Origin of the sequence: Actinomadura luzonensis, assembly GCF_022664455.2 — a bacterium.
In the GTDB taxonomy this organism is placed as follows: domain Bacteria; phylum Actinomycetota; class Actinomycetes; order Streptosporangiales; family Streptosporangiaceae; genus Nonomuraea; species Nonomuraea luzonensis.
In genome coordinates, this window is the sequence record NZ_JAKRKC020000001.1 from 6,218,703 (window position 1) to 6,332,827 (window position 114,125).

General features: G+C 71.7%; 106 protein-coding genes, 3 tRNA genes, 3 rRNA genes and 1 riboswitch (2 of these 113 cut by a window edge). Of the genes, 42 read left to right on the forward strand and 70 right to left on the reverse strand.

All coding sequences use genetic code 11. The features are described from left to right. Positions 1-462: the 3' end of an extracellular catalytic domain type 1 short-chain-length polyhydroxyalkanoate depolymerase gene (locus MF672_RS29440; protein ID WP_242376927.1), read on the forward strand. The gene continues 855 nt to the left of window position 1, outside the view; only the last 462 of its 1,317 coding nucleotides appear in the window; its start codon lies off the left edge, out of view; the stop codon is at positions 460-462. 256 nt (positions 463-718) lie between these two features. Continuing rightward, positions 719-1,810 carry a glycosyltransferase family 2 protein gene (locus MF672_RS29445; protein ID WP_242376924.1) on the forward strand — a complete coding sequence of 364 codons (1,092 nt, stop codon included), beginning with the start codon at positions 719-721 and terminating at the stop codon, positions 1,808-1,810. A gap of 153 nt (positions 1,811-1,963) precedes the next feature. On the opposite strand, the gene MF672_RS29450 is transcribed toward MF672_RS29445, so the two are convergent. Together MF672_RS29450 and MF672_RS29455 are read right to left on the reverse strand one after the other, a co-directional pair. Next, the gene (locus MF672_RS29450) at positions 1,964-3,409 is read right to left on the reverse strand and encodes an MFS transporter (RefSeq protein WP_242376922.1); all 1,446 of its coding nucleotides are present in this window, start codon (positions 3,407-3,409) and stop codon (positions 1,964-1,966) included. Positions 3,410-3,411: 2 nt separating this feature from the next. After that, positions 3,412-3,798, reverse strand: a complete 387-nt coding sequence (locus MF672_RS29455; RefSeq protein WP_242376919.1) for a nuclear transport factor 2 family protein — start codon at positions 3,796-3,798, stop codon at positions 3,412-3,414. Between the two features lie 85 nt (positions 3,799-3,883). Here MF672_RS29455 and MF672_RS29460 point away from each other — a divergent pair, with 85 nt between their 5' ends. Next, positions 3,884-4,513 (forward strand): TetR/AcrR family transcriptional regulator, encoded by a 630-nt coding sequence (locus MF672_RS29460; protein WP_242376917.1) that lies wholly within the window; start codon positions 3,884-3,886, stop codon positions 4,511-4,513. Between the two features lie 688 nt (positions 4,514-5,201). Here the strand turns inward: MF672_RS29460 and MF672_RS29465 are convergent. Together MF672_RS29465 and MF672_RS29470 are read right to left on the reverse strand one after the other, a co-directional pair. Beyond that, positions 5,202-5,274 (reverse strand) — tRNA-Ala (locus MF672_RS29465). Between the two features lie 66 nt (positions 5,275-5,340). Continuing rightward, on the reverse strand, positions 5,341-6,249 hold the full coding sequence (locus MF672_RS29470; protein ID WP_242376915.1) for a TetR/AcrR family transcriptional regulator C-terminal domain-containing protein: 909 nt from the start codon (positions 6,247-6,249) through the stop codon (positions 5,341-5,343). A 297-nt stretch (positions 6,250-6,546) separates the two neighbouring features. Here MF672_RS29470 and MF672_RS29475 point away from each other — a divergent pair, with 297 nt between their 5' ends. After that, entirely contained in the window at positions 6,547-7,842 is a 1,296-nt protein-coding gene (locus MF672_RS29475) for an FAD-dependent monooxygenase (protein WP_242376913.1), read from the forward strand. A 72-nt stretch (positions 7,843-7,914) separates the two neighbouring features. Here the strand turns inward: MF672_RS29475 and MF672_RS29480 are convergent, their stop codons facing one another. The 3 genes from MF672_RS29480 to nadD form a co-directional block, all read right to left on the reverse strand. Beyond that, positions 7,915-8,544: a histidine phosphatase family protein gene (locus MF672_RS29480; RefSeq protein ID WP_242376911.1), complete on the reverse strand. Its 630-nt coding sequence runs from the start codon at positions 8,542-8,544 to the stop codon at positions 7,915-7,917. Further along, positions 8,541-8,936 (reverse strand): ribosome silencing factor, encoded by a 396-nt coding sequence (rsfS, locus tag MF672_RS29485; protein ID WP_242376908.1) that lies wholly within the window; start codon positions 8,934-8,936, stop codon positions 8,541-8,543. The genes MF672_RS29480 and rsfS overlap by 4 nt, the downstream gene beginning before the upstream one ends. Before the next feature lie 91 nt (positions 8,937-9,027). Further along, positions 9,028-9,645 carry a nicotinate-nucleotide adenylyltransferase gene (gene nadD / locus MF672_RS29490; protein WP_302893275.1) on the reverse strand — a complete coding sequence of 206 codons (618 nt, stop codon included), beginning with the start codon at positions 9,643-9,645 and terminating at the stop codon, positions 9,028-9,030. An 87-nt stretch (positions 9,646-9,732) separates the two neighbouring features. Between nadD and MF672_RS29495 the strand changes: the two genes are divergently transcribed. Continuing rightward, positions 9,733-10,764 (forward strand): M48 family metallopeptidase, encoded by a 1,032-nt coding sequence (locus MF672_RS29495; protein WP_407654751.1) that lies wholly within the window; start codon positions 9,733-9,735, stop codon positions 10,762-10,764. 197 nt (positions 10,765-10,961) lie between these two features. On the opposite strand, the gene MF672_RS29500 is transcribed toward MF672_RS29495, so the two are convergent. The 4 genes from MF672_RS29500 to proB form a co-directional block, all read right to left on the reverse strand. Next, positions 10,962-12,998: a serine/threonine-protein kinase gene (locus MF672_RS29500; RefSeq protein ID WP_247815477.1), complete on the reverse strand. Its 2,037-nt coding sequence runs from the start codon at positions 12,996-12,998 to the stop codon at positions 10,962-10,964. A 91-nt stretch (positions 12,999-13,089) separates the two neighbouring features. After that, positions 13,090-13,266: a hypothetical protein gene (locus MF672_RS29505; RefSeq protein WP_242381444.1), complete on the reverse strand. Its 177-nt coding sequence runs from the start codon at positions 13,264-13,266 to the stop codon at positions 13,090-13,092. A gap of 50 nt (positions 13,267-13,316) precedes the next feature. Further along, positions 13,317-14,591 (reverse strand): glutamate-5-semialdehyde dehydrogenase, encoded by a 1,275-nt coding sequence (locus MF672_RS29510; RefSeq protein WP_242381443.1) that lies wholly within the window; start codon positions 14,589-14,591, stop codon positions 13,317-13,319. Between the two features lie 21 nt (positions 14,592-14,612). Further along, the gene (proB, locus tag MF672_RS29515) at positions 14,613-15,731 is read right to left on the reverse strand and encodes a glutamate 5-kinase (RefSeq protein ID WP_242381442.1); all 1,119 of its coding nucleotides are present in this window, start codon (positions 15,729-15,731) and stop codon (positions 14,613-14,615) included. A 69-nt stretch (positions 15,732-15,800) separates the two neighbouring features. Between proB and MF672_RS29520 the strand changes: the two genes are divergently transcribed. Then, positions 15,801-16,571, forward strand: coding sequence for an SDR family oxidoreductase (locus MF672_RS29520; protein WP_242381441.1), 771 nt, complete (start codon positions 15,801-15,803; stop codon positions 16,569-16,571). Between the two features lie 4 nt (positions 16,572-16,575). On the opposite strand, the gene obgE is transcribed toward MF672_RS29520, so the two are convergent. From obgE to MF672_RS29595, 15 genes are all read right to left on the reverse strand, one after another. After that, a complete protein-coding gene (gene obgE, locus MF672_RS29525; RefSeq protein ID WP_242381440.1) occupies positions 16,576-17,928 on the reverse strand; it encodes a GTPase ObgE in 1,353 nt (450 codons plus the stop codon). A gap of 151 nt (positions 17,929-18,079) precedes the next feature. Next, on the reverse strand, positions 18,080-18,337 hold the full coding sequence (gene rpmA / locus MF672_RS29530) for a 50S ribosomal protein L27 (protein WP_012893687.1): 258 nt from the start codon (positions 18,335-18,337) through the stop codon (positions 18,080-18,082). Between the two features lie 15 nt (positions 18,338-18,352). Then, positions 18,353-18,655: a 50S ribosomal protein L21 gene (gene rplU, locus MF672_RS29535; RefSeq protein WP_242381439.1), complete on the reverse strand. Its 303-nt coding sequence runs from the start codon at positions 18,653-18,655 to the stop codon at positions 18,353-18,355. 210 nt (positions 18,656-18,865) lie between these two features. Then, complete coding sequence (locus MF672_RS29540; protein ID WP_242381438.1) at positions 18,866-21,820, reverse strand: Rne/Rng family ribonuclease; 2,955 nt, start codon at positions 21,818-21,820, stop codon at positions 18,866-18,868. A gap of 976 nt (positions 21,821-22,796) precedes the next feature. Then, the gene (locus tag MF672_RS29545; protein ID WP_242381437.1) at positions 22,797-23,549 is read right to left on the reverse strand and encodes a TIGR03936 family radical SAM-associated protein; all 753 of its coding nucleotides are present in this window, start codon (positions 23,547-23,549) and stop codon (positions 22,797-22,799) included. A gap of 153 nt (positions 23,550-23,702) precedes the next feature. After that, positions 23,703-25,613 carry a TIGR03960 family B12-binding radical SAM protein gene (locus tag MF672_RS29550; protein ID WP_242381436.1) on the reverse strand — a complete coding sequence of 637 codons (1,911 nt, stop codon included), beginning with the start codon at positions 25,611-25,613 and terminating at the stop codon, positions 23,703-23,705. A gap of 203 nt (positions 25,614-25,816) precedes the next feature. Then, positions 25,817-26,983: a rod shape-determining protein RodA gene (gene rodA / locus MF672_RS29555; protein WP_242381435.1), complete on the reverse strand. Its 1,167-nt coding sequence runs from the start codon at positions 26,981-26,983 to the stop codon at positions 25,817-25,819. Continuing rightward, the gene (mrdA, locus tag MF672_RS29560) at positions 26,980-29,025 is read right to left on the reverse strand and encodes a penicillin-binding protein 2 (RefSeq protein ID WP_242381434.1); all 2,046 of its coding nucleotides are present in this window, start codon (positions 29,023-29,025) and stop codon (positions 26,980-26,982) included. Before mrdA ends, rodA begins: the two co-directional genes overlap by 4 nt. Continuing rightward, a complete protein-coding gene (mreD, locus tag MF672_RS29565) occupies positions 29,022-29,486 on the reverse strand; it encodes a rod shape-determining protein MreD (protein WP_242381433.1) in 465 nt (154 codons plus the stop codon). Before mreD ends, mrdA begins: the two co-directional genes overlap by 4 nt. Beyond that, the gene (mreC, locus tag MF672_RS29570) at positions 29,483-30,361 is read right to left on the reverse strand and encodes a rod shape-determining protein MreC (RefSeq protein ID WP_242381432.1); all 879 of its coding nucleotides are present in this window, start codon (positions 30,359-30,361) and stop codon (positions 29,483-29,485) included. The genes mreD and mreC overlap by 4 nt, the downstream gene beginning before the upstream one ends. Beyond that, positions 30,361-31,392, reverse strand: coding sequence for a rod shape-determining protein (locus MF672_RS29575; RefSeq protein WP_242381431.1), 1,032 nt, complete (start codon positions 31,390-31,392; stop codon positions 30,361-30,363). Before MF672_RS29575 ends, mreC begins: the two co-directional genes overlap by 1 nt. A gap of 409 nt (positions 31,393-31,801) precedes the next feature. Next, positions 31,802-32,212: a nucleoside-diphosphate kinase gene (ndk, locus tag MF672_RS29580; protein ID WP_242381430.1), complete on the reverse strand. Its 411-nt coding sequence runs from the start codon at positions 32,210-32,212 to the stop codon at positions 31,802-31,804. Between the two features lie 246 nt (positions 32,213-32,458). Beyond that, positions 32,459-34,156, reverse strand: coding sequence for a hypothetical protein (locus tag MF672_RS29585; RefSeq protein ID WP_242381447.1), 1,698 nt, complete (start codon positions 34,154-34,156; stop codon positions 32,459-32,461). A 68-nt stretch (positions 34,157-34,224) separates the two neighbouring features. Continuing rightward, positions 34,225-34,566 carry a DUF4233 domain-containing protein gene (locus MF672_RS29590; RefSeq protein ID WP_242381429.1) on the reverse strand — a complete coding sequence of 114 codons (342 nt, stop codon included), beginning with the start codon at positions 34,564-34,566 and terminating at the stop codon, positions 34,225-34,227. 265 nt (positions 34,567-34,831) lie between these two features. Beyond that, positions 34,832-36,121, reverse strand: a complete 1,290-nt coding sequence (locus MF672_RS29595; RefSeq protein WP_242381446.1) for a bifunctional folylpolyglutamate synthase/dihydrofolate synthase — start codon at positions 36,119-36,121, stop codon at positions 34,832-34,834. A 187-nt stretch (positions 36,122-36,308) separates the two neighbouring features. Here MF672_RS29595 and MF672_RS29600 point away from each other — a divergent pair, with 187 nt between their 5' ends. Beyond that, positions 36,309-37,127: a dioxygenase family protein gene (locus tag MF672_RS29600; protein WP_242381428.1), complete on the forward strand. Its 819-nt coding sequence runs from the start codon at positions 36,309-36,311 to the stop codon at positions 37,125-37,127. A 116-nt stretch (positions 37,128-37,243) separates the two neighbouring features. Here the strand turns inward: MF672_RS29600 and rrf are convergent. The 9 genes from rrf to MF672_RS29645 all read right to left on the reverse strand — a co-directional run bounded on the left by rrf (position 37,244) and on the right by MF672_RS29645 (position 51,363). Then, positions 37,244-37,360 (reverse strand): 5S ribosomal RNA (gene rrf / locus MF672_RS29605). A 79-nt stretch (positions 37,361-37,439) separates the two neighbouring features. Further along, a 23S ribosomal RNA gene (locus tag MF672_RS29610) occupies positions 37,440-40,831 on the reverse strand. A 300-nt stretch (positions 40,832-41,131) separates the two neighbouring features. After that, positions 41,132-42,652, reverse strand: a 16S ribosomal RNA gene (locus MF672_RS29615). Together the 16S, 23S and 5S rRNA genes form the textbook arrangement of a ribosomal RNA operon. Before the next feature lie 433 nt (positions 42,653-43,085). After that, complete coding sequence (locus MF672_RS29620; protein WP_242381106.1) at positions 43,086-45,659, reverse strand: valine--tRNA ligase; 2,574 nt, start codon at positions 45,657-45,659, stop codon at positions 43,086-43,088. A gap of 139 nt (positions 45,660-45,798) precedes the next feature. Continuing rightward, positions 45,799-47,082, reverse strand: coding sequence for an ATP-dependent Clp protease ATP-binding subunit ClpX (clpX, locus tag MF672_RS29625; RefSeq protein ID WP_020542172.1), 1,284 nt, complete (start codon positions 47,080-47,082; stop codon positions 45,799-45,801). A 186-nt stretch (positions 47,083-47,268) separates the two neighbouring features. Then, on the reverse strand, positions 47,269-47,892 hold the full coding sequence (locus MF672_RS29630) for an ATP-dependent Clp protease proteolytic subunit (RefSeq protein WP_091093959.1): 624 nt from the start codon (positions 47,890-47,892) through the stop codon (positions 47,269-47,271). A 12-nt stretch (positions 47,893-47,904) separates the two neighbouring features. Then, positions 47,905-48,537 (reverse strand): ClpP family protease, encoded by a 633-nt coding sequence (locus MF672_RS29635; protein WP_302893277.1) that lies wholly within the window; start codon positions 48,535-48,537, stop codon positions 47,905-47,907. Between the two features lie 393 nt (positions 48,538-48,930). Next, on the reverse strand, positions 48,931-50,319 hold the full coding sequence (gene tig / locus MF672_RS29640) for a trigger factor (RefSeq protein ID WP_242381107.1): 1,389 nt from the start codon (positions 50,317-50,319) through the stop codon (positions 48,931-48,933). Positions 50,320-50,496: 177 nt separating this feature from the next. Further along, positions 50,497-51,363, reverse strand: a complete 867-nt coding sequence (locus MF672_RS29645) for a Sco1979 family transcriptional regulator (protein ID WP_242381108.1) — start codon at positions 51,361-51,363, stop codon at positions 50,497-50,499. A gap of 235 nt (positions 51,364-51,598) precedes the next feature. Here MF672_RS29645 and MF672_RS29650 point away from each other — a divergent pair, with 235 nt between their 5' ends. Beyond that, complete coding sequence (locus MF672_RS29650) at positions 51,599-52,081, forward strand: ATP-binding protein (protein WP_242381109.1); 483 nt, start codon at positions 51,599-51,601, stop codon at positions 52,079-52,081. Between the two features lie 38 nt (positions 52,082-52,119). Here MF672_RS29650 and MF672_RS29655 read toward each other — a convergent pair whose 3' ends face one another. The 6 genes from MF672_RS29655 to MF672_RS29680 all read right to left on the reverse strand — a co-directional run bounded on the left by MF672_RS29655 (position 52,120) and on the right by MF672_RS29680 (position 57,217). Then, positions 52,120-52,620, reverse strand: coding sequence for a DinB family protein (locus tag MF672_RS29655; RefSeq protein ID WP_242381110.1), 501 nt, complete (start codon positions 52,618-52,620; stop codon positions 52,120-52,122). 11 nt (positions 52,621-52,631) lie between these two features. Further along, a complete protein-coding gene (locus tag MF672_RS29660) occupies positions 52,632-53,384 on the reverse strand; it encodes a hypothetical protein (RefSeq protein WP_242381111.1) in 753 nt (250 codons plus the stop codon). 4 nt (positions 53,385-53,388) lie between these two features. Further along, positions 53,389-54,009 carry a 2'-5' RNA ligase family protein gene (locus tag MF672_RS29665; protein WP_242381112.1) on the reverse strand — a complete coding sequence of 207 codons (621 nt, stop codon included), beginning with the start codon at positions 54,007-54,009 and terminating at the stop codon, positions 53,389-53,391. A gap of 146 nt (positions 54,010-54,155) precedes the next feature. After that, the gene (locus MF672_RS29670; protein ID WP_242381113.1) at positions 54,156-55,142 is read right to left on the reverse strand and encodes a VldE C-terminal domain-containing protein; all 987 of its coding nucleotides are present in this window, start codon (positions 55,140-55,142) and stop codon (positions 54,156-54,158) included. Positions 55,143-55,149: 7 nt separating this feature from the next. After that, a riboswitch (cyclic di-AMP (ydaO/yuaA leader) is annotated at positions 55,150-55,290 on the reverse strand. 68 nt (positions 55,291-55,358) lie between these two features. After that, entirely contained in the window at positions 55,359-56,438 is a 1,080-nt protein-coding gene (galT, locus tag MF672_RS29675; RefSeq protein ID WP_242381114.1) for a galactose-1-phosphate uridylyltransferase, read from the reverse strand. Continuing rightward, a complete protein-coding gene (locus tag MF672_RS29680) occupies positions 56,435-57,217 on the reverse strand; it encodes a DeoR/GlpR family DNA-binding transcription regulator (protein WP_242381115.1) in 783 nt (260 codons plus the stop codon). The genes galT and MF672_RS29680 overlap by 4 nt, the downstream gene beginning before the upstream one ends. A 142-nt stretch (positions 57,218-57,359) precedes the next feature. Here MF672_RS29680 and MF672_RS52245 point away from each other — a divergent pair, with 142 nt between their 5' ends. Further along, the gene (locus MF672_RS52245) at positions 57,360-57,437 is read left to right on the forward strand and encodes a 50S ribosomal protein bL37 (protein ID WP_372513659.1); all 78 of its coding nucleotides are present in this window, start codon (positions 57,360-57,362) and stop codon (positions 57,435-57,437) included. Positions 57,438-57,472: 35 nt separating this feature from the next. Here MF672_RS52245 and MF672_RS29685 read toward each other — a convergent pair whose 3' ends face one another. The 3 genes from MF672_RS29685 to MF672_RS29695 all read right to left on the reverse strand — a co-directional run bounded on the left by MF672_RS29685 (position 57,473) and on the right by MF672_RS29695 (position 59,681). Then, positions 57,473-58,783, reverse strand: a complete 1,311-nt coding sequence (locus MF672_RS29685) for a TrpB-like pyridoxal phosphate-dependent enzyme (RefSeq protein ID WP_242381116.1) — start codon at positions 58,781-58,783, stop codon at positions 57,473-57,475. Positions 58,784-58,833: 50 nt separating this feature from the next. Next, positions 58,834-59,466 (reverse strand): nucleoside/nucleotide kinase family protein, encoded by a 633-nt coding sequence (locus MF672_RS29690; protein WP_242381117.1) that lies wholly within the window; start codon positions 59,464-59,466, stop codon positions 58,834-58,836. Between the two features lie 141 nt (positions 59,467-59,607). Next, a tRNA-Gly gene (locus tag MF672_RS29695) sits at positions 59,608-59,681 on the reverse strand. 89 nt (positions 59,682-59,770) lie between these two features. On the opposite strand from MF672_RS29695, the gene MF672_RS29700 reads away from it, so the two are divergent. Further along, positions 59,771-59,847 (forward strand) — tRNA-Pro (locus MF672_RS29700). Positions 59,848-59,899: 52 nt separating this feature from the next. On the opposite strand, the gene MF672_RS29705 is transcribed toward MF672_RS29700, so the two are convergent. Continuing rightward, the gene (locus MF672_RS29705) at positions 59,900-61,204 is read right to left on the reverse strand and encodes a M50 family metallopeptidase (protein WP_242381118.1); all 1,305 of its coding nucleotides are present in this window, start codon (positions 61,202-61,204) and stop codon (positions 59,900-59,902) included. A gap of 146 nt (positions 61,205-61,350) precedes the next feature. On the opposite strand from MF672_RS29705, the gene MF672_RS29710 reads away from it, so the two are divergent. Further along, positions 61,351-61,947, forward strand: coding sequence for a response regulator transcription factor (locus MF672_RS29710; protein WP_242381119.1), 597 nt, complete (start codon positions 61,351-61,353; stop codon positions 61,945-61,947). Between the two features lie 127 nt (positions 61,948-62,074). On the opposite strand, the gene MF672_RS29715 is transcribed toward MF672_RS29710, so the two are convergent. Further along, positions 62,075-63,190: a PP2C family protein-serine/threonine phosphatase gene (locus MF672_RS29715; RefSeq protein ID WP_242381120.1), complete on the reverse strand. Its 1,116-nt coding sequence runs from the start codon at positions 63,188-63,190 to the stop codon at positions 62,075-62,077. 118 nt (positions 63,191-63,308) lie between these two features. On the opposite strand from MF672_RS29715, the gene MF672_RS29720 reads away from it, so the two are divergent. Beyond that, a complete protein-coding gene (locus MF672_RS29720; RefSeq protein ID WP_242381121.1) occupies positions 63,309-64,541 on the forward strand; it encodes a GNAT family N-acetyltransferase in 1,233 nt (410 codons plus the stop codon). Between the two features lie 15 nt (positions 64,542-64,556). Next, positions 64,557-64,709 (forward strand): hypothetical protein, encoded by a 153-nt coding sequence (locus MF672_RS29725; RefSeq protein ID WP_242381122.1) that lies wholly within the window; start codon positions 64,557-64,559, stop codon positions 64,707-64,709. A gap of 6 nt (positions 64,710-64,715) precedes the next feature. Here MF672_RS29725 and MF672_RS29730 read toward each other — a convergent pair whose 3' ends face one another. After that, positions 64,716-65,183, reverse strand: coding sequence for a ribose-5-phosphate isomerase (locus tag MF672_RS29730; protein WP_242381123.1), 468 nt, complete (start codon positions 65,181-65,183; stop codon positions 64,716-64,718). Between the two features lie 90 nt (positions 65,184-65,273). On the opposite strand from MF672_RS29730, the gene def reads away from it, so the two are divergent. Together def and MF672_RS29740 are read left to right on the forward strand one after the other, a co-directional pair. Beyond that, positions 65,274-65,759 (forward strand): peptide deformylase, encoded by a 486-nt coding sequence (gene def / locus MF672_RS29735; protein ID WP_242381124.1) that lies wholly within the window; start codon positions 65,274-65,276, stop codon positions 65,757-65,759. Positions 65,760-65,768: 9 nt separating this feature from the next. Then, positions 65,769-66,500, forward strand: coding sequence for an SDR family oxidoreductase (locus MF672_RS29740; RefSeq protein ID WP_242381125.1), 732 nt, complete (start codon positions 65,769-65,771; stop codon positions 66,498-66,500). A 16-nt stretch (positions 66,501-66,516) separates the two neighbouring features. Here the strand turns inward: MF672_RS29740 and MF672_RS29745 are convergent, their stop codons facing one another. Both MF672_RS29745 and MF672_RS29750 read right to left on the reverse strand, forming a co-directional pair. Beyond that, positions 66,517-67,920, reverse strand: a complete 1,404-nt coding sequence (locus MF672_RS29745) for an aldehyde dehydrogenase family protein (protein ID WP_242381126.1) — start codon at positions 67,918-67,920, stop codon at positions 66,517-66,519. Between the two features lie 129 nt (positions 67,921-68,049). After that, a complete protein-coding gene (locus MF672_RS29750; protein ID WP_242381127.1) occupies positions 68,050-68,667 on the reverse strand; it encodes a mycothiol-dependent nitroreductase Rv2466c family protein in 618 nt (205 codons plus the stop codon). Positions 68,668-68,757: 90 nt separating this feature from the next. Here MF672_RS29750 and pepN point away from each other — a divergent pair, with 90 nt between their 5' ends. From pepN to MF672_RS29770, 4 genes are all read left to right on the forward strand, one after another. Continuing rightward, positions 68,758-71,322, forward strand: coding sequence for an aminopeptidase N (pepN, locus tag MF672_RS29755; RefSeq protein ID WP_242381128.1), 2,565 nt, complete (start codon positions 68,758-68,760; stop codon positions 71,320-71,322). A 167-nt stretch (positions 71,323-71,489) separates the two neighbouring features. Next, on the forward strand, positions 71,490-72,770 hold the full coding sequence (locus MF672_RS29760) for a serine/threonine-protein kinase (RefSeq protein ID WP_247815478.1): 1,281 nt from the start codon (positions 71,490-71,492) through the stop codon (positions 72,768-72,770). After that, on the forward strand, positions 72,674-73,105 hold the full coding sequence (locus MF672_RS29765; protein ID WP_247815479.1) for a hypothetical protein: 432 nt from the start codon (positions 72,674-72,676) through the stop codon (positions 73,103-73,105). Before MF672_RS29760 ends, MF672_RS29765 begins: the two co-directional genes overlap by 97 nt. Positions 73,106-73,167: 62 nt before the next feature. After that, on the forward strand, positions 73,168-74,130 hold the full coding sequence (locus tag MF672_RS29770) for a hypothetical protein (RefSeq protein ID WP_242382131.1): 963 nt from the start codon (positions 73,168-73,170) through the stop codon (positions 74,128-74,130). A 37-nt stretch (positions 74,131-74,167) separates the two neighbouring features. On the opposite strand, the gene MF672_RS29775 is transcribed toward MF672_RS29770, so the two are convergent. Further along, positions 74,168-74,533 carry a DUF5130 family protein gene (locus MF672_RS29775; RefSeq protein ID WP_242382132.1) on the reverse strand — a complete coding sequence of 122 codons (366 nt, stop codon included), beginning with the start codon at positions 74,531-74,533 and terminating at the stop codon, positions 74,168-74,170. 7 nt (positions 74,534-74,540) lie between these two features. Then, a complete protein-coding gene (locus tag MF672_RS29780) occupies positions 74,541-74,831 on the reverse strand; it encodes a hypothetical protein (protein WP_242382133.1) in 291 nt (96 codons plus the stop codon). Positions 74,832-75,035: 204 nt separating this feature from the next. On the opposite strand from MF672_RS29780, the gene MF672_RS29785 reads away from it, so the two are divergent. After that, positions 75,036-75,863, forward strand: a complete 828-nt coding sequence (locus MF672_RS29785) for a nuclease-related domain-containing protein (protein ID WP_242382134.1) — start codon at positions 75,036-75,038, stop codon at positions 75,861-75,863. A 4-nt stretch (positions 75,864-75,867) separates the two neighbouring features. On the opposite strand, the gene MF672_RS29790 is transcribed toward MF672_RS29785, so the two are convergent. After that, positions 75,868-76,524, reverse strand: a complete 657-nt coding sequence (locus MF672_RS29790; RefSeq protein ID WP_242382135.1) for a hypothetical protein — start codon at positions 76,522-76,524, stop codon at positions 75,868-75,870. Between the two features lie 187 nt (positions 76,525-76,711). Between MF672_RS29790 and ilvD the strand changes: the two genes are divergently transcribed. The 4 genes from ilvD (at position 76,712) to MF672_RS29810 (ending at position 80,566) form a co-directional block, all read left to right on the forward strand. Next, complete coding sequence (gene ilvD, locus MF672_RS29795) at positions 76,712-78,550, forward strand: dihydroxy-acid dehydratase (protein ID WP_242382136.1); 1,839 nt, start codon at positions 76,712-76,714, stop codon at positions 78,548-78,550. Between the two features lie 116 nt (positions 78,551-78,666). Next, positions 78,667-79,161: a WYL domain-containing protein gene (locus MF672_RS29800; RefSeq protein WP_242382137.1), complete on the forward strand. Its 495-nt coding sequence runs from the start codon at positions 78,667-78,669 to the stop codon at positions 79,159-79,161. 83 nt (positions 79,162-79,244) lie between these two features. Then, positions 79,245-80,129 carry a serine hydrolase gene (locus MF672_RS29805; RefSeq protein ID WP_242382138.1) on the forward strand — a complete coding sequence of 295 codons (885 nt, stop codon included), beginning with the start codon at positions 79,245-79,247 and terminating at the stop codon, positions 80,127-80,129. Positions 80,130-80,227: 98 nt separating this feature from the next. Next, the gene (locus MF672_RS29810; RefSeq protein ID WP_242382139.1) at positions 80,228-80,566 is read left to right on the forward strand and encodes an STAS domain-containing protein; all 339 of its coding nucleotides are present in this window, start codon (positions 80,228-80,230) and stop codon (positions 80,564-80,566) included. Between the two features lie 7 nt (positions 80,567-80,573). On the opposite strand, the gene MF672_RS29815 is transcribed toward MF672_RS29810, so the two are convergent. The 3 genes from MF672_RS29815 to MF672_RS29825 are packed head-to-tail and all read right to left on the reverse strand — an operon-like array spanning position 80,574 to position 82,142. Next, positions 80,574-80,783 (reverse strand): FmdB family zinc ribbon protein, encoded by a 210-nt coding sequence (locus MF672_RS29815; protein WP_242382140.1) that lies wholly within the window; start codon positions 80,781-80,783, stop codon positions 80,574-80,576. 3 nt (positions 80,784-80,786) lie between these two features. Beyond that, entirely contained in the window at positions 80,787-81,587 is an 801-nt protein-coding gene (locus tag MF672_RS29820) for a GNAT family N-acetyltransferase (RefSeq protein WP_242382141.1), read from the reverse strand. A gap of 45 nt (positions 81,588-81,632) precedes the next feature. Further along, a complete protein-coding gene (locus MF672_RS29825; RefSeq protein ID WP_242382142.1) occupies positions 81,633-82,142 on the reverse strand; it encodes an HNH endonuclease in 510 nt (169 codons plus the stop codon). Between the two features lie 279 nt (positions 82,143-82,421). Here MF672_RS29825 and MF672_RS29830 point away from each other — a divergent pair, with 279 nt between their 5' ends. Genes MF672_RS29830 through MF672_RS29840 form a run of 3 tightly spaced genes read left to right on the forward strand, consistent with a single transcriptional unit; the run spans position 82,422 to position 85,640 of the window. Beyond that, positions 82,422-84,479: a prolyl oligopeptidase family serine peptidase gene (locus tag MF672_RS29830; RefSeq protein WP_242382143.1), complete on the forward strand. Its 2,058-nt coding sequence runs from the start codon at positions 82,422-82,424 to the stop codon at positions 84,477-84,479. Positions 84,480-84,489: 10 nt separating this feature from the next. Then, complete coding sequence (locus MF672_RS29835) at positions 84,490-85,284, forward strand: helix-turn-helix domain-containing protein (protein ID WP_242382144.1); 795 nt, start codon at positions 84,490-84,492, stop codon at positions 85,282-85,284. A 5-nt stretch (positions 85,285-85,289) separates the two neighbouring features. After that, a complete protein-coding gene (locus MF672_RS29840) occupies positions 85,290-85,640 on the forward strand; it encodes a VOC family protein (RefSeq protein ID WP_242382145.1) in 351 nt (116 codons plus the stop codon). Positions 85,641-85,647: 7 nt separating this feature from the next. Here the strand turns inward: MF672_RS29840 and purU are convergent, their stop codons facing one another. Then, the gene (gene purU, locus MF672_RS29845) at positions 85,648-86,502 is read right to left on the reverse strand and encodes a formyltetrahydrofolate deformylase (protein WP_242382146.1); all 855 of its coding nucleotides are present in this window, start codon (positions 86,500-86,502) and stop codon (positions 85,648-85,650) included. A gap of 297 nt (positions 86,503-86,799) precedes the next feature. On the opposite strand from purU, the gene MF672_RS29850 reads away from it, so the two are divergent. The 4 genes from MF672_RS29850 (at position 86,800) to MF672_RS29865 (ending at position 90,243) form a co-directional block, all read left to right on the forward strand. Further along, a complete protein-coding gene (locus tag MF672_RS29850) occupies positions 86,800-87,747 on the forward strand; it encodes an inorganic phosphate transporter (protein ID WP_242382147.1) in 948 nt (315 codons plus the stop codon). Positions 87,748-87,778: 31 nt separating this feature from the next. Continuing rightward, positions 87,779-88,414, forward strand: a complete 636-nt coding sequence (locus MF672_RS29855) for a DUF47 domain-containing protein (protein ID WP_242382148.1) — start codon at positions 87,779-87,781, stop codon at positions 88,412-88,414. Between the two features lie 83 nt (positions 88,415-88,497). Next, a complete protein-coding gene (locus tag MF672_RS29860) occupies positions 88,498-88,950 on the forward strand; it encodes a hypothetical protein (protein ID WP_242382149.1) in 453 nt (150 codons plus the stop codon). A 138-nt stretch (positions 88,951-89,088) separates the two neighbouring features. Continuing rightward, on the forward strand, positions 89,089-90,243 hold the full coding sequence (locus MF672_RS29865) for a pyridoxal phosphate-dependent aminotransferase (protein ID WP_242382150.1): 1,155 nt from the start codon (positions 89,089-89,091) through the stop codon (positions 90,241-90,243). Positions 90,244-90,288: 45 nt separating this feature from the next. On the opposite strand, the gene MF672_RS51850 is transcribed toward MF672_RS29865, so the two are convergent. Both MF672_RS51850 and MF672_RS51855 read right to left on the reverse strand, forming a co-directional pair. Then, positions 90,289-90,759, reverse strand: a complete 471-nt coding sequence (locus MF672_RS51850; protein WP_308210522.1) for a zinc-binding dehydrogenase — start codon at positions 90,757-90,759, stop codon at positions 90,289-90,291. After that, a complete protein-coding gene (locus tag MF672_RS51855) occupies positions 90,654-91,211 on the reverse strand; it encodes an alcohol dehydrogenase catalytic domain-containing protein (RefSeq protein ID WP_308210523.1) in 558 nt (185 codons plus the stop codon). The genes MF672_RS51850 and MF672_RS51855 overlap by 106 nt, the downstream gene beginning before the upstream one ends. 80 nt (positions 91,212-91,291) lie before the next feature. Here MF672_RS51855 and MF672_RS29875 point away from each other — a divergent pair, with 80 nt between their 5' ends. Together MF672_RS29875 and MF672_RS29880 are read left to right on the forward strand one after the other, a co-directional pair. Further along, positions 91,292-91,918, forward strand: coding sequence for a TetR/AcrR family transcriptional regulator (locus tag MF672_RS29875; RefSeq protein WP_242375686.1), 627 nt, complete (start codon positions 91,292-91,294; stop codon positions 91,916-91,918). A 17-nt stretch (positions 91,919-91,935) separates the two neighbouring features. Continuing rightward, complete coding sequence (locus tag MF672_RS29880; protein ID WP_242375687.1) at positions 91,936-92,733, forward strand: hypothetical protein; 798 nt, start codon at positions 91,936-91,938, stop codon at positions 92,731-92,733. 22 nt (positions 92,734-92,755) lie between these two features. On the opposite strand, the gene MF672_RS29885 is transcribed toward MF672_RS29880, so the two are convergent. Then, on the reverse strand, positions 92,756-93,217 hold the full coding sequence (locus tag MF672_RS29885; RefSeq protein ID WP_242375688.1) for an NUDIX hydrolase: 462 nt from the start codon (positions 93,215-93,217) through the stop codon (positions 92,756-92,758). Positions 93,218-93,227: 10 nt separating this feature from the next. Continuing rightward, positions 93,228-94,181 carry a YbgA family protein gene (locus MF672_RS29890; RefSeq protein WP_242375689.1) on the reverse strand — a complete coding sequence of 318 codons (954 nt, stop codon included), beginning with the start codon at positions 94,179-94,181 and terminating at the stop codon, positions 93,228-93,230. Positions 94,182-94,357: 176 nt separating this feature from the next. On the opposite strand from MF672_RS29890, the gene MF672_RS29895 reads away from it, so the two are divergent. After that, a complete protein-coding gene (locus tag MF672_RS29895; protein ID WP_242375690.1) occupies positions 94,358-95,317 on the forward strand; it encodes an SDR family NAD(P)-dependent oxidoreductase in 960 nt (319 codons plus the stop codon). Positions 95,318-95,408: 91 nt separating this feature from the next. Here the strand turns inward: MF672_RS29895 and MF672_RS29900 are convergent, their stop codons facing one another. From MF672_RS29900 to MF672_RS29915, 4 genes are all read right to left on the reverse strand, one after another. Beyond that, positions 95,409-97,118 carry a tetratricopeptide repeat protein gene (locus tag MF672_RS29900; protein ID WP_242375691.1) on the reverse strand — a complete coding sequence of 570 codons (1,710 nt, stop codon included), beginning with the start codon at positions 97,116-97,118 and terminating at the stop codon, positions 95,409-95,411. A 196-nt stretch (positions 97,119-97,314) separates the two neighbouring features. Further along, on the reverse strand, positions 97,315-98,568 hold the full coding sequence (locus MF672_RS29905; protein ID WP_302893278.1) for a DMT family transporter: 1,254 nt from the start codon (positions 98,566-98,568) through the stop codon (positions 97,315-97,317). 302 nt (positions 98,569-98,870) lie between these two features. After that, positions 98,871-99,374, reverse strand: a complete 504-nt coding sequence (locus tag MF672_RS29910; RefSeq protein ID WP_242375693.1) for a GNAT family N-acetyltransferase — start codon at positions 99,372-99,374, stop codon at positions 98,871-98,873. Then, positions 99,371-100,924, reverse strand: coding sequence for an NsdA family TPR-like regulatory protein (locus tag MF672_RS29915; protein ID WP_242375694.1), 1,554 nt, complete (start codon positions 100,922-100,924; stop codon positions 99,371-99,373). The genes MF672_RS29910 and MF672_RS29915 overlap by 4 nt, the downstream gene beginning before the upstream one ends. Positions 100,925-101,197: 273 nt before the next feature. Between MF672_RS29915 and MF672_RS29920 the strand changes: the two genes are divergently transcribed. From MF672_RS29920 to MF672_RS29935, 4 genes are all read left to right on the forward strand, one after another. Next, entirely contained in the window at positions 101,198-101,482 is a 285-nt protein-coding gene (locus MF672_RS29920) for a hypothetical protein (RefSeq protein ID WP_242375695.1), read from the forward strand. Between the two features lie 578 nt (positions 101,483-102,060). After that, positions 102,061-102,924, forward strand: coding sequence for a mechanosensitive ion channel family protein (locus MF672_RS29925; RefSeq protein ID WP_242375696.1), 864 nt, complete (start codon positions 102,061-102,063; stop codon positions 102,922-102,924). 9 nt (positions 102,925-102,933) lie between these two features. Continuing rightward, complete coding sequence (locus MF672_RS29930; protein ID WP_242375697.1) at positions 102,934-103,314, forward strand: globin; 381 nt, start codon at positions 102,934-102,936, stop codon at positions 103,312-103,314. Between the two features lie 18 nt (positions 103,315-103,332). Further along, complete coding sequence (locus MF672_RS29935; protein ID WP_242375698.1) at positions 103,333-104,841, forward strand: glycoside hydrolase family 13 protein; 1,509 nt, start codon at positions 103,333-103,335, stop codon at positions 104,839-104,841. Here MF672_RS29935 and MF672_RS29940 read toward each other — a convergent pair. From MF672_RS29940 to MF672_RS29950, 3 genes are read right to left on the reverse strand one after another with little or no spacing between them, the layout of a single operon-like run. Next, complete coding sequence (locus MF672_RS29940) at positions 104,836-105,999, reverse strand: MFS transporter (RefSeq protein WP_242375699.1); 1,164 nt, start codon at positions 105,997-105,999, stop codon at positions 104,836-104,838. The genes MF672_RS29935 and MF672_RS29940 overlap by 6 nt on opposite strands. Positions 106,000-106,009: 10 nt before the next feature. Then, positions 106,010-106,429 (reverse strand): acyl-CoA thioesterase, encoded by a 420-nt coding sequence (locus MF672_RS29945; protein ID WP_407654752.1) that lies wholly within the window; start codon positions 106,427-106,429, stop codon positions 106,010-106,012. 23 nt (positions 106,430-106,452) lie between these two features. Then, the gene (locus MF672_RS29950; RefSeq protein ID WP_242375700.1) at positions 106,453-107,889 is read right to left on the reverse strand and encodes an MFS transporter; all 1,437 of its coding nucleotides are present in this window, start codon (positions 107,887-107,889) and stop codon (positions 106,453-106,455) included. A gap of 75 nt (positions 107,890-107,964) precedes the next feature. On the opposite strand from MF672_RS29950, the gene MF672_RS29955 reads away from it, so the two are divergent. Continuing rightward, positions 107,965-108,864 carry an SDR family oxidoreductase gene (locus tag MF672_RS29955; protein ID WP_242375701.1) on the forward strand — a complete coding sequence of 300 codons (900 nt, stop codon included), beginning with the start codon at positions 107,965-107,967 and terminating at the stop codon, positions 108,862-108,864. A 2-nt stretch (positions 108,865-108,866) separates the two neighbouring features. Beyond that, positions 108,867-109,691, forward strand: a complete 825-nt coding sequence (locus tag MF672_RS29960; RefSeq protein ID WP_242375702.1) for a MaoC/PaaZ C-terminal domain-containing protein — start codon at positions 108,867-108,869, stop codon at positions 109,689-109,691. Positions 109,692-109,699: 8 nt separating this feature from the next. On the opposite strand, the gene MF672_RS29965 is transcribed toward MF672_RS29960, so the two are convergent. Then, the gene (locus MF672_RS29965) at positions 109,700-110,311 is read right to left on the reverse strand and encodes a TetR/AcrR family transcriptional regulator (protein WP_242375703.1); all 612 of its coding nucleotides are present in this window, start codon (positions 110,309-110,311) and stop codon (positions 109,700-109,702) included. Positions 110,312-110,426: 115 nt separating this feature from the next. Here MF672_RS29965 and MF672_RS29970 point away from each other — a divergent pair, with 115 nt between their 5' ends. Together MF672_RS29970 and MF672_RS29975 are read left to right on the forward strand one after the other, a co-directional pair. Continuing rightward, a complete protein-coding gene (locus MF672_RS29970) occupies positions 110,427-111,581 on the forward strand; it encodes an acyl-CoA dehydrogenase family protein (RefSeq protein WP_242375704.1) in 1,155 nt (384 codons plus the stop codon). A 4-nt stretch (positions 111,582-111,585) separates the two neighbouring features. Beyond that, on the forward strand, positions 111,586-113,691 hold the full coding sequence (locus tag MF672_RS29975) for an acetate--CoA ligase family protein (protein ID WP_242375705.1): 2,106 nt from the start codon (positions 111,586-111,588) through the stop codon (positions 113,689-113,691). A 44-nt stretch (positions 113,692-113,735) separates the two neighbouring features. On the opposite strand, the gene MF672_RS29980 is transcribed toward MF672_RS29975, so the two are convergent. Continuing rightward, the gene (locus MF672_RS29980) at positions 113,736-113,987 is read right to left on the reverse strand and encodes an SCO4226 family nickel-binding protein (RefSeq protein WP_242375706.1); all 252 of its coding nucleotides are present in this window, start codon (positions 113,985-113,987) and stop codon (positions 113,736-113,738) included. 74 nt (positions 113,988-114,061) lie between these two features. Further along, positions 114,062-114,125, reverse strand: partial view of a thiolase C-terminal domain-containing protein gene (locus MF672_RS29985; RefSeq protein ID WP_242375707.1) — the 3' end only. It continues 1,064 nt past the right edge of the window; only the last 64 of its 1,128 coding nucleotides appear in the window; its start codon lies off the right edge, out of view; the stop codon is at positions 114,062-114,064.

Consider the following 114,125-nt stretch of genomic DNA (forward strand, 5'->3'; position numbering starts at 1 on the left):
GTCGGGCACAGCCTGCCGCAGAGCGGCATGGCGGCCATGGCGATCGCCTTCCTCGGCCTGGACACCCCTGGCCCGTCGCAGACCCCGACCGCCACCCCGACCGTGACCCCCACCGTGACCCCGACCGTCACCCCCACGTCGCCCGCGGGCGCGTGCAAGGTCGGCTACACCATGAACACCTGGAACAATGGCTTCACCGCCAGCGTCACGATCACCAACACCGGCGCGTCCCCGCTCTCCACCTGGTCACTGGCCTTCACGCTGCCCGCCGGCCAGACGGTCACCTCCGCCTGGAACGCCACCGTCTCCCCCGCCTCGGGCGCGGTGACGGCCAGGAACGTCAGCTACAACGGCAATGTGGCGCCCGGCGCGTCCACCCAGTTCGGTTTCCAGGCCACCCACAGCGGCAACACCGCCGCCCCCTCCTCCTTCACCCTGAACGACGCCCCCTGCACCACCTGACCGCCCCCTTCCGGAAGGGCCGGCCGCTCCGCGGACCGGCCCTCCCTCATCCACAGCCCACCCCGACCGCACCCCTCATCCACAGAACGCCGCTCGCCCCCGCCCACCCCGCGCGCCCTCCGCCATCCTGACGTCCAGCCTTCTCCCCCCCAGAAAGGACGGACGACATGCCCGGAGGCCCGCCCACCCTAGGCTTCACCCTGATCATCTACGCCGCGGTGGCCCTGGTGTCCCTCCTCCTGAGAGGGCGCCGCCGATGACCACCCGAGCCACAGCGCCACCGCTGTCCGCTCCCGCGCTCACCCTCACGGTGATCATCCCCGCCCACGACGAGGAGCAGAGCCTCCCCGACACCCTCCGCTCCATCACCGCCCAGACCTCCCCGCCCGACAAGATCATCGTCGTCGGCGACGGCTCGACCGACCGCACCGGCGCGATCGCCGCCGCCTTCACCGGCGTGACGGTCCTGCGCCCGCCCCACCACCTCGGCGGCAAGGCCCGCGCCCAGAACCACGCCCTCCCCCACTGCGACACCGACCTGATCCTGGCCGTCGACGCCGGCACCGTCCTCGCCCCCGACTACATCGAACGCGTCAAGCCCGCCTTCGCCGACCCGGACGTCGGCGTCGCCGCCGGCAACGTCCAGACCCGCTTCACCCGCACCCCCTGGGAACGCGGCCGCTCCACCGAATACCTCTTCGGCTTCCACTGGCACCGGCCGATCCAGCAGCTCGCCGACAGCCCGATGGTCTGCTCCGGCTGCTGCTCGGTCTTCAGGCGCACCGCCCTGACCGCCGCCGGCGGCTTCCCCGAACGCACGATCGTCGAGGACATGGACTTCACCTGGACCCAGCAGGCGGAGGGCCGCAAGGCGGTCTACGTCTCCGACGCGGTGGCCTGGGCCGCCGACCCGGAGACCCTGCCGTTCCTGCGCAAGCAGGTGTGGCGCTGGATGGCCGGCTTCATGCAGAACGTCCGCCTGCACCTCCCGCGCCTGCTCGTCCGCAAGCCGATGCTGGCGACCTGGGTCGTGCTCGCCCTGCTGGAGATCCTGCTGGCGCCGCTGTGGTGGCTGACCCCGCTGATCGCCGTCCTGACCCTGCACGACCCCTTCCCGCGGACGATGTTCTGGTGGGCGGGCAGCGACCTGCTCCTGACCGTCCCCGCCCTCCTGTACGCGGCCGGACGCCGCCGCATCCCGACCCGCCTGGTCCTGCTGAACCTCCCCTTCGTCTACCTCAACAAGACCGTCAACCTCTACTACGCCTGGAAGGCCCTCCTGGTAGAGCTGGTCCTCGTCCCCCTGGGCCTCTCCCGCGGCCTCCTCGTCCACGAGAAGGGCCGCTGACCCGCCCTCACGACTCGGCCGGTCCGCTCCCCCAGGTGCGGCGGTGTGTGCGGGGTGGTCGGCCCACCACACGGAGTTGACCAGGCCGCCCTCGACGAGGCACCAAGCGCCCGCAACCCGCCGCCGCCGTCAGCGGCTTTTCTGAGGTCGCCGTCAGCGACGTTCCAGGGGTCGAGGCCAACGTGGACCGGTGACGAAGAAGACCACGAGTGCGGCCAGGCACAGGAACCCGGCCGCGCCGAGGCTGGCCACGTTGAAGCCGTGGACCGTGGCCTCGGCCGGCGTGTGGCCGGAGTGCCGGGCCGCGGCCGTCCCGGCCACCGTGCTGAGCAGCGCGGTGCCCAGGGACGCGCCGATCTGCTGTGAGGTCATGACCATGGCCCCCGCCACGGCACTGTCGGCACCGGCGCCGAGGGTCGCCGTGCTGTTGGCGGTGACGAGTACCCATCCCGTGCCGAGTCCCACCAGCAGGAACACCGGCAGTACGTGGAACCAGTAACCACTGTCGGCCCGCAGGAAGCCGAGCAGGGTGAGCCCGGCCGCGATCGTCAGGAGCCCGGGACACAGCAGCGCCCGCACCGGGACGCGGGACATCAGCGGGCTCGCCGCCCGGACCCCGATCATGAGACCGGCGGTCAGCGGCAGGAATCCCAGGCCTGCCCGGATCGGGGAATAGCCGAGCACGTTCTGCAAATGGAAAGTGAGGAAGAACAGCGCGGCGAACATGCCCACCGCCAGGCTGAACACCGACAGGTACGAGCCGCCGCGCGCCCGGTCCAGGACGACCCGCAGCGGGAGCAGCGGCCCCTTGACCCGGGCCTGGACCAGGACGAACGCGACCAGCCCCAGAGCTCCGGCGACCAGCGGGCCCAGGGTGGTCGGCGCGTCCCAGCCGTCGGGCTCGGCCCGGGCGAACCCGAGGACCAGGGCCATCAGGCCGGTGGTGGCCAGGACCGCACCGGTGACGTCGATGCGGGCGCCGGCCGCGCGGGAGGAGGGGCGCACGGCGTACAGCACCCCCGCCGCGGCCAGGGCCGCGATGGGCAGGTTCACGTACATGCACCAGCGCCAGTCGAGGGAGTCGGTGAGCACTCCGCCCAGCAGCACGCCCAGGCCGGAGGAGCTGCCCATCACGGTGCCGTAGACGCCGAAGGCCTTACCGCGTTCGGCGGGCGAGGGGAAGGCGGTGGCCAGGGTGGCCAGCACGGCCGGGGTGAGCAGCGCGCCGGACACGCCCTGCAAGGCTCGGCCGGTGAGCAGCATCGCCGGGCCGGTCGCCGCGCCGGCGAGCGCGGAGGCCGCGGCGAAGCCGACCAGCCCGGTCAGGAGGATCCGCCTGCGGCCGAGCAGTCCCGACAGCCGCCCGCCGAGCAGCAGCAGGCCGCCGTAGCAGAGCGCGAAGAGCGTGATCACCCACTGCCGGGCCGGGTCGGACAGACCGAGTGCGCGCTGCACGGAAGGCAGCGCGATGTTCACGATCGTCAGGTCGATGCCGACCATCAGCTGGGCGGTGGCGACCGTGGCCAGCGCCCACCAGCGCCGGGGGTCGGGCAGGGTCGGGTCGGCGGGATGCCGTCCGGTACTGGTGCCGGTGGTCACGGCTAGAACATCCCGTTCTGGTTCTCGGCGGTCTCGGGGATCGGCTGCATGACGTCCCAGTGCTCGACGATCCTGCTGTCGTCGTCCAGCCGGAAGATGTCGACGATGGCCGTGCCGGCTTGCCCTGGCACGCGTACGCCGTGGACGTGCGCGATGACGAAGTCGCCATCCGCGAAGATCTTCTTGACCTCGGCCCGCAGCGCGGGGAAGTCCGCCCGTAATTGGGCGATGAAGCCTTCGAGGCCCTTGATGCCGTCCGCGATGCGGGGGTTGTGCTGGACGTACCGGTCGCCGATGAGCCTGGACGCGGCCTCGAAGTCCTTCCGGTTCAGCCCGGCCTCGTAGAAGGCCAGAACGGTCTGCTTGTTGCCCTCACGCCTCGACTTCATGATCCCTCCGTTGCTTAACGGATGTAGTCCTACATCCGTAGGGCTACGACTGTAAGGCAACGGTCGTCGTAATACAATGCGGGCCATGGATGCCACCTCTTCGGCCTCGCCGTCGTCCACGCGGGGCCGCAACCGGCGAGGCCAGGGGGAACGGCTGCGCCGCGACATCATCGACGCCACGCTGCGCATGCTCGACGAACTGGGCGACGACGAGGCGCTGTCCCTGCGCGCCGTCGCACGCGAGGTGGGCATCGCGGCGACCTCGGTCTACATCCACTTCGCCGACCGCGACGCCCTGGTCTTCGCCGCCCTTGAGCAGTGCACGCACGACCTCATGGAGGACCTGGACCGGGCGGAGTCCGTCCACGACGACCCGGTGTCCCGGCTACGGGCACGCCTGCTGTTCCTCGGCACCTGGGTCCGCGACCACGCGGGCCTGTACAAGGTGCTGCACGAGAGCACGCTCAACCAGCGGATGCGCCTGGTGTTCAAGGAGGAGCTGACGGTGCGCACCACGGCCGCCGTCCAACGGTGCCTGGACGCGGGGCTCGCGCCCGCCGGCGACGCCGCCACCCTCGCCTTCGACCTGCGCGCGGCCGTGCACGGCTCCGTGTCGATCCGGGTGAACGAACCGGGCCTGACCTGGCCGCCGCTGGAGGAGCAGATCGATCGCTTCCTCACCAAGCTCGTCGGCGTGAGCCTGACGGACAGGTGACGGCGCAGGCGCCGCCATCGGCCGGCGGCCGGAGTTGCCCGGTCGCGAGGCACCCCCGTCGCCGCCGAACGCTTCGCCCCGTTCCGCCCACGCTCGCGGCCGCGAGCCCGCTCTGACCGACGAACACCACCGCCCGAGAACACCGTCGCCGAGAACACCGTCGCCGAGAACACCGTCGCCGAGAACACCGTCGCCGAGGACACCGTCGCTGAGTACACCCTCGCCGCCGTCGAAGCGTCCCGCGGGCGCGCCTTCGCCGTCCACCAGGCCGAATCGGGCGCGCCCGGGTGACGCCGAAGCCCTGTGGGCCGCCTTCGACGCGCCCGCCGACGGGCTGGACGTCCTGGCCGGCAACGCGGGCGTCCTCAGCGGCCGGAGCGGGAGCGACGGCGTCACCCGGGCGGGCCTTGAGCGCCTGTTCGCGGTCAACGCCACCGCCCCGGCACGGCGGCGCGACGGCGGGCGGACCGTCACCGTGGGCACCATGCTGCCCCGCCAAGCGGCCCTGCTCAGGGCGATCGACTCCGCGCTATCAGGGCGAGGGGGTGATGGCCTTGGGGTCGCGCGGGATACGCGCCACCGGCTCACTTGGCCCAGCAGGGTGGCTGCCCGCTGACGGTGTCGCGGGTGCTCCACCGCGCGCGGACCTCCGGAGAGGCCAGCAGGCCGTCTCAAGGAAACCCAGGAGTGGAGCTATGGGGATTCGAACCCCAGACCTCCTCCATGCCATGGAGGCGCGCTACCAACTGCGCTATAGCCCCTGGTCACCGCTACGAGTCAGCCCGTTGCGGCGCTCCGAGAGCATATAGCCATCCGCCCCGATTCGCCTAATCGCGGCGACCGGCCCGCGCCCTCGCCACCAGGACCGCGATCCCGTCGAGGTGGTTGCGCAGCCCGAACTCGAAGACCGAGTCCAGGTCCAGGTCGATGTCCGGTTGCCCGAGCACCTTGGCCAGGGCGGGAAACGCCCCGGCCGCCAGGAGAGCGCCCAGCTCCGCCTGCCGGGCCCGCATCCACTCGTCCTCCGTGATGCCGGTCTCCGTACGCGCCTGCAGCTCGGCCTCCAGGCTGACGGCGGTGCCGTGCACGAAGTTCATGAGGGACACGACGGCGTGCAACATGGTCCGGGCGTCGAGCCCGAGGCCGTCCAGGGCTTGGAGGACGCGGTCGGTGTGGGCCATGCCGTTGGGGACGAACTGCGGACGGGTGAGGGAGACGGCCTGGGCGAGCCAGGGATGGCGGCGGTGGATGCCCCACACCTGCCGGAGCGCCAGCTCCAGCCGGGGCCGCCAGCCGCGTGGCACCGTCGCGGCCGGCGGGTCCTCCCCGTACACGGCGTCGGTCATCAGGTGGACGAGGTCCTCCTTGCCGTCCACGTGCCGGTACAGGGACATGGCGGAGGTGGTGGAGCCCAGCTCGGTGGCGATGCGGCGCATGGAGACGGCGGCCAGGCCCTCTCCGTCGGCGATCCTGATGGCGGTCTGGACGATGCGCTGCCGCGTCAGGTCGGCCCCCGGCGGGCGTTCGTCCCGCCCGGCGACCACCGTCCCGACCCCGGGCACGGCCCGCGCCAGCCCCTCCTCCTGCAACCGGCTCAGCACCTTGCTGGCGGTCGCCATGGCGACCCCCCACTCCCGGATGATCTGCCGGGTCGAGGGCAGCAGGTCGCCGGGCGTCAGCTCCCCGGCGACGATCCGCCGTCGCAGCTCGTCCACGATGTGCGGCGCCTTCGTCATGCGCCCGCTCACCGCCCTCCCACCCGATCCGCCGATGTCCGCTCCAGCCGCGCCCACGATCCGGCCCTCCCTGCTCCCGTCCCTGACCATCCCACGCCGCGGCCGACGGACCGCCGTCCCGCAGGCGCGAGCGCACTAGAGCGGCAAGCGCCGACGAGGATCCCGCCAGGCAGGAGCTCTTCACCGCACTAGTGCGCGAAAGCACCGTATTGCCGGGGCAGGAGCCCTCTGCCTATGGTCGCGCATACGCAGTAAACACTGCACTACCCACCACGCGCCACGACGGAGGAGACCCCCATGCGCGGCCTGAACGTTCTCATCTCCGGCGGAGGTATCGCCGGCCCCGCCCTCGCCCACTGGCTCACCCGCGACGGCAACCACGTGACGATCGTCGAACGGGCCCCGTCGCTCCGCCCCGGCGGTCAGGCCGTGGACTTCCGCGGCGGACCACAGCTCAAGGTCCTGGAGCGCATGGGCATCCGCGGCACGGTGGAGGCGCACCAGACCCACATGGGCGACATCACGATCGTCGACGCGACGGGCAGACGCCTGTCGAGCCTCCCGTCAGCGGTCTTCAGCGGCGACGTCGAGATCCTGCGCGGCACGCTGAGCCGCATCCTGCACGACGCCACGGGCGACGTCGAGCGGATCTTCGACGACTCCGTCGCGTCGCTGACCGAGACCTCCGACGGCGTCCGCGTGACCTTCGAGAAGGCGCCGCCCCGCACCTTCGATCTCGTGGTGGGCGCCGACGGCATCCGCTCGGCGGTCCGCGAGCTGGCGTTCACGCCGGGCGAGACCGAGATGCGTCACCTCGGCCTGTACCAGGCCATCTTCCGCGTTCCGGGCACGTACGGCCTGGACCGGGCGGGCCTGATGTACAGCGTCCCCGGCAGGTGCGCCACCGTCATGCGCACGAACGGCGAAACCAGGGCCGCTCTCGACTTCGCCTCCCCGCCGATCGCCTACGACCACCGCGACCGCCGCCGCCAGCGCGAGCTCGTCGCGGCCGCCTTCGACGGCCTCGACTGGGAGGTCCCGTCCCTGCTCAACGCCATGTGGACGGCCGAGGACCTCTACTTCGCCCCCGCCGCGCAGATCGTCCTGCCCGCCTACTCCAGAGGGCGGGTGGTGCTGCTGGGCGACGCCGGGTACGCGGCGGGGCCGGGCGGGATGGGCACGGGCCTGGCCATGATCGGCGCGTACGTGCTGGCCGGCGAACTGGCGGCGGCCGACGACCACCGCACCGCCTTCACCCGCTACGAGAACGTGCTCCGCCCCTACGTCACCACCTGCCAGAAGCAGGCCCAGGGGGCGGAGAAGTACCTGGTCCCGCAGAAGCGGTCCCAGATCTGGGTGCGCAACCAGACCATGCGGACGCTGCCGTACATGCCGTGGAAGAACGCGGTGAAGAGGATGACGTCGAAGGCCGCGAGCGCCATCCGTCTGCCGGACTACACGAGCCCTTCAGCACGCCCCCACCCGGACCCGGGCCGCAAGCGGGAACCGGCCTCCGGACCGGATCCAGACCCCCGAACGGGCTCCGCCCGATCAGCGCCCCGGGTTCGCCGACGGGCTCAAGCCGGCACGTGACCTCAGGCCGGTGGCCGGGCTCGCGCGGGCAGGCGGCCACCGCGCCCGAGCCCCGAGTCCACCGGCCCAGGTCTAGACTTCGGCGTCCGGTTTGTCGTCGCTGCTGATCGGCTCCGGCAGCGTCCCGGCGTTGTGCTCCAGCAGCCGCCAGCCCTTGCGCCCTTCCTGCAGCACCGACCACGAGCAGTTGCCGAGCCCGCCGATCGCCGGCCACAGGTCCTCGGGCAGCCCGAGCAGCTCGCAGATGCCGAGCCGCAGCGCCGCGCCGTGCGAGGCCACGACCAGCAGGCCGTCGTCCTCCAGCTTGGCCGCCCAGCGACGCATCGCGGTGGCCACGCGGCCGGCGACGTCCTGCACCGCCTCGCCGTCGGGCGCCTCCCAGTCGGCGTACTCCTTGGGCCAGCGGGCCGCGATCTCCTCCCGCGTCAGGCCCTCCCACTGACCGCCGCCGCGTTCGCGGAAGTCCTTGTCGACGTGCACGTCGAGCCGGACCAGGCGGCCCAGCGCGAGCGCGGTGTCGTTGGCCCGCTGCAGGTCGGAGGAGACGATGAGGGTGGGCCGGAGGGAGGCAAGGAGCGAGGCGGCCCTGGCGGCCTGCGCGACGCCGGTCTCGTCGAGTGGAATGTCGGAATGGCCCTGGAAACGTTGCTCAACGTTCCACAAAGTCTGCCCGTGACGCAGACATACGATGCGCTTGCTCAAGTGCGCGCCCGCTGAAGGTTGGCCTGCAGGACGCTTTCCGGCAGCGCGATGGCCGGGCAGTCCTTCCACAGGCGCTCGAGGGCGTAGAAGGTGCGGTCCTCCTCGTGCTGGACGTGCACGACGATGTCGATGTAGTCGAGCAGCACCCAGCGGCCCTCGCGCTCGCCCTCGCGGCGCACGGGCTTGGCGTCCGCCTCGGTGCGCAGCCGCTCCTCGATCTCGTCGACGATGGCGCGGACCTGGCGGTCGTTGGTGGCGGAGCAGAGCAGGAAGGCGTCGGTGATGACGAGCTGCTCGCTCACGTCGTAGGCGAGGATGTCATCGGCCAGCTTGTCGGCCGCGGCCTCCGCGGCGATGCGCACGAGCTGGACGGCTCTGTCAGATGCGGTCACGATGCGGGTCTGTCCTCCTGTGTCGGCAGCATGCCCATATGTTGAGGGTACCCGTCCAGGCCGAAACCCCTCACGTACGGCACGGATCCCCTCACCCGCGGGCGTGGTACAGCCCGCGCTTGTTGATGTACTGCACGATCCCGTCGGGAACCAGATACCAAATCGGCTCCCCCTTCGCCACCCGCTGGCGGCACTCCGACGAGGAGATGGCCAGGGCGGGGATCTCCAGCAGCGTCACCCGTCCCTCCGGCAGGCCGGGGTCGTGCAGCGTGTGCCCGGGCCGGGTGCAGCCGACGAAGTGCGCCAGCTCGAACAGCTCGTCGGCCTGCTGCCAGTCGAGGATCGCGCCGAGCGCGTCGGCGCCGGTGATGAAGAACAGCTCGACGTCGGGGCCGTAGATGTTGGCGATGTCGCGCAGCGTGTCGATGGTGAAGGTCGGCCCGGGGCGGTCCACGTCCACGCGACTGACGGAGAAGCGGGGGTTCGACGCGGTGGCGATGACGGTCATGAGGTAGCGGTCCTCGGCCGCCGAGACCTCGCGCCCGGACTTCTGGTACGGCCGTCCGGTGGGTACGAACACGACCTCGTCCAGCTCGAAGTGGTGGGCGACCTCGCTGGCCGCGACAAGGTGGCCGTGGTGGATGGGATCGAAGGTCCCACCCATCACGCCCACTCGCCGCATCCCCTGCACACCAGGCGCGTTAATCATGAAACGGACCTTACGCGGACCCAGTACCACAACTCGATGGCACCCCCCTTCGTGATGTCCGCGCGCCACTTCGGTTGCGGACGTAGCATGCCGGGCATGACGACCACCCCGGACCGCAATCGCGTCCAACTGCCCGGCATCTCGTCCCGAGCCTACGAACACCCCGCAGACCGGTCCGCCCTGGTCGCTCTGCGTAAGTTGAGTGGGTTCGACACGGTTCTGAAGCAGATGTCCGGTCTCATCAGCGAGCGCCGTCTCCGCCTGATGTACCTCGCCTCGGCCGTCCGCGTCAGCGAGACGCAGTTCCGCTCCGTCTACGACATGGGCCGCGACGCCGCCTACACGCTCGACCTGCACCGGATCCCGGAGATCTACATCCAGCAGGACCCGCAGGTCCAGGCCAAGGCCATCGGCTTCGACGACCCGTTCATCGTCGTGACCACCGGCCTGCTCAACCTCATGAACGAGGAGGAGCAGCGCTTCGTCATCGGCCACGAGACCGCCCACATCCTCTCGGGGCACGCGGTCTACCGGACGATGCTCGACATCCTCACCCGCCTCGCCACCCGCGTCGCCTGGATCCCGCTCGGCTACATCGGCCTGCGGGCCATCGTCGCGGGCCTGGAGGAGTGGTACCGCAAGTCGGAGCTGTCCTCCGACCGCGGCGGCCTGCTCGTCGGCCAGGACCCCGAGGCGGCCAAGAGGGCGCTCATGAAGCTCGCCGGCGGCGACTACACCCACGAGATGAACATCGAGGCGTTCCTGGAGCAGTACCAGGAGTACGACACCGCGGGCGACCTTCGCGACGGCTTCCTCAAGGTGCTCAACCTGCTCGGCACCACGCACCCGTTCGCCGTGGTGCGCGTCGCCGAGCTGGACAAGTGGCAGCGCAGCGGCGAGTACGAGCGCATCCTCGCCGGCGACTACCCGCGCCGCGAGGACGACTCCAACGCACGAGTGACCGACGAGATCAAGGCGGCGGCCGAGTCCTACCGCGCGTCCTGGCAGCAGTCGCAGGACCCGTTCATCGGGGTGCTGCGCGACGTCGCCGAGGGCGCGGTCAACGCGGGCGAGCGCATCTTCAACCGCTTCTCCCGCCGCGACGGCGGCCAGGGCTGACCGGCGGCCGTCCGATCGCCCCGCGCGGCCGGCCACCACGGTGAGCCCGCGCGGCCGGTCGGCACGAGTCCCGCGCGGCCGGTCGGCTTGAACGGCCGCGTCCGGCCCGCCCGTCCACGGCGGGCCGGCCCACGCTGCTGAGAACGACGCTGCCCAGAACGACGCTGCTCAGAACCGCGCCGCCCTGAGGATCCGGCTCAGAGCAGCAGAGCGATGGCGCGCACGGCGGCCGCGCACAGGGCGACGAACCCGCCCAGCACCGCCAGCGCCCGCAGCCCTTCCCTGCGCAGCTCGGGCAGCCGGCCGCCGATCCGCTCGATCTCGCGCCCGGTGATGCCGCCGCACAACATGCCGAACACCACGCCCGCCACCGTGACGGGCGCCGGCTGCTGCCACCAGTCGGTGTCGATCTGACCGCCGCCGGTCACCCAGAGCGCGCCGCCCGACGCCACCGCGACGGGCACGCCCGGCCACACCACGGCGGTCGCCGCCGCGCCCACCAGCGCCAACGGGAACAACAACACCCGCAGCGCCACCCGGGCACGGGGCGAGGTGCGGTTCCTGACCATCCAGTGGTTCATCCACAACGTCCTGGTCAGCAGCACGAAGACGGCCGTGATCGCGATGGAGGCGATCGGCCAGATCACCGAGGTCACCACGCACGGCACGGCCAGCACGGCGAGCAGCAGCAGCGCGCCGTTGCCCGCGGGCAGCGTGGTGGGCCCGTCGGACTTGCGTCTGACCTGCGGCCGGGCCGCCGCCGCCCGCGTGCGGACCGCCGCGGCGGCGCGGGCGCGGGGCGCGGCGATCCTGCCGCGCGGGTTGCTGGCCTTGCCGTCGGCGGCGGTCCGGGCGGCGCGGGCACCTTCCGTCCGCGCCCGCGCGGGTGCGCGCCGGGGCGCCGTCCATCCTGCTGCGCGCCGCGCGCCGTCCGCGCCCGTCCTGGTCCTGCCGCGCGCGGCGGCCGTCGGCGGCCGGGCGCCCGCGCGCCGCGGCCCCGTCCGTGGGAACGCGGCCCCGGGCCGCGCCCCGTCCGTGGGAACGCGTCCTCTGGCGGCGGCCCCGTCGCCGGCCGTCCGGCCGCGAGCGGCGCCCGCCGCCCCGTCAGCAGCGGCACGACCACGAGCGGCGCCCGCCGCCCCGTCGGCCGCGGCACGACCACGAGCGGCCGCGGTTCCGTCAGCCGCCGTCCGGCCGCGGGCGGCGGCGGTTCCGTCGGCCGCGGCACGGCCACGGACCTGACCGGCCTTGCCGTCCGTCGTGGCGCGCGTCCGATCGCTCCCGGTACGGCGCGGCGGCGGCACCTTGCTGTCGGCCCCCGTCGGGTTGGGCCGCCCGCGCGCCGACTTGGCCTCGCCCCGGGCCGTGCCCTCCTCCGGGCTCCTGCCCCGGGCCGACGCCTCCTCGGGAGCGTCGGCCCCCGGCTCGGCCTCCGGCGCGCTGGTGGCCTTGACCAGCCGCGACAGCCGGTCGGCCAGCAGCGCGGCGGTGGGCCGTTTGCCGGGCTCGCGGTTGAGTGCCGCGCGCACCAGCGGCAGCAGCTCGACCGGCACGCCCTTGAGGTCGGCCTGCCCGTTCAGCACCGCGTACATCTGCGCCTCGGCCGTCCCGCGCCCGAACGTCGGCCGCCCGGTCGCGGCGAACGCGACCGTCGCCGCCCAGGCGTGCACGTCGGCGGGCGAGTCGACCTGCTCGTCGGCGAAGATCTCCGGCGCGGTGTAGCCGGGCGTGCCGAGGAACGTGCCGGTCATGGTCAGCCGGGTCGCGTCCAGCACCTGGGCGATGCCGAAGTCGATGAGCACCGGCCCCCGCGCCGACATGATGATGTTGCCGGGCTTCAGGTCGCGGTGCACCACCCCGGCCGCGTGGATGATCGCCAGCGCGGCCGCGATGCCCTGCGCCATCTCGACCAGGTCGGCGACGTCGAGCGGCCCGTCCTGGCGCACCTTCTCCAGCAGCGTGGCGCCCTCGATGTGCTCCATCACCAGGTACGGCCGCGCGCAGTTGAGGTCGGCGTCCAGCACCTTGGCCACGTACGGGCTCTCGACCCTGCGCAGCGCCCTGACCTCGCGCTCCAGCCGGACGCGCGAGGTCTGGTCCTCGGTGAGGTCGTGGAGGACCTTCAGTGCGATGCGCTCGCCCCGGCGGGTGGTCGCGAGGTAGACCTCGCCCATGCCGCCCCGGCCGAGCCGCTCGACCAAGGTGTACGGCCCGACCTTGCCGAGCTTGCTCACCGTCCCTCCCCGCCCGGCGCGCCCATAAGGGACACAACCCTAGCGTTGGGACGGGAGTCAACGCTTGCGGCGCGCCGGAGGTCGTCCAGGTTTATCGGCGTGAGTGGTCGGAGAGCATGCTGTCGAGGCCCGTGGTGGGCTCCTCCGACAGCCGCCTGCGTCCCTTGCGCCGCCAGTTGACGTGCCCGCGGCTCTCCAGCCACAGCAGCAGGCGGTCGGCGCCGAACAGCACCGCGGCGGCGAAGGCGAAGGCGACGATGATCTCCATGCCTCCCAGTCAAGCCGCGGTGCGCGCTCCCGGTCAGGCCGACACGCCGGTCAGCCGGCCACCACTGTGCCTTCCGACGTGCGCAAATGCCCTTCGCCGGTGTAAACCCACTTCGTGGAGGTCAGTTCGGGCAGCCCCATCGGGCCGCGCGCGTGCAGTTTCTGGGTGGAGATGCCGATCTCCGCGCCGAACCCGAACTCGCCCCCGTCGGTGAACCGCGTCGAGGCGTTGACCGCCACCGCCGCCGAGTCGACCAGCGCCACGAACCGCCGGGCGGCCCGCTGCGAGCGGGTGACGATCGCGTCGGTGTGCGCCGAGCCGTAGCGCCGGATGTGCGCCACCGCCTCCTCCAGGGAGCCGACGACGGCCGCGGCGATGTCCAGGGAGAGGTACTCGGCGGCGAAGTCGTCCTCGGTGGCGGGCACGACGGCGGCGTCGTAGGCGGCGATCGCCGCGTCGCCGTGCACGGTCACGCCGGCCTCGGCCAGCGCCCGCAGCGCCTTCGGCACGAACGCGTCCGCGACGTCGCGGTGCACGAGGAACGTCTCGGCCGCGTTGCACACCGACGGCCGCTGCGCCTTGGCGTTGACCAGGATCCGCACGGCGAGGTCGAGGTCGGCCTCGGCGTCGACGTAGACGTGGCAGTTGCCGACGCCGGTCTCGATGACCGGCACGGTGGACTCCTCGACCACGGAGTTGATCAGAGACGCGCCGCCGCGCGGGATCAGCACGTCGACCAGGCCGCGGGCGCGCATCAGCTCCTTGACCGAGTCGCGGGTCTGGCCGGGCACGAGCTGCACCGCGCCGGCCGGCACCTCGGTGCCCGCCAGCGCCTCCTGCATGACGCGGACCAGCGCAGTGTTGGAGGAGTAGGCGCTGGAGGAGCCGCGCAGCAGCACCGCGTTGCCGCTCTTGAGGCAGAGCGCGGCGGCGTCGACCGTGACGTTGGGGCGGCCCTCGTAGATGATGCCGATGACGCCGAGCGGCACGCGGAGCTGGCGCAGCTCCAGGCCGTTGGGCAGGGTGCCGCCGCGCACGACCTCGCCGACCGGGTCGGGCAGGTCGGCTACCTCGCGCACCGCGTCGGCGATCTTGCCGATGCGGTCCTCGTCGAGCCGCAGCCGGTCGATCATGGCTTCGGAGGTGCCCTGCGCCCTGGCCCGCTCGACGTCCTCGGCGTTGGCCGTGACGATCCCGGCGGCGTGGGCGACCAGCGCGTCGGCGACGGCGCGCAACGCCCGGTCCTTCGGCGCCCGCGGCAGCGGGGCCAGCTCGGCGGCGGCCTCTCGTGCCGCGCGGGCGACCTTCAGGAACTCCTCGGACATCGCGTGCTCCTCGTTGTGCTGCTAGGCGTGGGCTTCCAGTATGACGATGTCGTCGCGGTGGATCAGCTCGCGTTCATATTCCGGACCGAGCGCGCTCGCCAGCTCCTTGGTGGAGCGGCCGAGCAGGCCGGGGATCTCGGCCGCGTCGAAGTTGACCAGCCCGCGCGCCACCAGGTCGCCGCGCGGATCGCAGAGGTCGACCGGGTCGCCCGCGGCGAACTCGCCCTCCACCGAGGTCACCCCGGCCGGCAGCAACGACTTGCGCCGCGCCACGATGGCCTCCACGGCGCCCTGGTCGAGGTGCAGCCGCCCGCGCCCGGTGGTGGCGTGCGCGAGCCACAGCAGGCGGGTGCCGGGATGCCGGCCGCCCGGGTGGAAGAACGTGCCGACGTCGGCCCCGCTCAGCGCCTGGGCCGCGTGGGCGGCGGCGGTGAGCACCACGGGGACGCCCGCGCCGGTCGCGATCCTGGCGGCCTGCACCTTGGTCACCATGCCGCCGGTGCCGACGGAGGCGCCGTTCCTGCCCAGCTCGACGCCCGCGAGGTCCTCGGGGCCGCGGATCTCGGCCAGCCGGCGGGCGCCGCCCCGGCTCGGCGGGCCGTCGTAGAGCGCGTCGACGTCCGACAGCAGCACCAGCGCGTCGGCCCGGATGAGGTGGGACACCAGCGCGGCCAGCCGGTCGTTGTCGCCGAAGCGGATCTCGTCGGTGGCCACCGTGTCGTTCTCGTTGACGATGGGGACGATGCCGAGCTCCAGCAGCCGGGTGAGGGTGCGCTGGGCGTTGACGTGGTGGGCGCGGCGCATCATGTCGTCGGCGGTCAGCAGGACCTGGCCGACGCGCAGCCCGTAACGGGCGAAGGAGGAGGTGTAGCGGGCCACCAGCACGCCCTGGCCGACGGAGGCGGCGGCCTGCTGGGTGGCCAGGTCGCGCGGTCGCGCGCTCAGCCCCAGCGGGCCGAGGCCCGCCGCGATGGCCCCGGAGGAGACCAGGACGATCTGCGATCCGGCCAGGCGCCGCGCCGCCAGCACGTCCACCAGGGCGTCGACCCGGTCGACGTCGATCGTGCCCTGGGGGGTGGTGAGCGAGGAGGAGCCGACCTTGACCACGACCTTGGACGCCGAGCTGATCTGTTCCCGCACGCTGGCAGCCTATCCAAGGTCTGCCCAATACATCGACTGAATTAATACATTGTGTGTAGTCTCATCCGCATGAGCGAACGCCTCTATGTCGTGACCGGTGCCGCTTCCGGCATCGGCGCGGCCACCGCCGGCCTGCTCGCCGCCGGCGGCGCCCGCGTCATCCGCTGCGACGTGCGCGACGCCGACGTGCTCGCCGACCTCGGCGAACAGGCCGGCCGCGACCGGCTCGCCGAGCAGGTGGCCGAGCTGTCCGGCGGCCGGGTGGACGGCGTGGTCGCCGTCGCCGGGGTGGGCCTCTCCTCGCCGCTCACCGTACGGCTCAACTTCTTCGGCACGCTCGCCACGCTGGAGGGCCTGCGCCCGCTCCTCGCCGCCGCCGAGCAGCCCCGCGCGGTCGCGGTGTCGTCCCTGAGCGCCCTCGTGGCCGCCGACGACCGCATCGTGGACGCCTGCCTGGCCCTGGACGAGGCGGGCGCCGCCGAGGCCGCCGAGGCGGCCTCGGCCGCGGGACGGGGCCGCATCGTCTACCCCTCCAGCAAGCTGGCGCTCAACCGCTGGCTCCGCCGCGCCGCCGTCGGCCCGGCGTGGGCGGGCGCCGGCATCCCGCTGAACGCCGTCGCCCCCGGCGTCGTGGACACCGCGACCGCCCGCCGCACGCTCCTCGCCGACCCGGCGACCGCCGAGCTCGTCGCCGCCACCATGCCGCAGCCGCTCGGCTTCCCGGGGCCGGTCGCCGGGGTCGCCTCGCTGCTGGCCTGGACGGTGAGCGCCGGCAACTCGTTCGTGACCGGCCAGATCCTGTACGCCGACGGCGGCGCCGAGGCCGCGTTGAACCCCTGAGCGGTCAGCCGAGACGGTTGTCGGTGCCGCGCGGGCCCTGCCGGGTCGCCTCGGCGTTCAGCGTGGGCTGCCAGTCGAAGACGTAGCCGCCCTCCATCGGCCCGATGACCACCTCGGCGCCCGCGCTCGCCCCGGCCTTGGCCAGCGCCTCCTCCACGCCCAGCCGCTCCAGCCGGTCGGCGAGGTAGCCGACGGCCTCGTCGTTGGTGAAGTCGGTCTGCCGGATCCACCGCTCGGGCTTCTCGCCGGTGACCTGGAACAGGTTGTCGTTGACCCGCCGCACCTTGAACCCGGCGTCGCCGAGCTGCTTGGGCCGGATGACCAGCCGCGTCGGCTCCTCGACCGGCTTGTTGGCCCGCGCCGCCGCGACCCACTCGCCCATCGCGTACGTCAGCTCCCGCAGCCCGTCGTGCGTGGCCGCCGACACCGTGAAGACCTGCAGCCCGCGCTCGGCGAACTCCGGCGTCACCAGCTCGGCCAGCTCCCGCGCGTCCGGCACGTCCGCCTTGTTGAGCACGACGATGCGCGGCCGGTCCTCCAGCTTCCCGTACGCGGCCAGCTCGGCCTCGATCACCTCGTAGTCGCTGACCGGGTCGCGTCCCGGCTCCATCGTGGCGCAGTCGATCACGTGCGCGAGCATGTCGCAGCGCTCCACGTGCCGCAGGAACTCGTGCCCGAGCCCCTTGCCCTCCGACGCGCCCGGGATCAGCCCCGGCACGTCGGCCACGGTGAAGACGGTCTCGCCCGCGGTCACCACGCCCAGGTTAGGGACCAGCGTCGTGAACGGGTAGTCGGCGATCTTCGGCTTGGCCGCGCTCAGCGCCGCGATCAGCGACGACTTGCCCGCGCTCGGGAAGCCGACCAGCGCCACGTCCGCGACGCTCTTCAGCTCCAGCATCACGTCGAGCCCGTCGCCCGGCTCGCCGAGCAGCGCGAACCCCGGCGCCTTGCGCCTGGTCGTGGCCAGCGCCGCGTTGCCGAGCCCGCCGTGGCCGCCCTCGGCGATCACGTACCGGGTGCCGGCGCCGACCAGGTCCACCAGCACCTCGCCGGTGGCGGCGTCCTTGACCACGGTGCCGTTGGGCACCGGCAGGATCACGTCGTCGCCGTTGGCGCCGTCACGGTTGGAGCCCTGCCCCTGCTTGCCGTTCTCCGCCCTGCGGTGGGGGCGGCGGTGGTAGTCGAGCAGGGTCGCGGTGTTCGGGTCGACCTCCAGGATCACATCGCCGCCGCGCCCGCCGTTGCCCCCGTCCGGGCCGCCGAGCGGCTTGAACTTCTCCCGGTGGATGGAGGCACACCCGTTCCCCCCGTCACCGGCCTTGATGTGCAGGACCACCTGGTCCACAAAGTCCGGCATGCAGCAGCACTCCTCCAGTGCCCCACCAGGGGCGTCTCAGCTCACAGAACGGGCCCTACCCGGGCCCGCGAATGCGAAAAGGGGCGGATCGCCCGCGCGATCCGCCCCTTCAACGCGTTGGTGCAACGTCTCCCGATGGGGAGCGGAGTGACTACTCCGCGACGGGGACGATGCTCACGGCCCTACGGCCGCGCTTGACGCCGAACTGCACGTGACCCGCGGCCAGCGCGAACAGCGTGTCGTCGCCACCACGGCCGACGTTGTCGCCGGGGTGGAAGTGGGTGCCACGCTGACGGACGATGATCTCGCCCGCGTTCACCAGCTGGCCGCCGAAGCGCTTGACGCCCAGGCGCTGAGCGTTGGAGTCACGGCCGTTCCGGGTGGACGACGCGCCCTTCTTGTGTGCCATCTCTCAAACTCCCGATCAGGCCTGGTCGATGCCGGTGATCTTCACCTGGGTGTACCGCTGGCGGTGACCCTGGCGCTTCTTGTAACCGGTCTTGTTCTTGTACTTGAGAATCCGGATCTTCGGGCCCTTGGTCTCGCCGAGGATCTCGGCGCTGACCGTGAACTTGCCCGCCTCGGTGGTCACGTCGCCATCGTCGACGACGAGCACCGTCGGCAGCGAAACCGAAGAGCCGACCTCGCCGGCGACCTTGTCCACCTCGAGGACGTCACCGACGGAGACCTTCTGCTGCCTGCCGCCGCAACGAACGATCGCGTACACCGCGGAACCCTTCCACTGACTAGCTGTTGCCACAGCCGTCCCCGATGAGGACGACCGCCGAATGCTGCGCCTGCAATCCGGTCCTGTCTCGAACCGACGAACCGAGTAGGCGCGCCAACAGGGCACGTCACCTGACGCACCGGTTCACCAGGGTACCGGATGAACGGGCCCCTAGGCGAACCGGACGGATCGTCGGATGTCCGCCGAGAGCTAGTCGGCGGACTTGGCTCGGCGGGAGCGTCGCCGCCCCCTGCCGGAAGTCTGGCCCGCCTGGTCGTCCTCAGCAGGGACGTCATCAAGCGCACCGGTCACGGTATCACGCTTGGCGGAGTCCTTGGCGGCGGAAACCTTGTCCGAGACCGCCTTCTCGACCGCCATCTTGCCCTGCGTGCCCCGCGGCTCCGGCTTGGCCTCGACCGGCTCGGTCGAGACGATCAGCCCGCGCCCGTTGCAGCAGTCGCACGCCGTCGAGAACGCCTCCAGCAGCCCCTGGCCGACCCGCTTGCGGGTCATCTGCACCAGGCCCAGCGAGGTGACCTCGGCCACCTGGTGCTTGGTCCGGTCGCGGGCCAGGCACTCCAGCAGCCGCCGCAGCACCAGGTCCCGGTTGGACTCCAGCACCATGTCGATGAAGTCGATCACGATGATGCCGCCGATGTCGCGCAGCCGGAGCTGGCGGACGATCTCCTCGGCCGCCTCCAGGTTGTTCCTGGTGACCGTCTCCTCCAGGTTGCCGCCCTGGCCGGTGAACTTGCCGGTGTTGACGTCCACGACCGTCATCGCCTCGGTGCGGTCGATGACCAGCGAGCCGCCGCTCGGCAGCCACACCTTGCGATCCAGCGCCTTGGCGAGCTGCTCGTCGATGCGGTACGCCGCGAAGACGTCGCCCTCCTCGCCGTCGTCCCAGCGGGACAACCGGTCGGCCAGGTGCGGCGCGACGTACTTGACGTAGTCGTCCACGGTGTCCCAGGCGTCGCCGCCCTGCACGACCAGGTTCGTGAAGTCCTCGTTGAAGACGTCCCGCACGACCCTGATGGTGAGGTCGGGCTCGGCCGACAGCAGCTCGGGCGGGCTGGCCGACTTGGCCTTCTTCTGGATGCTCTCCCACTGGGCCGACAGCCGGGCCACGTCGCGGGCCAGCTCGTCCTCGGAGGCGCCCTCGGCCGCGGTGCGCACGATGACGCCCGCGTTCTCCGGCATGACCTTCTTCAGGATGGCCTTGAGCCGCGTGCGCTCCTTGTCGGGCAGCTTGCGGCTGATGCCGGTCATCGACCCGTCGGGCACGTACACGAGGTACCGCCCCGGCAGGCTGATCTGCGAGGTGAGCCGCGCGCCCTTGTGCCCGATCGGGTCCTTGGTGACCTGCACCAGCACCGACTGGCCGGACTTCAACGCCGACTCGATGCGCTTCGGCTGGCCCTCCATCCCGGCGGTGTCGAAGTTGACCTCGCCGGCGTACAGGACGGCGTTGCGGCCCTTGCCGATGTCCACGAACGCCGCCTCCATCGACGGCAGCACGTTCTGGACCTTGCCCAGGTAGACGTTGCCCACGTACGACTGGCTCGCCTCGCGGTTGACGTAGTGCTCGACGAGCACGCCGTCCTCCAGCACCGCGATCTGCGTGCGGTCGCCCTGGCGGCGCACCACCATCATGCGGTCCACCGACTCGCGGCGGGCCAGGAACTCCGACTCGGTGATGATCGGCGGACGCCTGCGGCCCAGCTCGCGGCCCTCGCGGCGGCGCTGCTTCTTGGCCTCCAGCCGGGTCGAGCCGCGCACGCTCTGCACGCCGTCGGTGGCCGTCTCCAGCGCCCCCGTACGTCCCGAGCGGGGCGCGCGGATGCGCACCACCGTGTTCGGCGGGTCGTCGCCGACCGGCTCGGCGCCCTCCTCGGTGCCCCGGCGGCGACGGCGGCGGCGACGGCGCGAGGTGGAGGACTCGTCGTCCTGGGCGGCCGGCTCCTCGGCGGGCTCGTCCTCGGACTCCTCGTCCGTCTCCTCGCCGTCCTCGCCCTCGCCGCGCTCGCGCGCCTTGCCGCGCCCGCGGCCGCCACGGCGGCGCCGGCGACGGCGGCTGCCGCCCTCTTCCTCCTCGTTCTCCTCACCCGTGTCGGCGTCGGCCTCGTCCTCGACGACGCTCTCCTCGGCCTCGGCCTCGGCCTCGACCAGGTCCTCGACCTCCTCGGGCTCGACCGGCTGCGGCGGCTCGGGCCGCCGCGTCGCGGCCGGCTTGGCCTGGCTCGGGTCGGGCGCCTGGAACAGCGGGGCGAAGATCGCCGCGGGACGCTGGAACGCGGTGCCCGGCCCGTCGTCGCGGCGCGCCGAGAGACCGAACGGGTCGGCCAGCAGGCTCGGGCGGACGGGCTCCTCGTCGAGGTCCTCGCCGGCGGGCTCGTCGTCGAGCGGCTCGTCCTCGGGGAGGATCTCGATGATGTCCTCGTCCTCGTCCTCGTCCGCGTCCGCGTCCGCGTCCGCGTCCTCGCCGACGCCCTGCGCCGTGCCCTCGGCACCGCCCTGCCCAGCACCGCCGGAGAGGCCCTGCGCGGCACTCCCCGCGACGCCCTGCGCGGCACTGCCACCGACGCCCTGCCCGGTGCCGGCACCGGCTCCACCGACGCCCTCGACGTCGCCGCCGGACCTGCGGACACCTTCGACGCCGCCGCCGGATCCCCGGACGCCCTCGACGTCGCCGCCGGATCCCCGGACGCCCTCGACGCCGCCGCCTGAGGCAGCGGCCTGCGCCCCTCCGGCACCGGCGCCGGAGGCGGCCGCCGTCACGGCACCGGCCTGGCCGGATGCGGCTTCCTGCGTGCTTTCGGCCGTCTCGTCGCCGGCCGCCTGCGCGGCGGTGGCGCGGCGGCTCCGGGTCGTCGTGGCGCGGGTCCGCGTCGTCCTGGCCCGCGTGCCACGACCGCTCCCGGCCGCCCCGGCCTCGGCGCCCGGCTCCGCACCGGCCTGCGCGGCAGGCTCTCCACCGCTCTGTGCGGCGGCCTCGGCGGCGTGCCCGGCAAGCTCCGCACCAGCCTGTCCCGGAGCCTGAGCGGCCGCCTCAGCGGCCGTCGGAGCCGCCGTGGGCGCCTCGTCCTCGGCGGCCTTCTTACGCGTCCTGGTACGCCGCTTCGGCGCGGCCACCTCGGCGGCCTCCGCAGCGGGACCAGCGCCCACGCCGCTCTCCGCCGAACCGGCAGCCCCGCTCCCGGCCCCTTCGGAGGCACCCGCAGGCACACCGCCCGCCTCAGCCGCGGTCGCAGGCACCCCGCCGGCCGTGGCCGAAGGCCCCCCGGCCGCCGCCGCAGCCACGCCCGAAGGCGCGTCGGCCGTCTCGGCCAGGTCAGAAGGCACGCCCGCCGGCTCAGCCGCGCCCGCGGGCGCGCCGGTCACCGCGACGCCGCTGTCCGCCGCCGCCTCTTCGGCCTCGGCGGCCCTCTTCGTCGTACGTCGCCGCGTCGTCGTGGCGGTGGACCGCGTCCGCGACGCCCTCTTCGGCTTCTCCTCGGCCGCAGCCTCGGCCCCGGCCCCGGCCGCCACGTCAGCGGCCTCCGGGCTCCCGGCGTCACCGCCACCAGCAGCCGCACCACCGGAGGCCGTACCCCCAGCAGCCGCGCCGCCAGCAGCCGTACCGCCAGAGGACGCGCCACCAGAGGCCGTACCGCCGGTAGCCGTACCGCCGGTAGCCGTACCGCCGGTAGCCGCGCCACCGGTAGCCGTACCGCCGCCGGCGCCGCTGTCCACGGCCGCGAGAATGTCCGGATCCGGCGCGCCGGGGGCCCGGCGGGCCGCCGACCTCCGCACCGGCGTGGCCTCGCTCACGGAGACCGACGGCGCGGCCTGCGCGGCGGAAACGGTGACCGGCGCGGACGCCGGCTCCTCGGGCAGCTCCGGCGGCGGCCCCGCGGGCCGGCTGGCGGCGCGGCGGCGCCTGGACGCTGCAGTCTGTTCAGTTGTCTCCCCGTCGGGGCCAGTGGCCCCGGCGTTGGGCTCGTTGTCGTCGAGCATGCGGGCGCTCTCCCGTCAGCTCCCGGGCGCGTCGCCGCGCCGCGCAGGAGCCCTCGTGTCTCAGTTGTCCGCCGGCACCTCCATGGCGGAGGCGCCGACGCCAAGTCCTGTCAGCGGTCGTGCCCGGCGCATGCTGGGCGCGTCCTCAACCGCCGACGTGCTCACCCGCCGGTCCCGCCTCGCCGCCGCGCGTAGTGTCGCGGTCCAGGTCGAGCGGGTCGGCAAGCGCACCGGTACTGGCGTCGAGCGGCCCCTGCGCCAGCCTGGTCACCTCGGGGGGAACCGGCGGCGCGAAGTCGGCCACAAGGCGCAGCCCTGTGAGCACATCGTCGGGTCGAACTGCAGGCGTCATGTGCCGAACAACCATGCGCAGTATGACACACGGCCCTCTCTGCACCTGAGCTGCGGTTCTTTCTGTTCCCTCGGACACCGTCAGCCCCAGGACGGCGCCGCGCGCGTCGAAGCGGCGGGGTCCCTTCTTGGTGAGGCGTTCGACCTCCACGGTGCCCGCCGCGAGAAACTTCTCCACCGCCACCTCGGCGAGCTCGCGATCGGCACCGGGCAGGCGCACCTCCCAGTCGGAGACCTCCAAGCGGTCGGCCAGCCCACCCGGACCCGCCTCCACCACGTCGAGCACATCGAGCCCCGGCGGCAACGATCCGTCGAGGTCGGATCTGACCTGTTCGGGGTCGCACGGCGCGGTGACGCCGATCTCGAGGTATTCGGCTTCGCTGGCGACGCCGGTCGGCGCCGCTCCCGCGTAGGAGATCTTCGGGTGGGGCGAGAAACCAGCGCTGTAGGCCACCGGAATGCCGGCACGGCGGACCGCCCTCTCGACGGCCCGCGAGATGTCGCGGTGGCTGGTGAAGCGCAGGCGGCCGCGCTTGGCGTAACGCACACGCAGGCGCTGCACCGTGGGCGCGGGCGGAGGCCCTTCGGGAACAGGTTTCAGAGCTTGTCGTCCTTCCCTTGTAAGAGTTCCTTCGTCTCAGGATAAGCTGCCCCGGCGTGTGTACGTGTACGCCGAGGCACGGCTCGCCCACTGAGAGCGCTAGACCACCGTGAGGGGAAGGAGTTTCCGCCCCGTCGGGCCGATCTGGATCTCGGTGCCCATCGTCGGGCAGACGCCGCAGTCGTAGCACGGCGTCCAGCGGCAGTCCTCGACCTCGCCGCCGGAGACGGCCTCCTGCCAGTCCTGCCACAGCCATTCGCGGTCGAGCCCGGCGTCGAGGTGGTCCCAGGGCAGGACCTCGTTCTCCTCGCGCTCGCGGGTGGTGTACCAGTCGACGTCCACGCCGGCTTTCTCCGCCGCGGCCATCCAGCGTTCGTAGGAGAAGTGCTCGCTCCAGCCGTCGAACCGGCCGCCGTCCTCCCAGACGGCGCGGATGACGGCGCCGACCCGCCGGTCGCCGCGCGACAGCAGCCCCTCCACGATCGAGGGTTTGCCGTCGTGGTAGCGGTAGCCGATGGCCCGGCCGTACTCCTTGTCGCCGCGCAGCGCGTCGCGCAGCGCCTTGAGCCGCCGGTCGACGGTCTCGTGGTCGGCCTGCCCGGCCCACTGGAACGGGGTGTGCGGCTTGGGCACGAACCCGCCGATGGACACGGTGCAGCGGATGTCGCGGCTGCCGGTGGCCTCGCGCCCGGCCTTGATGACCTTCTTCGCCAGGTCGGCGATGCCGAGCACGTCCTCGTCCTGCTCGGTGGGCAGGCCGCACATGAAGTAGAGCTTCACCTGCCGCCAGCCCTGCGAGTAGGCCGTGGTGACGGTGCGGATGAGGTCTTCCTCGGTGACCATCTTGTTGATCACCTTGCGCATCCGCTCCGACCCGCCCTCGGGCGCGAACGTCAGGCCCGAGCGCCGGCCGTTCCTGGAGAACTCGTTGGCCAGGTCGATGTTGAACGCGTCGACGCGCGTGGACGGCAGCGACAGCGACGTGTTGGTGCCCTCGTAGCGGTCGGCCAGGCCCTTGGCCACGTCGGCGATCTCGGAGTGGTCGGCCGACGACAGCGACAGCAGACCGACCTCGTTGAAGCCGGACTCCTTGATGCCGTTGTCGACCATCGCCCCGATCGTGGTGATCGACCGCTCGCGCACCGGACGGGTGATCATGCCCGCCTGGCAGAACCGGCAGCCGCGGGTGCAGCCGCGGAAGATCTCCACGCTGAACCGCTCGTGCACCGTCTCCGCCAGCGGCACCAGCGGTTTCTTCGGGTAGGGCCACTCGTCGAGGTCCATCACCGTGTGCTTGTGGACCCGCCACGGCACCTCGGGACGGTTGGGCGCGACGCGCTTGATGCGCCCGTCCGGGTGGTAGTCGACGTCGTAGAACCGGGGCACGTAGACGCCGCCGGACTCGGCCAGGCGCATCAGCAGCTCGTCGCGGCCGCCGGGCCTGCCCTCGCCCTTCCACTCGCGGATGACCTCGGTGATGGCGATGGAGATCTGCTCGCCGTCGCCGAGCACGGCCGCGTCGACGAAGGCGGCGATCGGCTCGGGGTTGAAGGCCGCGTGCCCGCCGGCCAGGACGATCGGGTCGTCCTCGCCGCGCTCGGCCGCCTCCAGCGGGATGCCGGCCAGGTCGAGCGCGGTCAGCAGGTTGGTGTAGCCGAGCTCGGTGGAGAACGACACGCCGAGCACGTCGAAGGCGCGCACCGGCCGGTGCGCGTCGACCGTGAACTGCGGGACGCCCTCGGCCCGCATGAGGGCCTCCAGGTCGGGCCAGACGGCGTAGGTGCGCTCGGCCAGCGTGCCCGGCAGCTCGTTGAGGATCTCGTAGAGGATCGCCACGCCCTGGTTGGGCAGCCCGACCTCGTAGGCGTCCGGGTACATCAACGCCCACCGCACGTCGGCGGAGTCCCAGTCCTTGACGGTCGAGTTGAGCTCACCTCCGACGTACTGGATGGGCTTCTGCACCTTGGGCAGCAGCGCTTCCAGGCGGTGGAAAATCGACTCGACAGGCATACCGTCAAGGGTAGCGGGGTCCGGACGGTGGCAAATCCGGCACCACCGCTCACCCCGCGTCAGCCCCCGCCCACACCCACCCGCACGACCCACCGTCCGAACCCGCCCGATCCTCCGCCCGCCCAGCACACCTGCACGCGGAAGCCCACCCGCCGCTCAACGCGGCCACGCGCGGGAGCTCACCCGCCCAACCCCCACCGCCGCTACAGGAACGACTGCCCCCGCACCTTGATCGCCTGCAGCAGCCCGATCGCCGTGAGGTTCGCGAACGTCGCCGTGCCGCCGTACGACACGAACGGCAGCGGCAGCCCCGTGATCGGCATGATCCCGATCGTCATCCCGATGTTGATGAACGTCTGGAACGCGAACCAGCACACGATCATCCCCGCCACCAGCGTCCCGAACCGGTCCTCGCACCGCCGCGCGATCCGCAGCCCGCGCACCAGCACCACGCCGAGCAGCACCACGACCGCCGCCGACCCGAGGAACCCGAACTCCTCCCCCACCACGGTGAAGATGAAGTCGGTGTGCTGCTCCGGCACGAACCGCCCGGTCGTCTGCCCGCCGCCGAGCAGCCCCTTGCCGAGCAGTTGCCCCGAGCCGATGGCGATCAGCGACTGCGTCGCGTTGTAGCCCACGCCGCGCGGATCGACGCTCGGGTCGACGAACGCCGTGAACCGCGCCACCTGGTAAGGCTCCAGGAGCTGGAAGTAGAACACCGAGAAGATGCCGAGCGCCGCCGCCAGCACGAGCCCCGCGATCACCCGTTTACGCACCCCGCCGAGCACCAGGCCCGCCGCCGTGATCACCGCCAGCACCATGGCCGTGCCGAGGTCGGGCTGGAGCATGACCAGCCCCATGGTGACCACCGCGGCCAGGATCGCGAGCATCACGTCGAGGCCGCGCGGCCGGTCCGCGCCCTCGGCCGGCTGCGCCAGCAGCATGGCGATGATCAGCAGCAGCCCCACCTTGGCGAACTCCGACGGCTGCACCGCGAAGCCCCCGCCGAGCAGGATCCACGAGTGCGACCCGTTGATCGTCGCGCCCAGCGGCGTGATCACCAGCCCGAGCCCGACCAGCGACACGAAGAACACCAGCGGCGCGTACGCCCGCATCGCCCGGTGGTCGACGGTGGCCACCATGGCGCACAGCACCACGCCGATGGCCTCGTTGAGCAGGTGTTTCTTCACCAGCCCGGTGGACCCGGGCGCCCAGGTGCGGGTGCACGACCACACCAGGAGGGTGCCGATCACGCACAGCCCGGCCACCGCCACCAGCATGAGCCCGTCGAGCCTGCGGACCGCGGAGTTCTCCTGCATGAGCCGCCGCAGCAGCGAGGGCCGCTGGACGGCGGCGGTGCGGGTGGTCATCGCGGCGCCACCGTTCCGTCGGGCCGGAAGGCCGGCAGGTTCGTCGTGAGCTCGCCGCCGGGGACGGCCGGCGCCCGTTTGATGCCGTAGATGCCCTCGTAGATCTCACGCGCGGCGGGCGCGGCCGTGGAGGCGCCGAAGCCGCCCTGCGAGACCATGACGACCACCACGTACTGCGGGTTCTTGGCGGGCGCGAACGAGGCGAACCAGGAGGTGTCCTGTTTGCCCCACACCTCCGCCGTACCGGTCTTGCCGCCGATGCGCACCTTGTTCATCGGGAAGCCGGCGAAGGCCCCGGCCGCGGTGCCGTCCTTGGTGACCTCGCTGAGCGCGTTCCTGATGTAGAGCCGTTCCTTCTCGCTGAGCGGCAGCTTGCCGACCACCGGCACCGGGATCGTCCTGACCACCTTGCCGTCGGGCCGCACCTCCGCCCAGGCGATGCGCGGGCTGCGCAGCTTGCCGTCGCTGACCAGCGCCACGTACGCGCGGGCGAGCTGCATCGGCGTCACCAGCACGTCGCCCTGGCCGATGGAGAAGTTGGCCGAGTCGCCGGGCCGCAGCAGGAACCCCTCCGTGCAGTTCTCCAGCGCCAGCCGCTTCAGGAACTCCGCCCGCGCGCGGTCCTTCACCTCCGGATACCCCTTGCGGGACCGCTCGCAGTTGACCGAGCTGGTCTGGTTCCACAGCTCCTTCTTCCAGGCCCGGTCGGGGATGCGGCCGGCGGACTCGCCGGGCAGGTCGATGCCGGTCGGCTTGCCGAAGCCGAAGCCCCTGGCCGTGTTGGCGAAGATCTCCTTGGCGGTCTTCTTCGGCGCCCGCCCCCCGTCCTTGAGGTACTGCTCGTACGCCGCCCGGTAGAAGATCGAGTCGCACGACTTGACCAGCGCCGTGTGCAGGTTCATCGCGCCCAGGTTCTGGCCGCGGAAGTTGTTGAAGGCCCGCCCGCCGACGTTGACCGATCCCGAGCAGTTGTAGGTGCCGTTCAGCGGGTAGCCGGCCCGCAGCATCGCCGTGACGGACGAGACCTTGAACGTCGAGCCGGGCGCGAACTGCCCGTTGATCGCCCGCGACACCAGTGGCTTGCCCGACTTCTCCGACATCAGCCATTGGTAGCCGCGCGCCGAGATGCCGCCCGCCCAGATCTCCGGGTCGTAGCTGGGCTGGCTGGCCAGCGCCGCCACCCGCCCGGTGCGCGCGTCGAGCACGACCGCCGCCCCGCCGTCGGCGCCCGGCGCCGACTTCATGGCCTTGACCAGCGCCTGCTCGGTCACCGCCTGGATGCGCGAGTCGATGCTGGTCACCAGGTGGTGGCCGGGGACGGGCGCGACCTGCTCCTCCACGCCGAGCGCCTTGCCCATCCGGTCCACCTGCACCCGGCGCAGCCCCGCCTTGCCGCGCAGCGCGTCGTCGTAGACGTACTCCAGCCCGTCGCGCCCGGCCAGGTCGACGCCGGAGAACTCGGCCTTCAGGCCTTCGCGCTTCTCCAGCTCCTCCTCCGTGACCGGCTGCAGGTAGCCCAGCATCTGCGCGGCGGCCCGCCCGCCCGGGTACTGACGCACGGAGTGAATCTCCGCGGTCACCCCGGGGAACTCCTCCTGCCGCTCCAGGATCTGCAGCGCCTCGCGGGTGTCGACCTTCTCGTCCAGCGGCACCGGCTGGTACGGCGACCCCGTCCAGCACGGCTTGGGCACCTGCGGCCCGCACGGGGTGATCTTCTGCTGCAGCTCCTTCACCGGCCGGCCGAGCACCTGCGACAGCTTGGTCAGCACCTTGAGGCCGCCGTCGGGCGTCCTGGACAGCAGGGCCCGGTCGACCGACACCACCAGCGCGGTCTTGTTGCGCACCAGCGGCCGGCCGGCGGAGTCGAGGATCTGCCCGCGCACGGCGGGCACGATCACCGTGCGGGTCCTGGTCTCCGTCGCCCGCGTCACGAACTCCTGCCCGTGCACCACCTGCACCTGGTAGAGCCGCCCGACCAGCACGACGAGCAGCGCGAGCACCAGCACGTGCAGCACCAGCAGCCGGATGCGCATCTTGATCATGTCGAGTACCTCGGCTGGGCGCTGCGGGTGGTCAGCCAGATGACGATCGGGGACACGAGCAGCGTGTAGACGACAGTGACGGGCACCTCCTCGGTCAACGTGGACATCGTCACCCGAGCGTCGCCGATCAGCAGGCTCACGCCCGCGGCCAGCAGCGGCGCCACCAGCACGCACAGCACCACGGTGGTCACCGGCCCGCCCGCGCCCCGCCCGGCGACGTAGCCGACCAGGGCCAGCACGAACGCGTACTGCCCGACCAGGTGCGCGCCCGGCGGCGCGATGTCGACCAGCAGCCCGGCGACGAACCCGAGCGTCGCCCCGGGGACCGCCCCGCGCATCAGCGCCGCCCCGATCACGGCCAGCAGCACCAGGTCGGGCGCCCCGCCGGCGGGCAACGACAGCCGGTTGACCAGCATGACCTGCACCAGCAGCGCGAGCAGAACGCACAGCGCGCCGATCACCGCGATCCCTCCTTGGGCGGCAGGACCGCGTCACGCGGATCCCGCTTCGGCGCCTCGACCACCACGCCGACGGCGTCCAGGGCGGTCAGGTCGGAGTAGGGCCGGGCGTAGGCGATGCGGGTCAGCTCGCCGGGCGTCGACTCCACCCGCTCGATCACCCCGATCGGCACCCCCGGCACGTACGGCCGCCCGTTCTGCGAGCCGAAGCTGACGATCCGCCCGCCCCGGACCAGCGGCGCGGTGGAGTCGAGCAGCCGGAACTGCACGAGCCTGCCGTGCTCGCCCACCCCGTGGACGACGCCGATCTCCTTGCCGCCCTCCAGCCGCGCGCCCGCCGCCGAGGCGGGGTCGCTGATGAGCAGCACGGTCGAGCTGGTGGTCGAGGCCTGGATGACGCGCCCGACGAGCCCGTCGCCGTTGAGCACGGTCATCTCGGTGCGCACCCCGTCGGTGGTGCCCGCGTCGATCTGCACGGTGTCCTCGAACCCCGGCTGGCCGCGCCGGGCCACCACGTTGGCCGGGACGATCTTGTATCCGCCGGCTCCCGCCAGCCCCAGCAGCTTCTTCAGCTCGCTCGCCCGGCCGGCGTCGAGCCTGCCCGCCGCGATGCCGGCCTTGAGCCTGGCGTTCTCCTCCGTCAGCGCCTTGATGCGGTCCTGGGCGGCGGGCGCGCTGAGCAGGGCCTGCACGAAGCCGCTCACCGGCCGCACCACGCCGCCGCCGAACTGCTCGGCCGAGCCGAACACCCAGGAGCCGGCGGTGCGCAACGGGCGCAGCGGCGAGCCGTCGCCCGTGCGATGGTCGACGGTCAGGATGACGAGGGCCGCCGTGAGCAGCGCCCCGAGGACGAGCCGGGCCCGGCGCGAGTCTCTCATCAGTGTCGCGACTCCGGAACGAGGACCTCCTGCAGCGCCTCGAAGTCCTCGGCGCACTTGCCTGAGCCGATGGCGACCGAGTCGAGGGCGTTCTCCACGAGGTGGACCGGCATGCCGGTCTCCGCCTTGACGCGCTCGTCGAGGCCCTTGAGCAGGGCGCCGCCGCCGGTGAGCGCGATGCCGCGGTCCATGATGTCGCCGGACAGCTCGGGCGGGCACTTGTCGAGCGTGGTCTTGACGGCGTCGACGATCGCGTTGACCGGCTCCTCGATCGCCTTCCTGATCTCCTCGCCGGAGACGATGATCGTCTTCGGCAGGCCGCTGACGAGGTCGCGCCCGCGGATCTCCGCGTGCATCTCCTCGCCGTTGGGACAGGCCGAGCCGATCGCCATCTTGATCTCCTCGGCGGTGCGCTCGCCGAGCATCAGCGAGAACTCCTTCTTGGCGAACGCCATGACCGCCTGGTCGAGCTCGTCGCCGCCGATCCTGATCGACTGCGCGGTGACCACGCCGCCCATCGAGATGATCGCCACCTCGGTGGTGCCGCCGCCGATGTCGACGACCATGTTGCCCGTCGGCTCGTGCACCGGCAGCCCGGCGCCGATCGCGGCGGCCATGGGCTCTTCCACGATGTAGACCTTGCGGGCGCCGGCCTGGTAGCCGGCCTCCTTGACCGCCCGCTGCTCCACGCTCGTGATGCCGCTCGGCACGGCGATGATGATGCGCGGCTTGGCAAAGTGGCGGCGTTTGTGCACCCTTTGGATGAAATATCGCAACATGCGTTCGGTGACGTCGAAGTCGGCGATCACGCCGTCCTTCAACGGCCGGACGGCCACGATGTTGCCTGGCGTGCGGCCGATCATGCGCTTGGCCTCGATGCCGACCGCCACGATCTTCCCCGTAGTGGTGTTGATCGCAACGACTGACGGCTCGTTGAGCACGATGCCGCGGCCACGCACGTAGACCAGCGTGTTGGCGGTGCCCAGGTCGACCGCCATGTCACGGCCGAGGAACGCGAGCTTGCTGCCCATGGGGAACGGAGCCCTCCGTAACGTCGTTCGCGAATGACTACGGATTGAATTCGAATCGTAACGTGACGTACCCGCCGATGAGCGTAGTGAGCCGCCGCGCCCCTCAAAAATCTCCAGCCCCAAGCTCAACCGCAATTTTGCCCAGATAGGCGCACAACGCCCGAACGCCGCCTGGAACGCTCCAAAAGCCCCGACCCGCAACCCTCGACTCTCGCGCCACACGCTACGCGAGCCCACCGACAAAAACGCGCCGACGCGACCCGGGCGGTCACGACGCGCCCCAGGAGCCACCGCGGAAAAACACGCGCGCCCGCACAGCGCGCAGGGCTGTACGGGCGCGAGGACCGCCCCGGACGCCGCCGCTCAGCACGAGCGCGGCGCGAGGCGGTGGCTCACCTGCCGACGGCGGTCAGAACCGGTCCGGGAAGAAGATCTTGATCTCCCGGGCGGCGGACTCGGGCGAGTCCGAGCCGTGCACGACGTTCTCGCTGATCTCCAGCGCGTGGTCGCCGCGGATCGTGCCAGGGGGGGACTTGACCGGGTCGGTGGCGCCGGCCAGCGCACGGAAGGCCTCGACGGCGCGCGGGCCCTCCAGCACCAGGGCGACGAGCGGGCCCGAGGTGATGAACTCGACGAGCTCGCCGAAGAACGGCCGCTCGGAGTGCTCGGCGTAGTGCGCCTTGGCGGTGTCGGCGTCGAGGGTGCGCAGGTCCATCGCCACGACCTTGAGGCCCTTGCGCTCCACACGGGAGATCACGTCACCGATGAGGCCACGCTTCACCCCGTCGGGCTTGATCAGGACAAGAGTGCGCTCGGACACTTGGAGTTCTCCTTCGAACAGAATGGGGTCGCGGCTACCGGCGCCCGGCCTCACCGCGAGGACGCTTCGCCGGGCACAGGGGCCCGCACGTCGCCGTAGCCGGGCCCTCAGCTTACCGTCCCGGGCCCGCACCCTCGTTTCCGACGGCGATCCCGCCCCTCACGGACCTGCCGGCGCGCAGGCGGGACGGTACTCGCGACCACGGACCCGCTCCGCCGCGGAGAGCGGCGTCGTCGGGGCCTCGCGCTAGGGGACGGTGCCGTCCTCCGGCGACTGCCCTTGCGGCGGGATCGCGGGCACCGCCCCTTCCTCACTTCCGGGCTGCTCGAAGGCGTGCCCGGCCGCCACCGGCAGGACCACCCTGGGCACCACCCCGGTCGGCGCGTCCTCGTCCTCCTCAGCGACCGGAGCCCCGGACGCCTCCACGGGATCGACCACGGAATCGACCACGGGATCGACCGCGGGCACGTCGATCACGACGTCCCCCCACTTCCGCACGCCCCCGCCGGCCGGTCGCCCGCCACAGTCCACCGCCTCGCTCCCGCGCGCCGTCCCGCCGGCACGCGCCGTCTCCTCCCGGCCGGACGCCACCAGCACGTCGCCGAGAACGCACGGCGGCTCCTCCTCCTCGGCGTCGCCTGCAGTGCGCCGGGCCAGCACCGCCGCCATCACGATCACCACCACCATCAGGAACCCGCCGACGAGCGCCCACCAGTGCAGCGCCCCCACGAACTTGTCGACCAGCTCCTGCGCCGACCGCACCCCGTCCAGCATGGCCATCTGCACCCCGGTCCCGAGCAGGAACCCGGCCAGCACCCCCGCCACGCAGAGCGACAGCCCGAACGCCGCCACCCCGGCCCCGACCTCCTGCAACGTCGCCGTCACCGCCACCGCCGCGCCCACCGCCAGCAGCGTGAACGGCACCGCGAGCACCAGCCCGTCCGCCGACGGCACCACCAGCCGGACCGAGCACAGCCCCACCACCATGGACAGCAGGCCCAGCGGCCCGAGCCACCGCCCCGCGGCGGCCGCGAACAGCCGCACCGCCACCGCCGCGCCGATCGCGAGCACCCCCGCGATCCCGTACGGGAGCCACAGCCCGCGCAGCCCCGGCCCGCCGAGCCCGCCCATCTCCACCAGCGTCACCTGCGCCGCGCTCGGCAGCAGCACCACGCCGACGGCGACCAGCACGTACGCCGCCCGCCGGCTCTCCGCGGTGCCCATGGACGCCAGCACCAGGAGCCCGGCCACCGCCGCACCCGCCAGCGCCATCACCGGCGCCGCCCGCCAGCCCGCGGTGGCGGTGCTGATCGCCACCACCGCGATCCCGGCCGCCGGCACGACGGTCAGCAGCAGCCGGCTACGTTCCCGCGGGTCGGGAGCGGGCGCGGCGGGCCGGCCGAGCAGCATCCAGGCGACCAGGTGCGCGGCGGCGAGCCCCAGCGCGATCCCCGTGACCAGCGGGTACGGCTGCAGTGTCACCTTCCAGCTGCTCACCTCGTCGAGCGGCCACAGCGCCAGCGCCTGGGCCGCGAGCAGGCTCAGCGCGAACGTCCCGGCCCACAGCGCCCGCAACACCGGCGTACGCTGCCAGACCGCGACGAGCGTGGCGGGCACCAGCAGCCCGGCCCCCACGCCGCGCAGCACCCGGGCGGCGCCGACGACCAGCTCGGTGGCCGCGTAGCCGCCCGCCGCGTCGGACAGCGCCACCAGCGCCAGCCCGGCGAGCATGAGGTGGGCCACCGGCACCCGCCGCAGCGCCACCGCCGCGAGCGGAACGGTCAGCATGAGCGCGGGCAGGGCGAGCCCGTGCGTGCGCATCAGGCCCACCTGGTCGAGGTCGCCGGGCAGCAGCTTGGCGACGACGGAGAGCGTGTTGGGGATCGTGGTGATCGCCAGCGGCAGCGCGGACACGACCAGCAGCCCGAGCAGAGTGTCGAGCAACCAGGGATGTCTGGGCGCAGTCGGACGGAGCGACCGCTGGATCGGGGGGACGGCCATGTAGGCCGACTTTAGCGGGAAGTAGCGCCCTCGACACGGCGAGCGACGATAATCGCGGTTATCCACAGGGCCGCGAAGATCGCGCCGAGGAAGAACATGGACGTCACGAGGAAACCGGCGCCGATCGCCAGCACCTGCACGACACTGCCGAGCACGTACCCCACGGGCTTCTTGAGCAGGCCCGCGGCCACGACGCACAACACCGCGAGCCCGATCCCGACGGTCACCGCCAGCGCGGGCGCGACCTTGCCGATGGTGATCGCGACCGGCGTGATCAGCCCGGCGACGATCGCCTCCATGCCGAGCACGCTGGCCCCCAGCCTGCGCATACCCGGCGTCACCTGAAAGCTCATCCCGAACCACCTGCAATCCCTATAACCGCACCATCCCCGCCACCCCGGACATCTCCGTGATGCCGGACCGGCCCGCATGACCCGCCCCGCCTCGCCGCGCCGCCACCCGCGCCCCGGGCCGCACGCCCGCGCACAGACAGCCCTCGCCCGCGCGCGCCGCCCGGAAGCCCGCGCCCGCCGCCCGCAAGCCTGTGCCCGTCGGCCGCGAGCACATGCCCGCCACCCATGACGGCCGGCCCGGGCAGGAACGGCGAAGTCGCCGTCATCAGGAGCCGTCCGCCTTGAGCAGCCTGCGCGCATCGCCCGCCGTCACGACCGACCCCGTGATCAGCACACCGGTGCCGCTGAACTCCCCCTCGGCGTCGGCGATCCCGATCGCCTTGTCGATGGCGTCGTCCAGCCGGTCCTCCACGTGCACCCGCTCCTCCCCGAAGATCGGGACGGCCAGGTCGGCCAGCTCGTCCGCCGTCAGCGACCGCGGCGACGAGTTGCGCGTGACGACGACCTCCTCCAGGACCGGCTCCAGCAGCTCCAGCAGCGCCTCGACGTCCTTGTCGCGCATGACCGCGACCACGCCGACGACCTTGGCGAAGTCGAACGCCTCGTGCAGCCCCTCCAGCGTCGCCTGCAGGCCACCGGGGTTGTGCGCGGCGTCGATGACCACTGTCGGGGTGCGGCGCACGACCTCCATGCGCCCCGGCGAGGACGCCTGCGCGAACGCCTGGCGTACCAGGTCGGCGTCGAGCGGGTCGTCGCCCCCCGTCAGCGCCTCGACCGCGGCCAGCGCGCACACCGCGTTGCTCGCCTGGTGGGCGCCGTACAGCGGCAGGTAGACCTCGTCGTACACGCCCTTGAGCCCGCGCAGGGTGAGCAGCTGCCCGCCGATGGCGACCTCGCGGCTCATCACCCCGAACTCCAGCCCCTCGCGCGCCACGACCGCGCCCACCTCGGCCGAGCGCCGCATCAGCACCTCGGCCGCGGCCAGCTCCTGCTGGGCCAGGATCGCGGTGGCACCGGGCTTGATGATGCCCGCCTTCTCCCCGGCGATGCTCGGGATGTCGGGGCCCAGCCGGTCGGTGTGGTCGAGCGAGATCGGGGTGATCACGCACACCGTGCCGTCCGCCACATTGGTCGCGTCCCACGAGCCGCCCATGCCGGTCTCGATGACCGCGACGTCGACGGGCGTGTCGGCGAAGGCCGCGAACGCCATCGCGGTCAGCAGCTCGAAGAACTGGATACGCCGCCCCTGGCCGTCGGCCAGCTCAACGTACGGGATGATCTCCTCATAGACCTGCGCGAACCGCTCCTCGCTCAGCGGCTCCCCGTCCACCGTGATGCGCTCGCGCATCGACACCAGATGCGGGCTCGTGAACCGTCCGACCCGCAGATTGCGCTCTCTCAGCAGGACCTCGGTGAGGCGCGCCGTGCTCGTCTTGCCGTTGGTGCCGGCGATGTGTATGACCGGGTACGCCCGCTGCGGCGAGCCGAGCAGATCCAGAAGGGCCGCGATCCTGTCCAGCGTCGGCTCGAAATCCCACTCGACGCCGCGCTCCATGATCGCGCGTTCGACCGCACGATAATCCACCCCTCAACCCTACTGACTGCCCGCAGCGCTTCCGCCGGGGCCCGAACCATGTCGTGTGATGGATGGAAAGTTGGAGGGTACCCAGCCGTTCCCGCTGCTGCGACCTTGGGGACCAGCCTGCCCCACCCCCCGGCAGGGCGTTCTCGAGGAGGAAATCGTGGAAGGCGAGAACACTCGCTCCGGCCATTCCGGCGGCATCAGCAGGAAGACGCTTCTCAAGGCGGCACTCATAGCGACCCCGGTCCCGCTGCTCGCCGGACAGCTGCCGGCTCTGGCCCGCGACGCCGCCGCGAGCGGCCGGCCGCTCACCCCCACCCCCTACTGCGACGACGGCGACGACCCCACGCCGCCGCAGACCGAAGGCCCGTACTTCAGGCCGAACTCGCCGCAGCGCACGGTCCTGCCCGGCATGGGCACCCCGCTGACGGTGAGCGGGTACGTGTTCGGCCTGGCCTGCCAGCCGCTCGCCAACGTGCTGCTCGACTTCTGGCAGGCCGACAACGCCGGGGCCTACGACAACGTCACCTACAACTTCCGCGGCCACCAGTACACCAACGCCCAGGGCGCGTTCAAGCTCACCACCATCGTCCCCGGCCTCTACCCCGGCCGCACCCGCCACATCCACGTCAAGGCCCAGGCCCCCGGCCGGCCGATCCTGACGACGCAGCTCTACTTTCCCGGCGAACCCCGCAACAGCACCGACACCATCTTCGACCCGGCCCTGCTCATGACGGTCAGAACGGTCGGGACCGGCCGGGAGGCGACCTTCGACTTCGTCCTCAACGTCCCGGGCACCCCGCCCACGAACCCTCCGACGAGCCCGCCCCCGGGCGGCGGCACCTGGCAGGCTGGGGTGACCTACCAGGCGGGCGACCAGGTCACGTACGGCGGCGCCACGTACCGGTGCCTGCAGGGGCACCAGGCGCAGGCAGGTTGGGAGCCACCCAACGTGCCCGCCCTGTGGCAACACCTCTGACCACGGTCCCCGAGCACAAGAGAGGGCCACTCCAGCTGCTGGGAGTGGCCCTCTTCCTTGCCCCTGAAACGCAGAAAGGCCCCGACGCGAGGCGTCGGGGCCTTTCCCTAAAGATTGTCCGGCGGTGACCTACTCTCCCACACCCTCCCGAGTGCAGTACCATCGGCGCAGAGAAGCTTAACTTCCGGGTTCGGAATGTAACCGGGTGTTTCCTTCCCGCCATAACCGCCGTAACCCTGAGAAACAACCAAACACACACACAGGCGTGTTTGCTGTCTCAGAATTGCGTAGTGGACGCGAGCAAGATGCTTTGTGGTCAAGTCCTCGGCCTATTAGTACCGGTCAGCTCCACACGTTACCGCGCTTCCACCTCCGGCCTATCAACCCGATCGTCTATCGGGAGCCTTACCCCCTCACAGGGTGGGAGACCTCATCTCAAGGCGAGCTTCCCGCTTAGATGCTTTCAGCGGTTATCCCTTCCGAACGTAGCCAACCAGCCGTGCACCTGGCGGTACAACTGGCACACCAGAGGTTCGTCCGTCCCGGTCCTCTCGTACTAGGGACAGCCCCTTTCAAGTCTCCTGCGCGCGCAGCGGATAGGGACCGAACTGTCTCGCGACGTTCTAAACCCAGCTCGCGTACCGCTTTAATGGGCGAACAGCCCAACCCTTGGGACCTACTCCAGCCCCAGGATGCGACGAGCCGACATCGAGGTGCCAAACCATCCCGTCGATATGGACTCTTGGGGAAGATCAGCCTGTTATCCCCGGGGTACCTTTTAGCCGTTGAGCGACACCGCTTCCACACGCCGATGCCGGATCACTAGTCCCAGCTTTCGCTCCTGCTCGACCCGTCAGTCTCACAGTCAAGCTCCCTTGTGCACTTACACTCAACACCTGATTGCCAACCAGGCTGAGGGAACCTTTGGGCGCCTCCGTTACCCTTTAGGAGGCAACCGCCCCAGTTAAACTACCCACCAGACACTGTCCCCGATCCGGATCACGGACCAGAGTTAGACGTTCAAAACGACCAGAGTGGTATTTCACCAATGACTCCACCCGAACTAGCGTCCGAGCTTCCCAGTCTCCCACCTATCCTACACAAGACGCTCCAAACGCCAATGTCAAGCTGTAGTGAAGGTCCCGGGGTCTTTCCGTCCTGCTGCGCGAAACGAGCATCTTTACTCGTAGTGCAATTTCGCCGGGTCTGCGGTTGAGACAGCGGGGAAGTCGTTACGCCATTCGTGCAGGTCGGAACTTACCCGACAAGGAATTTCGCTACCTTAGGATGGTTATAGTTACCACCGCCGTTTACCGGCGCTTAAGTTCTCACCTTCGCCCCACAAGTGGAGCTAAGCGGTCCCCTTAACGTTCCGGCACCGGGCAGGCGTCAGTCCGTATACATCGTCTTACGACTTCGCACGGACCTGTGTTTTTAGTAAACAGTCGCTTCCCCCTGGCCACTGCGACCCCCACCAGCTCCGAGTGCAAAACTCATCACCAGCAGAGGTCCCCCTTCTCCCGAAGTTACGGGGGCAATTTGCCGAGTTCCTTAACCACAGTTCACCCGATCGCCTTAGTATTCTCTACCTGACCACCTGAGTCGGTTTAGGGTACGGGCCGCCACAACACTCACTAGAGGCTTTTCTCGGCAGCATAGGATCATCCACTTCACCACAATCGGCTCGGCATCACATCTCAGGATACATACGAGGCGGATTTGCCTACCTCGCTCCCTACATGCTTACCCCAGGACAACCATCGCCTGGGCTGGACTACCTTCCTGCGTCACCCCATCGCTTACCTACTACCCGATCGGATCGAGCGTTCACTCTGACCCCAGACCCGAAGGCCCAAGCGAGTTAAGGACTCTTAGCATCACGAGGTTCGATATGGGCGCATTGAAGCGGGTACGGGAATATCAACCCGTTGTCCATCGACTACGCCTGTCGGCCTCGCCTTAGGTCCCGACTTACCCTGGGCGGATTAGCCTGCCCCAGGAACCCTTGGTCATCCGGCGCGAGGGTTTCTCACCCTCGATTCGCTACTCATGCCTGCATTCTCACTCGCACGGCCTCCACGGCTAGATCACTCTGCCGCTTCACCGGCCGCACGACGCTCCCCTACCCACCAACAAGCACCAAGTGCTCGTCAGTGCCACGACTTCGGCGGTGTGCTTGAGCCCCGCTACATTGTCGGCGCAGAATCACTTGACCAGTGAGCTATTACGCACTCTTTCAAGGGTGGCTGCTTCTAAGCCAACCTCCTGGTTGTCTCTGCGACTCCACATCCTTTCCCACTTAGCACACGCTTAGGGGCCTTAGTCGGTGATCTGGGCTGTTTCCCTCTCGACTACGAACCTTATCGCCCGCAGTCTCACTGCCACGCTCTCACTTACCGGCATTCGGAGTTTGGCTGACGTCAGTAACCTTGTCGGGCCCATCGGCCATCCAGTGCTCTACCTCCGGCAAGAAACACGCGACGCTGCACCTAAATGCATTTCGGGGAGAACCAGCTATCACGGAGTTTGATTGGCCTTTCACCCCTACACACAGGTCATCCCCCAGGTTTTCAACCCTGGTGGGTTCGGTCCTCCACCCAGTCTTACCTGAGCTTCAACCTGCCCATGCGTAGATCACCCCGCTTCGGGTCTACAGCATGCGACTCAAACGCCCTCTTCAGACTCGCTTTCGCTACGGCTCCCCCACACGGGTTAACCTCGCCACACACCATAACTCGCAGGCTCATTCTTCAAAAGGCACGCAGTCACATCACAGCATGGCCGCCATGCCACCCGCCTACCCGGCCGCGCACCTTTGGCATTGTTTGTGTTGCCTGTGTCTTCTTTCTTTCCCAGCCCACTGGCCTCCCCCATGCCAGGTTTGTTTACAGCATATGTGCATACACACATTGTACTGCCACAAACTGGGTAGATTGCTGCTAAGGTTGTACGGCTGCGACGGGTGTGGTGCTCGCCTGTCTTGCTTCCCAGGATTTGGTGCTCTCGACAGCATGATCAGTTGCAGGCTCATTCTTCCAAGTGGCATGCTTTCCTGGGCAGGCCAGAGTCGAGACAATAGCTCCTACGGCTTGTAGGCACACGGTTTCAGGTACTATTTCACGACCCCTCACCGGGGCACTTTTCACCTTTCCCTCACGGTACTCGTGCACTATCGGTCATCAGGGAGTATTTAGGCTTACCAGGTGGTCCTGGCAGATTCACACAGGATTCCTCGAGCCCCGTGCTACTTGGGATCCCCTCCAGCAGTCGACAAGGTTTCGCCTACCCGGCTCTCACGGTCTACGGCGCCCCTTCCCAGAGGCTTCGACTACCCCACCGATTTATCACTGCCCGAGACGGCGGCAGCCATCCCAAGAGGGTCCCACGACCCCGGACATGCAACGCCTGCCGGCTATCACACACGCCCGGTTTAGCCTCATCCGCTTTCGCTCACCACTACTCACGGAATCACTGTTGTTTTCTCTTCCTACGGGTACTGAGATGTTTCACTTCCCCGCGTTACCACCAACCGCCCTATACATTCAGGCGGAGGCAACACCACATGACTGGTGCTAGGTTTCCCCATTCGGACATCCCCGGATCAACGTCTGGTTGGCGACTCCCCGAGGCTTAACGCAGCCTCCCACGTCCTTCATCGGCTCCTGATGCCAAGGCATCCACCGTGTGCCCTAAAAAACTTGGCCACAAAGATGCTCGCGTCCACTATGCAAATCTCAAACAACAAACAGCAACCAGCTCCCGACCCGATCAACAGGTCGTTCGCTGGTCCTGTGCACCGAAGAAGACGACCAGCCCAGCTGCCCGTTCCTTCAGGACCCAACAGTGTGTCCGGCAACCCCCGAGCCTCCGAACCGTCGTTCCCACTCCCCTTGCGGGGCGGTACTTGCCGGCCGGCGACCTGGCGGTGCCGAGTAGCCAGTGCTCCACTAGTGAGCTGTCACCCCACCACACGTCCGGTGGTGATGGGTGAGAGTGCTCCTTAGAAAGGAGGTGATCCAGCCGCACCTTCCGGTACGGCTACCTTGTTACGACTTCGTCCCAATCGCCAGCCCCACCTTCGACCGCTCCCCCCCTTACGGGTTGGGCCACGGGCTTCGGGTGTTGCCGACTTTCGTGACGTGACGGGCGGTGTGTACAAGGCCCGGGAACGTATTCACCGCAGCGTTGCTGATCTGCGATTACTAGCGACTCCGACTTCATGGGGTCGAGTTGCAGACCCCAATCCGAACTGAGACCGGCTTTTAGGGATTCGCTCCACCTCACGGTATCGCAACCCTCTGTACCGGCCATTGTAGCATGTTTGCAGCCCAAGACATAAGGGGCATGATGACTTGACGTCATCCCCACCTTCCTCCGAGTTGACCCCGGCAGTCCCCCATGAGTCCCCACCACCGCGAACGGCGTGCTGGCAACATGGAGCAAGGGTTGCGCTCGTTGCGGGACTTAACCCAACATCTCACGACACGAGCTGACGACAGCCATGCACCACCTGTCACCCAGCCCAAAAGGGAAACCCCATCTCTGAGGCGGTCCGGGTGATGTCAAACCTTGGTAAGGTTCTTCGCGTTGCGTCGAATTAAGCAACATGCTCCGCCGCTTGTGCGGGCCCCCGTCAATTCCTTTGAGTTTTAGCCTTGCGGCCGTACTCCCCAGGCGGGGCGCTTAATGCGTTAGCTCCGGCACGGAACCCGTGGAAGGGTCCCACACCTAGCGCCCAACGTTTACAGCGTGGACTACCAGGGTATCTAATCCTGTTCGCTCCCCACGCTTTCGCTCCTCAGCGTCAGGTAAGGCCCAGCAAGCCGCCTTCGCCACCGGTGTTCCTCCTGATATCTGCGCATTTCACCGCTACACCAGGAATTCCACTTGCCCCTACCTACCTCTAGCCGGCCCGTATCCACCGCAGACCCGCAGTTAAGCTGCGGGCTTTCACGGCAGACGCGACCAGCCGCCTACGAGCTCTTTACGCCCAATAATTCCGGACAACGCTTGCGCCCTACGTATTACCGCGGCTGCTGGCACGTAGTTAGCCGGCGCTTCTTCTGCAGGTACACGTCAACTTCGTCCCTGCTGAAAGAGGTTTACAACCCGAAGGCCGTCATCCCCCACGCGGCGTCGCTGCGTCAGGCTTCCGCCCATTGCGCAATATTCCCCACTGCTGCCTCCCGTAGGAGTCTGGGCCGTGTCTCAGTCCCAGTGTGGCCGGTCGCCCTCTCAGGCCGGCTACCCGTCGTCGCCTTGGTAGGCCACTACCCCACCAACAAGCTGATAGGCCGCGAGCCCATCCCCGACCGAAAAACTTTCCACCACCATCCGATGCCGGAGGCGGTCGTATCCGGTATTAGACCCAGTTTCCCGGGCTTATCCCAGAGTCAGGGGCAGGTTGCTCACGTGTTACTCACCCGTTCGCCGCTCGAGTACCCCGAAGGGCCTTTCCGCTCGACTTGCATGTGTTAAGCACGCCGCCAGCGTTCGTCCTGAGCCAGGATCAAACTCTCCAAACAATGACTGTTCGGACAGTACTGTCCAAGCAAGAATCCGTCATGAATGACGGGGTGATACATGTGTGATGCACATGCACTGGCTTTTAACACACTGTTGAGTTCTCAAGAAACGGACGCGTACATCTTCGGAGAAGCTCTACCGAACTTCGCCTTGGAGGCGCTCGTCGTTTCCTTAAGCTTACCAGATCCGGACGATTCTTGTCAAACCGCCCGTTCCGGGAGCTTCCGGACTTGCCCCTCTCGGAGGCAACCCTCGTAACTTACTCCAACTTTCGGCCCTTGTCCAACCGCCAGGTCAGACGCAGCCCGATTGCCGGGAGTTCGTGTGAGGAGTGCCAGGGCGGAACCGCCCTGCGCAGAAAACTGTAGCAGCCCTACGGGCGTGGAAGGTCCATCTTCGGTAACGAATAGACCTTCCCCGCGTCCGTACGGTTCAAACACCGAGCCCGGCGAGCTGTGCCTCCAGCCGCGCGATGTCGGCGGCGGCCTGCTCGGCCCGGCCCCTGACCTTGGCGACGACGTTGTCGGGCGCCTTGGCCATGAACTGCTCGTTGCCCAGCTTGGCGGCCACCTGCTCCGCCTCCTTGCGCGCGGCCGCGAGATCCTTCTCCAGCCGCTTGCGCTCGGCGACGACGTCGATGGCGCCGGCGGTGTCGAGCTCGACGCTCACCCCGCCCACTTCCAAACGCGCCGTCGGCGTGAACGATTCCCCGGGCTCGGTCAGGCGCAGCAGCGACCGCGCGGCGGTCTCCTGCGCCGCGAGCGGCGTGCCGGTCAGGCCCAGCCGGGCCGCCACCTTCTGCCCGGGCTTGAGCCCTTGGTCGGAGCGGAACCGGCGGACCTCCGTCACCAGCTCCTGCAACGCGACGATCTCGGCCTCGGCGGCCGGGTCGGCGTATCGGGGATCGACCGACGGCCACGCGGCCACGACGATCGACTCGCCGCCCGTGACCGCCCGCCACAGCTCCTCGGTGACGAACGGCACCAGCGGGTGCAGCAGCCGCAGCAGCGCGTCGAGCACGTTGCCCAGCACCAGGCGGGTGTGGTCGAGCCCTTCCCCGAGCTGGATCTTGGCCAGCTCCAGGTACCAGTCGCAGACCTCGTCCCACGCGAAGTGGTAGAGCAGGTCGGCGGCCTTGGCGAACTCGAACTCCTCCAGCGCCGCGTCCGCCGCGCCGATCACGGTCTGCAGGCGCGACAGGATCCACCGGTCGGCCGCGGTCAGCTCGGCGCCGTCGAGGGAGCCGGTGGCCGCGCCGTTCATCAGGGCGAAGCGGGTGGCGTTCCAGATCTTGTTGCAGAAGTTGCGGGAGCCGGCCGCCCACTCCTCGCTGACGGCGACGTCCGCGCCGGGGTTGGCGCCGCGCAGCAGGGTGAAGCGGGTGGCGTCGGCGCCGAAGCGCTCGACCCAGTCGAGCGGGTCGACGACGTTGCCGAACGACTTCGACATCTTCTTGCCGTACTGGTCGCGGACCATGCCGTGCAGCGCCACGGTGCGGAACGGCGGCCGGCCGTCCATGGCGTACAGGCCGAACATCATCATCCGGGCGACCCAGAAGAACAGGATGTCGTAGCCGGTGACGAGCACGGTCGTCGGGTAGAAGCGCTCCAGCTCGGGCGTGTGGTCGGGCCAGCCCAGCGTGGAGAACGGCCACAGCCCGGAGGAGAACCAGGTGTCGAGGACGTCCGCGTCCTGGGTGTAGCCGGCGGGCGGGTCCTGGTCGGGGCCGACGCAGACGACCTCGCCGTTCGGGCCGTACCAGACCGGGATGCGGTGGCCCCACCAGAGCTGGCGCGAGATGCACCAGTCGTGCATGTCGTCGACCCAGTCGAAGTAGCGCTTGGCCATCTCCGGCGGGTGGATGCGGGTGCGGCCGTCGCGGACGGCGTCGCCGGCGGCCTTGGCCAGCGGCGCGACGTTGACGAACCACTGCAGCGACAGGCGCGGCTCGACCACGGTCTTGCAGCGCGAGCAGTGGCCGACCGCATGCAGGTAGGGGCGCTTCTCGGCGACGATGCGGCCTTCGGCGCGCAGCGCGGCCACGACGGCGGGCCGGGCCTCGAAGCGGTCGAGCCCCTCGAACGGGCCGTGCGCGGTGATGACGCCGCGCTCGTCCATGATCGTGATGGACGGCAGCGAGTGGCGCCGGCCGATCTCGAAGTCGTTGGGGTCGTGGGCCGGGGTGACCTTGACCGCGCCGGTGCCGAAGGCCGGGTCGACGTGCTCGTCGGCGACCACCGGGATCATGCGGCCGGTCAGCGGCAGCTCGACCATCGTGCCGACCAGGTGCGCGTAGCGCTCGTCGCCCGGGTGCACGGCCACGGCGGTGTCGCCGAGCATGGTCTCGGCCCGGGTGGTGGCGACCACGAGGTCGTCGGAGTAGCGGATCGAGACGAGCTCGCCCTCGTCCTCGCTGTGCTCGACCTCGATGTCGGACAGCGCGGTGTGGCAGCGCGGGCACCAGTTGATGATGCGCTCGGCGCGGTAGATGAGCCCGTCGTCGAACAGGCGCTTGAAGATGGTCTGGACGGCCCGCGACAGGCCGGTGTCCATGGTGAAGCGCTCGCGCGACCAGTCGACGCCGTCGCCCAGCTTGCGCATCTGGCCGAGGATGCGGCCGCCGGACTCCTCCTTCCACTGCCAGACCCGCTCGACGAACGCCTCGCGCCCGAGGTCGTGCCGCGACAGGCCCTCCTTGGCCAGCTCGCGCTCCACGACGTTCTGGGTGGCGATGCCGGCGTGGTCCATGCCGGGCAGCCACAACGTCTCGCGGCCCTGCATGCGGGCGCGGCGGGTGAGCGCGTCCTGGATGGAGTGGTCGAGCGCGTGCCCGATGTGCAGCACGCCCGTCACGTTGGGCGGCGGCAGGACGATGCTGTACGGCTCGCGCGAGCTGCCCGGGTCGGCGCCGAAGTAGCCTTGCGACACCCAGCGCTCGTAGCTGCGGGTCTCGACGTCGGCCGGTGTGTACTGGGTAGGCAGCTCTGGCGTTGTCACAGTGACCAATTCTAGGGACGGCGGCAAGCGGAAAACGCCCCGCTCGCTCGCGGACGGTGTGGGAAAGGCGCCGAAAAGGGCCCTGAAAGCCGGAAGCGCCCGCGTGGCTTGCTGCCACGGGGCGCTCGGCCTGGTCTGACGGGCCCGGTCAGGCCGACTTCTCGCGCGGGGTGCGCTGCTGCTTCACGGCGAGCTGGTCGCGCGGGACGAGCGTCGGGATCGCGTGCTCCAGCACCGATTCGCGGGTGATGACCACGCGGGCGACGTCCTGGCGGGAGGGCACCTCGTACATGACGGACTGAAGCACCTCCTCCAGGATGGCGCGCAGGCCGCGGGCGCCGGTGCCGCGCAGGATGGCCTGGTCGGCGATGGCCTCCAGCGCGCCGTCGGTGAACTCCAGCTCCACCCCGTCGAGCTCGAGCAGCTTGCGGTACTGCTTGACCAGCGCGTTGCGCGGCTCGGTGAGGATCTGGATGAGCGCCTCGCGGTCGAGGTTGTGGACCGAGGTGATGACCGGCAGGCGGCCGACGAACTCGGGGATCATGCCGAACTTCAGCAGGTCCTCCGGCATGACGTCGGCGAAGATGTCGGCGGTGTCGATCTCTTCCTTCGACCGGATGATCGCGTTGAAGCCGATGCCCTTCTTGCCGATGCGCGACTCGATGATCTTTTCCAGACCGGCGAACGCGCCACCGCAGATGAACAGCACGTTGGTGGTGTCGATCTGGATGAACTCCTGGTGCGGGTGCTTGCGGCCGCCCTGCGGAGGCACCGAGGCCGTGGTGCCCTCCAGTATCTTCAGCAGCGCCTGCTGCACGCCCTCACCGGAGACGTCGCGCGTGATCGACGGGTTTTCGCTCTTGCGGGCGATCTTGTCGACCTCGTCGATGTAGATGATGCCGGTCTCGGCCTTCTTGACGTCGTAGTCGGCGGCCTGGATCAGCTTGAGGAGGATGTTCTCGACGTCCTCGCCGACGTAGCCGGCCTCGGTGAGCGCCGTGGCGTCGGCGATGGCGAAGGGCACGTTGAGCATCTTCGCCAGGGTCTGCGCCAGCAGCGTCTTGCCCGAGCCGGTGGGCCCGAGCAACAAGATGTTGCTCTTGGCCAGCTCCAGGCCGTCGTCTCTGCCCCGGTCGCCGGACTGCACCCGCTTGTAGTGGTTGTAAACCGCCACCGAGAGCGCCTTCTTCGCCTTGTCCTGACCGATGACGTAGGCGTCGAGGAACTCGTAGATCTCCCTCGGCTTGGGCAGGTTGTCCCACTTGAGCTCGGAGGACTCCGAGAGCTCCTCCTCGATGATCTCGTTGCAGAGATCGATGCACTCATCGCAGATGTAGACGCCTGGACCGGCAATGAGCTTTTTGACTTGCTTCTGGCTCTTTCCACAGAAAGAGCACTTCAGCAGGTCTCCCCCGTCGCCGATGCGTGCCACCCCAGATACTCCTTTGCGTGGGACCGCCCTGCTCTCGCGAGAGCAGTGTCTCCGGACATCCTCCGGACTTGGCCGAACCGCTCAGGTTTCGACGTTACCGTCTTCTGGGCCCTCAGTGAGCCCCCTAGCGGCGAGTCGCACCGGAACGTGCCCTATTGGGCAGCGCTCCGGTGCGTCACGTCTCGTCTAGGAAGCCACGGCCTGAGCTCGTTTCTTCCTGGACGGGATGATGTCGTCGATCAGACCATACGCCTTTGCCTCGTCCGCGTTGAGAATTTTGTCGCGTTCGATGTCCTTACGGACTTCGGCGGAGGCCTTACCGGTGTGCCGGGCCACGATGTCCTCCAGCAGCGTGCGCATGCGGAGGATCTCGCGGGCCTGGATCTCGATGTCGCTGCCCTGGCCGCCGCCCTCGGTGGACGGCTGGTGGATCAGCACCCGGGCGTTGGGCAGCGCGAAGCGCTTGCCCGGGGTGCCGCCGGCCAGCAGCACGGCCGCGGCGGAGGCGGCCTGGCCGAGGCAGACGGTCTGGATCTCCGGCCGGACGAACTGCATCGTGTCGTAGATCGCCGTCATCGCGGTGAAGGAGCCGCCCGGCGAGTTGATGTAGATGCTGATGTCACGGTCGGGGTCGAGCGACTCCAGCGTGAGGAGCTGGGCCATCACGTCGTTGGCCGACGCGTCGTCGATCTGCACGCCGAGGAAGATGATGCGGTCCTCGAAGAGCTTGTTGTAGGGGTTCATCTCCTTCACGCCGTACGACGTGCGCTCGACGAAGGAGGGGAGAACGTAACGGCTCTGGATGTTCATGTCAGGCTCCCCCTAGGAGACCGGGCCCGCGGAGGGCACCTGTCGCGCGCTGCGGACCACGTGGTCGATGAAGCCGTAGTCCTTGGCCTCCTCTGCCGTGAACCAGCGGTCGCGGTCGGAGTCGGCCTCGATCTGGTCCAGCGACTGCCCGGTGTGGAAGGCGATGCGCTCGGCGAGCGTCTTCTTCACGTAGAGCATCTGCTCGGCCTGGATCGCGATGTCGGCGGCGGTGCCGCCGATGCCGCCCGAGGGCTGGTGCATCATGACCCGCGCGTGCGGCAGGGCGTAGCGCTTGCCCCTGGCGCCCGCGGTGAGCAGGAACTGGCCCATGGACGCGGCCATGCCCATGACCACCGTGGAGACGTCGTTGGGCACGTACTCCATCATGTCGTAGATGGCCATGCCGGCACTCACCGAGCCACCCGGCGAGTTGATGTAGAGCGTGATGTCGCGCTCGGGGTCGTCGGCCGCGAGCAGCAGCAGCTCAGCGCAGATCCGGTTGGCGATCTCGTCGTTGACCTCCTGCCCCAGCACGATGATGCGCTCCCGGAGCAGGCGCTGGTAAAGCTGGTCCTCAAGCCGGAAGGCGGAGCCGTTCTCACGGCCTCGAGACTCAGGCTGATAGAAGGTCGGCGGGCTGGTCACAGCGTCACCTTCCGATGCGTCGTAATCGATTGGCTTTGCTTGTGACCTTAACGCGCGTCGCCCACAGGTCATGCCCGCTCTGCCGGACTGTTCGCTGACGGCGCATGCCCGGCCCCTTGCGAGCCCCGGAGGGAGCGAGGGGCCGTGCGCGGGATGTCCCTGGAGGGCCCTGAGAGGGCGGAGCACGCGGCACGGGCCCGGAGCGGCGGTCCGGAAGGGTCCGGGCCGCCGCGCGTCCGGCAACGGCCGTCTCAGCGCCGCGCCGACGTGGGAGCCGCCAGAGGAAGACCTCAGCCGCCAGAGGAAGACCTCAGAGGAAGACGCGCGCGCGGCCACCGGAAAAGGCGGAGCCCCCGGACGGGTGTCCAGGGGCTCGCGGGGATCGGGTGAGGGCTACGCCTCGGCCTTCTCCTCGGCCTGCTCCTCGGCGGGGGCCTCGTCCTCGACGGGGGCCTCGCCGTTGATCTCGGTGTAGATGGCCTTGAGGTCGACCTCGTTGCCGTCGCTGTCGACGACCTTGGCGGCGTCGCCGATCACGGACTTGGCCTTGTCACGGACGATCTCGACCATGGCCAGCGTGAGCTGGTCGTTGTCGGCCAGGTGCTTGGCCAGCTCGTTGGGCTGGACGCCCATCTCCATGGCGCGGCGCACGACGAAGTTGGTCAGCTCCTGCTCGGAGACGCCCAGCTCCTCGGCCTTGACGATTTTGTCGAGCACGAAGCCGACCTTGAGCGCGCGGGCGGAGTTCTTGTCGAACTCCGCGAAGCGCTCCTCCTCCGTCGTCTGGTAGAGGCGGAAGAAGGCCTCGCGGCTCAGGCCGCTCTCGGCGATCTGGTGGTCGAGGTTGTGCTTGCGGGCGTCGATCTCGGCCTTGAGCGCGCTGTCGGGCAGCGGGATGTCGATCTGGTCGAGCAGCGCGTCGAGCGCCTTCTCCCGGGTCTGCACGACCTGGTCGATGAGCTTGTTGCGGCGGGCCTGCTCGCGGATGCTGGTCTTGAGCTCGTCGAGCGTGTCGAACTCGCTGGCGAGCTGGGCGAACTCGTCGTCAAGCTCGGGCAGCACCTTCTCCTTGACCGACTTGACGTTGATGATGACCTCGGCCTGCTCGCCGGCGTTCTCGCCGCCGACCAGCTCGGTCGTGAAGCTCTTCTCCTCGCCCGCGGACATGCCCTCCAGGGCGTCGTCGAGGCCCTGGAGCACCGAGCCGGCGCCGACCTCGTAGGACACCTCGCTGGCGGCCTGCTCCTCGATGTTCTTGCCGTCGATCTCGGCGCGCAGGTCCATCACGACGTAGTCGCCGCGGGCCGCGGGCCGCTCGACGCCGGTCAGCGTGGCGAAACGCTGGCGCAGCGCGTCGAGCTGGGCGTCGACGTCCTCGTCGGTGACCTCGGCGGAGTCGACGGTGACCTCGATGCCCTGGTAGTCGGGCACGTCGAAGTTGGGCCGGATGTCGACCTCGGCGGTGAACTCGATCTGCTCACCGTCGTCGATCTTCGTGACCTCGATGTCAGGCTGGCTGACCGGGAACACGTCGGCCTCGTCGACGGCCTGGCCGTACAGCTTGGGCACGGCGTCGTTGAGGGTCTCCTCCAGGACGACCGCCCGGCCGAAGCGCTGCTCGATGATGCGGGCCGGGACCTTGCCAGGCCGGAACCCGGGGACGCGCACCTGCTGCGCGACCTTCTTGTACGCCGCATCCATGCTCGGGCGCAGCTCGTCGAACGGCACCTCGACAGTGAGCTTGACCCGCGTGGGGCTGAGCTCCTCGACAGCGGTCTTCACGGAATGGTCTCCTTGATCAAGCTACGAGTGATCGCGGGCGCGTCCATTCGGTCGGCTCACGCGCCGCGCCCACATGTGCGGTGTTGGGCATGCTCCGCCACGGCGGCATCCAACGCCGGTGGTCCAGTCTAGGGCAGATGCACACCCAACCACGACGTCCGCGCGGTCATAGCATTGTCAGAACTCGTCCGCGATCGTCCGCAGCAGCTCGGTCGTCTCGTCCGGCGTGGTGCTGACGGCGCACAGCCGCTCCATGACCTCGCTGTATCGGTCCACGTCCTCGCGCTTGTCCAGGTAGAGGGCGCTGGCGAGCTGTTCGACGTACACCACGTCCGGCAGGTCGGGGTCGGGGAAGCGCAGGATGCTGAACGCCCCTCCCTCCGCGCTGTGCCCGCCGAAGCTGAAGGGCATGATCTGGATCGTGATGTTCGGCTGGCGCATGAGGTCGACGAGGTGCTCCAGCTGAGCCTTCATCACCTCGGCGCCGCCGATGGGGCGGCGGAGCGCCGCCTCGTCGATCACGGCCCAGAAGACCGGCCCGTCCGGCCGGTCGAAGATCCTCTGGCGCTCCAGCCGGAGATCCACCCTCCTGGAGATCTCCTCGGCGCCGATGCCCGCCGCGCCGGCGGTCACCACCGCCCTGGCGTACTCCTTGGTCTGCAGCAGCCCTGGCACGAACTGGACCTCGTAGGTCCTGATCCTGGTGGCGGCCTCCTCGAGGCCGACGTACGCCTGGAACCACGTGGGCAGGACGTCGTTGAACCGGTGCCACCAGCCCGGCTCGTTGGCGGTGGCGACCAGGTCGAGCACGGCGGAGCGGGCTTGCTGGTCCACGACCCCGTACAGGGTCAGCAGGTCGGCCACGTCGCGCTCCTTGAACCCCACCCGGCCCAGCTCCATGCGGCTGATCTTGGATTCGGAGCCCCGGATGAGGTGGCCCGCCTCCTCGCGAGTGACGTTCTTCGCCTCCCTGAGCTTGCGCAGCTGGGAGCCCAGGAGGATGCGCAGCGCCGTCGGCCCGGAACCCGGCTGGTTCTGCGTCACTGTGCCTCCTATCAAGGTCCGCACCACACAGTGACACCACATCGCCTGGTATGACAAGGTCTCAGCCGGGTGTCCGATTCGCTGCTGACAACCCGTAAAACGGTGCTTGCTACTGCACATTGCGTCTGCACGTGCATTTGGGTCTTGCAGCCGCCGCCGTCGTGACCCATGATGGCTTAGTGCATATTGGGCCAAACATGCACTAACCAAGGCTTTACGGGGAGGTATCGGCGGCATGGTAGAGGACCCTCTGGCCACTGCCGATTGCCTGCAGATCACCCGCGAGGTCGGCTTCGACCGGTTGCTCATGGGGCACGCCGGCAAGTCGTTCACCACCTCGTGCCCGCTGCCCTTCCAGGCCGACTCGGTGAAGACCGCCAGGGACGTCACCCGCTCCACCCTCAGGGGCTGGGGGCTGAACGACCTGAGCGACGACGCCGCCCTCGTGGTCTCGGAGCTGGTGACGAACGCGGTCCGCTACGCGATGCGGGCCTCCGGGCGGCGCGAGATCGAGCTGCTGCTCATGCGGGTCACGCCCCACGTGCTGCTGGCCGTGGCCGACCCGAGCGACGAGGTGCCGCGCCGCAAGGAGCCCGACTTCATCTCCGAGAACGGCCGCGGGCTCTACATCGTCGAGACCTACAGCCAGAGCTGGGGCTGGGACCGGCTGGCCCGGGGCGGCAAGGCCGTCTGGGCGCTGTTCCGCACCGAGTCCTGACCGGCCTCCCCGGCCGCCTGTCTCCCGTCAGTCCCCCGTCAGTCGCCCGTCGCGCCGTCGATGCGCTCGCGCAGCAGGTCGGCGTGGCCGTTGTGGCGGGCGTACTCCTCGATCATGTGGACCAGGATCCAGCGGTGCGTGCACTCGCGGCCGTTGCGGTCGCCCACGGCCTCCAGGGGCTTGGCGGCGGAGATCGCGCGGGCCCGCTCGACCTCGTCGCGCCAGGTCGCGAACGCCTCCTCCACCGAGGCGGTGTCGACCTCGTTGAAGTCGGCGTCGTTGTCGCGGTCCTTGTCCCACAGCTTGGGGACGTCCTCGCCGTTCAGCACGCGGCGGAACCACGCGCGCTCGACGTGCGCCATGTGCCGGACCAGCCCGAGCAGGGAGAGCGTGGACGGCGGCGCGCTGCGCAGGCGCAGCTGCTCGTCGCTCAGGCCCTCGCATTTGTAGACGAGGGTGGCGCGGTGCCATTCGAGCCAGTTGCCGAGCACGGTGCGCTCGTCCCCGGTGAGCGGGGGCGGGATACGGGAGTCTGTCACGGGATCCGACCTTATCGCGCGCTCTGAGCACGGTGTCCGGTCTGCAGGACGCGGCAGACCGCCTCGCGCACGCCGTCGTCCCGTACCTTGCCGACGAAGTCCTCGGGCGTGCCGCCGCACAGGCGGCGCAGCTCCGGCGAGGCGTCGAGGAGGTCCTGGATCAGGACGCGTTGCGGGGCGAGCCGCCGGGGCGCGCCCCCGGGGCCGGCCAGGCAGCCGTGCCTGCCGGTGTAGACCGAGACGGGCGGGCGGCGCAGGCCGGACTCCAGCGTGACGGGCCGGTCCAGGAGGCGGCGCTCGTAGTTGGGCTCGGTGAGGTCGAGGGCGGCGAGCTGGCGCTCGTCCAGCCAGAGCACGAACAGCCGGGAGGTCTCCCCCGGCGTGCCGATCGGCGCGGCGGGCACGTAGCCCCACCTGCTGACGTGCGCCGACACCCCCGGCGCGACACCGGGGACGTCGGCGAGCGTCATCGGCACGACCGGGCGCACGGCGTGGCCGCGGAACTTGCGCAGCAGCTGGCCGGGCGCGGCGTTCGAGCCGACCGCGGCCACCGGATGACGCTCGGCCATCGGCGCGAACCCGCCGCCGGCCAGGAGCGCGGCGAGGCTCCGGCCGCCCGCCTCCCACTCCTCCGGGCCGCGCCCGGCGGCGGGGCGCAGCGGCAGGTACGCCGCGTCGAACAGCACGCCCGAGGTCGCCGGGATCCGGCCGGGATAGGTGAGCGGGCGCGCGATCGGGTCGTCCGCGAACAGCGGCGTGCCCACCGGATCACCCGCCCAGCCGGGCCTCGGCGCGGGTCGTCCACCTGTAGACCCACTCGGGGGCGAGCACCCGCTCCTGGACGATCAGCGCCACCCGGTCCACCTCGACCTCGGCGGGGCCGGCGGTCACGGCGCGCAGCGCCTCCTCGTACGGCCCGGCCGACCCCGGGGCGCCCGCGTAGGTGAGGCTGACGTGCGGCCAGAAGCCCCCCGCCGGCTCCGGCACCGGCGTCACGGCGGCGATCCCGGCCCGGACCTCGTCCCTGAGGCGGCGCACCGCGTCGGCGGGCGCCGGCTCCAGGACCACCCCTTCCCCGGCCACCGCCGCCCGGTGGAAGGTCAGCGTGAACGGCGGGAGCCGCCGCAGCCGCACGGCGACCGCCGCCGCCACGGCGTCGAGGCGCGTGGGCGGCACCTCGTCCGCCCAGCCCACGGACTGCATGGTCAGGTGCAGCCAGCGGACCGGGACCGGGTGGTGGCCGGGCACCCGCGCCAGCGCCTCCTGGTAGCGCTCCGCCAGGCGGTGCAGGCGGGGAGCGCGTTCGAAGGTCAGGTGCCAGGTGCAGGCCAGCCGGCCGGGGCGCCAGCCCTCGCGCGGCCACCAGTGCGCGCGTACCTCGTCCGCCACCGGCGGCACCTCCTTCGGCCTGCTCCGGGACGCCGCCATTCTCCCAGCCGCCCGGCGGGTCAGGAGCGGGGCGGCGTGACGTGCAGGACGATCACGCCGGACGGCAGGGACCGGGCCTCGGGGCGGGCCCCTCGATGTCCGGAATCTCAGTTCATCGAGATGTGGACGTGGTCGTAGTGGTTCTCGGTGACGCTGCCGCGGTCGGACATCGCGCGCCAGCCGGAGCCCGAGTTGATGCGCTGCTTCCAGATCACGTACTTGATGCCGAGCTTGTCCTGGTTCTGCAGGGCCCAGGCGGCGATGCGGTCGCCGAGGGCGCTGTCGGCGGCGGTGGGCATGGTGCCGCCGGAGCTCATCATGAAGTCGCAGGCCCGGCCGAGCGGGTGCTCGCCGCTGGAGCCGGCGCGGAAGCAGCCCACGCTGAACGGCAGCGCGAAGTTCTTCTCCACCTGCGCGCGCATGAGGCGGGTGCGCGGGGTGATGTTGTCCGTCCCTGAGGGCAGCTCGGGGGCCCAGCTTCCGTCGGAGTTGCGGCCGGTGCCGTACGGGACGAGGTCGGCCAGCTTCTCCTTGATGTCGTCGATGACGTCCTCGGCCTTCTTCCGCTGCTCGGCGACCGTGGCCGCGTCGCCGCGGATCCTGGTCGCCAGCGCCTGGGCCTCGGCGGCGGCCTTCTTCTTCTCGTCGCGGGCCTTGGCCACGCCCTGGACCAGCGCCTCCTGCTCGGTGATGAGCTGCCCGAGCACGGCCGCGCTGGCGCCGTCCAGCATGAAGCCCGGCACCGGGGGGTTGCCGTTCTGGTAGCGGAGGCGGGCGAGCTCGGCGACGCGCTGCTCAGAGGCGGCCAGCGTGCGCTCGGCGGCGGCCAGGCGCTCCTTGGCGGCGCTCGCGGCCTCCTGGGCCTTGGCCAGCTCGACGCGCTTGAGGTTGTACTGCTCGATGAGCTTGTCGACCTTGGTGTTGAGCTGCTTGAGCTGGGCCCGCAGCTCCGACTCCTCGGGCTTCGGCGCGGCGGCCGCCGTCCGTGCCCCGGCGAGGGCCGGAGCCGCCGGGAGGACGGCGAGGGTGGCGAGGACGGTGACGAGGCCGGTCACCAGGCTGATGGCAAGGGGCGCGGGGGACGGAGCCGCCACGTGCTGATGTTCCTCTCCCTGAGCCGGCCGGGTTAGCTGACGGGTTCGGGCGTGAGAGTGTCGTCCCTACCACCGAAGTGGATTCACCCCAGGTGCGGTGGGTCCCCGGCTCCCGGGCGACGCGCCCGGGATTAGGCGTGCAACGGCTGTTACCGCCGGTACATATGGGGATATTAATGGTAGATCACGAGTCATGCGACCCCAAGTAGAAATCCATTAGTGATCAAGTTGTGATCGGAGCAGGCGCGCCGCCTCCTCCGGCAGCACGTCGTTGACGAAGGCGCCCATCGCCGACTCCGACCCCGCCAGGTACTTCAGCTTCTCCGGCGCCCGCCTGATGCTGAACAGCTCCAGGTGCAGGTACGCCAGGTCGCGCCCCTCACGCACGGGCGCCTGGTGCCAGGCCGAGATGTACGGCATCACCACGCCGAACAACCCGTCGAAGGCCCGCAGCACCGAGGTGTAGAGCGGCGCGAACGCGGCCCGCTCGGCGTCGCTCAGCGCGGGCAGGTCGGGCACCTGCCGGTGCGGATACACGTGCACCTCGAACGGCCAGCGCGCGGCGGCCGGCACGAACGCCGTCCAGTGCTCGTTCGCGGTCACGACGCGGGTGCCCGCCGCCCGCTCGGCGGCGAGGACGTCGGCGAACAGGTTGCCCGCCCCCCGGTGCCGGGCGGCCGCGCCGAGGTGCAGCTTGGTGCGCGGGGTGACGTACGGGTAGGCGTAGATCTGCCCGTGCGGGTGCGCGAGCGTGATGCCGATCTCCGAGCCCCGGTTCTCGAAGCAGAACACCTGCTCCACGCCCTCGATGCCGGACAGCTCCGCGGTGCGGTCGGCCCACGCCTCCATGACCAGCTCGACACGGTCGTCGGACAGGCGGGAGAAGCTGGAGTCGTGGTCGGAGGTGAAGCAGACGACCTCGCAGCGGCCGGCGCCGGGACGGACCGCGCTGAGGCCGCCGACCTCCTCATAAGTCCCGAAATTTCGGGAGAAGGAGGGGAAACGGTTCTCGAAGACCACCACGTCGTAGTCGTCCGCCGGGATCTCCGTCGACCGGCCCTCCCTCGACGGGCACAGCGGGCACTCGGCGGCCGTGCCCGTCGGCTGGAACGTCCGCGTCTGCCGGTGCCCGGCGATCGCGACCCACTCCTCCGTCAGCGGGTCGTAGCGCAGCTCGGAGGCCACCGGCCGGGGGCCCAGCTCGCGCCGGTCCACCGCGCTGCGGTCGGCGTCGTCGCGCCGGTCGAAGTAGATGAGCTCCCGGCCGTCGGCCAGGTGGGTGATGGTGCGCTTCAAAGCGAGCCCTCTTCCGCGATGATGAGTTCTCCGGCCCGGTCGGCCAGCTCGGTGCGTGCGTCCTGCGGCAGCCCCGCGTCGCTGATGACCACGTCGGCCTCGCTCAGCTCGGCGATGGTGCTGATGCCGACCGTGTTCCACTTGGTGTGGTCGGCCGGGACCACCAGGCGGCCGGCCGCCGCCACCAGCTCCCTGTCGGTCTCCGACTCCAGCAGGTTGGGCGTGGTGAACCCGGCCCGCACGCTCATCCCGTGGACGCCGAGGAAGAGCGTGTCCACGTGCAGGCGGCGGATCGCGGCCACCGCGACCGGGCCCACCAACGCGTCGGAGGGGGTGCGCACCCCGCCGGTCAGCACGACCGTGCGGTCGGCGCGCGGGCTGCGGTGGAAGACCTCGGCGACGGGGATGGAGTTGGTGATCACGGTGAGCTCGGGCACGCTCACGAGGTGGTGGGCGAGGGCCCACGTGGTGGTGCCGGCCGACAGCGCGACGGCGGTGCCCGGCCGGACGAGGCGGGCGGCGCGGCGGGCGATGGCCTGCTTCTCCGGCTGCTGGCGGGCGGACTTGGCGGTGAAGCCCGGCTCCTCGGTGGAGCCGGGGCCGAGGGCGGTCGCGCCGCCGTGCACCTTCTCCAGCAGGCCGCGCTCGGCCAGCACCTCCAGGTCGCGGCGGATGGTCATGTCGGAGACGCCGAGCTCGCGGACGAGGTCGGCCACCCGTACGCCGCCGTTGCTGCGTACGCGCTCCAGGATCGCCTGCTGACGCTGCTGTGCGAGCACCCCAGCTCCTTCCAACAGATTCCACCAAATTATGACACGAATATGTTGGGGGAATGTTAGTTCGGCAGGACCCCTTGCCTGGTCGGCGCGGCGGCGGGACTGTGGGGATCACTGCCGGACCCCGAGCGCGGGAGGCGAGCTTATGGCCAGGCGGGCACGCAAGGGCAGGGCGCGCAAGAAGAAGAAGGCGAACCACGGCAAGCGCCCCACCGCACGCTAGGAGCCGGGTGGCCGCCCGGCGGCCACCCGGTCCCGTCAGCCGGGAAGCTCGGTCAGCGCCTGGTCGATGCGCTCCTGCGGCAGCGTGTGGTCCTCCATGCGGTCCCCCATGAAGCGGTCGTAGGCCGCGAGGTCGAAGTGGCCGTGGCCGCACAATGCGGTGAGGATGACCTTCTCCTCGCCGCTCTCCTTGCAGCGCAGGGCCTCCGCGATGGTCTCGGCCAGGGCGTGGGTGGGCTCGGGCGCCGGGACGATCCCCTCAGTGCGGGCGAAGCGGACACCGGCCGCGAAGCACTCGTTCTGGGCGCGGGTGACGGCCTCGAACAGGCCCAGCTCGTACATGTGCGACAGCAGCGGCGACATACCGTGATAGCGCAGGCCGCCCGCGTGGATCGGGTCCGGCACGAACGAGTGGCCGAGCGTGTGCATCTTGAGCAGCGGCGTCAGGCCGGCGGTGTCGCCGAAGTCGTAGGCGTACACGCCGCGCGTGAACGACGGGCAGGCGGCCGGCTCGACCGCGCGGAAGACGGTGCCGATGCGGCCGGCCAGCTTCTCGCGCAGGAACGGGAACATCAGGCCCGCGAAGTTGGAGCCGCCGCCGGTGCAGCCGATCACCAGGTCGGGCATCTCGGGAAGCTGCTCCAGGGCCTCCTCGCCGATGAGCGTCTGGTGCATGAGCACGTGGTTCAGCACCGAGCCGAGCGCGTAACGGGCGTCGGGGGTCGCGGCGGCCACCTCGACGGCCTCGCTGATCGCGATGCCGAGGCTGCCCGGCGAGTCGGGGTCGCCGGCCAGGACCTTGCTGCCCGCGCCGGTCACCGGGGACGGGCTCGCGTGCACCGTCGCGCCGTACACCTGCATGAGGGAGCGGCGATAGGGCTTCTGGTCGTAGGAGGCGCGGACCATCCAGACCTGACACTCCAGGTCGAACTGGGAGCAGGCGAACGCCAGCGCCGACCCCCACTGCCCCGCCCCGGTCTCGGTGGTGAGCAGCCGGACGCCCTCGCGGGCGTTGTAGTACGCCTGGGGCACGGCCGTGTTCGGCTTGTGGGAGCCGGCCGGGGAGACGCCCTCGTACTTGTAGTAGATCCTGGCCGACGTCCCGAGGGCCTTCTCCAGGCGGCGGGCCCGGATCAGCGGCGTCGGCCGCCAGAGCCGGTAGACCTCCAGGACCTCCTCCGGGATCGGCACGAACCGCTCGGTGGCGACCTCCTGGGCGATCAGCCCCATCGGGAACAGTGGGGCCAGGTCGTCGGGCCCGACGGGCTCGCGCGTGACGGGATGCAGCGGCGGAGGCGGCGGAGCGGGCAGGTCGGGGACGATGTTGTACCAGTTGCTGGGGATCACCGTTTCAGTCTGCGCCGGTCACGCACCGCGATCCAGTGGCGCGCCGGGGATCAGCCTGCGACCAGGACCGCCGGCCGGTCGGGGTGATCGGCCCTGACGACGACGTCGGCCGCCTGCTGGGGGCGGGCCTCCCGCTCGTAGCGCTCGTAGGCGGGCAGCCGCCACCGCTCCTCCTCAGGCGTGCGGCGGGCGAGCGCGCCCGGGGACAGCCACAGGTGCACGGCGACGTCGAACGCCAGGCCGTGCCCCAGCAGCAGCGTGCCGTCCAGCAGCACCACGCCGCCCGGCGGCAGCTCCTCGTACGGCGTGCGGTAGGCCCGGTCCACCCGGCTGTCCCACAACGCCGGCAGCACCCGCCCCGAGCCGCCCGGGTCCAGCGGCTCCAGCACCTCCCGGCGCAGCGCCTTGACGTCGAGCCAGTCCTCGTAGAACGCGTCGGGGTCCGTCCTGCCGTGCTCCAGGCGCAGCGAGGCGGGACGCAGGAAGTCGGCGGCGGACACGCGCAGCACGGGCCGCCCGCGCAGCCGCAGCGGCGCCACCAGGTCGTCGGCCAGCGCGCCGGGCCGCGCGGCGGGAGCTCCGTCGACGGCCACCCGCACCCAGGCGTCGCGGGGCCGGGCCGCGATCAACTCGGTCAGCTCCTCCACCAGGACGTCATGGGAGATCGGTCGCGCGCGCATCATCCCCTCCACCCTACGATCACCGCGCTCCGGCCACCACGCGAACGGCCCGGCCATGAGCCGGCCGGGGAATGGGCTCCATGCCCTGATCACGCACGCAGGGCCAGGCTCCCGGCGACGGGACGACCTGGCCCTTCGGACATCTGGAGCGGACGACGGGAATCGAACCCGCGTAGCTAGTTTGGAAGACTAGGGCTCTACCATTGAGCTACGTCCGCGCGAACCGGTCGAACTCTGGTCTAGACTTCATCCGGTCGTCAGGGCGTAAGCGTACCGGAGTCGCGGGGCGCATGCGCACTCGGCGGTGCGGGGCGTGGCGCAGCTTGGCAGCGCGCTTGCTTTGGGAGCAAGAAGTCGCAGGTTCAAATCCTGTCGCCCCGACCAGCCGGAAGGCCCCTCCCGAGCCGGGAGGGGCCTTCCGTCGCGTGCGGGGGCGTCAGCCGGTGAGGGTGAGCGGGTTGACGAGGTCGGCGTAGACCAGCAGGCCCGCCATCACCATCATGACCAGCGCGATCGCGTACGTCAGCGGCAGCACCTTGGCGATGTCCACGTACTTCGGCTCCGGCCGCCGCATGATCCGGGCGTAGGCCCGCTTGATGCCCTCCCAGATGCCGCCGGCGATGTGGCCGCCGTCCAGGGGCAGCAGCGGGATGAGGTTGAACATGCCGATCGCGAGGTTGAAGCCGGCCAGCAGGTTGACGAAGATGGCGATCTTCTTCTCGTTGGACAGGTCGCTGGCGAGGATCTCGCCGCCCATGCGGCCCGCGCCGACGACGCCGACCGGGCCCTCGGGGTCGCGCTGCTCGCCGGAGAAGGCCGCGTGCCAGACGCCGACCATCTTCTCCGGCAGGTTGAGCAGGGAGCCCGCCACGCGGCCGGTCAGCTCGCCCATGTAGCCGATGACCGCGCCGATGCTCTGGCGCTGCATGACCTCGGTCGGCAGCACGCCGAGGAAGCCGACGTTCCTGTCGATCTTCTTCGGGTCCTGGAGGTTGGGGCGGTCCTGGGCGATGAGGGTGACGTCGAGCGTCAGCGGCCGGCCGTCGCGGACGACGCCGAGCCTGACCGGGCCCGGGCCGTGCGAGCGGATGAGGCGGGTGGCGTCGTCCCAGGAGCCGATCTTCTGGTTGTCGAAGGAGACGATGCGGTCGCCGGGCTTGAGGCCGGCCTGCGCGGCCGGGGTGGGCCGGTCGGTGGGCTTGCAGGTGTCGCGCTGCTCGCTCACCGGGATGACGCACGTGGACGTCTCGGGCGAGACGATCGGGGCCCAGGTGGGCAGGCCGATGCCGACCAGCAGGATGCTGAAGAAGACGAACGCGAGCACGAAGTTCATCAGCGGCCCGCCGGACATGATGATGACCTTCTGCCACCACTTCTTGCGGTAGAAGACGCGGTCCTCGTCGCCGGGCCGCACCTCTTCCTGGGCGGCGTCCCTGGCCGACTCGATGAGGCCCTGCCAGGGGCCGGTGGCGGTGCTGCGCAGCTTGCCGGGGTCGTCGCCGGGACGCGGCGGCAGCATGCCGATCATGCGGATGTAGCCGCCGAACGGGATCCACTTGATGCCGTACTCGGTCTCGCCTCTGCGCCGGGACCAGGCGGTCGAGCCGAAGCCGACCATGTACTGGGTGACCTTCACACCGAAGATCTTGGCGGGCACGAGATGGCCGATCTCGTGCAACGCGATGGAGAACATCAACCCGAACAGGAAGATGAGGATCCCCACCAGATAGAGCCAGTTCATCTAGGCGCGCTCCAGGGCAAGGCGGACGGTCCCGACAGCTTCAGGGTAGTCGAAGTCGTCCGTCCTCAAGGGTCTGCCGTGTTTTGGGACACCATTGACACTGCGTGATCGTCCGATCACTCTGAGAGGCGACGAAGGGGGACGTCTTGATCAGGATCCTGATTGCCGAACACCTGCCCTTGGTGCGCCGCGGCCTGCTCGCGACGCTGGGCGCCGAGCCGGGCCTGCTGGTGGTGGCCGAGGTCGGGCACGCCGACGAGGTGGCGCCGGCGGCGCGGGCGAGCGCTCCCGACGTGGCGGTGGTCGATCTCGACCTGCCGGGCCCGCCCGTGGTGGCCGAACTGGCCGAGCGCCTGCCGGTCTGCCGGACGCTGATCCTGTCGGCGCTGCCCGACCCCGGTCAGGTGCGGAAGGTGCTGGCGGGGCCGGCGCTCGGGTTCATGAGCCTGCGGGTGGCGCCGGAGCGGCTGGCCGACGCGGTGCGCCAGGTGGCGGCGGGGTCGCGGGCGATCGAGGCGGAGCTGGCCGTGGCGGCCCTGCGCTCCGAGAGCAACCCGCTGACCCGGCGCGAGCTCGACGTGCTGCGCATCGCCGCGGAGGGGGCGCGCTCGACGGAGATCGCCGACCAGCTCTTCCTGTCGGTGGGCACGGTGCGCAACCACCTGTCGCGCATCATGTGCAAGACCGGCGCGCGCAACCGGGTGGACGCGGTGCGCATCGCCAGCGACTCGGGGTGGCTGTAAGGGGCGGGCGGGGCGCCGGTGGAGCCGCGCCGCTCCGCCGGTGCCCCGGTCATTCAGAGGATTCCAGCCCTCCCGGGCCGCGTGCCAGTGACCTTCCTCACGACCTGACCCATGGCGAACGTCACGGTCAGGGCCGCCAGATGAGCACCAGCGCGCAGTCGTCGTTGTGCCCGGAGGCCATGGCGTTGACGAGGGCGCGGGCGCCGTCGCGGAAGCCCGAGGGCAGCAGCCGGTCGGCCTCGCCGAGCAGCCGGTCGAGCCCGGCGTCGATGTCGCGGCCCGGCTGCTCGATCAGCCCGTCGGTGAACAGCAGCAGCGCGTCGCCCTTGCGCAGCGTGCCGGTGTCGGGCTCGCAGTGCAGGTCGGGCACGACGCCGAGCACGACGCCCTTGGCCGAGGCGACCTGCCAGCTGCCGGTGCCGGCGTCGAACTTGACCACCGGCGGGTGCCCGGCCGAGGTGATCGTGTAGTCGCCGGTGGCCAGGTCGAGGCGCAGGTGCACGGCCGTCACGAAGCCCTCGTCGCCCCGCTGCCTGTGCAGGTAGGAGTTGCAGGCGGGCAGGAAGTCGTCGACCGAGCCGAGCAGCCCGCCGAACGTGCCGGACAGCAGCAGCGCCCTGGTGCCGGCGTCCACGCCCTTGCCCGAGACGTCGACCAGGGCGATCTCGACGGTGTCGCCGTCGCGCATGGAGACCAGGAAGTCGCCGCCGAAGGAGGAGCCGCCGGCCTGCTTGAGCACCACCTTGGCGCCCCAGTCCTTGGGCAGCGGCGGCAGCTCGCCCTGGCTCTTGAGCCGGTCGCGCAGCTCCAGCAGCATCGCGTCGCCGCGCAGCCCCTGCACGCCCAGCTTGCCCCGGGTGCGGGCCATGAGCACGGCGAGCACGGTGGTGAAGCCGATCGTCACCAGGAGCCCCAGCCCGACGCGGCCCGCGCCGAGCGTGGCCGCGACGTAGCCGAGCGCGGCGCCGACGGCCACGAGCAGCGCGACGAGGCTGCGCAGGCGCAGCTGCAGCCCGCCGACCAGGGTGACCAGGATGAGCAGCGACGGCGAGAACCACTCGGTGGAGACCTCGGCGGCCAGCACCCCGATGAGCAGCGCGAGCACGGCGAGGGTGATGAGCAGGTTGCGGTCGCGGGCGAGCGGGCCCCTGCGGACGAAGCGGACGGCGGACACGAGAAAGGGCACCCGCACCAGCACGGCGCGGACCCGTGGCGGGATCAGCGGCGCCGGACGGGAACTCATGATGCGCCTGACTGTATCGGTCCGAATCGGGTTTGGGCAGTCCACTTGACCAAGGCCTTGATCACTACGTGGCGATATTCGGTGGCTCTTCCCCTTTGCCCGCTCATACCGTGGACGGATGAGCTTTTCCATCCGCCCGATCGCCGAGTCCGAGTGGTCCGCCTACGTCCGCGTGCTCGACGAGGGCTTCGGCTGGACCACCCCTCCGGGCCTGGCCGAGCGCTTCAAGTCGGAGACCGAGTTCGACCGGACGCTCGCCGTCTTCGACGGGGACGTCATGATCGGCACCACCGGCGTCCTCAGCTTCGGCATGGCCGTGCCGGGCGGCACGACGCGCCCGGTGGCGGGGGTCACGGCCGTGAGCGTGCTGCCCTCGCACCGGCGTCGCGGCGTGTTGTCGCAGATGATGCGCCGCCAGCTCGCCGACGTGCGCGAGCGGGGCGAGGCGGTCGCCGCGCTGTACGCCTCGGAGTCGGCCATCTACGGCCGCTTCGGCTACGGCAGGGCGGCGAGCGAGCTGTCGTTCCGGATCGGCACGCGCGCCTCGGCGTTCGTGGCGGGCGCGCCGTCGGACCCGTCGCTGCGGCTCAGGATCGCCCGGCCGGCCGACGTGCGGGCGGACCTGGAGCGGCTGTTCGCGTCGGTGGTGACCGCCCGGCCGGGGCGCTACGGGCGCAACGCCGCCCTCTGGGACGGCACGCTGGGCGACGAGGAGTTCGACCAGCGCGGCTTGGGCTCGCTGCGCTGCGTGCTGGCCGAGGACGACCGGGGCGTGCGCGGCTACGCGCTGTTCCGGGTCAAGACGGCCTGGGACGACAACGGCATGCCGGACGGCGAGCTGCACCTGCGGGAGCTGGAGGCGGCCGACCCGGCGGCGTACGCGCTGCTGTGGCGCAACGTGCTGGACCGCGACCTGGTCAGCACGGTGCGGGCCGGCAGCAGGCCGGTGGACGACCCGCTGCAGGCGCTGCTGGCCGACCCCCGGCAGCTCCGCGCGACCTGGGGCGACGAGCTGTGGGTCCGCCTGGTGGAGGTGGACCGCGCGCTGACCGGCCGCGCGTACGCGGCCCCGGTGGACCTGGTGATCGAGGTCGAGGACGACGTGTGCCCGTGGAACGCGGGCCGCTGGCGGCTGACCGCCGACGCCGCCGGCGCGGAGTGCAAGCAGGTCGAGGACGAGCCGGACCTCACGGTGCCGGTGGCCGCGCTGGGGTCGGCGTACCTGGGCGACGGCCAGCTCGGCCCGCTGCTGGCCGCCGGGCTGCTGCGCGAGCACAACCCGGGCGCGGTGCGCGCGCTCGCCACCGCGATGTCCTGGAGCCCCAAACCGTGGGCGGGCCGCGTCTTCTAGACGTAGCCTCAAGTCATGGCGTTGCAGAGCTTGCAGATCACCGCGACGATCGCGATGCGCGCCCGCGAGGTGTCGCGGCCGTCGAAGGAGCAGCAGGAGGCCGCCGACCGGCGGCCCCTGCGCGACGAGATGCCCCGGCGCGAGGCCAGGCGGAGGCCCCAGGGCTAGCGCCCGCTACGGCAGCGGCGGGAGCTGGCCGATCGTCTCGTAGGAGGCGAGCTGCGCGATGCGCCGGCTGTGGCGCTCGCTGCCGGAGAAGGCCGTGCCCAGGAACACCTCGGCGAAGCGGGTGGCCTCGTCGAGGGAGTGCATGCGCGCCCCGATGCTGACGACGTTGGCGTTGTTGTGCTCGCGCGCCAGCTGGGCGGTCTCCTCGCTCCAGGCCAGGGCGGCGCGGATGCCGCGCACCTTGTTGGCGGCGATCTGCTCGCCGTTGCCCGAGCCGCCGATGACGATGCCCAGGCTGGCCGGGTCGCCGGCGACGCCCTCGGCGGCGCGCAGCACGAACGCCGGGTAGTCGTCCTCGGCGTCGTAGACGAAGGGACCGCAGTCGGTCACCTCGTGCCCGTGGTCCTTGAGCCAGGACACGAGGTGGTTCTTGAGCTCATAGCCGGCATGGTCGGCACCGATGTAGACACGCACCCGCCCAGTCTTCCACAGCCACACGGATACGGCTCGCTCGCTAGAGTAAGGACCAGACCCGAGATCCAGTCCTTACGTGAGGCAGGAACCATGCGAGAGATCCGCGTCATCGGCGATCCCGTGCTGCGCACGCCCGCCGAGCCGGTCACGGACTTCGACCGCGAGCTGCGCCGCCTGATCGAGGAGATGTTCCAGGCGATGTACGCGGTCGACGGCGTGGGCCTGGCCGGCCCGCAGGTCGGCGTGTCGCGGCGGTTGTTCGTCTACGACGTCAACAACCGCAAGGGCCACGTGATCAACCCGGTGCTCACCGTGGACGACCCCGAGGAGATCGTGGACGAGGAGGGCTGCCTGTCGGTGCCCGACCGGCAGACCGGCCGGCCGATCTACGCGCCCGTCGCGCGCGCGTCCGGCGTGACGGTGGAGGGGCTGGACCGGCTGCAGCGGCCGGTGCGCGTCCGGGCCAGGGGCACGCTGGCGCGCTGCTTCCAGCACGAGTGCGAGCACCTCGACGGCAAGCTGTACGTGGACCGCCTGCCGCGGAACGACGCGCGCAAGATCATGCTGCGCGCGTAGGTTGGCGGCATGAGCGTACTCGCCGGGAAGGGCGCGTTGGTCACGGGAGGCTCCAGGGGCATCGGCAGGGCCGTCGTGGAGCGGTTGCGCAGGGACGGCGCGGAGGTCGTCTTCTGCTACGAGCGGTCGGAGGAGGCCGCGCGGAGGGTGGCGAAGGAGACCGGCGCGGTCGCGGTGCGCGCCGACCTCGCCGACCGGGGCGACCTGGAGCGGCTGTTCGCCGAGGCGGAGGCGCGGCTGCCGGGGCTCGACGTCCTGGTCAACAACGCGGCCTCCGCCGCCGGGCAGAAGCCCATGGTGGACGTCACGGACGACGACTACGAGCGTTCGTTCGCGGTAAACGTGCGCGCGGTGTTCCTCGCCATGCAGTGGGCCGCCAGGGTGATGCGCGGCGACGGGCGCATCATCAACATCTCCTCGGTCAACACCCGGGTGCCCGCCCCCATGCTGACGCTCTACTGCGGCGGCAAGGGCGCGATCGAGCAGTTCGCCAAGGTGGCGGCCAGGGAGCTCGGCGCCCGCGGGATCACCGTCAACGTGGTCTCCTCCGGCGCCACCGACACCGACATGCTGCGCGGCGCCAACCCGCCGGAGGCGCTGGTGCAGACGGAGGCGTTCACCGCGCTGCGGCGGCTGGGCCGGCCGGACGACATCGCCTCGGTGGTGGCGTTCCTGGCCGGGCCCGACGGGCGGTGGGTGACCGGCCAGAACATCATCGCCAGCGGCGGGCTGCTGGTCTGACAGTGATGCCCGCGCGTCAGAGCTGCAGCGACTTGATCTCCAGGAACTCCTCCAGGCCGTGCTCGCCGAGCTCGCGGCCGATGCCCGACTGCTTGTAGCCGCCGAAGGGGGCAAGCGGGTTGAACCGGCCGCCGTTGACGGCCACCTGGCCGGTGCGGAGGCGCCTCGCGACCTCGACGGCGCGCTCCTCGCTGCCCGCCCAGACGGCGCCGGCCAGGCCGTAGCGGGTGCCGTTGGCGATCTCGACGGCTTTGTCCTCGGTGGTGTACGGGATCAGCGACAACACCGGGCCGAAGATCTCCTCCTGCTCGATCGTCATGCCCGGCTCCACGCCCGCGAACACGGTGGGCTCGACGAAGTAGCCGCGCTCGTAAGGCCGGTCGGTGCCGCCGGCCACCAGCCGGGCGCCCTCCTCCTGGCCGCGGTTGATGAAGCGGACCACCCGGTCGCGCTGGACCTGCGAGACCAGCGGGCCGACGCGGGTGGCCTCGTCGAACGGGTCGCCCACGGTGTAGCCGCGGGCGGCCTCGACGGCCAGGCGGACGGCCTCGTCGTACTGGTCGCGGTGGACGATCATCCGGGTCCAGGCCGAGCAGGTCTGGCCGGCGTTGACGAAGCAGTTGGCCACGCCCACCTTGACCGCGGCCTTGAGGTCGGCGTCGGGCAGGATGACGTTGGCGGACTTGCCGCCCAGTTCGAGCGCGACCCGCTTGACCGACTCGGCGGCGAGCGCGGAGACCCGGCGGCCGGCCGCGGTGGAGCCGGTGAAGGAGACCATGTCGACCTCGGGGTGGGCGGCCATGGCCTCGCCGACGACCGGGCCGCGCCCGCTCAGCAGGTTGAACACGCCCGGCGGCAGGCCCACCTCGGCGAGGATGTCGGCCAGCGCGTACGCGGCCAGCGGCGCGACCTCGCTCGGCTTGAGCACGACCGTGCACCCGGCGGCCAGCGCCGCGCCCACCTTGCAGACGATCTGGTGCAGCGGGTAGTTCCACGGCGTGATGGCCGCGACCACCCCGATGGGCTCCTTGACCACCAGGGAGTTGCCGACGCGCTCCTCGCGAGGATGGCTCTCCGCGAGGCGGGCGAAGGAGGCGAGGACCCCCGCGGGCATGAGGGTCTGCACCTTGAGCGCGAAGCCGAGCGGCGACCCCATGTCGGTGGCGATGGTCCTGGCGATGTCGTCGGCGCGCTGTTTCAGCAGTTCGGCCGCGTCGGCGAGCAGTTTGCCGCGTTCCGCGGGGGCGGTGGCGGACCAGGAGGGGAAGGCTCTCCTGGCCGCGGCCACCGCCGACTCCACGTCGTCGGGGGAGCCGGCGGGCACGCGGTCGATGACCTCTTCCGTGGCCGGGTTCACGACCTCGATGGGCTCGTCGGACGCCGAGGCGATCCAGGAGCCGCCGATGTACAGCTGACGCATGGCCCCCATCCTGACAGTGGTTCGCGGCCTTAGCGAGGGCGCGTCCTGAGCCGGGGATAAGGATTCTCCACCGCCATCAGGTTCTTTCCCACCGTCGAGTGCGTCAAATGCGCTGACAGGACGGATATGTCAGTCGAATTGCGGACGCCGGGTGCGGGTGCGCTTCAGCTCGAAGAAGTCGTCGAACTCCGTCACCGCCAGCACGCCGTCCCAGAGGCGGCCGGCGTCCTCGCCGCGGATGATCCTGGTGATGACCGGCCCGAAGAAGGCGTTGGGGCCGACGCGGATGATCGGGGTGCCGACCTCCTGGCCGACGAGCGTGATGCCCTCGTCGTGGGAGGCGCGGATCCGCTCGTCCCACTCCTCGGAGTCCATGGCGTCGGCGAGGTGCGGGTCGAGGCCGACGGCCTCCAGCGCGGCCTCGTTGACCTCGCGCAGCCTGGCCGGGTCCTTGATGCCCTGGTCGTGCAGGCGGGTGCCGAGCTCGGTGTAGAGCCGGCCGACGTACTCCTCGCCGTGCTTGGCGGCGGCCGCGGCCACGACGCGCACGGAGCCGTGGGCCTTGAGCGCGCGTTCCTTGTATTCCGCGGGGACGTCCTTGCCCTCATTGAGGTAGTGGAGCGACATGAAACGGAAGCGGGGCTCGATGGGCCGAACCTTCTCGACTTCGAGCAGCCATCGTGACGTTACCCATGCAAAGGGACAGGAAGGATCGAACCAGAGGTCCACGGGAGTCTTCTCAGCCATGTGTGGCCATAACCTGAGGTGGTTCGGATCCTATTCCCGGCGTGACAGGATACCGACAACCCCGACGAAGCGGTTGAAAAGGAGCGGAACTTGGCAGGCAACCTGACCCGGGACGAAGCGCGCGAACGCGCCCGGCTGTTGAAGGTCGAGTCGTACGAGGTGGCCCTCGACCTGACGGAAGGGGACGAGCGCTTCGAGAGCGTCACCACGGTCCGCTTCGCCGCCGCCACCCCCGGGTCGTCCACCTTCATCGACCTGCACGGCGCGCACGTCCGCCAGGTCACACTCAACGGCGAGGACCTCGACGTCTCCGCCTACGACGCCGAGAAGGGCCGCTTCCCGCTCCCCTCGCTCGCCGCCTCCAACGAGCTGCGCGTGGACGCCGACTGCTCCTACATGCGCACCGGCGAGGGCCTCCACCGGTTCGTGGACCCGGTGGACCAGGGCGTCTACCTGCACAGCCAGTTCGAGACGGCCGACGCGCACCGCATGTACGCGTGCTTCGACCAGCCCGACCTCAAGGCCACCTTCCAGCTCACCGTGCTGGCCCCGGCCGGCTGGGAGGTCGTCAGCAACGCCGCCGCGACCGAGGTCGAGGACCTGCCCGAGCAGGCCGGCCGGCACGGCACCGTGCAGGCGGCCAAGCGGTGGACGTTCGCCACCACGCCGGTCATGTCCACCTACATCACCGCGCTGGTCGCCGGGCCGTACCACAAGGTCACCTCCGAGCACGACGGCATCCCGCTCGGCCTGTACTGCCGCGCCTCGCTCGCCGAGCACCTCGACGCGGACAACATCTTCGAGGTCACCCGGCAGGGCTTCGACTTCTTCCACCGCGTGTTCGGGGTGCGCTACCCGTTCGGCAAGTACGACCAGCTCTTCGTGCCCGAGTTCAACGCCGGCGCGATGGAGAACGCGGGCTGCGTCACGTTCCTGGAGGACTACGTCTTCCGCTCCCGCGTCACCGACGCCGTCGTCGAGCGGCGCGCCGAGACCATCCTGCACGAGATGGCCCACATGTGGTTCGGCGACCTCGTCACCATGCGCTGGTGGGACGACCTGTGGCTGAACGAGTCGTTCGCCACCTACATGTCCGTGCTCGCCCAGGCCGAGGCCACCCGGTGGGGCGGCGGCGCGTGGACGACGTTCGCGAACGTGGAGAAGGCCTGGGCCTACCGCCAGGACCAGCTCCCCTCCACCCACCCCATCGCCGCCGACATCCCGGACATGCAGGCGGTCGAGGTCAACTTCGACGGCATCACGTACGCCAAGGGCGCCTCGGTGCTCAAGCAGCTCGTCGCGTACGTGGGGCTGGAGAACTTCCTGGCCGGCGTCCGCGACTACTTCGCCGACCACGCCTGGGGCAACACCGAGCTGAAGGACCTGCTCGACGCCCTGGAGCGCACCTCGGGCCGCGACCTGTCCGCCTGGTCCAAGGACTGGCTGGAGACGTCCTGGGTCAACACGCTGCGCCCCGACTTCGACGTCGAGGACGGCCGCTTCACCCGCTTCGAGGTGCTGCAGGAGGCCCCGGCCGACTACCCGACGCTGCGCTCGCACCGCATCGCCATCGGCCTCTACTCGCTCGACGGCGGCACGCTGACCCGCACCAAGCGGGTCGAGCTGGACGTCGTCGGCGCGCGCACCGCCGTGGCCGAGCTGGTCGGCGCGGAGCAGCCCGACCTGGTGCTGCTCAACGACGACGACCTCACCTACGCCAAGATCCGCCTGGACGACCGGTCGCTGCGCACGCTCGTCGACGGCGGCATCGCGAAGTTCACCGAGTCGCTGCCGCGGGCGCTGTGCTGGTCGGCGGCCTGGGACATGACCCGCGACGGCGAGATGCCCGCCCGCGACTACGTCAAGCTGGTCGTCTCGGGCGCGAGCGTCGTCACCGACCTGACCGTCCTGCAGACGATCCTGCGCCAGGCGCGCCAGACCGCCCAGCAGTACGCCGACCCGGCCTGGCGGGCCGAGGGCCTGCGGCTGCTGGCCGCCGAGCTGCGCTCGCTGCTGGCCGGCGCCGCCCCCGGCTCCGACCACCAGCTCGCCTACCTCCAGGCGTTCGCGCCGGTCGCCACCTCCGCCGAGGACCTCGACCTGCTGGCCGGCATCCTCGACGGCAGCGCGGTGCCCGAGGGGCTGACCGTGGACGCCGACCTGCGCTGGAGCCTGGTCCTCGCGCTCGTCTCCGCCGGGCGGATCGACGAGGCCGGCATCGCGGCCGAGCTGGAGCGCGACCGCACGGCCACCGGCGAGCGCTCGGCCGCGACGTGCCGGGCCGCGCTGCCGACCGCCGAGGCCAAGGCCGCGGCCTGGGACCGCATCGTGGGCGGCGAGCTGGCCAACCACATCGCGCGCGCCACGATCGCCGGGTTCCAGGACCCGCGCAACGCCGAGCTGCTGGCGCCGTTCCGGGACAGGTACTTCGCCGAGGTCGGGCGGATCTACAAGGAGTGGACGTTCGACCAGGCGTCGTCGTTCGCGGTGGGCTGCTTCCCCGCCCTGCTGTTCGAGGAGGCGACCGTGCGCGCCGCCGAGGACTACCTGACGGTCGAGCAGCCGCCGCAGGCGCTGCGCCGGCTGATCCTGGAGGGCGCCGACGGCGTCCGCCGCGCCCTCCGCAACCAGGAGCGGGACGCCGCCTCCTCCTGACGCGCGCCGCCCGGCCCCCCGTCCGCCCCCCTCCCGACGGGGGGTCGGACGGGAAGGTGAGTGTTTCCTACCTGCGCCGATCCCGGCGACGCCCGGACGGGCGGGGGCGTCCGACACCTCCGCCGACATGGCCTGGTCACCCGGGAGCCGGTGTTAGCCTCGACTACGTGCTAGGCGCGGGGACCACGCTCAACGACCGCTACGTGCTGGCCGGTCGCCTCGGCGGCGGCGGCATGGGCGAGGTCTGGCGTGCCGACGACAAGGTGCTCGGCCGCGCCGTCGCGGTCAAGGTGATGACGCCCGCGCTCACCGAGAACGCCACCTTCGCCCAGCGCTTCCAGAACGAGGCCAGGGCCATGGCCACGCTCACGCATCCCGGCGTGGTCGACGTCTACGACTACGGCACCTGCGAGGTCGCCGGGCGGCAGATCACCTTCCTCGTCATGGAGTACGTCAGGGGCGAGTCGCTCGACCGCGTGCTGCGCCGCGGCCCGCTCGACGTCGCCGCGGCCGTGCGGCTGGTCGCCGAGGTCGGCGACGCCCTGGCCGCCGCGCACGCGCAGGGCATCGTGCACCGCGACGTCAAGCCGGCCAACCTCATGGTCCGCGAGGGCGGCGGGGTCGCGCTCACCGACTTCGGCATCGCGCACTCGGTCTCGGCCGGGCACCTGACCGCCACCGGGCAGATGCTCTGCTCGGCGGGCTACTGCGCGCCCGAGATGGCCACCTCCAGCGAGGTGACGCCGGCGGTCGACGTGTACGCGCTCGGCGTCGTGGCCTACGAATGCCTGACCGGGCGGCCGCCCTTCCAGGGCGAGACCCCCGTGCAGATCATCTTCAAGCACCTCAACTCACCCGTGCCCGAGCTGCCCGAGGACGTGCCCGCCGGGGTGCGGGCCGTGGTGACGCGGGCGTTGCAGAAGACGCCCGAGCAGCGCTGGCCGTCCGCCGCCGCGATGGCCGCGGCCGCCCGCCAGGCCATGGCCGCCCCGGCACGGTGCCGCCCGGCGCCGTCGCCGTGCCCGGCGGCGTTCCGGGCCGGGCGCCGCTTCCGGGCTGGGCGGCGTTTCCGGCCGGGCGGTCGCGCCGGGCGGGCCACGCCGCCGTCGGGGTGGGCGCCGGGGCGAGCGCCGGGGTCGCCGCCGGGACGGCCGCGGGCGGGTTCGGCCCGACCGCGGGCGGGTTCGGGCCGACCGCGGGCGGGTTCGGATCGACTGCGGGCGCGTTCGGATCGACCGCGGGCGCCGGTGGCGGCGCGACCGCCGGCGGGGCCGGCGCGGGCGGGCTGCCCGGCACCGTTCCCGGCACCCTGCCCGGCGACGGCGGGCGACGGCGGCGCAGGACGACGCGCGTGGTGCTCACCGTGGCCGCCTCCGTGCTCGTGTCGGCCGGGGTCGCCGGGGCCGTGTGGCTGCGCTCGTCGCCGACGTCCGGCCAGACCACCGTGACGCCGACGAGCGTGGCCGACACCACCGCCACCACCAGCCCGAGATCCCCGGCCACCACGAGGTCGCAGAGCCAGCCGCCGGTCCGGCAGGTCCCGACGGCCGCGCCGACGCGCGGCGCCACCCCGGCGCCCACGCCCTCGGTGACGGTCACCCCCACCACGTCCGTCCCGCAGACGCCGACCTCGCAGCCCACCACGCCCGCGCCGACGACGAAGGAGCCGTCGCAGGAGCCCTCAGCCGAGCCCACCCAGCCCGGCCCGGAGGAGCCCACGGCGGAGCCGAGCGTGACGGCCCCGGCAGGTGAGGTGCAGTGCGTCCGCGAGCCCTGCCCGTGACGGTCCCGTGCCGCCGCGGCGCCGGGTACGTGGGCGCTTCGCGATCGTGAGAAAGTCGTCGCGTGGATACGACTCGTGACCTGCTCATCGCCCTGGCCCGCCGCTACGCCTTCGCCGACCTCGGTGCGCTCGCGCCGGCGGCGGAGATCGCGGACGTGTGCGAGTTCGGGCACCGGCTGCTCTCCCTCGACGCCGAGGACTTCGCGGCCGAGGCCAGGAGCGTGCCGGCCGAGCTGCGGCGCCGGGCGCGGGCCTGCCACATGCCGCAGACGCCCCGCGAGCAGCCGCGCGGCGCGCTGGAGTCGCTGCGGCCGGCGTACGGGCTGCTACTGGAGGTGATCGCGGTGCGGTGGCACCGGCGGGAGCTGAGCCCGATGATCGCCGCCGTGCACATCGCCAGCGAATACCTTCCGCTGCTGGCGTTCGAGCCGCATCTCGGGCACGCGGGCGACCCGGCCCGCTGGCCGGCCGGGCTGAGCGCGCCGGGCAGCAGGTTCGGGGTGATCGGCGACCGGGAGTGCGACCACACCAAGTCCGAGCAGTCGGCGACCAACCGCACGCTGCGGGTGTCGGTGGAGCCGGGCGAGGGGTGGCGGGCGTACTTCGACCGGCAGCACAGCCAGGTGGCGGGCGCGCTCGCGGTGTGCGTGGCCGCCTGCCGCAACCCCTGCTCGGCGATGGACTGGATCGATCCCGAGCCGCGCGCCGACCTGCACGTACGAGCCCGCACGGCGCTGGCCTTCGCCGAGACCCCGCTGGTGCGGCTGCGGCACGCCGCGCCGGTGGGGCACGGGTTCGGGGTGCCGTCGCCGGAGGAGGTGCTGGACGCCTGGGAGCGCAGCCGCCTGGCGCTGGACAAGAACCCGGTCGGCACGGCGGCGATGAAGGACGACGGCTTTCCGCTGCCGGGCCTGCCCTCCCTGTTCGCCGCGGTGGCGGAGGCGGCCATCGAGCCCGCCACGCTGCTGCGCGGCGTCAGCGACCACGTCGTGCGGCTGCTCGAGAGCCCCGGGCTGTCGCTCTGACCGGCAGGAGCGGCACGGGCCCGCCGCCGCCGGAGCGTCAGCGGCGGGCGGTGGCCTGCTCGCCCAGGGCGTTGATGCCGTAGAGGATGCCGCCGACCAGGTCGCCGACGCTGAAGGCGGTGGCCATGGACATCGCGGTCAGCCGGCAGGCGGCGTCGCCGAGGCGGCGGCGGGCGCGCTCGCCGGTGACGATCTCCAGGCCGCGGCCCTTGAGGTCGACCAGCAGCACGACGGCGTCGGGGGCCTCGTCGCCGAGCGCGGCGTGCAGGCGCTCGGCGAAGTGGCGGCGCCCGCCGCCGGCGGGCTCGCCGAGGAAGAGCCCGAACCGCAGCCCGCTGCGCCCTTCGGCGGCGTGCAGGGCCTGGCGGATGTCGTCGGCCTGGGCGCTGGTCAGTCCGCGCATCGTCACCTCACCATCCGGCCGAGGCGCCGCCGACGTGCCTGCTCGGCTCCGCCGTCTCGGCCGCGGCCACCCAGTCGTTGTCGGGCACCGCGCCCCAGTGCGCCGCCCGTTCGGCGAGGACGAGCCCCGACGTGCTCACCCCGCGCTCGCTGCCGTGCGGCCCGCCGAGCCACACCGGGCCGGACCCGACGCGCCGCTGCGCCCCGCGCCCCGGCACCATGACCAGCAGGCTGATCAGCACGAACAGCCCCATGGACACCCCGATGAGAAAGAGCAGGATCTCTGCCGCGCTGTTCACACCCTGAACGTAGACCTCGTGCGCGAGTCCGGCCAGACCCCAGGCGCCCCGGGAGTTATGATCTTGCGAGAGACCTGAGAGCTCTCTAGAGAAGAACGATGTTAATACCCCGAAAACGGGCGCGGAACACGATGAGCTGGGCCATAAAACTATGGACAGGGCAACACTAGGATTCGGCAAGATTCCCGGGCTACGGTGAGTTGCGTGGACACCGACAACCAGCGAGAAGACGGCCACGACGCCTCGCCCATCTGGGTGGACGAGCGGCCAGAAGGCGAGCGAGCCGCCGCCGCGAAGCCCTCGGCGCCCACCTCCACGTACGCGCCGGTGCCCCGCGCGTCCGTGCGCGAGCTGCTGATGCAGCCACGCTTCCGCCGGCTGCGCACCCGCGTGCTGGTCGGGCTCGCCGCGGCGATCGTCGTGGGCGTCCTCGCCAAGGACTGGCGGATCGGCGTGACCGCGGGCGTGATCGCCGCCGTCCTGGAGGCGGTCTACCGGGCACGTTCCAACTCGTCCGTGCCGGCGTGGCGGCGGGCCTCCGTCGCGGAGCGGCGGACCGAGGCGCAGCTCCGCAAGCTGGAGCGCCTGGGCTACCGCACGCTGCACGCGCGCGCGATCCCCGACACCGAGCAGCAGATCGACCACCTCGTGGTCGGGCCGACCGGCGTGTACGCCGTCGACTCCGAGAAGTGGGACAAACGCCTGCCGGTGCGCGTCCAGTCGGGCAAGAAGCTCTTCCACGGTCCCTTCGACCAGAAGCAGCGCCTGACGCACGCCAAGTTCGAGGCGTCGAAGGCGAGCGAGCTGATCAGCGCCGAGTTCGGCCGCGAGGTGCCGGTGGTGCCCTCGCTGGCGATCTACGGGCCGGCCGTGCCGTGGAAGATCATGACGATCCGCGGCGTGGACGTCTACCAGGGCGACCGGGCCCGCAAGTGGATCACCAAGCGGGAGCGGGCGCTGACCCCGGCCGAGATCGACAAGATCTACGCCATCGCCGCCCAGGTGCTGCCCGCCCGCTACGGCGAGGGCTGAGCGCTCAGCGGTACATCCGCGGGATCTCCTCGCACCAGGGGAAGAAGTCCTGCTTGGCCGCGGCGGCGATGTTGCCGCAGGCCCCCACGTGGGCCGGGCGCGCGGCGCCGCGGGCGTGCAGGATCAGCACGGCCTTGTCCACGGGGTACTGCCGGGGCGAGTCGGAGCCGAAGTCCAGCGCGCCGGTGGCGCCCTCGATGGCGTGGCCGCTCTGGCCCGGCACGTAGAGGGTGCCGAGCTGGCGCCAGACGGTGTAGGAGTTCACCGGCACGTGGTGGCTCTCCTTGCCGAGGCGGCGGATCGCGGTGATCATCGTCTCGGTGGCGTCGTAGGAGAGCGCGGCGTGGCCGTCCAGCGTGCGCCCCGGCCCCGGCTCCTCGCACTCGAAGCGGAAGGTGGCGAACAGGTCGGTGCAGAAGTCGTGCCGCTGCTCCTCGTCGCACCGGTTGGGCGCGGCGGCGAACGACTCGTAGGAGTAGCCGACCTGGCTGACGGCCGAGCGCAGCCGCACGTCGGCGGCGTAGCGGGTGACGTCGTCGCCGCCCAGGATGACCGGCGGCGCCTGCGCGCACCGGTCGGCGACGCCCTTGACGAACTCGGCGAAGTCGGGGATGCCGCGCCCGGCGAAGTACACCGGCCCGTCGAAGCCGCAGGCCGACACGCCCGCGTCGCGCGGCTCTCCCGCGTACGGGTCGGTGCTGCGGTCGGCCGGGCCCGGCTTGGCCAGTTGCCGGCCCTGGCCGGGGCGTCGAGCGTCAGGTAACCAACGTCCGAACCGTGGACGGTTGTCTCAGGTGCCGGGCAAGGGTCGTACCATGTGAAGACTCGACAGCGACGGGAGTAGCACGATGCCGACCCTCAGGTCACGTACGGTCACCCACGGCAGGAATATGGCCGGTGCCCGGGCCCTGCTCCGGGCGACCGGCGTAGCCGGGAGCGATTTCGGCAAGCCGCTGGTGGCCGTGGCCAACAGCTTCACCCAGTTCGTCCCCGGTCACGTGCACCTGCGCGAGGTCGGCGACGTGGTGGCCGCCGCGGTGCGCGAGGCGGGCGCCATCCCCCGCGAGTTCAACACGATCGCGGTCGACGACGGCATCGCGATGGGCCACGGCGGCATGCTCTACTCGCTGCCCTCCCGCGAGCTCATCGCCGACGCGGTCGAGTACATGGTCAACGCCCACTGCGCGGACGCGCTCATCTGCGTCTCCAATTGCGACAAGATCACCCCGGGCATGTTGCTGGCCGCCTTCCGGCTCAACATCCCGACGGTCTTCGTCTCCGGCGGCCCCATGGAGGCCGGCAAGACGCCGGGCCGCAAGCTCGACCTCATCGACCCGATGATCGCCTCCGCCGACGACTCCGTCTCCGACGCCGAGCTGCTGGAGATGGAGGAGAGCGCCTGCCCCACCTGCGGCTCCTGCTCGGGCATGTTCACCGCCAACTCGATGAACTGCCTGACCGAGGCCATGGGCCTGGCGCTGCCCGGCAACGGCACGATCCTCGCCACCCACAAGGCCCGCAAGCAGCTCTTCGAGGACGCCGGCCGCGCGCTGGTGGAGATCACCCGCCGCTACTACGAGGAGGGCGACGAGTCGGTGCTGCCGCGCTCGATCGCCACCCGCGAGGCGTTCGAGAACGCGATGACCCTCGACGTCGCCATGGGCGGCTCGACCAACACGATCCTGCACATCCTGGCCGCGGCCCGCGAGGCCGAGGTCGACTTCGGCCTCAAGGAGATCAACGAGATCTCGCTGCGGGTGCCCTGCCTGTGCAAGGTCGCCCCGGCCACCGCCAAGTACCACGTCGAGGACGTCCACCGGGCCGGCGGCATCCCCGCCATCCTGGGCGAGCTCGACCGGGCCGGGCTGCTGCACCGCGACGTCTCCACGGTCAACGGCGGCACGCTGGGCGACCTGCTGGCCGCCTGGGACGTCAGGTCGCCCGAGGTGCGGCCGGAGGCCGTCGAGCTGTGGCACGCCGCGCCCGGCAACGTGCGCACGGTCAAGGCGTACTCGCAGGACAACCGCTGGGACGACCTCGACCTCGACCGGGCCACGGGCTGCATCCGCGACCTGGAGCACGCCTACAGCGCCGACGGCGGCCTGGCCGTGCTCTACGGCAACATCTCGCGCGACGGCGCGGTGGTGAAGACCGCCGGCGTGGACGAGTCGATCTGGACCTTCAGCGGCCCGGCGGTGGTGTTCGAGTCGCAGGAGCAGGCCGTGGAGGGCATCCTCGGCGGGCGGGTCAAGGCGGGCGACGTCGTCGTCATCCGCTACGAGGGCCCGAAGGGCGGCCCCGGCATGCAGGAGATGCTCTACCCGACCTCGTTCCTCAAGGGCAAGGGCCTCGGCAAGGTGTGCGCGCTGGTCACCGACGGCCGCTTCTCCGGCGGCACCTCGGGCCTGTCCATCGGGCACGCCTCGCCCGAGGCGGCCGAGGGCGGCGCGATCGCGCTGGTCGAGGACGGCGACATCATCGACATCGACATCCCCAACCGGTCGATGGAGCTGCGCGTGCCGGAGGCCGAGCTGGCCGCGCGGCGCGAGCGGCTGCTGGCCGACCTGGGCGGCTACCGGCCGCGCGACCGCCAGCGGCCGATCACCGCGGCGCTGCAGGCGTACGCGGCGATGACGACCTCCGCCTCGACGGGCGCCTCGCGGGACCTGTCGCAGCTGTCGAAGTGAGGTGCGGCCGGCGCGGCGGGCGACAGGGTTCTCGCCCGCCGCGCCGGAACGTCCGGGCACCTGTCCTTCCGGACAGGTTTTCGAAAAATGTCGGTCGTCGTCCGTATTCTTTGGGTATGACGACAGTCGTGAAGCACGATACTCGCCCGCTGACGACCGCCGAGATCGCCGCCCTCGCACTCTCCCTCGCCCACCTCGGCGCGGGTCCCCAGGCCGTCACCGCCCGGCGCGGCCTGCAGCACGCGCTCCAGCACCTGGAGCTCGACGACGACGTCATCGCCACCACGCTCACCACGCTGACCGAGCCGCTGCCCCTGGAGGTCGCCTCCCGGGCCCGGCTCATGGCCGACGCCATCACCAGCCGCCTCATGATCCGCCTGCACTACCGCGACGCGGGCGGCAACATCACCGTCCGCGACGTCGAGCCGGTGACCTGCCTGGTCCACCGCGAGTACTGGTACCTCGTCGGCGTGTGCCGGATGCGGCGGGCCATCCGGGCCTTCCGCTTCGACCGCATCCTCGCGGTCGAGCCGACCCTCACTCCCGCGCGGCCGCACCTCGCCGACCGGTTCCTGCCGTTCCAGCGCCGCAAGCGGGCCAAGGCGGCCTGACCGGAGCCGCGCGGCCGAAACTGGGCGACACTTGACCGCCCGCCGCCTCGGCTCTTGGGGCGGCGGATGGCAGGCTCCCCGACATGCGCGTACGGGGGATCTCGCTCATCGCCGCCACCCTGCTGGCCGCCGCGCCGGGGTGCGCGGCGCCGCGCCAGGGAGGCGTGCGCCCGGCCGCCGGGGCGCAGCGTCCCGAGCCCGTGGTGGAGAGCGCGCTGCCGCCCGCCGACCGGCGCGCCCTCGACCGCGCGTTGCGGCGCTACCTCGCCGGGCGGCCCGGCCGGGCGGCGCTGGCGGTCCACGACCGCACCACCGGCGCGCGTTACTCCTTCGCCGAGCGGTCGCCGTTCCTGCTGGCCAGCGTGGCCAAGGTGGACATCCTGCTGGCGTTCCTGCTGCAAAGGCAGCAGGCGCGGCAGCCGCTGACGGCCCGCGAGCGGCTGCTGGCCGCGCGGATGATCCGGCACAGCGACAACGACAGCGCGCACGAGCTGTACCGGCGCGTCGGCGGGCCGCACGGGCTGCGGCGGGCGCTGCGCGCGCTGGGCGTCCAGCACACCGAGCCGGGCCCGGGGCCCTACTGGGGCTGGACCCGCAGCCGGCCCTCCGACCAGGTCAGGGTGCTGGAGCAGCTCACCGACCCGGAGGGGCCGCTCACCGCCCGGCACCGGCGCTACGCGCTCACGCTCATGTCGACGGTCGAGCGGTCGCAGGCGTGGGGCGTCGGCGCGGCCGCCCCCGGCGGGGAGGCGGCGCTCAAGAACGGCTGGCTGCCCGTCCACGACCACGGCGGCCTGTGGACGGTCAACAGCGTGGGCCGGCTGGCCGTCCACGGCCACGAGCTGCTCATCGCCGTGCTGTCGGAGCGCAGCCCCGACCTCGCGACCGGCGTGGCCACCGTCGAGCGCCTGGCCGAGCTGGCCGTGCGCACGCTGTCGCGCACCGGCGCCGGTCTCAGCGCCGCCTGACGGGCCTCCTGCGCGCCCCGCACGACGGGAGTACGCTGTCGGGACACGGTCCGGAGGCGCGGCTGCGACCGATCACCTTCGCCCAGGTGAGGTGAGCCATGGTTCTCGCCCTCCAGACCCAGGCCCAGGGCCGCTGGACCGTCGTGCGTCTGCTCGGCTGCGTCGACGACCAGCGGGCGCTCGCCCTGCGGGCCCGGCTGTTCCGCGCCGTGGACGCCTGCCCGCAGGTCGCGGCCGACCTGTCGGGCTGCCGGGTGACGGGCACCCGGTGGATCGGCGTGCTGCTGGACGCGGGCGAGCGGGCGCGGGCGCACCGGCACGCGTTCGCGGTGATCAGCCCGCGGCCGCACGCCGTGCGGCTCTGCCTGCCGGTGCTGGCCCGGGGCGGCCGGCTCCTGCTGTGCGAGTCGGCCGACGAGCTGCCCGGCCAGCCCTAGCGCCGGGTCAGGAGCAGCAGCCCCCGCCGCAGCAGCCCCCGCCCCCGCCGGCCGGGCGCGGGGCGGCGGCGCCGCCCGTCACGGCGACCGTGGACAGCAGCTTCACCGTGTCGTCGTGCCCCTCGGGGCACGCCGCCGGCTGGTCGGCGGCCGACATGGGGCGGGACACCTCGAACGTGGAGCCGCAGGCGCGGCAGCGGAAGTCGTAACGCGGCATGGCTCAAGCGTAGGTGATGTGCGCGTAGTCGGACACGGGCTCGTACCCGATGGCCTGGTAGATCGCGTTGCTGGTGGGGTTGGCCAGGTCGGTGAAGAGCACGACCTCCTCGCACCGCCCGGCCAGGCCGGCGGCGCTGGCGTACGCGGTGACCGCGGCGCCGTAGCCCCTGCGGCGGCGGGACGGCGGCGTGTACACCGGCCCCACCCGGCAGACCCCGCCCGCCGCCGGCGACAACGCCGCCAGGGCCACCGGCGCGCCGTCGTCCTCCCACACGAACAGCTCCCGCCGGGTGAGCCGCTGGGCGACCCGCTCGGCCGGGTCACCGCCCTCGCCGAGCCCCACCTCCTCGCCGAACGCCTGGTACCAGCTCACCAGCAGCGGGTAGTCGGCGGGCGTGGCGAGCCGGCCCTCCCCGGGCACCTCCGGCCGCCGCAGCGTGCCGAGGCGGTAGAGCCGTTCGGAGACCGTCCGGGCGGGCGGCCCCATCAGGCGCACGACCTCGTCGGTCAGCTCGACCCGGCCGACGATCGTGGGGAGGTCCCGGCCCAGCGCCTCGACCAGCGGCTCGACGGCCTCGACCGGCATGACGGCGAGCCCGACCGGGTACGGCGGCGTCCTGAAGGCCGCCCCGCGCACCTCGCCGCCCACCGTCCACCAGCCGAAGCGCGGGTCCGTGGCGGGCAGGCCGGCCCGCAGGTCGACCAGCACCGTCAGCGGGACGGTGTTGCCCACCGGGTCGCCGAGCAGGAAGGGCTCGGCGACCGCGGCGTACTCCTCGGGGTCGGAGGTGAAGGTCCACATGCCTGGCATGGTGCCAGGCCGGGACCTATCGGTTCAAAGCGGTTGTCAGGCCGCCGCCTCCAGGTAGGGCGCCCACTGGGGATCCCCGACGAGGGACGCGCCGATCAGCCTCCAGTGGGCGCCGCGTGGCACCGCCGGGCTGACGCTGAGCGTCCACCCCAGTTCCTCCAGGTACTTGTCGGCCTTGCGGTGGTTGCAGGTGGTGCAGGACGCCACGCAGTTCTCCCACGTGTGCGTGCCGCCCCGCGAGCGCGGGATGACGTGGTCGATGGTCTCGGCCCGCTGGCCGCAGTAGGCGCAGCGGTAGTTGTCGCGGCGCATGAGCGCCGCCCTGGTCAGGGGGATGCGCGACCGGTAGGGAATGCGGACGTATCTGCGGAGCCGGATCACCGAGGGCACGTCGAGCGTGCGGCTGGCGGAGCGCAGCACGGCGCCCCGCCCGTCGCGGTGCACGACGTCGGCCTTCTCCCGCAGCACCAGCACGATGGCGCGGTGCAGCGAGAGCGTGGTGAGCGGCTCGTAGGTGGCGTTCAGCAGCAGGACCTGGCGCGTCATCGGGCCTCTCCCCGCCGCGTGCGTATCAGAGGGGACATGCCGCGGCATGTCCCGGTTATCGGCCCCTCCTGGGGCACTCGTGCTTCCGTCACGTGGACCTCCGCCGGACGGCCCAGCGGATGGTCACCACGGCACCGTCCTGTCACCAAGTCTGGCGTTAGCAGTGCCGTCCCCGCCACCCCAAAACCACCCACCGGGCTGACTAGAGGGACGCACGGTACGTTTTATGCCCGCTTCACCAGCGCTTTACGCCACCTCCTTGGCAGTAGGGTTCCGAGCATGACGCGAGAGCCGTACCCGACCGCACGACGCGAAGAAATCATCGAAGACCTGCACGGAACACCCGTCCCCGACCCCTACAGGTGGCTCGAGGATCCCGACAGCCCCGAGACCAAGGGGTGGCTGCTCGCGCAGGGTGAGCTGTTCGGCCGTCGGAGGGGGCCGCAACGGTTCAAGAGCCGCATCGCCGAGCTGCTGAGGTCCGGCTCGGTCGGCGTGCCGACCTGGCGCGGCGAGCGCTACTTCTTCAGCCGCCGCACGCCCGACCAGGAGCACGCGGTCTACTACGTCGTCGAGCCCGACGGCACCGAGCGGCCGCTCGTCGACCCGATGGCGATCGACCCGTCCGGGCTGACCACGCTCGACGCCGTGCAGCCCGACAAGGAGGGCCGCCTGCTGGCCTACCAGCTCTCGGTGGGCGGCAACGAGGAGTCCGTGCTGTACGTCATGGACGTCGCCACGGGCGAGCGCGTCGAGGGGCCGATCGACCGCTGCCGCTACTCCCCCATCGCCTGGCTGCCCGGCGGCGAGGCTTTCTACTACGTGCGCCGGCTGCCGAGCACCGAGGTGCCGGAGAACGAGAGCCAGTTCCACCGCCGCGTCTACCTGCACCGGGTCGGCACCTCCACGGAGGACGACACGATGATCTTCGGCCAGGGGCTGAAGATGACCAACTACTACGGCGTCGGCGTCTCGCGCGACGGCCGCTGGCTGCAGATCTCGGCGCACGAGGGCACCGCGCCGCGCAACGACGTCTGGGTGGCCGACCTCACCGCGTCCAGGCCCGACAAGCCCGACCTCAAGGTGGTCCAGGAGGGCGTGGACGCGCAGTCGGGGCTGGTCTTCGGCCGCGACGGCCGCCTCTACGTGCACACCGACCGCGACGCGCCGCGCGGCCGGGTGTGCGTCACCGACCCCGCCGGGCCCGGCTACGACACCTGGCGCGAGCTGATCCACGAGGACCCCGAGGCCGTGCTGAACGACTTCGCCATCCTCGACGACCTGGAGCGCCCGGTCATGCTGGTGGGCTGGACCCGCCACGCGATCAGCGAGATCAGCGTGCACGACCTGGCCACCGGCGAGCGCCTCGGCGACGTCGCCACGCCCGGCCTGGGCTCGATCGGCGGCATCGCCGAGCGCCCCGAGGGCGGCCACGAGGCGTGGTTCGGCTACACCGACAACACCACCCCGCCCACCATCCAGCGCTACGACGCCCGCACCGGCGAGACCACGCTGTGGGCCGCCTCGCCGGGCGCGGTGCGGGTGCCCGAGGTCCGCACCGAGCAGGTCGTCTACCGCTCCGCGGACGGCACCGACGTCCGCATGCTGATCATCTCCCCCGCCGGCGAGGCCACCGGGCCGCGGCCGACCATCCTGTACGGCTACGGCGGCTTCGGCCTGTCCATGACGCCCGGCTACTCCGCCTCGATCCTGACCTGGGTGGAGGCCGGCGGCGTCTACGCCATCGCCAACCTGCGCGGCGGCGGCGAGGAGGGCGAGCAGTGGCACCGCGACGGCATGCTGGCCAACAAGCAGAACGTCTTCGACGACTTCCACGCCGCCGCCGAGCACCTGATCGCGACCGGCGTGACCACGCGCGAGCAGCTCGGCATCTCCGGCGGCTCCAACGGCGGCCTGCTCGTGGGCGCGGCCCTCACCCAGCGGCCCGACCTGTACGCGGCCGTGGTGTGCTCGGCCCCGCTGCTCGACATGGTCAGGTACGAGCTGTTCGGCCTGGGCGCGACCTGGAACGTCGAGTACGGCTCGGCCGAGGACCCCGAGCAGTTCGGCTGGTTGTGGGGCTACTCGCCGTACCACCACGTCAAGGAGGGTGTGGAGTACCCGGCGACGTTGTTCACCGTCTTCCAGTCCGACACCCGGGTGCACCCGCTGCACGCGTGGAAGATGTGCGCCGCCCTGCAGCACGCCACGGCCTCCGACCGGCCGGTGCTGCTGCGCAACGAGACCGAGGTGGGGCACGGCGCCCGCTCGATCAGCCGGTCGCTCGACCTCGCGGCCGACACGCTGACCTTCCTCGCCGCCCACACCGGGCTCTAGAGTCGGACGCGTGAGCACGCTGGGGCCGGTCATGGTCGAGGCCGCCCCCAGCCCTGCCCTGCGGCCGTACGTCACCCGCCTGACCGCCTACCGCGAGCGCCCGCCCGGGCCGCCGGTCACGCGGTCGGAGGCAGCGATCCCCGGCGCCGTGCTCATCCTGGCCTTCGGCACGCCGATGGAGGTGGCCGGGCGGCGGCTCACCGCGTTCACCGGGGGGCTGGGCGACCGCTTCACCGTCACCCGCACGCCGGGGCCGACGGAGGGCGTGCAGGTGGTGCTCACGCCGTTCGGCGCCAGGCGGCTGTACGGGCTGCCGATGCGCCACCTGACGAATCTCGTGCTGCCGGCCGCCGACCTGCTCGGGCCGTGGGCGGATGAGGTCGTGGAGCGGCTGGCGGGCACGCCGTCCTGGCGGGAGCGGCTGGCGCTGGTGGACCGGCTGCTGGTGGCGCGCGTGCACCGGGGGCCCGAGCTGGGGCCGCAGGTGCCGTGGGCGTGGGCGCGGCTGCTGGAGTCGGGCGGGCGGGTGAGCGCGCCGGAGCTGGCCGCGGCCCTCGGCTGGAGCCACCGGCATCTCGTGGCGCGCTTCCAGGACCAGGTGGGGCTGCCGCCGAAGACCGCGGCCCGGGTGATCAGGTTCGGCCGGGCGGCGCGGCTGCTGCGGGCCGGGGCCGCTCCCGCCCGGGTGGCCGCCGAGTGCGGCTTCTACGACCAGCCGCACATGAACCGCGAGTTCCGGGTGCTCGGCGACACCACGCCCGGTCAGATTCTTCCAAGACCCCGGGGCGCCCGCGCGGCATCCTGAGCCGCATGCAGCGAACCGTTTACGCGCTCGCCCGCTACCACGACTGCGGGGCGGCGCTCGACTTCCTGACCGCCGCGTTCGGCTTCCGGGCGCACGAGGTGTCCAAGAACGACGAGGGCGCGGTCCACCACGCCGAACTGCTCGTGGGCGGCGACCTCATCATGATCGGCCAGGGCCCGCCCGGCGGGCCGGGGATCTACGTGGCGGTGGACGACGTGGACGCGCATCATGACCGCGCGGTGGCGGCGGGGGCCGTGGTCACGATGGCGCTGGTGGACCAGCCGTACGGGTCGCGCGAGTACGGCTGCCGCGACCCCGGGGGCAACCTGTGGTGGTTCGGCACCTACCGGCCCTGAGCCGGGTTCACCGGGGGAAGACCACCGTCTTGTGGCCGTCGAGCAGCACCCGCTGCTCGGCGTGCCACTTGACCGCGCGGGCCAGCGTCACGCACTCGACGTCGCGCCCGATAGCCGCGAGGTCCTCCGGCGAGTGGCTGTGGTTGACCCGCGCCACCTCCTGCTCGATGATCGGCCCCTCGTCGAGGTTGGAGGTCACGTAGTGGGCCGTGGCGCCGATGAGCTTGACGCCGCGGTCGTGGGCCTGGTGGTAGGGCTTGGCGCCCTTGAACGACGGCAGGAACGAGTGGTGGATGTTGATCGCCCGCCCGGCCAGCTTCTCGCACAGGTCGGGCGAGAGCACCTGCATGTAGCGGGCCAGCACCACCAGGTCGACCTGGTAGTGCTCGACCAGCGTCAGCACCTCGGCCTCCTGCTTGGGCTTGGTCTCGGGGGTGATCGGCAGGTGGTGGTAGTCGATGCCGTACGACTGGGTGAGCGGGCGCAGGTCGGGGTGGTTGGAGGCGACGGCCACCACGTCGATGTCGAGCGTCTTGGCCTTGACCCGGTAGAGCAGGTCGTTGAGGCAGTGGTCGAACTTGCTGACCATGATCAGCACGCGCGGCTTGCGCGCCACGTCGCGGACCGTGAACTCCATGGCGAAGTCGGGGGCGAGCGCCGCGAAGGCGGAGCGCAGCTCGTCCTCGCCGAGCGGCCCGGCGAACTGCACGCGCATGAAGAAGCGCTGCGCGGCCCGGTCGCCGAACTGCTGGCTCTCGATGATGTTGCAGCCGTGACCCGCCAGCAGGCCGGAGACGGCGGCCACCACCCCTGGGCGGTCGGGGCAGGAGAGCGTCAGGATGTATTCGGCTGAGCTGGTCATGCGGTCACTCTCGCGGGCGTCGGGTCGTGGGTGCGGGTCGGGTGTCGGTCCGGGGCGTCTGGTGCCGGTACGGCTGGTGCTGGTCTGGGCAGGTTACCGGGCCGCGGGGGGGCTCACCGCCATCCCGCCCGCCACTCCTCCGTTGCGGCGGCCGGACCTGCAGCGTACCGGGCCGTCCCGTGGTGCTGAAGGGAGCACTGGGAGGCCGAATCCAGGGTATGTATCGGGCATTACGGACAATCGCTGGAACTCGGACATGGCCCGTCCTGCCCCGCAGGGCGGGCGGGGGTGGAGCGCGTGCCTTTGGACGCCGTCGTACTGGTCGTGGTCGCGGGCCTGTTCGCCGTGGTGTCCGGGGTCAACGACGGCGGCGCGGTCCTCGCCACCGGGCTCAAGCTGCCCACCGTGCGGCCGGCGTCCGGCGTCCTCCTCCTGACGGGCATGGTGGCGGCGGTGCCGCTGCTGTCGCACCAGGTGGCGCTGACGTTCGTGGACCGGCTGGCGCAGGCCGACCGGCCCGGCGGCCGGATCGCGGCGGCGGCGGCCGTGCTCGCGGCGCTCGGCGTGGTGGCCGCGCTCAGCGCCAAAGGCCGCCCGACCAGCCTCACCCTCGCCGTCGTGGGCGGGCTCACGGGGGCCGGTCTCGGCTGGGGGCTGCCGGTCTCGGCGGGGACGGTCGCGCAGGTGCTGGCGTTCGGCGTGGCGGCGCCGGTCGTGGGCGGGCTGCTGGCGTGGGCGCTCATCCGGGTGCTGGTGCTGGTCACCACGGCCCGGGGGCTCGGGCAGTGGCACCGGGCCGGGTTCCTGCTGCAGACGGTCGCGTACGCGGCCAACGACGCCCAGAAGATGCTCGCGCTGTTCATGATCGCGATCGGCTTCCGTGACGCGCCGGCCGCGTACACGTCGCTGGTCGCCGCGCTGTTCGCCCTCGGCGCCCTGTACGGGCTGCCCAAGGCCGGCCGGACGCTGGGCCGCGAGCTGATCGCCTCCCGTCCCGCGCACGGCGTCGCGGCCGAGCTGGCCTCGGGCGTGGCGGTGATCGGCTGCGCGGCGGCCGGGATGCCGGTGAGCATGACGCAGGCCGTGGCGGGCGGCCTGATCGGCGCGGGCGTCGCGCAGGGCAGCGGCCGGGTCCGCTGGCACGCGGCCGTGAAGATCGTGTCGGCCTGGACGCTGACGCTGCCGGCGAGCGCGCTGGCGGGCTGGCTCCTGGCCCTGGCGGTGAAGGGACTGATGGCGTGGTGAGCGGACACCGGCCGCCGCGGGCGGGTGGACCATGAAACGGCTGCGGCGGCTCAGGGACCTCATGACCGGCCGCATGGACACCGGCGTCACCGAGGCCCTGCTCGGCCAGCTGCAGGCCACCAAGGAAGGGGCCTGGCTGGCCATGGCCATGATCGGGGGCGAGGTCGGGCGCACCGGGGCGCACGAGCAGATGCGCGCCATCGAGCACCTCGGCGACGAGGAGCGCGCCCGCCTCATCGACGAGCTCAAGTCCGCCCTCGTCACGCCCATCGACCGGGAGGACCTGTTCCGGCTGTCCCGCTCGATCGACGACGTGCTGGACTCGCTGCGGGACTTCGTCCGCGAGTCCCACCTGTACCGGGTGCCGGACCAGATCCGCTTCACTCCCCTGCTCGACCAGGTCATCGTCGGCGTGGACGCGCTGGAGCAGGCGGTGCGCGACCTGGCCGCGAGCCCGTCGGCGGTCGCGGTGGACGCGCTGGAGGCGAAGAAGGCGGGCGGGGCGATCCGGCGGATGTACCAGTACGAGATCTCGCGGATCTTCTCCGGCGGCGAGCTGACGCCCGAGGCCATGAAGGAGCGGGAGCTGGTGCGGCGGCTGGAGATCGTCGGGGTGGCGATCGGGGAGGCGGCCGACGCCATCGCGGACGGCGCGATGAAACGCTGAACCCCGGCCCGGTGCTCTGAGCGGGCCGGCCGGTGCTCTGGAGGCGTTCGGCCGGTGCTCTGGCCAGGTGGGAGCATGGGGGCATGACGGGGCGAATGGGGCGGGCAGCCGCGGTGTGCGCCGCGCTCGGGGTGTTGTGGTGGGCCACCGTCCGCGTCGTCTGGCTCGGGGTGGGGTGCGAGGACTGGGGGTGCCTCGCGCCCTCCGTCGGGCTGCTGGTGGTGATCAGTCTGGTGCTGCTCGCCGGGTCCGTACGGGTGCTGGACCGGGTGGACGTACGGCCTGGGCGGCGGGTCGCGGCGGCGGCGGCCGGGACGCTGGTGGTGTTCCGGCTGGCCGGGGAGGCGCTGCCGTCGTGGACGTCGCAGTGGGCCGACCTGGCGGCGGCCGGGGCGGCGTTCGCGGCGGCGGGGGCGGTGGCCGCGTTCGTGACGGAGACGAAGGTGGCGCGCGGCTGGCGGCTCGCGACGGGCCTGGCACTGGTCGCGCTCCTACCGATCGCCCTGGCCATGGCCCTCGCCCGCGCAGGCCTCTGACCCGCCCCACGCCCCGCCCCCTGCCGCGCTCTGCCCCTCGTGTGGGCCGCCCCCGCTCGTGCCGCCCTTGACAGGAGGGCGGGCGCGCGAGACCGTTCCGTATACGGAACAGCAACCCTCACACGGAAGGCGCGCCCCATGGTGCGACCCAACTCCCGCTTCACCCACGTCCAGCCGTTCGACATCGACAAGGTGGCCGCCGCGGCCGGCGCCGACCCGGACGTGCTGCGCATGGAGAACCTCGACACCGACGTCCCGCCTCCGCCGGCCGCCGTCGCCGCCACCACGGAGTCGCTGCGGGCGGGCACCGGCAACAGCTGGCTGCCGTTCACCGGCCTGCCGGTGTTGTGCGAGGCCGTCGCGGCCGACCTGAGGAGCCGCACCGGCCTCGACTTCGACCCGCTGCGCCAGGTGGCGGTGACCTCGGGAGGCACCTCGGCGGTCCTGCCGACGCTGCTGGCGACCACCGAGCCCGGCGACCCGGTGGTGCTCACCGACCCCACGTACGCGGGCCTGCTCCAGCGCGTGCGCCTGTCCGGGGCCCGTCCGCACCTGGTGCCGCTACGGGTGGAGGGCGGCCGCTGGCGGCTCGACCGCGACGCGCTCGCCGCCGTGCCCGCGGCGGCGGCCCTGCTGCTGATGAGCCCGTCCATGCCGTCGGGCGTCGTGCTCGACCGCGACGACTGGGCGGCGGTCGCCCGGCTGTGCGAGCGCACCGGCGCGTACCTGATCTACGACGCCGCCATGGAGCGCCTGGTCTTCGACGGCCGCCCGCGCGTCAACCCCTGCCAGGTGGACGGCCTCGCCGAGCGCACGATCATCATCGGCTCGGTGTCCAAGGAGTACCGCATGATCGGCTGGCGGATCGGCTGGGTGGCGGGCCCGCCGGACGTCATGGCGCGGATCATGGTGGCGACCGTCTACAACACCACGGTCGCCGGCGGCTTCCAGCAGCACGGGGCCGCCGCGGCGCTCACCGACCCGGCGGGCGGCGGCGTGGCGGAGGCGGCGGCCGAGTACCAGGCCCGCCACGACACGGTGATCGCCCAGCTCGACGGGTTTCCGGTGGTGCGGGCGGACGGCGGCTGGTCCTGCCTGGTGGACGCCGAGGCCCTGGGGCTGGGCGCGGGCGAGCTGTCGGCCCGGCTGCTCGACCGGGGGCGGATCGCCGCCACCCCGATGACGGCCTGGGGGGCGACGGTCGCACCCCGGTACGTGCGGCTGGTCTTCAGCAACGAGCCGGTCGAGCGCCTGTCCGAGCTGCGCGCCCGCTTCACCGCCGCCCTCCCCTGACGTTCGCCCTCGCGGGAGCGCGTTCCGTTCCGGCCGGGCGGGTGGTCAGGGGCGGAGCAGGGTCTTGCCGACGACCGTGCGGGCCTCGATGGCCGCGTGCGCCGCCGCCGCCGACTCCAGGGGGACGACCGAGCCGATCACCGGCCGCAGGCGACCGGCCGCGGCCTCCGCCAGCGCCGCCCGGGCCAGCTCGCGCAGGTCGGCCGCCGGCCAGGCGACCGCCTTGACGCGCGGGTCGGGGACCGTCATCGGGCCGCCCGCCATGCCGTACACGCTGATCCGCCCGCCGTCCTTGAGCAGCCCCTGGGCAGCCGCCCCGATGTCGCCGCCCACGCCGTCGAAGACCACGTCGAGGCCGCCGGTCGCGGCGCGCACCTCGCCGGTCCAGCCCGGCCGCGTGTAGTCGACGGTCAGCTCCGCGCCCAGGGCGGCGGCCATCTCACGCTTGGCGGCGCCGCCGGCCGCGCCCACGACGCGCCCGGCGGCGCGGGCGAGCTGCACCAGCAGGCTGCCCACGCCGCCCCCGGCCGCCTCGACCAGCACCCACTCTCCCGGCGCGGGCGCGGCGCGCGCGTCAGGCCGAGCGCGGTGCGCCCGTCGGCCAGCAACGCCACCGCGTGCTCGGCCGGCACGCCCGCGGGCACCGGGATGACGTCCGCGGCGTCCGCCACGGCCAGCTCCGCGTAGCCGCCCTGGCCGCCGAGCGTCGTGACGACCCGGGCACCCGCGAGCGCGGGGTCGGCGCCCTCGCCCACCGCCACCACGGTGCCCGCGACCCCGTTGCCGAGGACGGCGGGCAGCTCGGCCCGGCGCGGGCCCCGGTCGGCGCGCACCTGCGTCTCCACGAAGGTCACGCCCGCCACCGCGACCTCCACCAGCACCTGCCCCGGCCCGGTGACCGGGTCCGGCACCTCCTCCACGGCCAGTTCCTCCGGCCCGCCGTACCGCCGCAACACCACCGCGCGCATGTCGTCCCCCTTTATCGGAGCAATACGCTCCGGAATCTATACCGGAGCGAAACGCTCCGCAATCCGGCTATCGTGGGCGCATGGCCAGACGCGGCAGGCAGGCCGAGGCGGCGCGCAACGATCTGCGGCTGCTACGGGCGGCGCACGAGGTGTTCACCACGCAGGGCTTCGACGCGCCGGTCTCGGCCATCGCCCGGCAGGCGGGCGTCGGCATGGGCAGCCTCTACCGCCGCTACCGCACCAAGGAGGAGCTGCTCCAGCGGTTGTGCCTGATCGCCATGGAACGCGTCGCCGAGGCCGCGGAGAGCGCGCTGGCCGAGGAGGACCCGTGGACCGGCCTGGCGGGGTACGTCCGGGAATGCGTGGCCCTGCGCTCCGGCGCGCTCGCCCCCGTCGCGGGCACCATCGAGGTCACCGACGCCATGTGGCGCACCTCCCGCCGCGCCACCGAGCTGGCCGGACGCCTGATCACCCGGGCCCGCGAGGCGGGCGCGCTGCGGGCCGACGTGACCGCGCTCGACGTCTCGCTGCTCATCGAGCAGTTCAGCCGTCCGGCCCCCGGCGCGCCCGACGCCACGCACGAGCAGGTCAAGCAGCGCCTGCTCGCCATCGCGCTCGACGGCCTGCGCGCGCCCGGCCGCACCGAGCTGCCCGGCGAGCCGCCGAGCCCCGAGTGGTACGAAGGCCGCTGGGCGAGGCGCCCCTAGGGTCTACGGTGGGGTGCGTGGCGTTCAACCTGCTGCTCGACGACCTTGACCACAGCGCCGCGGCCCAGGCCGCCGGGATCCGGCGCGGCTACGGCGGGCCCCCCGCCCGCACGGTGAGCGCGCGCGCCGGCCTGACCCGGCTGCGCTGCGCCTCGCTGCTGAAACCCCTGTACGCCTGGGTGAGCGCGGCCCGCATCCCCGACCACGCGCGCTGGCGCCGCCACGCCGAGCCCGCCGTCGTCGTCTCCTCCAACGCCGACACGCTCGGCCTGTGGCTCGCCGTCGGACCGAAGGTCATCCTCGACGACCTGCGCGAACGCACCGGCGTGTCCTGGGCCCCGCCCAACGGCGACCCCTCGCGGTTCGGCTCGGTCGAGGTGTCGGCCGACGAGGTCGCGAGCGCGTACGCGGCCCTCGCCCAGTCGGCGTCGGCCGGCGACCCGGTCGCCTCCGACGTGCTGCGCTGGATGCGGCTCGTGGAGGGCGAGCAGACGTTCGGCGCGCGGGAGGCGCTGGGCTCGGCCGAGGCGGCGGTCAAGTGCGGCTGGTACGGCGCGCCCGACGAGACCTGCCTCCGCACCCACGCCGTGGCCGTGCTGCCGCGCGGCGGCACCCGGGTGACGGTCGTGGTCGGCATGACCGCGCTGCCCTTCACCGACGCGGCCGATCGCGAGCTCTACCGGGAGCGCGTGGCCAAGGGCCTGCCGGTGGAGCACGTGCACGACAAGCTGGCGGGCGGGCTGCTGCGCGAGCTGATGGCGACGACCCTGGCCGAGCTGGGCGGCACCGCGGACCGCGCGTCGCGCCGCCCCTGACCCGCCTCGTCCGCCCCCGCGCTCACCCTTCGAGAGCGGGGGCGGTGAGCCGGCGGACGACCTCGGCCAGCTCCGGGGGCTCCACCCCCGCGGGCAGTTCCCCCTCCGCCGCCCACAGATGCCCGAGGTACGCCTCGCGCTCCTCCTCCGTCAGCCCGCCCGGCCGCACCTCCGGCCGGGCCCCGGGGAAGCGGGCGAGGTAGAACGGCTCGTCCTTCACGTACCGGACGCCGTGCCACCGGAAGTCGCGCCCCACCTCGACGGACAGGTCCAGCACGGCCGAGCCGGGCAGCCCGGTCTCCTCCGTCAGCTCGCGCCGGGCGGCGTCGAGCGGCGTCTCGCCGGGGTCGATGCCGCCGCCGGGCGGCTCCCACACCTCGGCGCGGGCGACCCGGTCGTACCAGTGCAGGAGCAGCACGCGGCCGTCGCGGTCGAGGCAGACGACGCGGGCGGCGGGCCGGGCGCTCACGGGGGCGTGATCCACCCGCCCGAGGCTACCCGGGCGCCGGGACGTGGTTGCGCAGCCGCAGCCCGTCGGGGTAGGGCGAGAAGTAGGTCTGGTCATGGACGTACTCGGCGGCCTCGCCGCGCGCGTGGTGGCGCAGCAGCGTCGTCGGGACGCTCAGCGGCACCAGCCCGGCCCGGTAGGACTCGATCACCTCGACCAGGTCGGCCCGCCGGGTGGGGTCGAGGGCGAGCATGCCCATGCAGTGCTGCAGCACGTTGACGTTGCGGCCCAGGGTGGCCTTGGCGGCCAGGGCCTGCCGGAAGAGCTCGGCGTAGCCGGCGGCGACCTCCTCGCGCGGCCGCACGCCCGCCACGGCGACCACCCGCCCGGCCTCGCGGTAGCGGATCGGGTCGTGGGCGAGCAGTTGCATCTTGTGCCGCGCATGGAAGGCGACCAGGTCGCGCGGCCGCCAGTCGCCGGTCAGCAGCGCCCGCAGCCGGGCGTGCGCGAAGACCCGCTCCACGAAGCTCTCGCGCAGCAGCGCGTCGTGCAGCCGGCCCTCGTCCTCGACCGGCAGCAGCGGGTGGGCGTCGATGATCGCGCCGGCGAACAGGCCCTTGTTGCGCCGGTCGGCGGGCGGCCCGTCGGCGCGGTAGACGGGCACGCCGTGGATGCCGCAGGTGGGGCTCTTGGCCTTGAAGACGTAGCCGTCCACGTCGAGCGCGGCGGCCCGCTCGGCGGCCAGGCCGCGCATGCGGTCGGTGAGGTCGGCGCGGGTGGTGCGGGTCATCAGGCGCGGGCCCTCGTCGGAGACCTCCAGCCGCAGGGTCTCGCGGGGCGCGCCGAGGCCCGCCTCCATCTCGGGGCAGATGCGGACCCAGTCGACGTACGGATCGAGCGCGTCGGACAGGAACCGGTCGCGGCTGTGCCCCCCGTTGTACCTGACCGGCTCGCCCAGCAGGCAGCTCGACACCGCCACCCGGGGCCGCGCGTCCGGCATGCCCGTGATCATCTTTCCATCCAAGCTCGTCAGGGAAACGCGGGCAACCAAGCCCGGGAAGATCAGTCGCAAGCGACCTGCCCGGATCGTCACCGATCATGCGCCTTCACCTCCGTCCCCGCGCGCCGGAGCGGCCAGTTGACCTGGAGCGCGCTCCACTTCGTAGCGTGGGAGCCATGACCACGGCACAACACAAGATCGGTTCGGGGTTCGGCGCGAGGAGCACCGCCGCGGACGTGCTCGCCGGGATCGACCTGTCCGGGAAGCTGGCGATCGTCACCGGGGGCTACTCGGGGCTCGGGCTGGAGACCACGCGCGCCCTGGCCCGCGCCGGCGCCCGGGTCGTCGTCCCGGCCCGCCGCCCCGAGGCCGCCCGCGCGGCCCTCGGCCACCTCGCCGAGGAAGCGGGGGCCGAGGTGGACGAGCTGGACCTCGCCGACCTCGGCAGCGTCCGCGCCTTCGCCGAGCGGTTCCTCGCCACCGGCCGCGACGCCCACCTCGTCATCGCCAACGCCGGCATCATGGCCTGCCCGGAGACCAGGGTCGGCCCCGGCTGGGAGGCCCAGTTCGCCACCAACCACCTCGGTCACTACGCGCTCGTCAACCACCTCTGGCCGGCCGTCGCCCGGGGCGGCGGCCGGGTGGTGTCGGTCTCGTCCGCCGGGCACCGGCAGTCCGCGATCCGCTGGGACGACGTGCAGTTCGAGCGCGGCTACGACAAGTGGCAGGCCTACGGGCAGGCCAAGACCGCCAACATCCTGTTCGCGGTGCACCTCGACGCGCTGGCCCGGCAGGCGGGGGTGCGGGCGTTCGCGCTGCACCCCGGAGCGATCCTCACGCCGCTGCAGCGCCACCTGCCCAAGGAGGAGATGCTCGCCCTCGGCTGGATCGACGAGGCGGGCAACGCCCTGGACCCGAGCTTCAAGACCCCGGAGCAGGGCGCGGCCACCCAGGTGTGGGCGGCCACGTCGCCGCAGCTCGCGGGGATGGGCGGCGTCTACTGCGAGGACTGCGACATCGCGGAGGTCGCCACGGCCGACGAGCCCGGGGTGCGCCCGTACGCGGTGGACCCGGAGCAGGCGGCCCGGCTGTGGCGGCTGTCGGCGGAGCTGACGGGCGTGGACGCGTTCTCCTGACCCGCCTTCCCCTGATCCGCCTTCCCCTGACCCGCCTTCCCCCGACCCGCCTGCTCCTGACGCGCCCTCCTGTCGGAGCCGGAGCCGCCCGTCAGGAGAAGGCGCTGGCCCGGCGTTCGTCCGCCTCGGCCTCGGTGACGCGGCCCAGGGCGCGCAGGGCGACGGCCCGGTTGGCGTACAGGTCGGGCTGGGGCTGCAGGTCGAGGGCGCGGGTGAGGTCGGCGACCGCGCCGTCGAGGTCGCCGTTCGCGTAGCGCAGCACCCCCCGGTTCCCCCACGCCGCCGCCAGGTCGGGCGCGGCCGTCACCGCGCGGTCCAGCGCCGCCCTGGCCGCCGCGAACCGCCCCGCCGCCGTCTCCAGCTGGCCGAGGACCGTCAGCAGGTGCGGATTGCCCGGCGCCAGGGCGAGCCCCGCCTCGACGTCGGCCGCCGCCTCCTCATCGCGCCCGCAGGCGGCCAGCAGCCCGGCGCGGTTGATGTAGGCGTCCAGGTAGCCGGGGTCGAGCTCGACCACCCGGGCGAGGTCGGCGAGCGCTCCCGCGGTGTCGCCGCGCGTGACGCGCAGCTCGGCCCGGTTGTAGTGCGCCTCCGGCAGCGGCGGCCCGGCCCGCATGGCGCGCTCGTAGTCGGCCTGCGCCTCGTCCCGCTGCCCGAGCTTGAACAGCAGGTTGCCGCGCTCCAGGTAGTAGTCGGGGAAGGCGGGGTCGAGGGCGATCGCGGCGGCGTAGTCGTCCAGGGCCTCCTTGTGGCGGCCGAGCGCGGCGAGGAGCTGGGCCCGGTTGGCCAGCAGCACCATGCGGTGCAGCGGGTGCCGCGCGCCCAGCTCGCGCGCCAGCTCCAGGGCCGACTCCACCAGCGCCAGCGCGGCGGCGGGCCGCCCGTGCCGCAGCTCGATCAGGGCCAGCCCGTTGCGGTCGAAGCCGAGCTTGAAGGCGCGCTCGGCGGGGTCGGGCAGGATCGTGGAGATCGCGATCGCCAGGTTGATCCAGCGGCGGGCCCGGCCGAGGTCGCGCTGTCCGGGGTCGGGGTGGCGGGCGTCGAGCATGGCGGTGCCGTACGCCGCCGCGGCGTGCATCTTCGGGTCCTGGCTGGCCTCGCGCACCCGCTCCCACACGGCCAGCGCCTCGGCGGTGCGGCCGAGGCCGCCGAGCGCGGTCGCGGTGCGCTGCGCGAACCGCCACCACGCGGCCCCGCCCGGCTCGGTGCGGGCCATGCCGCGCTCGCCCAGCTCGGCGGCGGCGTGCAGGAACCCCTCGCGCATGGAGCGGTCCACTGCCGCCCACAGCTCGTCGGCGTCGCGGGTGTCGGGAGCGGCCGCCGGGCCGCCGGTGCACAGCAGGAGCGTGAGCGTGGCGGGCGGGACACGCCGCGCCATGACGTCGAGCAGCTCCAGGTCGGTGGGGTCGGCCTCGGCGAGGTTGCACACCGCCAGCGCCAGGCCCGCGGGCACCGCCTCGCGGACGAACTCGGTCAGGCCGTTGGCCAGCCGCAGCGTACGCCGGGGCGCGGGCACGAGGATGCGCTCGTCGTCGGAGAGCCCGGCCTCGGCCGTGACCCGCCGGGCGGGGACCAGCCCGGCCAGTTCGGGCGCCGCCGCGCGGATCTCGATGTCGTGGGCCGCCACCAGCTCGGCCGAGCGTTCCAGGGCCGGCGGCACCAGCCGGCGCAGCAGCGCCGCCGCCACGGTGTAGGGGCCGCGGGGCCGCCGATGCGCGTCGATCATCGGCATCAGCAGCCGCGCGGCCCCCCAGCGGGCGGGTGGTTCGCCCTCGACCCGGAGGTGGGACCTTCCCTCAGTCACCCCTTGTGAATGACGCTGGAGGTCCCAGCCAGCCTCGCGGTTCCAGGCTTGCGGACGACGATGCGTTTCATGACGTACCTCTCACTCGGGGTTGACTCCCTATTATTAGGGCACCCCTACGAATATCAAGGCTGACGGTAAATAAGCCGGTTGAACGGGGATAAGAAGTAGTTGCCTTTTGACTGGCTAATGTCACCTATTTGGCGCGGAACCAGTGCGGCGACGCCGGGATGCGCGTATGTTCGGATTCTTCCATCAAGTCGCACAGACAGCGACCCAGCAGCGTGACCGATCGGCAGCACCCCGGGCCCGGCAGGTTTCTGGTGCGAAGAATGGTGGTGGCGCGTTCTATGAGCCGTTCGAGGCTCGGCTCGCCACCCCCTTTCAACGAACGGGTGTGCCAGGGACAGGAGGCGACGTCCACGCACGCGCTCTTGACGATGTACGGCGTCGGCCCCTCCCCCGCCCGCGGCGGTTCCTCACGTCTGATCCGCCGCTCCGCCAGCGCTCTCGCCGCCATTCGGGAAAGGTCGAGGAGTTCGCGGCGGCCGCGTTCTTTTCCCAGCACGGCGGCCCGGGCCGGCACGGCGAGCAACATCGCGGCGGCCATCAGCCCGCCGCCCACCACCATGCTCCAGCCCACTTCCTCGTTGAACCAGATCACCGCGATGAGCGCGACCCAGAGGGGCTGCGACGACATGAGGATGGCGCTCGGCACGGCGGGCACGTGCGCCTGCCCGTACGAGCGGGCGAGGAACCCGAGCGCGCACGACACGACCGACAGGTGCGCCAGCAGCAGCCAGTCGGGCATGGTGGCGGGCAGCGTGATGCCGTCCCTGGCGCCGACCGCCCCCGTGGTGAGCCCGATGGTGGCGAGCTGGATGAGCGTCAGCGCGTACGGATGGAAGGCCGGCTGCTTGGACAACTGCCCGAGCATGAGCGTGTGGCCGGAGTAGAGCGCCGCCGCGGCGAGCGTGGCCGCGAGCGCGATCAGCGAGACCTCGTGCTCCTCGACCCCGCGCATCAGCGTGAACGTCGTCATCCCGCACAGGGCGGCCACGACGCCGTACCAGATGCGGCGCTGCACCCGCGCCTTGTAGACCACGAGCGCCAGGATCGGCGTCATCACGACGCTGCAGCCGACGGCGAACCCCGACACCGCCGACGGCAGCCCGTGCAGCGCCACGGCCTGCGCGGTCTGCCCGACCCCGAACATCACCCCGAGAACGACCCCGTTGACCCACGTCTCGCGTGGCAGCCGCCGCAGGCAGCGTGGCCTGATCAGCAGGAGCGTCAGCGCCGCGATCAGGTAGCGCTCGGCGAGCAGGTCCTCCACCGGTAACCGGTGGATGAGATCCTTCATCAGCGGGAACGCCGACCCCCAAGCGGCGCTGACGAACAACAGAAGCACGGCTCCCAGGAGGGGTCGGGGAGCGGGCACGACTGCCATGTCAGAAGCATCTCACTACTATTCGCAGCCGTAGATGTACAGCCAGCAAGCCAGTGAGGTTCCTCTACCACTCGGAGTTAAGAGCATCACCCGCGGGTTCGTACATCCATACCGCGCGCGCGAAGGAACGGCCATTTCCTACATATCCCGATACGGGAAATAGGGGGCGTCCTGTCCGGCCGGCGGGACGGTCACGCCGGCGGGCCCGGGAGTCGTCACCGGGAGCACCGCGAGGCGGCGGAGGGAACGGGCCCCAGGAGGGGGATCGATGGGGCCGTCGTCGGAGCTGCCAGCCGGCCGGGCTACCTCGTGCCGGGCTGTTCTTCCAGGACCGCGGGCGGGACCAGGCGTTTCTCGCCGTAGACGACGGTCAGCTCGCCCACGCGCTCCCTGGACAGCTCACGCCAGCCCTGACGGGCGTACAACGCGAGCGCCGCTCCCTGGTTGAGGGTCGTGTCGCCTCTGACGCTGAGGAACCCGAGCTCCACCGCGCGCCGTTCGAGCGCGCGCAGCATGGCCGCACCGAAGCCACGCCGCTGGAACCCGGGATGGACGCGCAACCGGCACACCTCGGCCGTCGCGCTGTCGACGGGTCTCAGCCCGCCCATCGCGACCACGCGCCCGCCCGTCTCCCCGACGAGGAAGTCGCCGCCGCACGCCAGGTAGATGTCCTGGATGCGGGGGAAGTCGTCGTCGTAGTAGACGCCGTCACCCGGGAACAGGCCCACCTCCGCGAGGCAGATCTGATGGAGCGCGAGGATGGTGTCGAGGTCGGACCAGCGATAGCGACGGATCGTCAGCTTCACGCACCGCCCCCTTTCAGCTGAGCGCTCGGCCGCCGCCGCAGCGCGGCGCGGTACTCGTCCAGACCGGGAGCGTCGGGATCACGGGCCATGACGGCCTGCTCCAGCGCCGTGGCCGGGCGCATGATGAAGTCGGTGAGGTACTCGTTGCCGACGAGCAGCAGCGCCTTGGTGCCGATGGCCAGCGCCTCGGGGATGTCGCCGTCGATCAGGCGGCACTGGGCCTGGTCCAGCCGGATCAGCGTCTGGTCGAGGATGTGGTCCTCGTACGCGCTGAGCGCCTGGTCGAGCACCACCTCGGCCTCCAGCGTCTGCCCGAGCTTGGTGAGCACGTCACCCTGGTAGAAGTAGAGCTGCTTCTCGGTGTACCCGAAAGCGAGGTCCTCCTTGTCCTCGTCCTGCATGTGGGTGAAGGCGTTCCTGGCCCGCGCCAGCGCGCGCTTGGCCTGGTCGACGACCTCCTTCTTGCTGTCGGTGCCCGACATCATGGCCAGCGCCCTGGCCTCCACGACCGGGGCCATGGCCTGGGCCACGCACGGCGTGGAGCCGGCCAGGTCGCGGCTCTTCTTGGCCAGGTGCAGCGCCTCGCGGGCGTCGCCGAAGTAGAGGGGGACGAGCGATTCGCGGGCGCAGATCCAGGCCCGCAGCGCGCGGTCGCCGGTCTCGTCGGCCGCCGTGCGCCCGGTGCGGAAGAACGCGCGCGCCAGGCGGTGGTCGCCGAGGTTGATGAGGATCATGCCGCTCAGGCCGGCGAGCTGGGCGGCCATCCGGCACAGCCGCTCCTGCAGGTCGGTCGGCTGACGCCGGGACATCGCGGTGCGCACGGCGCTCAGTTCGAGCAGCACGTCGCACAGCAGCCGCAGCGGCGCGACGCTGGTGTACTGGCGGCCGAAGCTGACCGTCGCCTCCTCCCACTGGTCGAGCATCTGGGCGGAGACGGTGGTCGACACGAGCGTCTCGTCCATGCGGCGCCTGATGCCCTCGCACGCGCCGAGCACCGGGCCGTCGAGCTGCTCGGAGAGGTTCGTGTCGGTGTTGAGCAGATTTAACAGCGTGCGGCGGAGGATGTTCTCGTCCTCCTCCGTCTGGGGGTCGGGCGTCATCGGATGGATCATGAGGCCGCGCTCCAGCGGATGCGGCGGCATGCGCCGGTCGGGGTCGCCGAGCACGCCGGGCATCCGGTGGCCGTGGCCGCAGATGCACGGCGCTTCGAAGCCCAGCGCCGCCGGCTCGACCCGGTAGACCGTGCACAGGTAGTGCAGGTATTCGGGCCCTGGGCGCTTCAGCCCGCTCTCGTAGGCCGACAGCAGCGTCTCGCCGATGCCGGGCTGGGGTTTCTGGTCTCTTTCGAACAGGGCTCTGACCTGCTCGATCACGTCGGCGAGCGCGATGCCGTGCGCCAGCCGATGCGCCTTGATCCGGCTCGTGCTGAACTGCGACGCGCATGCCTCGTGGATCTCGTCAGCGATCTGGGCGGACGTGCGCCCGGCGGCCAGGCCCTTGGCCCGGATCCGTCGCGCGATCTCCGTCTCCCTGTGCTGTCTGCCGGACATCCCGGCCCCTCTCACGCAAGTACCGACCGGTCCGCAACTGATGACAGATCGTAGTCGTCAAGTCGCTGTGCGCCTACCCATGATGATGAAGCAATCAGGGCTGGAAGGAAACGCTTCGCGACCAGACTACGGTTAAGGATCGTCCTCCCAGGGGCTGTTTCTTACAACCCATGAGGGAGAAGCAACTCCCTGTAGCCGGATCCGGCTCGTTGCGCGCGCCGCCGTCTTGAGCCATGTTTGGCCCACCAGCAGCGATTCATAGGAGGACGAACGGTGGGGGACGACGACTACGAGCGGCTGGAGCGCCTCGTTGAGGAGCTCGGTGCTCGCGGGTTGCTCGCGCGAGTGGTCCGGACCCAGAGCGGCCGCAAGTTCGTGCGGGTGATCAACCCGAATGCCACGAGCCTGACCGAGAACGTCACCTGCCGGCCGACTGAGGTATCCGACATGCCGGACTGGTGGTACTGCTGGTCCTGGGGTGAGCGGATGCACACGGCCGACGACCCGGCTGGTGCGGCGACCAAGGTCGCCCGAGTGCTAGCCGCCGTGGGGGAGTGACCACAAGGTGAACCGGGTGGAGCGCAGCCACCCCGGCTCACCGCACCCACGGCGGCCCCTGGGAGCCGGCGGGGTGGCCGGTGCGGAGGGCTACCCGTGCTACGGGGCCCTGGCCATCCCGCCGGTTCCGCCCTTCATGGGCGTGACCGGCACCCGCGCGGCTCGCACCCGCGCGCGGGAACTGAGCCACCCGTCCGGTCCGCCGGGCGGGTGTTCGGGGGATCCCTCCCGGAACCGGCGCGGGACACGCTTCCGGGTGTGTGTCCCGCTCCGAGCCGTCCGTCATCGGAGCGCAGTCTCTCTCCCTCCGCGGCCCAGAGAGCCTGCGACCCCGTCTTCCCCGGCGTGATGTGACGGCGGGCGGTTCGGTCGGCGGTATTTTGGATCCGAGCTAGATCAAATCGGTCCAAAGCCGATCGAACCGCTTCCGGAGGGGGATCCACCCAGTGCTACTGCTGGTGACGCCGTCGCCACAGCCTTCATCGACATCCACGGGGCTGCCCGACTTGGACCAGCTCACGAACGGCATGAGCACGGTCTGCCAGAACGACACGGTGCTCTGCTCTACGCTTGCGGCGATGTTCAACAACGCGCCCTGGGCGCCGCTGGTGGCCACCGGGATCACGATCGTGCTGATCCTGGTGATCGCGTTCCTGCTGCGCAACCTCGCGCACCGGCTGATCACCCGCGTGGTCAACCGGGCCGCCTCGGGCGGCTCCATCACGAGCAGGTTCCGCAAGGGCGCCCCTCCCGACGGCATCGACGTGCTGCTCCACGAGCGGCGCAAGCAGCGGGCCGAGACCATGGGGTCGGTCCTCAAGTACATCGCCTCCATCGTCATCCTGGGCACCGCGGTGCTGACCGTGCTCGACCGGCTGACGATCCCCATCGCGCCCGTGCTGACCAGCGTCGGCATCCTCGGCGTGGCCATCGGCTTCGGCGCCCAGGAGCTGGTGAAGGACTTCATCGCGGGCCTGTTCATGCTGCTGGAGGACCAGTACGGCGTCGGCGACGTGATCGACGCCGGCGCGGCCGTCGGCACCGTCGAGGCGGTGACGCTGCGCGTGACCCGGCTGCGCGACGCGGACGGCCGCGTCTGGTACGTGCGCAACGGCACGATCACCCGGGTCGGCAACGAGTCGCAGGGCTGGTCGCGCGCCTACGTCGACGTCCCGGTCTCCTACGACGCCGACGTGGTCACCGTCAAGGTGCTGCTGGAGCACGTGGCCGAGGAGATGTGGGCCGACCCCGAGCTGCGCGAGAGCAAGATGGTCGAGCCGCCCCAGGTGTACGGCGTGGAGCAGCTCTCCAACAGCGCGCTGGTGTTCCGCGTCACGGTCAAGACCCTGCCCGCCGCGCAGGCCGACGTCGCGCGCGAGCTCCGGCTGCGGGTCAAGGCGGCGATGGACGCCGCGGGCGTCGCCATGGTCGCCATTGCCTAAGCTAGTGCTGTGACTGAGACCTCCTTCTACGATGCCGTCGGCGGCGAGGAGACCTTCCGGCGCCTCGTCCACCGCTTCTACGAAGGGGTCGCCGAAGACCCGGTCCTGCGGCCGCTCTACCCCGAGTCCGACCTCACGGGCGCCGAGGAGCGGCTGCGGGGCTTCCTCGTCCAGTACTGGGGCGGCCCCAAGACCTACAGCGAGCAGCGCGGCCACCCCCGGCTGCGGATGCGCCACATGCCGTTCGTCATCGGCGAGCCCGAGCGCGACGCCTGGCTGCGGCACATGCGCGACGCGGTCGACTCCCTCGGCCTGCCGGAGGAGCAGGAGACCCGGCTCTGGGACTATCTGGTCTACGCCGCCCACAGCTTGGTGAACTCCCCTGCTTGATGGGGCATGAGAGGCCACATGGAGATCCCCTGGTGGCGTGACGCCGTCGTTTACGAGATCTATGTACGCAGCTTCGCCGACGCCTCGGGAGACGGCGTCGGCGACCTGGCCGGGGTGCGGCAGCGGCTGCCGTACCTGAGCCGGCTGGGGGTGGACGCCGTCTGGCTGACCCCGTTCTACCCCTCCCCCATGGCCGACGGCGGCTACGACGTCGCCGACTACCGCGACGTCGACCCGCTGTTCGGCTCGCTCGCCGACTTCGACGCGCTGGTCGCCGAGGCGCACGAGCTGGGCCTGCGGGTGATCGTGGACATCGTGCCCAACCACAGCTCCGACCGGCATCCCTGGTTCCAGGCCGCGCTGCGGGGCGAGCACCGCGACCGCTACATCTTCCGCGACACGACCAACAACTGGCAGTCCACCTTCAGCGGCCCGGCCTGGACCCAGGCGCCGGACGGCCAGTACTACCTGCACCTGTTCGCCCCGGGGCAGCCCGACTTCAACTGGCGCAACCCCGAGGTGCACGAGGAGTTCCTCGACGTGCTGCGCTTCTGGCTGGAGCGCGGGGTCGACGGGTTCCGCATCGACGTGGCGATGGGCCTGTACAAGGCGGAGGGCCTGCCCGACGTGGGCGACCAGTCGTTCAAGGCGGCCTCGCCCATCTGGGGGCAGCCCGAGGTGCACGGCGTCTACCGCGAGTGGCGGCGGCTGCTCGACGGCTACCCGGGCGAGCGGATGGCCGTGGGCGAGGTCTGGACCGACAGCCCCGAGGACCTCGCCCGCTACGTGCGCCCCGACGAGCTGCAGCAGAGCTTCAACTTCGCCTGGCTGCAGGCGCCGTGGTCGCCGACGGCGTTCAAGAAGGTGATCGACGACACGCTGGGCACGGTGCCGTTCGCGACGTGGGTGCTGTCCAACCACGACGTGGTGCGCCACCGCACCCGCTACGAGACCGCCGACCCGGGCACCGGCCTCGCGCGGGCGCGGGCGGCGCTGCTGACGATGCTGGCCCTGCCCGGCTCCGCCTACCTCTACCAGGGCGAGGAGCTGGGGCTGCCCGAGGTCGTGGACCTGCCGGCCGAGGCCAGGCAGGACCCGGTGTTCTTCCAGTCGGAGGGCAAGCTGCCGGGCCGCGACGGCTGCCGGGTGCCGATCCCGTGGACGGTGGACCCGCCCTCGTACGGGTTCTCGCCCGACGCGGTGGAGCCGTGGCTGCCGCAGCCGCCGTCGTTCGCGGAGCTGAGCGTGGAGAAGCAGGAGGGCGACAGCGACTCGACGCTGGAGTTCTACCGCCGGGCCCTGGCCACCCGTCGTGACCTGGTCCGAGAGATTCCTTACACCTTGGAGTGGCTGGATTCTCCCGAGGGTGCGCTTTTCTTCACCCGCGGCGACCTGATCTGCGCGATCAACTGCGGCTTCCGCGCGGTACGCCTGCCCGAGCACGACGCGGTGATCCTGGCGAGCGGCCCGGTCAAGGGCGGCCTGCTGCCCCCCGACACCGCGGTGTGGCTGCGCCGCGCGTCATGACCGCGCCGCCCGCTCCCCCCGCCACGGCACCACCGGCACCGACAGCAGCGTGCAGGCCAGGCCCACACCGAAGCCCGCCCAGAAGCCGGCGCGTTCCATGAGCACGCCGGCCAGCGGGGTGGCGGCCAGGGAGACGGTGTTCTGCAGGGTGTTGTGGGTGCCGAGCACCCGGCCGGCCCAGGCGGGCCCGGCCAGCTCGCCCGCGGCGAGGTAGGCGAGGCCGTTGCCGGCCACGGTCGCCACGGCGGCCAGCGCCAGCATGGCGGGGCCCGGCCAGGTGCGGGTGAAGGTGCCGGCGACCAGCAGGCCCAGCACGACGAGGCTGGCGAAGGTGATCAGCAGCAGGGGCCGCATGCGCAGCCCGACCCGGTCCGACCAGCGGCCGACGGCGATGCGCACCGCGGCCCCGCCGATCGCCGCCGCGCCGAACAGCCGGCCCGCGTCCACGGCGTCCCACCGGTAGAGCTCGACCAGGCAGGTCACGCCGTACGTGCTGACCACGATCTGGGGCACCACGTGCAGCGCGCTGGTGGCGTGCACCCGCCAGAGCGCGCGCTGCCGGTACGGCGAGCCGTCCTGCGCCGGGCCCTGCCCGGCGAGCCCGTGCGGCGGCTCGGCCAGGAACAGCGCGGCGAGCACCGCGGCCAGCAGGCTCACGCCCGCGCAGACGAGCAGCACCCCGGGCAGGCCGTGGGCCCGCGCGACCGGCGGCAGCACGAACGCGCCCACCGCCATGCCCAGCGTGAAGGAGACCTGCCGCAGGCCCATGGCGACCCCGCGCTCGGGCGGCCGGAACCAGCGCAGCACGATCCGCCCGCCGCCCACCATGGCCGCCGAGCCGGCCGCGCCGGCCAGCGCGAGCAGCGCGACCACCGCCCAGGCCCGCTCGACGAAGGCCACGGCGGCGAACAGCACGGCCGCCAGGCCGACGCCGGTGCCGAGGATCACCCGCTCGCCGTGCCGGTCGGCCAGCGCGCCCCACCCGACGAGCGCCGCCAGGATGCCGAAGGCCGGAGCGTTGGCGATGACGCCGGCCACCGGCAGCGAGACCCCGAAGTGGCGCTGGATCTCCGGCATGACCAGGGGTAAGCCGAACAGCCCGAGGGTCACGCCGGCGTGCGCGTTGACGCCCAGGGCCAGCATCCACCAGCGTCTCATCGCGCCCGCTTCAGCCCGAGAAGCGTTTCAGGTAGGCCAGTTCGTCCTCGCCGAGCCGGCGCGGCGCGGCCCGCTCGACGTCGTAGGCGGCGATCACCGAGGAGGCCGTCACGTAGAGCTCGGCGTCGTCGCGGATCTCGTAGCGCAGCCGGAATCGCACGGCCCTGACCTCCTCGACCCACGTCTCCACGCGCACCGGGTCGGGCCGGAAGCCGAGCGGGCGGCGGTAGTCGACCTCGTGCCGGGTGACGACCAGGCCGCCGAACGGCTGCTCCCCCGCCTTGTGCAGGTCGATGGCGAACATGGCGAAGCGGGCGTCCTCCAGGTAGTCGAGGAAGCGGACGTTGTTCACGTGCCCCTGGGAGTCGACGTCGCCGAAGCGCACCATGCGGAGGTGGACGTGCCGTCGGGGACCGTTGCGTTCAACCACCTGGCCACCGTACCGGGTCCCGGTCAGGCCGCCCTGCGCCGGGCCAGGCAGGCCAGCACGGTCAGCACCGAGATCGCGGCCATGGTGCCGAGGGCGTAGCGGTAGCCGGTGACGAGCTGCCCGACCGCGTCGGCCGAGAGCCGGGCCAGCGTGCCGGCGAAGACCTGCTGGTGCAGGGCGGCCGGGAGCGGGGCGGTGATGACCGACAGGACCAGGCCGGTGCCGACGACGTTGCCGGTGTTCTGGAGCATGAGGCGCATGGCGTTGACGATGCCGAGCCGGTCGGAGGGCAGGCCGTCGAGGATGGCGGTGGTGTTGGACGGCAGGAACACGCCGGAGCCGAGCCCGATGAGCACCAGTCCGGCCGCCATGGCCGGGTAGGGGGCGTCGGTGGAGACCACGGTCAGCATGACCAGCAGCCCGCACGTGGTGGTCGCGGCCCCGCCGACGGCCAGCGTGCGCGCGCTGAGCAGGCGTTGCAGGAAGCCGGAGACGACGGAGGCGGTCATCGCGGCGATCGCCAGCGGCAGCACCTTGAGCCCGGCCCGCACGGGGTCGTCGCCGTGCACGGCCTGGAAGTAGAGCGCGACCAGGAACACCATGCCCATGCGGGCGACCGCGTTGAGGAACGAGGCGAGCGTCCCGAAGGCGAAGGCCCGGTCGCGGAACAGCCCGAGGTCCACCACGGGGTGGGCGGCCCGGCGCTCCCGGGCCAGGAAGAGCGGCAGCCCGGCGGCGAAGGCCACCAGCCCCGCCACCACGACCGGGTGGTTCCAGCCGAGCCGGGTGAACTCCGACAGGGCGAGCAGCAGCCCGCCGAGCGTGACCAGCACGAGCAGGCTGCCGGGCAGGTCGAGGCCGCTCTCGCGGCGGCCGGGGGCGGGCCTGCGCAGCACGAGCGCGCCCCAGACCAGGCAGATCGCGCCGATCGGCACATTGAACCAGAACACCCAGCGCCAGCCGAGGGTCTCGGCCAGGAAGCCGCCGAGCGTCGGCCCGATCAGCCCGGCGATGGAGAACGAGGCGATGTAGACGCCCATGCCCTCCCCCAGCCGCTCGCGCGGGAAGGCGTCGCTGACCAGCGCGGCGCTGTTGGTGAGCAGCATGGCGGCGCCGGCGGCCTGCACGACCCGCAGCGCCACGATGACCCAGGCGTTGGGGGCCATCCCGGCGAGGAGCGCGGCGACGGTGTAGGTGCCCAGCCCGAGCAGGTACATCCGGCGCCTGCCGAACATGTCGGCCAGCCGCCCCAATACCACCATGAGGACGGTCGTGGTCAACTGGAAGCCCAGGAGGATCCAGCCCGCGGCCGTGGCGTCGGCTCCGGTGTGCCGGGCGATCTCGGGCAGCGCGACGTTCATCGAGCTGCCGCCGAGACCGGTCAGCACGCTGGCGAGGCTCACGACCGACAACGTTCGCCAGGCCTGGCCCATGGAGGTGGTGGGGGTCGTGAGCGTCAAGAGACCCTGTCCTTTCTAGATTTTAATACTAGAATCCAGTTCGCATCGTCAGCCGGTCAAGGATCGAGGTGTCGGATGAGCGGGATAGTCGACGGCCGCGTGGTCATCGTCACGGGCGGAGCGCGGGGCATCGGGCGAGGTCACGCGCTCGAGTTCGCCCGGCAGGGCGCGAAGGTGGTGGTCAACGACCTGGGCGCGGAGGTGGACGGCACCGGCTCCTCCGGTGCCGCGGCCGAGGTGGTGGCCGAGATCGAGGCCATGGGCGGCCAGGCGATCGTCAACGGCGAGGACGTCTCCGACTTCGAGGGCGCAGAACGCCTCGTGCGGGCCGCGATCGAGCACTTCGGCGACCTGCACGTGCTGGTCAACAACGCGGGCATCCTGCGCGACCGCATGCTGGTCAACATGACCGCCGAGGAATGGGACGCGGTCATCAGGGTGCACCTGCGGGGAACGTTCGCGCCGCTGCGCCATGCCGCCGCCTACTGGCGGAACAAGGCCAAGGCGGGCGAACCGGTGGATGCCCGGATCATCAACACGACCTCGTCCTCCGGCATCTACGGTAACCCGGGACAGGGCAACTACGGCGCGGCCAAGGCCGGCATCGCGGGCCTGACCGTCATCGCGGCCAGGGAGCTGGAGCGTTACGGCGTCACCGTCAACGCCGTCGCCCCCGCCGCCCTGACCCGCATGACGGAGAACCTCATCCCGGCCGGCGTCAAGGGCGCCGACCCCGACGACATCGCGCCGCTGGTGGTCTGGCTGGCCAGCGCCGAGGCGCGCGGCATCACCGGCCGGGTCTTCAACGTGCGCGGCGGCGCGATCAGCGTGGCCGAGGGCTGGCACGCCGGCCCCGGCGTGGACAAGGGCTCGCGGTGGGACCCGGCCGAGCTGGGCGCGGTCATCCCCGCCCTGGTCGACAAGGCCGCGCCGAACGCCCTCACCAACGGCCGCATACCGGGACGGGAGGACTGACCATGGGGCTCGACCACGGCGTCGTCGGCCACGAGGGGCCGGCGTACGAGCACACCTGGACCGCCAAGGACACCATGCTGTACGCGCTCGGCGTCGGCGCGGGCACCTCGGAGCTGGAGTTCACCACCGAGAAGGGGCAGCGGGTGCTGCCCACGTTCGCGGTGCTGGCCGCGCAGTCGCCGGGGCGGCGGCTCGGCGACTTCGACCGGGCCATGCTGGTGCACGCCGAGCAGGCGTTCGAGCTGTTCCGCGAGCTGCCGGCGGCCGGCGGGGTGCGCACCTCCAGCACGGTCACCGGCATCTACGACAAGGGCTCCGGCGCGCTCGTCACCTCCGAGGCGCGGGCGGTGGACCTGCGGACCGGCGAGCCCGTGATCGTCAGCAGGAGCGCGGTGTTCATCAGGGGCGAGGGCGGCTTCGGCGGCGAGCGCGGGCCGCGCGACGACTGGGCGCTGCCCGACCGGGCCCCCGACCACAAGATCACCTACGCGACGCGGCCCGAGCAGGCGCTGATCTACCGCCTGTCCGGCGACTACAACCCGCTGCACAGCGATCCGGAGTTCGCCGGGCGGGCGGGCTTCGACCGGCCGATCCTGCACGGGCTGTGCACGTACGGGGTGACCGGGCGGGCGCTGCTGCACGTGCTGGCGGGCTCGGACCCGTCGCGGTTCAAGGCGATGTCGGGCCGCTTCACCAGCCCGGTCTTCCCCGGCGAGTCGCTGACCGTGTCGATCTGGGCGGACGGGCCCGAGGTGCTGTTCAGGACGGCGAAGGACGACGGGACGGTGGTGATCGACCGCGGCCGGGCCACGATCACGCCGGGCTGAGGCCGGGCTCAGCCCTCGTCGAGCACCTTCAGGGGGTCGAGGCGGCGGATCAGCGTCATCGCCGCCTCGATGACCTCCTGGGCCTCCTCCTCGGTGTCGGAGGTGGCGACCTCGCGGGCCGCCTCGCCGATGATGCTGGTCAGCACGGCCACGGTGAAGCGGTCGAGCGGGTCGCCTCCGGCGCCGAGCAGGACGGCGTTCTGGCGTACCCACTCGCGGCCCCGGGTGCGGCGGATCAGCTCGAAGCCCGGCGGCCCGTCGCCGTCGATGAACAGGCGGACGAGGTCGCGGCGCTCCCAGGCGCCGGCGAGGTAGGCGCGGGCCCCGGCGATCAGCAGCTCGACCGGGTCGCTCACGCCCTCCTTCTTGGCCTTGGAGACGCTGGAGGCGGCGGCCTGCTCGTGGGCCGCCTGGTGGTCCTCGTACAGGGCGAGGAACAGCTCGGTCTTGCCGCCGAAGTGGTGGTAGAGGCTGCCGACGCTGGAGCCGGCGCGGGCCACCACCTCCGAGACGTTGGCCTCGGCGAAGCCGTGCTCGCTGAAGACCTCGCGCGCCGCCTGGAGCATGCTCTTGCGGGTCTGCGCGGTGCGGCTCCACTCCCACGAGGACTTGCGTGCCATGCGTGCCATCGTATCGCTCCTAAATTCTAGAATCTGATTCTTGACACCGGCCGCTCGCGCCTAGAATGTATTCCTAGAGAAAGATTCTAGAAATTTCCGCAGGCAGGAGGCGGCCGTGGACTTCTCGCTCACCCCCGAGGAACGGCAGATCCGCGACACCGTACGGTCCTTCATCGAGAAGGAGGTCATGCCGCTGGAGCCCGAGGTGCTGCGCAACGAGCGCGAGGGCCGGCCGGGGCTCGACCGCGACACGCTGCGCGACCTGCGGGCCAAGGCCAGGAAGTCGGGCTTCTGGGGCATCAACACGCCCGAGGAGTACGGCGGAGCCGCCCTCGGCCCGATCATGTCCGCCATCATCGCCATGGAGGTCGGGCGCACCTTCGTCCCGTTCAGCTTCGGCGGCAGCGCCGACAACATTCTCTACGCCGGCACCGAGGAGCAGAAGCGCCGCTACCTGCTGCCCACCATCGAGGGCGAGCGCCGCTCCTGCTTCGCGATCACCGAGCCGGGCGCCGGCTCCGACGCCCGCAACATCCGCACCAAGGCCGTCCGCGACGGCAGCGAGTGGATCATCAACGGCGAGAAGACCTTCATCACCAACGGCAGCGAGGCCGACTTCGTCATGGTCTTCGCGGTGGCCGAGGAGCACGGCGTCACCTGCTTCCTGGTGGACCGGGACATGGGCTGGAAGTCCGAGCCGATCCCGACCATGGGCGAGTGGGGCCCGGCGTCGCTGGTGTTCCAGGACGTCCGGGTGCCGGAGGAGAACATCCTCGGCGAGCTCGGCAAGGGCTTCGAGCTGGCCATGCAGTGGATCGGCCAGGGCCGCTACATGATCCCCGCCCGGGCGATCGGCTCGGCCGAGCGCATGCTGCAGATGGCCGTCGACTACTCCAGGATCCGCAAGTCGATGGGGCAGACGATCTCGGAGTACCAGGCCATCCAGTGGATGATCGCCGACTCCCAGGTGGAGATCGAGGCGGCCAAGTGGCTGACGCTGTACGCGGCCTGGCGGGTGCAGGAGGGCATGGACGCCCGCCACGCCTCCTCCATCGCCAAGCTCAACGGCGCCGTCATGGCCAACCAGGTCGTCGACCGGGTGCTCCAGATCCACGGGGGTATGGGCTACACCAAGGAGCTGCCGATCGAGCGGTGGTACCGCGAGCTGCGCCTGCTGCGCATCTTCGAGGGCACCGACGAGATCCAGCGGCGTACCATCGCCCGCAACCTGATCAAGGGGCACGCGCGGCTCGGTCTCATCGGGGAGTGATCGCATGTCGGTCGAGGCATCATCGGTCAGGGAGCTGTTCAATCCGCGCTCGATCGCGCTGGTCGGCGCCACGGACAAGTCCGGGTGGTCGGTCAGCACCCTGCTCAACCTGCGCACGCACGGCTTCCCCGGCCCGGTGCACCTGGTCAACCCGCGCGGCGGCGTGGTGCACGGGCAGCCCGCGTACCGCAGTCTCACCGAGATCCCCGAGCCGGTCGACCTGGCCTACGTCATGGTCCCGACCCCGGCGGTGCTCGGCGTGCTGAAGGAGGGCGCCAAGCTCGGCATCCGCGCCTACGTGGTGCTGACGGCCGGCTTCGGCGAGTCGGGCGAGGAGGGCGCGCGGCTGGAGGCCGAGGTCGCCGGCTTCGCCCGCGAGCACGGGCTGACCGTGCTCGGGCCGAACGGCAACGGCTACATCAACGCCGCCGCCGGCGTCACCCCGTACGGGCTGCCCATCCCCGAGCCGCTGCTGCGCGGCTCGGTCGGCGTGGTGCTGCAGAGCGGCGCCCTGGCCAGCTCCGTGCTGGGCTTCGCGCTGGCCCGCAACGTCGGCGTCAGCCTGCTCACCTCGATGGGCAACGAGTCCGTCCTCACGGTCACCGACGTGATGGACTACCTGGTGGACGATCCGGCCACCAAGGTCATCGCGCTGTTCCTGGAGACGATCAGGAACCCGGCCGAGTTCTCCCGGGTGGCGCGGCGGGCGCTGGAAGCCGGCAAGCCGGTCGTGGCGCTGAAGATCGGGCGCAGCAAGCTGGCCTCGCGCACCGCCCAGGCCCACACGGGCGCCCTGGTCGGCGACGACGACGTCATCGACGCGGCCCTGCGGCAGCTCGGCGTGCTCCGGGTGCGCTCGCTCGAAGACCTGATCATCACGGCCGGGCTGCTGGCCGCCACCGGGCCGCTGCCCGGCCGCCGGGTCGGCGTCGTCACGCCGTCCGGCGGCGCCTCGGAGATCATCGCGGACCGGGCCGAGGACGAGGGGCTGGAGCTGCCGCCGTTCGCGCCCGCGACGGTGGCGAAGCTGGCCGGGATCGTCCCGTCCTTCGGCACCGTGCAGAACCCCCTGGACGTGACCGGGTACGTGCTCATCGACCGGACGCTGCTCGGCCGGGCGCTGGAGGTGGTGACCGCCGACCCCGGGATCGACGTGGTGCTCCTGCTGTCGGAGCCGCCGAAGGCCGCGCCGCCCGACCCGGCGCCGGTGTTCGCGCTCTACTCGGCCACCGCGCGGCGCATCGCCGAGTCGCCGGTGCCGGTCGTCGTGGTGAGCAACGTGCTGACGGACGTGACGGAGTTCGGGCGACGGGTGCAGCAGGAGACCGGCTACCCGTACGTGACGGGCGGGATCGAGCACGGGCTGCAGGCCATCGCCGCCGCCGTCCGCTGGTCGGAGACCAGGGAACGGGTGCTGGCCAGGCCCGCCGCCGAGCCGGGGCCGCCGCCGGCCGTGCCCGAGGGGGCGCGCGGGGTGTGGGCCGAGCACCGCGCCGCCGCCCTGCTGGAGGCGGCGGGGCTGCCGGTGGTGCCGTCCGCGCTCGCCGCGACGGCGGAGGAGGCGGTGGCGGCGTCCGACGGGTTCGGCTATCCCGTGGTGCTCAAGGTCGCCGCCGAAGGGCTCGGGCACAAGAGCGACGTCGGCGGGGTGCGGCTCGGCGTGCGCGACGCCGCGGAGGTGCGGCGGGTGCACGCGGAGCTGATGGCGGCGGTGCCCGAGGCGGCGGGCGTGCTCGTCCAGCCGCAGCGCGGCGGCGGGGTCGAGCTGCTGGTCGGCGTCGTTCGCGACCCCGCGTGGGGGCTGACGCTCGCCGTCGGGCTCGGCGGGGTGTGGGTGGAGGTGCTGCGGGACGCGGCGCTGCGGGTGCTGCCGGTGGACGCCGCGGAGGTCCGCCTCGCGCTGTCCGAGCTGCGCGGCGCGGCGCTGCTGCGCGGGGCGCGCGGCGCCGAGCCCGCGGACCTGGACGCGGTGGCGGAGGTGGTGGCGCGGATCGCGGCGTTCGCCGGGAGCCTGGGCGACCGGCTGGAGTCCCTGGAGATCAACCCGCTGCTGGTCACCGGCTCCCGCGTCGAGGCCCTGGACGCGCTGGTGACCTGGCAGGACGGCTGAACCCGACGCCGGCCGGGGTCCGCAGCCCCCGGCCGGCGTCCCCCTCATTCGACCTCGACGGGCAGCTCGTAGATCTCCGTCGTCGGGTGCCCCGCCTTCTCGTGCACGCGCAGCACCGCCTCCTTCGACGGCCCGGACGACAGGCAGAACACCTTGCCCGAGTCCGGGTCGAGCCACGCCCGCTCGAAGTGCACGCCCTCGGAGTCCTCGATCGCGAGGTCCCGCTCGTGCGCCTCGCGCAGCTGTTCCTCGGTGACGCCGACGAACCCGCTGTGGACGTCCATGAACTTGGGCATCGCACCCTCCTTACGATCTTCGTTGTCGTGAGGAGGGGCGTTCCATCCCGTTCCACGGCGTTCCGCCGCGGCGCTCAGGGCAGGCGGTTGGCGAGCACCAGGGTGGCGGCCGAGGCGAACATGCCGCCGTTGCCCAGC

Bases quoted from the DNA above. Each gene is read 5' to 3' on its own strand.
- MF672_RS29980 (WP_242375706.1), bottom strand. From the start codon at position 113,987: ATGCCCAAGTTCATGGACGTCCACAGCGGGTTCGTCGGCGTCACCGAG.
- MF672_RS29800 (WP_242382137.1), top strand. From the start codon at position 78,667: ATGACGACAGTCGTGAAGCACGATACTCGCCCGCTGACGACCGCCGAG.
- MF672_RS29865 (WP_242382150.1), top strand. From the start codon at position 89,089: ATGGTGCGACCCAACTCCCGCTTCACCCACGTCCAGCCGTTCGACATC.
- MF672_RS29720 (WP_242381121.1), top strand. From the start codon at position 63,309: ATGAGCTTTTCCATCCGCCCGATCGCCGAGTCCGAGTGGTCCGCCTAC.
- nadD (WP_302893275.1), bottom strand. From the start codon at position 9,645: ATGATTAACGCGCCTGGTGTGCAGGGGATGCGGCGAGTGGGCGTGATG.
- MF672_RS29455 (WP_242376919.1), bottom strand. From the start codon at position 3,798: ATGAAGTCGAGGCGTGAGGGCAACAAGCAGACCGTTCTGGCCTTCTAC.
- MF672_RS29960 (WP_242375702.1), top strand. From the start codon at position 108,867: ATGGGGCTCGACCACGGCGTCGTCGGCCACGAGGGGCCGGCGTACGAG.
- mrdA (WP_242381434.1), bottom strand. From the start codon at position 29,025: ATGATCAAGATGCGCATCCGGCTGCTGGTGCTGCACGTGCTGGTGCTC.
- MF672_RS29690 (WP_242381117.1), bottom strand. From the start codon at position 59,466: ATGATGCGCGCGCGACCGATCTCCCATGACGTCCTGGTGGAGGAGCTG.
- MF672_RS29905 (WP_302893278.1), bottom strand. From the start codon at position 98,568: ATGGCAGTCGTGCCCGCTCCCCGACCCCTCCTGGGAGCCGTGCTTCTG.
- MF672_RS29520 (WP_242381441.1), top strand. From the start codon at position 15,801: ATGAGCGAACGCCTCTATGTCGTGACCGGTGCCGCTTCCGGCATCGGC.
- MF672_RS29460 (WP_242376917.1), top strand. From the start codon at position 3,884: ATGGATGCCACCTCTTCGGCCTCGCCGTCGTCCACGCGGGGCCGCAAC.
- MF672_RS29550 (WP_242381436.1), bottom strand. From the start codon at position 25,613: ATGCCTGTCGAGTCGATTTTCCACCGCCTGGAAGCGCTGCTGCCCAAG.
- MF672_RS29890 (WP_242375689.1), bottom strand. From the start codon at position 94,181: ATGCCGGACGCGCGGCCCCGGGTGGCGGTGTCGAGCTGCCTGCTGGGC.
- MF672_RS29895 (WP_242375690.1), top strand. From the start codon at position 94,358: ATGACCACGGCACAACACAAGATCGGTTCGGGGTTCGGCGCGAGGAGC.
- MF672_RS29955 (WP_242375701.1), top strand. From the start codon at position 107,965: ATGAGCGGGATAGTCGACGGCCGCGTGGTCATCGTCACGGGCGGAGCG.
- MF672_RS29805 (WP_242382138.1), top strand. From the start codon at position 79,245: ATGCGCGTACGGGGGATCTCGCTCATCGCCGCCACCCTGCTGGCCGCC.
- MF672_RS29815 (WP_242382140.1), bottom strand. From the start codon at position 80,783: ATGCCGCGTTACGACTTCCGCTGCCGCGCCTGCGGCTCCACGTTCGAG.
- MF672_RS29840 (WP_242382145.1), top strand. From the start codon at position 85,290: ATGCAGCGAACCGTTTACGCGCTCGCCCGCTACCACGACTGCGGGGCG.
- MF672_RS29965 (WP_242375703.1), bottom strand. From the start codon at position 110,311: ATGGCACGCAAGTCCTCGTGGGAGTGGAGCCGCACCGCGCAGACCCGC.
- obgE (WP_242381440.1), bottom strand. From the start codon at position 17,928: ATGCCGGACTTTGTGGACCAGGTGGTCCTGCACATCAAGGCCGGTGAC.
- MF672_RS29750 (WP_242381127.1), bottom strand. From the start codon at position 68,667: ATGGCTGAGAAGACTCCCGTGGACCTCTGGTTCGATCCTTCCTGTCCC.
- MF672_RS29495 (WP_407654751.1), top strand. From the start codon at position 9,733: ATGCCGGGCATGACGACCACCCCGGACCGCAATCGCGTCCAACTGCCC.
- def (WP_242381124.1), top strand. From the start codon at position 65,274: ATGCGAGAGATCCGCGTCATCGGCGATCCCGTGCTGCGCACGCCCGCC.
- MF672_RS29505 (WP_242381444.1), bottom strand. From the start codon at position 13,266: ATGGAGATCATCGTCGCCTTCGCCTTCGCCGCCGCGGTGCTGTTCGGC.
- MF672_RS29595 (WP_242381446.1), bottom strand. From the start codon at position 36,121: ATGGAGCGCGGCGTCGAGTGGGATTTCGAGCCGACGCTGGACAGGATC.
- MF672_RS29475 (WP_242376913.1), top strand. From the start codon at position 6,547: ATGCGCGGCCTGAACGTTCTCATCTCCGGCGGAGGTATCGCCGGCCCC.
- rpmA (WP_012893687.1), bottom strand. From the start codon at position 18,337: ATGGCACACAAGAAGGGCGCGTCGTCCACCCGGAACGGCCGTGACTCC.
- MF672_RS29975 (WP_242375705.1), top strand. From the start codon at position 111,586: ATGTCGGTCGAGGCATCATCGGTCAGGGAGCTGTTCAATCCGCGCTCG.
- rodA (WP_242381435.1), bottom strand. From the start codon at position 26,983: ATGACCACCCGCACCGCCGCCGTCCAGCGGCCCTCGCTGCTGCGGCGG.
- MF672_RS29940 (WP_242375699.1), bottom strand. From the start codon at position 105,999: ATGAGACGCTGGTGGATGCTGGCCCTGGGCGTCAACGCGCACGCCGGC.
- MF672_RS29810 (WP_242382139.1), top strand. From the start codon at position 80,228: ATGGTTCTCGCCCTCCAGACCCAGGCCCAGGGCCGCTGGACCGTCGTG.
- MF672_RS29775 (WP_242382132.1), bottom strand. From the start codon at position 74,533: ATGCGCGGACTGACCAGCGCCCAGGCCGACGACATCCGCCAGGCCCTG.
- MF672_RS29590 (WP_242381429.1), bottom strand. From the start codon at position 34,566: ATGAGCTTTCAGGTGACGCCGGGTATGCGCAGGCTGGGGGCCAGCGTG.
- MF672_RS29745 (WP_242381126.1), bottom strand. From the start codon at position 67,920: ATGCGTCAGCTGTACATCGGCGGCTCCTGGATCGCCTCGGCGTCCGAC.
- MF672_RS52245 (WP_372513659.1), top strand. From the start codon at position 57,360: ATGGCCAGGCGGGCACGCAAGGGCAGGGCGCGCAAGAAGAAGAAGGCG.
- MF672_RS29855 (WP_242382148.1), top strand. From the start codon at position 87,779: ATGAAACGGCTGCGGCGGCTCAGGGACCTCATGACCGGCCGCATGGAC.
- MF672_RS29705 (WP_242381118.1), bottom strand. From the start codon at position 61,204: ATGAACTGGCTCTATCTGGTGGGGATCCTCATCTTCCTGTTCGGGTTG.
- MF672_RS29925 (WP_242375696.1), top strand. From the start codon at position 102,061: ATGTTCAACAACGCGCCCTGGGCGCCGCTGGTGGCCACCGGGATCACG.
- MF672_RS29915 (WP_242375694.1), bottom strand. From the start codon at position 100,924: ATGTCCGGCAGACAGCACAGGGAGACGGAGATCGCGCGACGGATCCGG.
- MF672_RS29575 (WP_242381431.1), bottom strand. From the start codon at position 31,392: ATGGGCAGCAAGCTCGCGTTCCTCGGCCGTGACATGGCGGTCGACCTG.
- purU (WP_242382146.1), bottom strand. From the start codon at position 86,502: ATGACCAGCTCAGCCGAATACATCCTGACGCTCTCCTGCCCCGACCGC.
- MF672_RS29860 (WP_242382149.1), top strand. From the start codon at position 88,498: ATGACGGGGCGAATGGGGCGGGCAGCCGCGGTGTGCGCCGCGCTCGGG.
- ilvD (WP_242382136.1), top strand. From the start codon at position 76,712: ATGCCGACCCTCAGGTCACGTACGGTCACCCACGGCAGGAATATGGCC.
- MF672_RS29510 (WP_242381443.1), bottom strand. From the start codon at position 14,591: ATGTCCGAGGAGTTCCTGAAGGTCGCCCGCGCGGCACGAGAGGCCGCC.
- MF672_RS29740 (WP_242381125.1), top strand. From the start codon at position 65,769: ATGAGCGTACTCGCCGGGAAGGGCGCGTTGGTCACGGGAGGCTCCAGG.
- MF672_RS29470 (WP_242376915.1), bottom strand. From the start codon at position 6,249: ATGACGAAGGCGCCGCACATCGTGGACGAGCTGCGACGGCGGATCGTC.
- mreC (WP_242381432.1), bottom strand. From the start codon at position 30,361: ATGAGAGACTCGCGCCGGGCCCGGCTCGTCCTCGGGGCGCTGCTCACG.
- MF672_RS29875 (WP_242375686.1), top strand. From the start codon at position 91,292: ATGGCCAGACGCGGCAGGCAGGCCGAGGCGGCGCGCAACGATCTGCGG.
- MF672_RS29445 (WP_242376924.1), top strand. From the start codon at position 719: ATGACCACCCGAGCCACAGCGCCACCGCTGTCCGCTCCCGCGCTCACC.
- MF672_RS29650 (WP_242381109.1), top strand. From the start codon at position 51,599: ATGGTAGAGGACCCTCTGGCCACTGCCGATTGCCTGCAGATCACCCGC.
- MF672_RS29935 (WP_242375698.1), top strand. From the start codon at position 103,333: ATGGAGATCCCCTGGTGGCGTGACGCCGTCGTTTACGAGATCTATGTA.
- MF672_RS51855 (WP_308210523.1), bottom strand. From the start codon at position 91,211: ATGCGCGCGGTGGTGTTGCGGCGGTACGGCGGGCCGGAGGAACTGGCC.
- MF672_RS29630 (WP_091093959.1), bottom strand. From the start codon at position 47,892: ATGAACATCCAGAGCCGTTACGTTCTCCCCTCCTTCGTCGAGCGCACG.
- MF672_RS29715 (WP_242381120.1), bottom strand. From the start codon at position 63,190: ATGAGTTCCCGTCCGGCGCCGCTGATCCCGCCACGGGTCCGCGCCGTG.
- MF672_RS29825 (WP_242382142.1), bottom strand. From the start codon at position 82,142: ATGACGCGCCAGGTCCTGCTGCTGAACGCCACCTACGAGCCGCTCACC.
- MF672_RS29725 (WP_242381122.1), top strand. From the start codon at position 64,557: ATGGCGTTGCAGAGCTTGCAGATCACCGCGACGATCGCGATGCGCGCC.
- MF672_RS29820 (WP_242382141.1), bottom strand. From the start codon at position 81,587: ATGTGGACCTTCACCTCCGACCCCGAGGAGTACGCCGCGGTCGCCGAG.
- MF672_RS29830 (WP_242382143.1), top strand. From the start codon at position 82,422: ATGACGCGAGAGCCGTACCCGACCGCACGACGCGAAGAAATCATCGAA.